Annotated in this window: 115 protein-coding genes, 1 tRNA gene and 2 pseudogenes (2 of these 118 running past the window's edge); 47 read left to right on the top strand and 71 right to left on the bottom strand. The window is 62.3% G+C overall.

Features of this window, described 5'->3' with window-relative positions:
- From QOV41_RS00535 to QOV41_RS00585, 11 genes are all read right to left on the bottom strand, one after another.
- Positions 1-1,374, bottom strand: partial view of a methyl-accepting chemotaxis protein gene (locus QOV41_RS00535; RefSeq protein ID WP_284578808.1) — the 5' portion only. The gene continues 1,122 nt to the left of window position 1, outside the view; the window shows 1,374 of its 2,496 coding nt (coding positions 1-1,374); it begins with the start codon at positions 1,372-1,374; its stop codon lies beyond the left edge, outside the window.
- Between the two features lie 108 nt (positions 1,375-1,482).
- Complete coding sequence (accD, locus tag QOV41_RS00540; RefSeq protein WP_284578810.1) at positions 1,483-2,457, bottom strand: acetyl-CoA carboxylase, carboxyltransferase subunit beta; 975 nt, start codon at positions 2,455-2,457, stop codon at positions 1,483-1,485.
- 105 nt (positions 2,458-2,562) lie between these two features.
- On the bottom strand, positions 2,563-3,387 hold the full coding sequence (gene trpA, locus QOV41_RS00545; RefSeq protein WP_284578812.1) for a tryptophan synthase subunit alpha: 825 nt from the start codon (positions 3,385-3,387) through the stop codon (positions 2,563-2,565).
- 2 nt (positions 3,388-3,389) lie between these two features.
- Complete coding sequence (gene trpB, locus QOV41_RS00550; RefSeq protein WP_284578813.1) at positions 3,390-4,601, bottom strand: tryptophan synthase subunit beta; 1,212 nt, start codon at positions 4,599-4,601, stop codon at positions 3,390-3,392.
- A gap of 42 nt (positions 4,602-4,643) precedes the next feature.
- Entirely contained in the window at positions 4,644-5,294 is a 651-nt protein-coding gene (locus QOV41_RS00555; RefSeq protein WP_284578814.1) for a phosphoribosylanthranilate isomerase, read from the bottom strand.
- An 8-nt stretch (positions 5,295-5,302) separates the two neighbouring features.
- On the bottom strand, positions 5,303-5,662 hold the full coding sequence (locus tag QOV41_RS00560) for a lipopolysaccharide assembly protein LapA domain-containing protein (RefSeq protein WP_284578815.1): 360 nt from the start codon (positions 5,660-5,662) through the stop codon (positions 5,303-5,305).
- A 32-nt stretch (positions 5,663-5,694) separates the two neighbouring features.
- A complete protein-coding gene (locus QOV41_RS00565; RefSeq protein WP_284578816.1) occupies positions 5,695-5,976 on the bottom strand; it encodes an integration host factor subunit beta in 282 nt (93 codons plus the stop codon).
- Positions 5,977-6,006: 30 nt separating this feature from the next.
- Positions 6,007-6,969 carry a signal peptide peptidase SppA gene (gene sppA, locus QOV41_RS00570; RefSeq protein ID WP_284578818.1) on the bottom strand — a complete coding sequence of 321 codons (963 nt, stop codon included), beginning with the start codon at positions 6,967-6,969 and terminating at the stop codon, positions 6,007-6,009.
- Positions 6,970-7,044: 75 nt separating this feature from the next.
- Complete coding sequence (locus QOV41_RS00575; RefSeq protein ID WP_284578819.1) at positions 7,045-7,584, bottom strand: GNAT family N-acetyltransferase; 540 nt, start codon at positions 7,582-7,584, stop codon at positions 7,045-7,047.
- Between the two features lie 32 nt (positions 7,585-7,616).
- A complete protein-coding gene (rpsA, locus tag QOV41_RS00580; RefSeq protein ID WP_284578821.1) occupies positions 7,617-9,380 on the bottom strand; it encodes a 30S ribosomal protein S1 in 1,764 nt (587 codons plus the stop codon).
- Positions 9,381-9,485: 105 nt separating this feature from the next.
- The gene (locus QOV41_RS00585; RefSeq protein ID WP_284578823.1) at positions 9,486-10,127 is read right to left on the bottom strand and encodes a (d)CMP kinase; all 642 of its coding nucleotides are present in this window, start codon (positions 10,125-10,127) and stop codon (positions 9,486-9,488) included.
- A gap of 181 nt (positions 10,128-10,308) precedes the next feature.
- On the opposite strand from QOV41_RS00585, the gene QOV41_RS00590 reads away from it, so the two are divergent.
- The 5 genes from QOV41_RS00590 to QOV41_RS00610 all read left to right on the top strand — a co-directional run bounded on the left by QOV41_RS00590 (position 10,309) and on the right by QOV41_RS00610 (position 14,001).
- Positions 10,309-10,713 carry a TIGR02300 family protein gene (locus QOV41_RS00590; protein ID WP_284578824.1) on the top strand — a complete coding sequence of 135 codons (405 nt, stop codon included), beginning with the start codon at positions 10,309-10,311 and terminating at the stop codon, positions 10,711-10,713.
- A 194-nt stretch (positions 10,714-10,907) separates the two neighbouring features.
- A tRNA-Ala gene (locus QOV41_RS00595) sits at positions 10,908-10,983 on the top strand.
- Between the two features lie 126 nt (positions 10,984-11,109).
- Complete coding sequence (locus QOV41_RS00600; RefSeq protein ID WP_284578826.1) at positions 11,110-12,273, top strand: winged helix-turn-helix domain-containing protein; 1,164 nt, start codon at positions 11,110-11,112, stop codon at positions 12,271-12,273.
- A 60-nt stretch (positions 12,274-12,333) separates the two neighbouring features.
- Positions 12,334-13,641: a nicotinate phosphoribosyltransferase gene (pncB, locus tag QOV41_RS00605; RefSeq protein WP_284578827.1), complete on the top strand. Its 1,308-nt coding sequence runs from the start codon at positions 12,334-12,336 to the stop codon at positions 13,639-13,641.
- 102 nt (positions 13,642-13,743) lie between these two features.
- Positions 13,744-14,001, top strand: a complete 258-nt coding sequence (locus tag QOV41_RS00610; protein ID WP_284578828.1) for a hypothetical protein — start codon at positions 13,744-13,746, stop codon at positions 13,999-14,001.
- Positions 14,002-14,032: 31 nt separating this feature from the next.
- Here the strand turns inward: QOV41_RS00610 and QOV41_RS00615 are convergent, their stop codons facing one another.
- The 3 genes from QOV41_RS00615 to tsaB all read right to left on the bottom strand — a co-directional run bounded on the left by QOV41_RS00615 (position 14,033) and on the right by tsaB (position 15,590).
- Positions 14,033-14,422 (bottom strand): Fur family transcriptional regulator, encoded by a 390-nt coding sequence (locus tag QOV41_RS00615; RefSeq protein ID WP_284581402.1) that lies wholly within the window; start codon positions 14,420-14,422, stop codon positions 14,033-14,035.
- An 83-nt stretch (positions 14,423-14,505) separates the two neighbouring features.
- Complete coding sequence (gene rimI / locus QOV41_RS00620; RefSeq protein WP_284578829.1) at positions 14,506-14,985, bottom strand: ribosomal protein S18-alanine N-acetyltransferase; 480 nt, start codon at positions 14,983-14,985, stop codon at positions 14,506-14,508.
- Positions 14,982-15,590, bottom strand: coding sequence for a tRNA (adenosine(37)-N6)-threonylcarbamoyltransferase complex dimerization subunit type 1 TsaB (gene tsaB, locus QOV41_RS00625; RefSeq protein ID WP_284578830.1), 609 nt, complete (start codon positions 15,588-15,590; stop codon positions 14,982-14,984). The genes rimI and tsaB overlap by 4 nt, the downstream gene beginning before the upstream one ends.
- 101 nt (positions 15,591-15,691) lie before the next feature.
- Between tsaB and lnt the strand changes: the two genes are divergently transcribed.
- From lnt to infB, 8 genes are all read left to right on the top strand, one after another.
- A complete protein-coding gene (gene lnt / locus QOV41_RS00630; RefSeq protein ID WP_284578831.1) occupies positions 15,692-17,302 on the top strand; it encodes an apolipoprotein N-acyltransferase in 1,611 nt (536 codons plus the stop codon).
- 153 nt (positions 17,303-17,455) lie between these two features.
- Positions 17,456-18,712, top strand: a complete 1,257-nt coding sequence (metK, locus tag QOV41_RS00635) for a methionine adenosyltransferase (RefSeq protein WP_284578832.1) — start codon at positions 17,456-17,458, stop codon at positions 18,710-18,712.
- Positions 18,713-18,771: 59 nt separating this feature from the next.
- Positions 18,772-19,476, top strand: a complete 705-nt coding sequence (gene trmB, locus QOV41_RS00640) for a tRNA (guanosine(46)-N7)-methyltransferase TrmB (protein ID WP_284578833.1) — start codon at positions 18,772-18,774, stop codon at positions 19,474-19,476.
- Positions 19,477-19,487: 11 nt separating this feature from the next.
- A complete protein-coding gene (locus tag QOV41_RS00645) occupies positions 19,488-20,450 on the top strand; it encodes a ketopantoate reductase family protein (protein WP_284578834.1) in 963 nt (320 codons plus the stop codon).
- 113 nt (positions 20,451-20,563) lie between these two features.
- A complete protein-coding gene (gene rimP / locus QOV41_RS00650; protein ID WP_284578835.1) occupies positions 20,564-21,193 on the top strand; it encodes a ribosome maturation factor RimP in 630 nt (209 codons plus the stop codon).
- Positions 21,194-22,792, top strand: a complete 1,599-nt coding sequence (nusA, locus tag QOV41_RS00655; RefSeq protein WP_284578836.1) for a transcription termination factor NusA — start codon at positions 21,194-21,196, stop codon at positions 22,790-22,792.
- 24 nt (positions 22,793-22,816) lie between these two features.
- Positions 22,817-23,518, top strand: a complete 702-nt coding sequence (locus tag QOV41_RS00660; RefSeq protein ID WP_284578837.1) for an RNA-binding protein — start codon at positions 22,817-22,819, stop codon at positions 23,516-23,518.
- Complete coding sequence (gene infB / locus QOV41_RS00665; RefSeq protein ID WP_284578838.1) at positions 23,511-26,348, top strand: translation initiation factor IF-2; 2,838 nt, start codon at positions 23,511-23,513, stop codon at positions 26,346-26,348. Before QOV41_RS00660 ends, infB begins: the two co-directional genes overlap by 8 nt.
- A gap of 241 nt (positions 26,349-26,589) precedes the next feature.
- Here the strand turns inward: infB and QOV41_RS00670 are convergent, their stop codons facing one another.
- The 5 genes from QOV41_RS00670 to QOV41_RS00690 form a co-directional block, all read right to left on the bottom strand.
- Positions 26,590-27,216 (bottom strand): L,D-transpeptidase, encoded by a 627-nt coding sequence (locus QOV41_RS00670; RefSeq protein WP_284581404.1) that lies wholly within the window; start codon positions 27,214-27,216, stop codon positions 26,590-26,592.
- A gap of 248 nt (positions 27,217-27,464) precedes the next feature.
- Entirely contained in the window at positions 27,465-29,606 is a 2,142-nt protein-coding gene (gene pnp / locus QOV41_RS00675) for a polyribonucleotide nucleotidyltransferase (RefSeq protein WP_284578839.1), read from the bottom strand.
- A 322-nt stretch (positions 29,607-29,928) separates the two neighbouring features.
- Entirely contained in the window at positions 29,929-30,198 is a 270-nt protein-coding gene (gene rpsO / locus QOV41_RS00680; protein ID WP_284578841.1) for a 30S ribosomal protein S15, read from the bottom strand.
- Between the two features lie 131 nt (positions 30,199-30,329).
- Complete coding sequence (locus QOV41_RS00685; RefSeq protein ID WP_284578842.1) at positions 30,330-32,054, bottom strand: sensor histidine kinase; 1,725 nt, start codon at positions 32,052-32,054, stop codon at positions 30,330-30,332.
- Between the two features lie 154 nt (positions 32,055-32,208).
- Entirely contained in the window at positions 32,209-32,403 is a 195-nt protein-coding gene (locus QOV41_RS00690; protein WP_284578843.1) for a hypothetical protein, read from the bottom strand.
- A 97-nt stretch (positions 32,404-32,500) separates the two neighbouring features.
- Here QOV41_RS00690 and miaB point away from each other — a divergent pair, with 97 nt between their 5' ends.
- On the top strand, positions 32,501-33,895 hold the full coding sequence (gene miaB, locus QOV41_RS00695; protein ID WP_284578845.1) for a tRNA (N6-isopentenyl adenosine(37)-C2)-methylthiotransferase MiaB: 1,395 nt from the start codon (positions 32,501-32,503) through the stop codon (positions 33,893-33,895).
- 2 nt (positions 33,896-33,897) lie between these two features.
- On the opposite strand, the gene QOV41_RS00700 is transcribed toward miaB, so the two are convergent.
- Positions 33,898-34,311, bottom strand: coding sequence for a DUF4260 domain-containing protein (locus tag QOV41_RS00700; RefSeq protein WP_284578846.1), 414 nt, complete (start codon positions 34,309-34,311; stop codon positions 33,898-33,900).
- A gap of 282 nt (positions 34,312-34,593) precedes the next feature.
- Here QOV41_RS00700 and QOV41_RS00705 point away from each other — a divergent pair, with 282 nt between their 5' ends.
- The 3 genes from QOV41_RS00705 to QOV41_RS00715 all read left to right on the top strand — a co-directional run bounded on the left by QOV41_RS00705 (position 34,594) and on the right by QOV41_RS00715 (position 37,200).
- Complete coding sequence (locus QOV41_RS00705; RefSeq protein ID WP_284578847.1) at positions 34,594-35,625, top strand: PhoH family protein; 1,032 nt, start codon at positions 34,594-34,596, stop codon at positions 35,623-35,625.
- On the top strand, positions 35,622-36,095 hold the full coding sequence (gene ybeY / locus QOV41_RS00710; protein ID WP_284581405.1) for an rRNA maturation RNase YbeY: 474 nt from the start codon (positions 35,622-35,624) through the stop codon (positions 36,093-36,095). The genes QOV41_RS00705 and ybeY overlap by 4 nt, the downstream gene beginning before the upstream one ends.
- Positions 36,096-36,168: 73 nt before the next feature.
- The gene (locus QOV41_RS00715; protein ID WP_284578849.1) at positions 36,169-37,200 is read left to right on the top strand and encodes a hemolysin family protein; all 1,032 of its coding nucleotides are present in this window, start codon (positions 36,169-36,171) and stop codon (positions 37,198-37,200) included.
- 48 nt (positions 37,201-37,248) lie between these two features.
- Here the strand turns inward: QOV41_RS00715 and QOV41_RS00720 are convergent, their stop codons facing one another.
- Positions 37,249-37,815, bottom strand: coding sequence for a NifU family protein (locus QOV41_RS00720; RefSeq protein ID WP_284578850.1), 567 nt, complete (start codon positions 37,813-37,815; stop codon positions 37,249-37,251).
- Between the two features lie 119 nt (positions 37,816-37,934).
- Between QOV41_RS00720 and QOV41_RS19690 the strand changes: the two genes are divergently transcribed.
- Positions 37,935-38,309, top strand: coding sequence for a DUF3817 domain-containing protein (locus QOV41_RS19690; RefSeq protein WP_350150295.1), 375 nt, complete (start codon positions 37,935-37,937; stop codon positions 38,307-38,309).
- On the opposite strand, the gene QOV41_RS00725 is transcribed toward QOV41_RS19690, so the two are convergent.
- The 10 genes from QOV41_RS00725 to QOV41_RS00770 all read right to left on the bottom strand — a co-directional run bounded on the left by QOV41_RS00725 (position 38,235) and on the right by QOV41_RS00770 (position 54,237).
- Positions 38,235-38,705, bottom strand: a complete 471-nt coding sequence (locus tag QOV41_RS00725) for a universal stress protein (RefSeq protein ID WP_284578851.1) — start codon at positions 38,703-38,705, stop codon at positions 38,235-38,237. The two genes, QOV41_RS19690 and QOV41_RS00725, sit on opposite strands and share 75 nt — an antisense overlap.
- A 14-nt stretch (positions 38,706-38,719) precedes the next feature.
- A complete protein-coding gene (gene trpS / locus QOV41_RS00730; protein ID WP_284578852.1) occupies positions 38,720-39,751 on the bottom strand; it encodes a tryptophan--tRNA ligase in 1,032 nt (343 codons plus the stop codon).
- An 83-nt stretch (positions 39,752-39,834) separates the two neighbouring features.
- Positions 39,835-41,403, bottom strand: coding sequence for a murein biosynthesis integral membrane protein MurJ (gene murJ, locus QOV41_RS00735; RefSeq protein ID WP_284578854.1), 1,569 nt, complete (start codon positions 41,401-41,403; stop codon positions 39,835-39,837).
- A gap of 159 nt (positions 41,404-41,562) precedes the next feature.
- Positions 41,563-44,361, bottom strand: coding sequence for a [protein-PII] uridylyltransferase (locus tag QOV41_RS00740; protein WP_284578855.1), 2,799 nt, complete (start codon positions 44,359-44,361; stop codon positions 41,563-41,565).
- Positions 44,342-47,056, bottom strand: a complete 2,715-nt coding sequence (gene mutS, locus QOV41_RS00745) for a DNA mismatch repair protein MutS (protein WP_284578856.1) — start codon at positions 47,054-47,056, stop codon at positions 44,342-44,344. Before mutS ends, QOV41_RS00740 begins: the two co-directional genes overlap by 20 nt.
- Positions 47,057-47,158: 102 nt before the next feature.
- Positions 47,159-48,430, bottom strand: coding sequence for an O-acetylhomoserine aminocarboxypropyltransferase/cysteine synthase family protein (locus QOV41_RS00750; RefSeq protein WP_284578857.1), 1,272 nt, complete (start codon positions 48,428-48,430; stop codon positions 47,159-47,161).
- 134 nt (positions 48,431-48,564) lie between these two features.
- Positions 48,565-50,187: a glycoside hydrolase family 43 protein gene (locus QOV41_RS00755; RefSeq protein WP_284578859.1), complete on the bottom strand. Its 1,623-nt coding sequence runs from the start codon at positions 50,185-50,187 to the stop codon at positions 48,565-48,567.
- A 151-nt stretch (positions 50,188-50,338) separates the two neighbouring features.
- Positions 50,339-51,646: a xylose isomerase gene (gene xylA / locus QOV41_RS00760; protein ID WP_284578861.1), complete on the bottom strand. Its 1,308-nt coding sequence runs from the start codon at positions 51,644-51,646 to the stop codon at positions 50,339-50,341.
- Positions 51,643-53,106 (bottom strand): xylulokinase, encoded by a 1,464-nt coding sequence (gene xylB, locus QOV41_RS00765; protein WP_284578863.1) that lies wholly within the window; start codon positions 53,104-53,106, stop codon positions 51,643-51,645. The genes xylA and xylB overlap by 4 nt, the downstream gene beginning before the upstream one ends.
- Positions 53,107-53,193: 87 nt before the next feature.
- A complete protein-coding gene (locus QOV41_RS00770; protein ID WP_284578864.1) occupies positions 53,194-54,237 on the bottom strand; it encodes a LacI family DNA-binding transcriptional regulator in 1,044 nt (347 codons plus the stop codon).
- A 122-nt stretch (positions 54,238-54,359) separates the two neighbouring features.
- Here QOV41_RS00770 and QOV41_RS00775 point away from each other — a divergent pair, with 122 nt between their 5' ends.
- From QOV41_RS00775 to QOV41_RS00785, 3 genes are all read left to right on the top strand, one after another.
- Positions 54,360-55,370 carry an aldose epimerase family protein gene (locus QOV41_RS00775; RefSeq protein WP_284578866.1) on the top strand — a complete coding sequence of 337 codons (1,011 nt, stop codon included), beginning with the start codon at positions 54,360-54,362 and terminating at the stop codon, positions 55,368-55,370.
- Positions 55,371-55,552: 182 nt separating this feature from the next.
- Positions 55,553-56,671, top strand: coding sequence for an epoxide hydrolase family protein (locus QOV41_RS00780; RefSeq protein WP_284578867.1), 1,119 nt, complete (start codon positions 55,553-55,555; stop codon positions 56,669-56,671).
- A 33-nt stretch (positions 56,672-56,704) separates the two neighbouring features.
- Positions 56,705-57,403, top strand: a complete 699-nt coding sequence (locus QOV41_RS00785) for a helix-turn-helix transcriptional regulator (RefSeq protein WP_284578868.1) — start codon at positions 56,705-56,707, stop codon at positions 57,401-57,403.
- Positions 57,404-57,415: 12 nt separating this feature from the next.
- On the opposite strand, the gene QOV41_RS00790 is transcribed toward QOV41_RS00785, so the two are convergent.
- The 8 genes and pseudogenes from QOV41_RS00790 to QOV41_RS00825 form a co-directional block, all read right to left on the bottom strand.
- A complete protein-coding gene (locus tag QOV41_RS00790; protein WP_284578870.1) occupies positions 57,416-58,060 on the bottom strand; it encodes a DUF1294 domain-containing protein in 645 nt (214 codons plus the stop codon).
- A 127-nt stretch (positions 58,061-58,187) separates the two neighbouring features.
- Positions 58,188-58,640 (bottom strand): NUDIX domain-containing protein, encoded by a 453-nt coding sequence (locus QOV41_RS00795; protein WP_284578872.1) that lies wholly within the window; start codon positions 58,638-58,640, stop codon positions 58,188-58,190.
- Between the two features lie 30 nt (positions 58,641-58,670).
- On the bottom strand, positions 58,671-59,231 hold the full coding sequence (locus QOV41_RS00800) for a lipocalin family protein (RefSeq protein ID WP_284578874.1): 561 nt from the start codon (positions 59,229-59,231) through the stop codon (positions 58,671-58,673).
- A gap of 72 nt (positions 59,232-59,303) precedes the next feature.
- Positions 59,304-60,197, bottom strand: a pseudogene (locus tag QOV41_RS00805) (YifB family Mg chelatase-like AAA ATPase); the annotation flags it as partial.
- A gap of 222 nt (positions 60,198-60,419) precedes the next feature.
- Complete coding sequence (locus QOV41_RS00810) at positions 60,420-61,262, bottom strand: NAD(P)H-binding protein (RefSeq protein ID WP_284578876.1); 843 nt, start codon at positions 61,260-61,262, stop codon at positions 60,420-60,422.
- A gap of 438 nt (positions 61,263-61,700) precedes the next feature.
- On the bottom strand, positions 61,701-62,522 hold the full coding sequence (locus QOV41_RS00815) for an AAC(3) family N-acetyltransferase (RefSeq protein WP_284578877.1): 822 nt from the start codon (positions 62,520-62,522) through the stop codon (positions 61,701-61,703).
- Positions 62,523-62,605: 83 nt separating this feature from the next.
- A complete protein-coding gene (locus QOV41_RS00820) occupies positions 62,606-63,136 on the bottom strand; it encodes an AAA family ATPase (protein WP_284578878.1) in 531 nt (176 codons plus the stop codon).
- Positions 63,137-63,275: 139 nt separating this feature from the next.
- Positions 63,276-63,929 (bottom strand): annotated as a pseudogene (locus tag QOV41_RS00825) (magnesium chelatase domain-containing protein); the annotation flags it as partial.
- A gap of 168 nt (positions 63,930-64,097) precedes the next feature.
- Here QOV41_RS00825 and QOV41_RS00830 point away from each other — a divergent pair.
- The gene (locus tag QOV41_RS00830) at positions 64,098-64,937 is read left to right on the top strand and encodes a glycoside hydrolase family 25 protein (RefSeq protein WP_284578879.1); all 840 of its coding nucleotides are present in this window, start codon (positions 64,098-64,100) and stop codon (positions 64,935-64,937) included.
- Between the two features lie 148 nt (positions 64,938-65,085).
- Here the strand turns inward: QOV41_RS00830 and QOV41_RS00835 are convergent, their stop codons facing one another.
- The 9 genes from QOV41_RS00835 to rph form a co-directional block, all read right to left on the bottom strand.
- The gene (locus QOV41_RS00835; RefSeq protein WP_284578880.1) at positions 65,086-65,721 is read right to left on the bottom strand and encodes a MarC family protein; all 636 of its coding nucleotides are present in this window, start codon (positions 65,719-65,721) and stop codon (positions 65,086-65,088) included.
- A gap of 100 nt (positions 65,722-65,821) precedes the next feature.
- Positions 65,822-66,190 carry a DUF2200 domain-containing protein gene (locus QOV41_RS00840; RefSeq protein WP_284578882.1) on the bottom strand — a complete coding sequence of 123 codons (369 nt, stop codon included), beginning with the start codon at positions 66,188-66,190 and terminating at the stop codon, positions 65,822-65,824.
- Between the two features lie 18 nt (positions 66,191-66,208).
- A complete protein-coding gene (locus tag QOV41_RS00845; protein WP_284578883.1) occupies positions 66,209-66,319 on the bottom strand; it encodes a DUF2283 domain-containing protein in 111 nt (36 codons plus the stop codon).
- Positions 66,320-66,556: 237 nt separating this feature from the next.
- Positions 66,557-67,498: a glutathione synthase gene (gene gshB, locus QOV41_RS00850; RefSeq protein WP_284578884.1), complete on the bottom strand. Its 942-nt coding sequence runs from the start codon at positions 67,496-67,498 to the stop codon at positions 66,557-66,559.
- A gap of 13 nt (positions 67,499-67,511) precedes the next feature.
- Positions 67,512-67,904, bottom strand: coding sequence for a YraN family protein (locus tag QOV41_RS00855; protein WP_284578886.1), 393 nt, complete (start codon positions 67,902-67,904; stop codon positions 67,512-67,514).
- On the bottom strand, positions 67,873-68,760 hold the full coding sequence (gene rsmI / locus QOV41_RS00860; RefSeq protein ID WP_284578888.1) for a 16S rRNA (cytidine(1402)-2'-O)-methyltransferase: 888 nt from the start codon (positions 68,758-68,760) through the stop codon (positions 67,873-67,875). The genes QOV41_RS00855 and rsmI overlap by 32 nt, the downstream gene beginning before the upstream one ends.
- Positions 68,761-68,831: 71 nt before the next feature.
- Positions 68,832-69,989: a radical SAM family heme chaperone HemW gene (gene hemW, locus QOV41_RS00865; RefSeq protein WP_415926734.1), complete on the bottom strand. Its 1,158-nt coding sequence runs from the start codon at positions 69,987-69,989 to the stop codon at positions 68,832-68,834.
- Complete coding sequence (locus tag QOV41_RS00870; protein WP_284578890.1) at positions 69,979-70,623, bottom strand: non-canonical purine NTP pyrophosphatase; 645 nt, start codon at positions 70,621-70,623, stop codon at positions 69,979-69,981. Before QOV41_RS00870 ends, hemW begins: the two co-directional genes overlap by 11 nt.
- Positions 70,620-71,336: a ribonuclease PH gene (gene rph / locus QOV41_RS00875; RefSeq protein ID WP_284578892.1), complete on the bottom strand. Its 717-nt coding sequence runs from the start codon at positions 71,334-71,336 to the stop codon at positions 70,620-70,622. The genes QOV41_RS00870 and rph overlap by 4 nt, the downstream gene beginning before the upstream one ends.
- Before the next feature lie 151 nt (positions 71,337-71,487).
- On the opposite strand from rph, the gene hrcA reads away from it, so the two are divergent.
- Complete coding sequence (hrcA, locus tag QOV41_RS00880; RefSeq protein ID WP_284578893.1) at positions 71,488-72,573, top strand: heat-inducible transcriptional repressor HrcA; 1,086 nt, start codon at positions 71,488-71,490, stop codon at positions 72,571-72,573.
- Positions 72,574-72,654: 81 nt separating this feature from the next.
- Positions 72,655-73,239 (top strand): nucleotide exchange factor GrpE, encoded by a 585-nt coding sequence (grpE, locus tag QOV41_RS00885; RefSeq protein ID WP_284581410.1) that lies wholly within the window; start codon positions 72,655-72,657, stop codon positions 73,237-73,239.
- Positions 73,240-73,275: 36 nt separating this feature from the next.
- On the opposite strand, the gene pncA is transcribed toward grpE, so the two are convergent.
- On the bottom strand, positions 73,276-73,911 hold the full coding sequence (gene pncA / locus QOV41_RS00890) for a bifunctional nicotinamidase/pyrazinamidase (protein WP_284578895.1): 636 nt from the start codon (positions 73,909-73,911) through the stop codon (positions 73,276-73,278).
- Between the two features lie 11 nt (positions 73,912-73,922).
- Positions 73,923-75,701 (bottom strand): aminodeoxychorismate synthase component I, encoded by a 1,779-nt coding sequence (gene pabB, locus QOV41_RS00895; protein WP_284578896.1) that lies wholly within the window; start codon positions 75,699-75,701, stop codon positions 73,923-73,925.
- Positions 75,702-75,972: 271 nt separating this feature from the next.
- On the opposite strand from pabB, the gene dnaK reads away from it, so the two are divergent.
- The 3 genes from dnaK (at position 75,973) to dnaJ (ending at position 80,415) form a co-directional block, all read left to right on the top strand.
- Positions 75,973-77,886, top strand: a complete 1,914-nt coding sequence (dnaK, locus tag QOV41_RS00900) for a molecular chaperone DnaK (RefSeq protein ID WP_284578897.1) — start codon at positions 75,973-75,975, stop codon at positions 77,884-77,886.
- 157 nt (positions 77,887-78,043) lie between these two features.
- On the top strand, positions 78,044-79,096 hold the full coding sequence (locus QOV41_RS00905; protein ID WP_284578898.1) for an alpha/beta hydrolase: 1,053 nt from the start codon (positions 78,044-78,046) through the stop codon (positions 79,094-79,096).
- A gap of 188 nt (positions 79,097-79,284) precedes the next feature.
- Positions 79,285-80,415, top strand: a complete 1,131-nt coding sequence (gene dnaJ, locus QOV41_RS00910; protein WP_284578900.1) for a molecular chaperone DnaJ — start codon at positions 79,285-79,287, stop codon at positions 80,413-80,415.
- Positions 80,416-80,500: 85 nt separating this feature from the next.
- Here the strand turns inward: dnaJ and QOV41_RS00915 are convergent, their stop codons facing one another.
- The gene (locus tag QOV41_RS00915) at positions 80,501-80,908 is read right to left on the bottom strand and encodes a VOC family protein (protein ID WP_284578901.1); all 408 of its coding nucleotides are present in this window, start codon (positions 80,906-80,908) and stop codon (positions 80,501-80,503) included.
- Positions 80,909-81,007: 99 nt separating this feature from the next.
- Between QOV41_RS00915 and QOV41_RS00920 the strand changes: the two genes are divergently transcribed.
- From QOV41_RS00920 to QOV41_RS00935, 4 genes are all read left to right on the top strand, one after another.
- A complete protein-coding gene (locus tag QOV41_RS00920) occupies positions 81,008-81,553 on the top strand; it encodes an NADPH-dependent FMN reductase (RefSeq protein ID WP_284578902.1) in 546 nt (181 codons plus the stop codon).
- The gene (locus tag QOV41_RS00925) at positions 81,553-82,158 is read left to right on the top strand and encodes a histidine phosphatase family protein (RefSeq protein ID WP_284578904.1); all 606 of its coding nucleotides are present in this window, start codon (positions 81,553-81,555) and stop codon (positions 82,156-82,158) included. The genes QOV41_RS00920 and QOV41_RS00925 overlap by 1 nt, the downstream gene beginning before the upstream one ends.
- A gap of 62 nt (positions 82,159-82,220) precedes the next feature.
- Positions 82,221-82,922 (top strand): orotidine-5'-phosphate decarboxylase, encoded by a 702-nt coding sequence (pyrF, locus tag QOV41_RS00930; RefSeq protein WP_284578906.1) that lies wholly within the window; start codon positions 82,221-82,223, stop codon positions 82,920-82,922.
- Complete coding sequence (locus tag QOV41_RS00935; RefSeq protein WP_284578907.1) at positions 82,919-83,686, top strand: TIM barrel protein; 768 nt, start codon at positions 82,919-82,921, stop codon at positions 83,684-83,686. The genes pyrF and QOV41_RS00935 overlap by 4 nt, the downstream gene beginning before the upstream one ends.
- A gap of 1 nt (position 83,687) precedes the next feature.
- Here the strand turns inward: QOV41_RS00935 and QOV41_RS00940 are convergent, their stop codons facing one another.
- Together QOV41_RS00940 and QOV41_RS00945 are read right to left on the bottom strand one after the other, a co-directional pair.
- Complete coding sequence (locus QOV41_RS00940; RefSeq protein WP_284578908.1) at positions 83,688-84,695, bottom strand: adenosine kinase; 1,008 nt, start codon at positions 84,693-84,695, stop codon at positions 83,688-83,690.
- 70 nt (positions 84,696-84,765) lie between these two features.
- Entirely contained in the window at positions 84,766-85,326 is a 561-nt protein-coding gene (locus QOV41_RS00945) for a TetR/AcrR family transcriptional regulator (RefSeq protein ID WP_284578910.1), read from the bottom strand.
- Between the two features lie 55 nt (positions 85,327-85,381).
- Here QOV41_RS00945 and QOV41_RS00950 point away from each other — a divergent pair, with 55 nt between their 5' ends.
- Positions 85,382-85,834 carry a DUF2214 family protein gene (locus QOV41_RS00950; protein ID WP_284578912.1) on the top strand — a complete coding sequence of 151 codons (453 nt, stop codon included), beginning with the start codon at positions 85,382-85,384 and terminating at the stop codon, positions 85,832-85,834.
- Here QOV41_RS00950 and nth read toward each other — a convergent pair.
- Positions 85,831-86,517 carry an endonuclease III gene (gene nth / locus QOV41_RS00955; protein ID WP_284578914.1) on the bottom strand — a complete coding sequence of 229 codons (687 nt, stop codon included), beginning with the start codon at positions 86,515-86,517 and terminating at the stop codon, positions 85,831-85,833. The genes QOV41_RS00950 and nth overlap by 4 nt on opposite strands.
- A 46-nt stretch (positions 86,518-86,563) precedes the next feature.
- On the opposite strand from nth, the gene QOV41_RS00960 reads away from it, so the two are divergent.
- Both QOV41_RS00960 and QOV41_RS00965 read left to right on the top strand, forming a co-directional pair.
- Positions 86,564-87,052, top strand: coding sequence for a DUF2244 domain-containing protein (locus QOV41_RS00960; RefSeq protein WP_284578915.1), 489 nt, complete (start codon positions 86,564-86,566; stop codon positions 87,050-87,052).
- Between the two features lie 83 nt (positions 87,053-87,135).
- Positions 87,136-88,005, top strand: coding sequence for a methylated-DNA--[protein]-cysteine S-methyltransferase (locus tag QOV41_RS00965; RefSeq protein ID WP_284578916.1), 870 nt, complete (start codon positions 87,136-87,138; stop codon positions 88,003-88,005).
- Positions 88,006-88,026: 21 nt separating this feature from the next.
- On the opposite strand, the gene QOV41_RS00970 is transcribed toward QOV41_RS00965, so the two are convergent.
- Both QOV41_RS00970 and dapB read right to left on the bottom strand, forming a co-directional pair.
- Positions 88,027-88,653: a 2,3-bisphosphoglycerate-dependent phosphoglycerate mutase gene (locus QOV41_RS00970; protein WP_284578918.1), complete on the bottom strand. Its 627-nt coding sequence runs from the start codon at positions 88,651-88,653 to the stop codon at positions 88,027-88,029.
- Positions 88,654-88,666: 13 nt separating this feature from the next.
- Positions 88,667-89,485, bottom strand: coding sequence for a 4-hydroxy-tetrahydrodipicolinate reductase (gene dapB, locus QOV41_RS00975; protein WP_284578920.1), 819 nt, complete (start codon positions 89,483-89,485; stop codon positions 88,667-88,669).
- 110 nt (positions 89,486-89,595) lie between these two features.
- Here dapB and QOV41_RS00980 point away from each other — a divergent pair, with 110 nt between their 5' ends.
- The gene (locus QOV41_RS00980) at positions 89,596-89,946 is read left to right on the top strand and encodes a VOC family protein (protein ID WP_284578921.1); all 351 of its coding nucleotides are present in this window, start codon (positions 89,596-89,598) and stop codon (positions 89,944-89,946) included.
- Here the strand turns inward: QOV41_RS00980 and coaA are convergent.
- The 8 genes from coaA to hisB form a co-directional block, all read right to left on the bottom strand.
- A complete protein-coding gene (gene coaA / locus QOV41_RS00985; protein WP_284578922.1) occupies positions 89,943-90,896 on the bottom strand; it encodes a type I pantothenate kinase in 954 nt (317 codons plus the stop codon). The genes QOV41_RS00980 and coaA overlap by 4 nt on opposite strands.
- On the bottom strand, positions 90,893-91,207 hold the full coding sequence (locus tag QOV41_RS00990; protein ID WP_284578923.1) for a phosphoribosyl-ATP diphosphatase: 315 nt from the start codon (positions 91,205-91,207) through the stop codon (positions 90,893-90,895). Before QOV41_RS00990 ends, coaA begins: the two co-directional genes overlap by 4 nt.
- A gap of 90 nt (positions 91,208-91,297) precedes the next feature.
- Positions 91,298-92,095 (bottom strand): imidazole glycerol phosphate synthase subunit HisF, encoded by a 798-nt coding sequence (gene hisF, locus QOV41_RS00995; RefSeq protein WP_284578924.1) that lies wholly within the window; start codon positions 92,093-92,095, stop codon positions 91,298-91,300.
- Positions 92,096-92,120: 25 nt separating this feature from the next.
- Positions 92,121-92,447 carry a hypothetical protein gene (locus tag QOV41_RS01000; protein ID WP_284578925.1) on the bottom strand — a complete coding sequence of 109 codons (327 nt, stop codon included), beginning with the start codon at positions 92,445-92,447 and terminating at the stop codon, positions 92,121-92,123.
- Positions 92,444-93,175, bottom strand: a complete 732-nt coding sequence (hisA, locus tag QOV41_RS01005) for a 1-(5-phosphoribosyl)-5-[(5-phosphoribosylamino)methylideneamino]imidazole-4-carboxamide isomerase (RefSeq protein ID WP_284578926.1) — start codon at positions 93,173-93,175, stop codon at positions 92,444-92,446. Before hisA ends, QOV41_RS01000 begins: the two co-directional genes overlap by 4 nt.
- A gap of 133 nt (positions 93,176-93,308) precedes the next feature.
- Positions 93,309-93,959, bottom strand: coding sequence for an imidazole glycerol phosphate synthase subunit HisH (gene hisH / locus QOV41_RS01010; RefSeq protein ID WP_284578927.1), 651 nt, complete (start codon positions 93,957-93,959; stop codon positions 93,309-93,311).
- On the bottom strand, positions 93,956-94,303 hold the full coding sequence (locus QOV41_RS01015; RefSeq protein WP_284578928.1) for a DUF2628 domain-containing protein: 348 nt from the start codon (positions 94,301-94,303) through the stop codon (positions 93,956-93,958). The genes hisH and QOV41_RS01015 overlap by 4 nt, the downstream gene beginning before the upstream one ends.
- Positions 94,304-94,434: 131 nt before the next feature.
- Entirely contained in the window at positions 94,435-95,022 is a 588-nt protein-coding gene (gene hisB, locus QOV41_RS01020; RefSeq protein ID WP_284578929.1) for an imidazoleglycerol-phosphate dehydratase HisB, read from the bottom strand.
- 432 nt (positions 95,023-95,454) lie between these two features.
- On the opposite strand from hisB, the gene hslV reads away from it, so the two are divergent.
- The 3 genes from hslV to hslU are packed head-to-tail and all read left to right on the top strand — an operon-like array spanning position 95,455 to position 97,834.
- Entirely contained in the window at positions 95,455-96,015 is a 561-nt protein-coding gene (gene hslV, locus QOV41_RS01025; protein ID WP_284578931.1) for an ATP-dependent protease subunit HslV, read from the top strand.
- The gene (locus QOV41_RS01030; protein ID WP_284578932.1) at positions 96,012-96,530 is read left to right on the top strand and encodes a GNAT family N-acetyltransferase; all 519 of its coding nucleotides are present in this window, start codon (positions 96,012-96,014) and stop codon (positions 96,528-96,530) included. The genes hslV and QOV41_RS01030 overlap by 4 nt, the downstream gene beginning before the upstream one ends.
- Positions 96,527-97,834 (top strand): ATP-dependent protease ATPase subunit HslU, encoded by a 1,308-nt coding sequence (gene hslU / locus QOV41_RS01035; RefSeq protein WP_284578933.1) that lies wholly within the window; start codon positions 96,527-96,529, stop codon positions 97,832-97,834. Before QOV41_RS01030 ends, hslU begins: the two co-directional genes overlap by 4 nt.
- Before the next feature lie 26 nt (positions 97,835-97,860).
- Here hslU and QOV41_RS01040 read toward each other — a convergent pair whose 3' ends face one another.
- From QOV41_RS01040 to QOV41_RS01050, 3 genes are read right to left on the bottom strand one after another with little or no spacing between them, the layout of a single operon-like run.
- Complete coding sequence (locus QOV41_RS01040) at positions 97,861-98,229, bottom strand: helix-turn-helix domain-containing protein (RefSeq protein WP_284578935.1); 369 nt, start codon at positions 98,227-98,229, stop codon at positions 97,861-97,863.
- On the bottom strand, positions 98,226-98,840 hold the full coding sequence (locus QOV41_RS01045; protein ID WP_284578937.1) for a Smr/MutS family protein: 615 nt from the start codon (positions 98,838-98,840) through the stop codon (positions 98,226-98,228). Before QOV41_RS01045 ends, QOV41_RS01040 begins: the two co-directional genes overlap by 4 nt.
- A gap of 24 nt (positions 98,841-98,864) precedes the next feature.
- Complete coding sequence (locus QOV41_RS01050) at positions 98,865-99,575, bottom strand: Tim44/TimA family putative adaptor protein (RefSeq protein ID WP_284578938.1); 711 nt, start codon at positions 99,573-99,575, stop codon at positions 98,865-98,867.
- A 161-nt stretch (positions 99,576-99,736) separates the two neighbouring features.
- On the opposite strand from QOV41_RS01050, the gene QOV41_RS01055 reads away from it, so the two are divergent.
- Complete coding sequence (locus QOV41_RS01055; protein WP_284578939.1) at positions 99,737-100,204, top strand: FxsA family protein; 468 nt, start codon at positions 99,737-99,739, stop codon at positions 100,202-100,204.
- Between the two features lie 87 nt (positions 100,205-100,291).
- On the top strand, positions 100,292-100,813 hold the full coding sequence (secB, locus tag QOV41_RS01060; RefSeq protein WP_284578940.1) for a protein-export chaperone SecB: 522 nt from the start codon (positions 100,292-100,294) through the stop codon (positions 100,811-100,813).
- A gap of 55 nt (positions 100,814-100,868) precedes the next feature.
- On the opposite strand, the gene dnaQ is transcribed toward secB, so the two are convergent.
- From dnaQ to QOV41_RS01080, 4 genes are read right to left on the bottom strand one after another with little or no spacing between them, the layout of a single operon-like run.
- A complete protein-coding gene (gene dnaQ / locus QOV41_RS01065; RefSeq protein ID WP_284581411.1) occupies positions 100,869-101,597 on the bottom strand; it encodes a DNA polymerase III subunit epsilon in 729 nt (242 codons plus the stop codon).
- Positions 101,597-102,190, bottom strand: coding sequence for a dephospho-CoA kinase (gene coaE, locus QOV41_RS01070; RefSeq protein WP_284578941.1), 594 nt, complete (start codon positions 102,188-102,190; stop codon positions 101,597-101,599). The genes dnaQ and coaE overlap by 1 nt, the downstream gene beginning before the upstream one ends.
- 2 nt (positions 102,191-102,192) lie before the next feature.
- On the bottom strand, positions 102,193-103,023 hold the full coding sequence (locus QOV41_RS01075) for a shikimate dehydrogenase (protein ID WP_284578942.1): 831 nt from the start codon (positions 103,021-103,023) through the stop codon (positions 102,193-102,195).
- Entirely contained in the window at positions 103,020-103,613 is a 594-nt protein-coding gene (locus tag QOV41_RS01080; RefSeq protein ID WP_284581413.1) for a Maf family protein, read from the bottom strand. The genes QOV41_RS01075 and QOV41_RS01080 overlap by 4 nt, the downstream gene beginning before the upstream one ends.
- A 442-nt stretch (positions 103,614-104,055) precedes the next feature.
- On the opposite strand from QOV41_RS01080, the gene hemE reads away from it, so the two are divergent.
- From hemE to QOV41_RS01115, 7 genes are all read left to right on the top strand, one after another.
- The gene (gene hemE, locus QOV41_RS01085) at positions 104,056-105,090 is read left to right on the top strand and encodes a uroporphyrinogen decarboxylase (RefSeq protein ID WP_284578943.1); all 1,035 of its coding nucleotides are present in this window, start codon (positions 104,056-104,058) and stop codon (positions 105,088-105,090) included.
- Between the two features lie 27 nt (positions 105,091-105,117).
- Positions 105,118-105,543, top strand: a complete 426-nt coding sequence (hemJ, locus tag QOV41_RS01090; protein ID WP_284578944.1) for a protoporphyrinogen oxidase HemJ — start codon at positions 105,118-105,120, stop codon at positions 105,541-105,543.
- A 186-nt stretch (positions 105,544-105,729) separates the two neighbouring features.
- Positions 105,730-106,995, top strand: a complete 1,266-nt coding sequence (rho, locus tag QOV41_RS01095) for a transcription termination factor Rho (RefSeq protein WP_284578946.1) — start codon at positions 105,730-105,732, stop codon at positions 106,993-106,995.
- 10 nt (positions 106,996-107,005) lie between these two features.
- Positions 107,006-108,304, top strand: a complete 1,299-nt coding sequence (gene mnmE, locus QOV41_RS01100; protein ID WP_284578947.1) for a tRNA uridine-5-carboxymethylaminomethyl(34) synthesis GTPase MnmE — start codon at positions 107,006-107,008, stop codon at positions 108,302-108,304.
- Positions 108,305-108,388: 84 nt separating this feature from the next.
- Entirely contained in the window at positions 108,389-110,251 is a 1,863-nt protein-coding gene (gene mnmG / locus QOV41_RS01105) for a tRNA uridine-5-carboxymethylaminomethyl(34) synthesis enzyme MnmG (RefSeq protein WP_284578948.1), read from the top strand.
- Positions 110,251-110,898, top strand: coding sequence for a 16S rRNA (guanine(527)-N(7))-methyltransferase RsmG (gene rsmG, locus QOV41_RS01110; protein ID WP_284578949.1), 648 nt, complete (start codon positions 110,251-110,253; stop codon positions 110,896-110,898). Before mnmG ends, rsmG begins: the two co-directional genes overlap by 1 nt.
- Positions 110,899-110,921: 23 nt before the next feature.
- On the top strand, positions 110,922-111,271 hold the start of the coding sequence (locus QOV41_RS01115; RefSeq protein ID WP_284578951.1) for a ParA family protein. The gene runs 451 nt beyond the window's last position; only the first 350 of its 801 coding nucleotides appear in the window; it begins with the start codon at positions 110,922-110,924; its stop codon lies beyond the right edge, outside the window.

The following is a 111,271-nucleotide window of genomic DNA, read 5'->3' on the forward strand; positions in this document are numbered from 1 at the left end:
GAAATCGCCGGCGATGGCGGCATCCACCACGTCGCCAAAAGCCTGCTGCAACGAGGTCATCATCTTGGCTCGTTCGGCCTGGTTGGCGAGCACCTGCGCCGCCTCTGCCTCGGTCATCTGGTTTATCTTCTGGGCGTTCTCGCGGAAGATTTCGACCGTGCGGGCCATTGCGCCCAGCTCGTCGGTCCGCTCGGCACCAGGAACCTCGACGTCGAGATTGCCCTGGGCAAGGGTCTCCATGGTACCGGTCAGCCGAGTGATCGGCCGGGTAATGGTGCGCGAGAAGAGAAGGCCGAGCGCGGCAACGATGGCAAGGAGACCGGCCCCGATCAACAGCATCATGTTGCGCATATTGGCGACGGGAGCCAGCACTTCGTCCTTGGCCATTACGGCAACGGCCGCCCAGGGCTGGCCGCGCGTAGCGATGGGGGCCGAGGCCACCAGCATGTCGGTGGCCCGGTAGTCAGACATCTCGCCGATGGCCGGGGTGCCAGCCAGCGCCGTTTCGAGGAGGGTGCCGGCAAAGGGGGTCACCAGCGCATCATTGCCATCGGTGAACACGGAGTCCGAGCGCAGCACGCCGTCGCTGCCGGCGATGACGACTTCACCCGTTTCACCGAGCCCGGTGCGATCGCCGATCACGTCGTCTAGCCGCTCGGAGGGGAGTTCAAGCGCGAGAACGCCAATCTTGCGGCCCTGGGCGTTGAAGACAGGCTTGGCAAAAAAGCTCGCCGGCAGCGCGCCGGTGGGCTCGTAGGGGGCGAAGTCGGCGAAAGCCAGTTCTTCCTTGGTCTCGAAGGCAAGGGCCTGAGTCACCACCTGGCCCAGAGGCGTTGCCGCATATGGGCCACCCTCGGCAAAGCTCGTGCCGTAGTCGGCGCCCTTGTTGACCGTATAGACCAGAAAACCTTTGAGATCGAAGAGGTAGAGTTCGCGATAGCCGCGTGCCGCCAGCTGATTGCGGAAGCCGGCATGGAAACGGGTATGGGTGACGTCGTAGGCGTTGGTGGTGCCCAGCGTTTCGAGCGCCGCCAGATTGGTCTTGTCGGGGTTCTCGTCGACGTAGAGGCGGCGCACTTCGGCGGTCGGATCGGTCTTGAACTGGATCCAGGCGGAACCGAAATCACGCAGCGCCTGAATGGTGGCTTCGGACTGTGCGGTGGCGGCGAGATCGGCTTCGACCGACTGCAGGTAGGTCGAGACCTGGCGGGCGCGTTCGCTCGCCATGGTGGAAAGGTTGGTTTCGGCGGAACTGCGCAGAGCCTGCGAGCCAATCATGTAGCTCGCCAGACCCACACCGACACTCACCAGCAAGGCCGACCCAATCAGGGCCAGCGGCAGCTTGCGTGCGATCGGCAATGACATTTTCAGCATAGGACACCCCCCACAAGGCAGCGCGCGCGGCAGGCTTCCAAAAAGCCGATGCCACGCCGCCTATGCCCTGAATTAAGGCAGGTTGTCCTTAAGCGGCGGTAAAGACGCCTATTCGGCGTGGACCGCTGCGGGTGGAGCGACCTCTTCGTCGTCGCCTTCGGCTGCGATGGCGGCCTCACGCAGGCTCGCCCGAGCGGCGCTGTCCGCGCTCGCATTGAGCCCGTCCACCGGGTCACCCTTGGTGAGGATGGAGGCGAGCGAACCGATGGTGGGGCGCAGATTGTGGCGGTGCACCACCATATCGACCATGCCATGCTCATAGAGATATTCGGAGCGCTGGAAGCCCTTGGGGAGCTTTTCGCGAATGGTCTGCTCGATGACGCGGGCGCCGGCAAAGCCGATCATCGCGCCCGGCTCAGCGATGTGCACGTCGCCCAGCATGGCGTAGGAGGCAGTGACGCCGCCGGTGGTGGGGTTGGTGAGCACGACAAAGAAGGGCAGACCCGCCTCGCGGAGGCGCAGCACGGCCACGGTGGTGCGGGGCATCTGCATGAGGCTGAGGACGCCTTCCTGCATGCGAGCGCCGCCGGAGGCGACAAACAGCACGAAGGGCGTCTTGCGCGTGACGGCGGTTTCAAGCCCGGTGATGATCCCCTGCCCGGCGGCCATGCCGAGCGAACCACCCATGAAATCGAAGTCCTGAACGGCCACGGTGATGTCGCGGCCATAGAGCTTGCCGGTGGCGACGGTGACCGAGTCCTCCTGGCCGGTCTTGGTGCGCTGTTCGCGCAGCCGGTCGACATATTTCTTCTGGTCACGGAATTTGAGCGGATCGACCGGGACGGATGGCACCGGCACGGTCTCGTAATGGCCATCATCGAGGAAGGTCTTGAGGCGATCCGCCGTCTTGATCTTCATGTGGTAGCCCGAATTGGGCACCACCCACTGGTTCGCCTCAAGATCGCGATAGAACACCATCTCGCCCGACTCAGGGTCTTTGACCCAGAGATTTTCCGGCGTGTCCCGCTTCTGAGTCAGAAAGGAGCGGATTTTGGGGCGGACGAAATTGTCGATCCAGTTCATGGCGAATGCCTTTCGAGAGACCTAGTCGTCATCTTCGGGGTCAATTGTGGCAATTGTATCAGGGGTGCAACGCCGGACCAAGCCGGCGGCTCCATCCCTTTTGGGTCAGCCGCGGGCGCGTTTCACGCCTTGAGCAAGATCAGCAACGATGTCGCGAACGGCACTGACAGTGCGATCGGTAGCCTTGCCGTTGTCCAGCGAGTTGGCGACGGCATCGACAAGAACAGTGCCGACCACGATGCCATCGGCGTGCTTGCCGATCTCGGCAGCGTCGTCGGCGGTCTTGATGCCGAAGCCGACGGCGACGGGAAGTTCGGTATGCGCCTTGATGCGCTCCACCGCTTCGCCCACCGCCCCGCGCGACTTGATGGCGGCGCCGGTCACACCGGTCATGGAGACATAGTAGACAAAGCCCGAGGTATTAGCGAGCACGGCCGGCAGGCGCTTGTCATCGGTGGTGGGGGTGGTCAGGCGAATGAAGTTGAGGCCGGCCTTGAGGGCGGGGATGCAAAGTTCCTCGTCTTCCTCCGGTGGCAGGTCGACAATGATGAGCCCATCGACACCCGCATCCTTGGCCATGGCGAGGAAGCGATCCACGCCGAAGATGTAGATGGGGTTGTAGTAGCCCATGAGCACGATCGGCGTGCTCTCATCCTTGCGGCGGAAATCCTCGACCATGCCGAGGACGCCGGTGAGCGTTTGCCCCGAAGCCAGGGCGCGCTGTCCGCCCAGCTGGATGGCAACGCCATCAGCCATCGGATCGGAAAAGGGCATGCCGAGTTCGATAATGTCGGCCCCGGCCTGCGGCAGCGCCTCCAAGATAGCCTGGCCGGTAGCCAGATCGGGATCGCCGCCCATGATGAAAGTGACGAGGGCGGGGCGGTTCGCCGCCTTGAGTTCGGCGAAGCGCTGATCGATACGCGTGGTCATGGCTACAGCAGTCCCAGATGTTTGCCGACGCTCTCGACGTCCTTGTCGCCGCGGCCGGAGAGGCAGAGCACGATGTCCTCGTCCTTACCCATCGTAGGCGCGACCTTCATCAGCTGCGCCAGACCATGCGCCGACTCGAGCGCGGGGATGATGCCCTCAAGGCGGGTGCAAAGCTGGAAGGCTTCGAGTGCCTCATTGTCGGTGATGGGCGCATAGGTCACGCGCTTGGTGTCGTGGAGGAACGCGTGCTCCGGACCGACGCCGGGATAATCGAGGCCAGCCGAAATGGAGTGGCCTTCAAGGATCTGGCCGTCGCGATCCTGCAGGAGATAGGTGCGGTTGCCGTGAAGCACGCCGGGCTGGCCGCCCGTCATGGAAGAGGCATGGCCGTTCTCGACATCTATGCCGTGGCCACCCGCTTCGGCGCCATAGATCTTGACCTCGGGGTCATCGAGGAAGGCGTGAAAAGTGCCGATGGCATTGGAGCCACCGCCAACGCAGGCGACTACCGCATCGGGCAGTTTGCCCTCTGATTCCTTGAACTGCGCCTTGAGCTCGGTGCCGATTACGGACTGAAAGTCGCGCACCATCTCGGGATAGGGATGCGGGCCCGCGGCCGTGCCGATCAAGTAGTAGGTGGATTCAACGTTGGTGACCCAGTCGCGCAGAGCCTCGTTCATGGCATCCTTGAGGGTGCCGGCGCCCGCGGTGACCGGCCGCACTTCGGCGCCCAGCATCTTCATGCGCAGCACGTTGGGCATCTGCCGCTCGACGTCGGTAGCGCCCATGAAGATAACGCAGGGCAGATCGAACTTGGCGCAAACGGTCGCGGTGGCGACGCCGTGCTGGCCGGCACCGGTTTCAGCAATGACGCGCGTCTTGCCCATGCGCTTGGCCAGAAGGATCTGACCCAGGCAATTGTTGATTTTGTGGGAGCCGGTGTGGTTGAGCTCTTCGCGCTTAAACCAGACCTTGGCGCCGCCCAGGTGCTCGGTCAGCCGCTTGGCGAAGTAAAGCGGGCTGGGGCGGCCCGCATAATGGGTTGAGAGGTCGGAGAGTTCGGCCTGAAATTCGGGGTCGGTCTTGGCCTCGCGATAGTGCCGCTCGAGATCAAGGATCAGCGGCATCAGCGTTTCAGCGACGAAGCGGCCACCGAAAGGGCCGAAGCGGCCATGCTCATCGGGGCCGTTGCGCAGGGAATTCAAGCCGTCCATCGGTCGGGTCCTCTCGGATGCTCCGAGAGGTCTCGGGGCAGTCTAGTTGCTTGCTGTTCTTACGTTTCGAACGAACGCTTCGATCAGCCGCTTGTTCTTCACGCCAGGAGCGGTCTCCATGCCTGAAGAGGCATCCACCCCATAGGGGCGCACCGCCCGGATCGCCTCGGCGACATTATCCGGCGTCAGGCCTCCGGAAAGCATGAAGGGGATGGAAGGGTCAAGCGCCTTGAGCAGGTTCCAGTCGAAGGCCGTACCCAACCCGCCGGGCCGATCAGCACCCTTGGGTGGCTTGGCATCCAGCAGAATGCGATCGGCAATTTCGACGAAGTCGGCGACATGGGCAACATCTTCGGCCGTGCCGATGGGCAGCGCCTTGATGATCTCGACGCCCGCTTCAGCCCTGATGGTTTCCACCCGATGCGGGGTCTCGGGCCCATGTAACTGAATGAAATCGGGCCCCAGTGCCGCCACTTCAGCAACACAGCTGTTATCGGGATTGACCAGCAGCACGCAGGTTTGCACTCGCCCCCGCGCCACCGAGATCAGATCGCCGATCTCTTCGATGGTGGCGTGGCGCGGCGAGCGCATGAAATGAACGAAACCCACCATGTCGGCACCGGCCGTGATGGCGGTTTCGAGGATGTCGGGGTTTTTGATACCGCAGATTTTAACGACGATTGGCTCGGCCATCGAAACGCTCAGCGCAGCTCCAGCAGGTCATCGACTTCGGCAACCGGCGCATTGGCCGGGACCACTTGATTGCGGCGCATGGTTTCCAGCTCCTCGTTGAGGTGCCGGGCTTCGCGCCGCCAATGTTTTTCCGCGCGCCGATGGTGCGCCTGGGCAAACCAGGTGGCAATGCCACCCAACAGGACGCCCACCAGAAGGACCACGTAAAGCACGATAAAGAGCGGCACGCCATAACCTGGCGCAGGCGCCTCGACAAAATTGAAGGGATTGAGGTTAACGGCCACGAGGTGACGATTGGCCAGCGCAAACACGATCAGCACCAGGCACAGGGGCACCAGAACCAGCCAGCCAACGATTTTTCTAGTCATAAGCGGGTGCCTATTGGGGATTGCTTATCCCGTTACGAACGGTTGAGCCGCTCGCGGATTTCCTTGCCCGCCTTGAATTGCGGGACATACTTCTCGCCCACTTCAACCTGTTCACCCGTCCGCGGGTTGCGTCCGACGCGCGCCGGACGGTTCTTGACCGAAAACGCACCGAAGCCACGGAGTTCTACCCGATCGCCGCGCGCCATGGCATCGCCGATCTCGTCCAAAATGGCATTGACGATATTTTCGATGTCGCGCTGGAACAGGTGCGGGTTCTCTGCCGCAAGCTTCTCCACTAGTTCCGACTTGATCATCCCAGGCTCCTCTCGACGCTTCCTGCCGCTTCAGGACGCGGGGCCAACCTGCCAAAGCGAGACCAAACCGTCAAGCGGCATAGGACCTTGCGGCAGACCCAGCCAAGAACGCGCCTGCCCGCCCAAGACAAGGTTCCACCAGTCAAACCCCGCCTCAGGCTCAGGCCATACCGTACTGATCTCAAGATCGGCCGGAACGCTTGCCGCGGTTTCAAGCCAGGCCTGCGCTTCTGCTTCCCCGCCAATGGCATCGATGAGCCCCGCTTCGACGCCGACGCGGCCGGTGACGATCCGTCCGTCCGCAAGACCCAGCGCCACGGGGCGAGCGAGGTTGCGGCGCTCCGCGACGATATCCACGAACCATTGGAAGCTATCGTCCACGAGGGCAGCGATGGACTGGCGCGGGGCGCCGGTGAGTGGTTCGTCCAGATCAGGCTGGGCCTTCAATGGTCCCGAAGCGACCTTGTCTAGATCTACGCCAATCGTGTCCATCAACTTGCCGGCGTTGACGTGCTGGTAGAGCACACCGATTGAGCCAACGATGGAGAGACGTCGGGCAAAAATCCTGTCGGTAGCAATAGCCGTCATATAGGCAGCGGATGCTCCGAGCTCCTTGATGACAGCGACGGTTGGCTTGGTTTCCCGCAGCTGGCCCAGGGCTTCGTAGAGTTCTTCGCCGCCCGCCGTGGTGCCACCGGGTGAATTGATCGCCACGATCACCGCCTTGACGCTGTCGTCTTCGGCAAGCTCTTCGATGGCAGCAAGCCGACCCGGGTCGGTGGCAATGGCGCCATCGATTTCCAGCCTGGCGATATAGTCCTGCACCGGGCTTTCCGGCGCGGCGAAGCGCCCGAACAACGCGAGGATCAGCGCAATGAGAGCCAGAAAGGCAAGCACGCGCCAGACGCCACGCGAGCGCCGATAAGTGTCAGCGGCCACAGCGGCATGCGGATCGCGGCCAGGCTCGGCCGGCGGAATGGGCTGATCGCTCAATTGCGCCTCGTGTTCGTGCGACAGGGCTGGACTACTCTGAGGCACAGGGGCTGGCAAGACCGAGTGCAAACACGACTAAGCTAGCGCCCGCACCATTAGCCGGGCGGTTGGCTCATAGCTCGCCAGCTTGCTTGTAAGTCCCGCGCTCTCGATCTCCTCGAAACCATGCTTGCGCCAGAATGGGACGGAGCCATTGACCGCAACCAAGCTGATGCTGGCGAACCGGCGTTTCTTGGCGTGCTCGATCAGCGCGCCGACGATCTGGGTTGCAGCTCCGGTGCCCCTGGCGACGGGCAGCAGTGCCAGATCGTGGATGTAGTAGGTGTCGGCGCCAACGGGAATATGGCCCAATCGCGAATTAAGCGCGGGAAGATCGCCGAGGGTCCAGGTGTGCGACAGGACGTAGCCAGCAGGCTGGCCGTTCAGTTCGAGAAAGCGCGCGCCGTCGGGGTAGAGCCGCTGTCGCTCAGCCAGGACGGCGATGTCCTCTGGGAAGCTGGGGTGCACTGAGCCAGCAATGGCCTCGACCGCCGGAAGATCCAGGGTGGTGAGGCTTCGCCAATGGATCGCCGTGCGGTGCATGGTGCCGTTAGAAAGCAAAAGGCCCGCGCTCACAAGCGCGGGCCTCGATTTGGCAGTTGCGAGACTTACTTGTCGTCGCGATCCTTGAGCGCAGCGCCCAGGATGTCGCCCAGCGATGCGCCCGAAGCGGACGAACCGTAATTGGCAACGGCTTCCTTTTCCTCGGCGATTTCCAGTGCCTTGATGGAAAGCTGGATGCGCTGGGTCTTGCGATCGTACTGGGTGACGCGTGCGTCAACCTTTTCGCCCTTGCTGAAGCGCTCGGGACGCTGGTCGTTGCGATCGCGGCTGAGATCGGCGCGGCGGATGAACGCAGTCATTTCGGAGTCGGCAATGCGAACTTCGATGCCGCCCTCGTTGACTTCGGTCACGGTGCCGGTGACGACAGAACCCTTGCGGATGCCGCCTTCGGTGCCAGCCGTATCGGCAACTTCGCCGGTCGCGAGCTGCTTGATGCCCAGGCTGATGCGCTCCTTCTCGACGTCGACGTCGAGCACCTTGGCCGAAACCATGTCACCACGGTTGTAGTCTTCCAAGGCCACTTCGCCCGACTTCTGCCAGTCGAGGTCGGAGAGGTGCACCATGCCGTCCACATCGCCTTCGAGGCCGATGAACAGACCAAATTCGGTCTTGTTCTTGACTTCGCCTTCGATGACCGCGCCAACGGGGTTCTTCTCGGCAAACGCTTCCCACGGGTTCTGCAGGGTCTGCTTGAGACCCAGCGAGATGCGGCGCTTGTCGGGATCGACCTCGAGCACGACCACTTCGACTTCCTGGGAGGTCGAGACGATCTTGCCGGGATGGACGTTCTTCTTGGTCCAGCTCATTTCCGAGACGTGGATCAAGCCTTCGATGCCTGGCTCGAGCTCGACGAACGCACCGTAGTCGGTGATGTTGGTCACGCGGCCCGAGAACTTGGCGTTGATCGGGTACTTGGCCTCGATGCCTTCCCACGGATCGGCCTGGAGCTGCTTCATGCCCAGGCTGATGCGGTGCGACTCGTGGTTGATACGAACGATCTGGACCTTGATGGTCTCGCCGATGGTCAGCACTTCGGACGGGTGGTTCACACGGCGCCAAGCAATGTCGGTGACGTGGAGCAGACCGTCGATGCCGCCGAGATCAACGAACGCACCATAATCGGTGATGTTCTTGACCACGCCGTCGACAACCTGGCCCTCTTCGAGCTGCTGGACGATTTCCGAGCGCTGTTCGGCGCGCGACTCTTCCAGAATGGCGCGGCGCGACACCACGATATTGCCGCGGCGCTTGTCCATCTTGAGGATCTGGAAGGGCTGCGGCACGTTCATGAGCGGCGCGATATCGCGGATCGGGCGGATATCGACCTGCGAGCGCGGCAGGAAGGCAATGGCGCCTTCGAGGTCGACGGTGAAGCCGCCCTTGACCTGGTTGAAGATGGTGCCTTCAACGCGCTCATTGTTGTTGTACATTTCTTCGAGCTTGACCCAGCTCTCTTCCCGGCGGGCCTTCTCGCGGCTGAGCACGGCCTCGCCCATGGCGTTCTCGACGCGGTCGACATAGACCTCGACTTCCGAGCCCACGGTGATGGTGCCGTCACGGCCAGCCTGGCCGAATTCCTTAAGCGCGATGCGCCCTTCGGTCTTGAGACCGACATCGATGATCGCGAGATCCTTTTCGATCGCGACGACCCTGCCCTTGACGACGGCGCCTTCCAAAGGCTCGTTGTCAACAAACGAATCCATCAACAGGGATTCAAAATCTTCTTTCGTCACAGTTTGCTGTGCCAAATTTCTCTCCAGTTGCACCGGGGGTTGGGTTGAGACCGGAGCCCGCCATGCAATGCGCATGCCGGCGCGCGAGCGCCCGATCGGTTCAGCTAAGGTTTGGTAGTCCAATCCGGGCCAAGGCTGGAATGATTGGCGGACCCACAATGCTCAAGGAGGAAATTAGGGCTAGTGCCCTGCCTTGAGCGCCATGGTGCTGTCGACAATCGCGATGGCGGCACGGAGTGCGGCCTCTATACCGAGAAGCGTCGTGTCGAGCAAGTGCGCGTCATCAGCCGCATAGAAGCCGCCATGCGGGTTAAGCATATCGCGGGCATCCCGTTCCTCGATCTGGTGATAAAGCGCGTAGCGATCAACCTCCAGACCACGCGCTTCGAGCTGACGGGCCCGCCGCTCCATGCGGGCCTTGCTGTCGGCTTGGATAAAAAGCTTCACATCGGCATCGGGGCAGATCTTGGTGCCGATATCGCGACCGTCGAGCACAGCTCCGCCCGGCTGGGTGGCGAAATCGCGCTGGTAATCAAAGAGCGCCTGCCGCACCGGACCGATCACCGCCACCTTGCTGGCCATGACCCCGGCTCCCGCCGAGGTCAGTTCCGCGGTATCGGTCAATTGCTCAGCGCGGAGCGCGCGCGCCGCTGCAATGGCGGCTTGCTTGAACTCGGCGCTGTCCTCCTGGCTGGTGACCGCCAGCCCCACGGCGCGATAGAGCAGGCCCGTATCCAGGTAGGGCAGACCGTAGTGGCGGGCAAGGCCCGCCGCCAGTGTTCCCTTCCCCGAGGCTGCGGGACCGTCTACGGCAATGATCATGCGGCTTGTCCTTGGCTTGTCGGTCGCGGCTTAGCACGGCTGGAACGATCGAGGCCACACCCTGGCTCCCCCCGAAACCGGCGCACCGCATTTTGGGTTTGACAGGGGCGGGGTTTGCCCATAACCGGACGACGAAACGGCGGCGATGTCCCCGAAGAAATTCCCTTTCATGAGGAACACAATGGCCAGTTCCGAACGCGGCACGAAGCGGACCGACCCCGACACGGGCAAGAAGTTCTACGACCTCAACATGGACCCGATCGTCTCGCCTTATACGGGCAAGAGCTATCCGCGCTCCTTTTTCGAACAGGTCCTCGCCGGCAAGCCCTCCCCTGCTACCGCCCGCAAGGTGGACGACGAGGAGGACGAGGTCGAAGAGGAAGAAGAGGAGACCGCAGGTCCCGAAATCGTCAGCCTCGAGGAGGCAGATGCCGAGGAGTCCGGTGACGATGTTCCCGACACCGATGACGTCGAGGTCGAGGTGGAAGAGGATCTCGGCGACGACGACGAGGACGTGTTCCTCGAAGAAGATGAAGACGAGGACGAAGAGCTCGGTTTTGACGTCGGCGGCGACGAAGACCGTTGATTTCGTTTGAGTTTAGGGCCGGTTGAGGCAATCAGCCGGTCCAACAAAAAAGTGTCATCCAGGCACTTGCGCTGGCGGAAACGATCCAATAGGTTCCGCCTCGCTTCGGACGGGGACACTCCCGACCGAACCCACACAGACTGCTGCAAGGACGTCAGCGAGATTGGCTTCTGCCCCTCGCACCTTGCTCGGATGGGGCCATAGCTCAGCTGGGAGAGCGCTTGCATGGCATGCAAGAGGTCAGCGGTTCGATCCCGCTTGGCTCCACCAAATTTGCTGCTCCGCAGCATAGAACTTTAGCAGATATTGATGGGCAACCTTGGTTCGAAAAGCTTAGCTTGAGAGAACCGGGTTGAGCCGGCGCGTGTCATTTGATGGTCACGTCTCTCGATCTGGATGGCACGCTTGCCGAAATTGCCCCACACCATCTCAGCCGCAGGGGCTCGCGCGATCTGGCTGCACGCGCAGCGGCTCGATGCGGAGGCGCCGTTTGGTGCGGGCCCGGCGGCGGCGCAGGCGGCGATAGAACAGCTGGGTTATGTGCAGATCGATACGATCCATGTGATCGAGCGCTGCCATCATCACATCCTGTGGTCGCGCATTCCGGAGTATCGCCGGAGTGATCTTGCGGCGCTGCAATCGGAGAGCAAGAGCATCTTTGAATATTGGACGCATGCACTAAGCTATGTGCCCACGCGTGACCTGCCGTTCTTCATCCCCGCCATGAAGGCGTATCGCGAGAACCCCAGCGCCTGGTTCGGCTCGGTCACCAGGGCCGAGATCGCAACCATGACCCGGCGCCTCAAATCCGAAGGGGCCCTGTCGATCCGCGACATCGACGACGATGAACTGGTCGACAAGACCCATCCCTGGGCCAGCCGCAAGCCGTCCAAGCGGGTACTGCAGTTGATGTTCTATCAGGGGCTGGTGACGATCTCGGCGCGGGAAGGCATGCTCAAGACCTATGACCTCCTAACCCGTCATTTTGGTTGGGAGAAGTTGCCGCGACCCGCCACCGACCGGCAGATCACCGCCTATCTTCTCGACCGCGCCTTGCGGAGTCAGGGCGTGGTCAGTCTTGATTCCATTTGTCACTTGGCGGCAAGCCGCAAACCTGCCGTGCGGGAGCTAATCGAAAGCCGCGTGCGCCGCAAACTCCTGGTGCCCGTCACCATTGCGGGCGCCGAGAAGGTGCCTCACTGGGCCGCGCCAGAAAGTCTCGAGCGGCAGCATGCACAAGCTGACCGCATCCACATTCTCTCGCCGTTCGATCCACTGATCATTCAACGCAAGCGGCTGAAGCTCTTGTTCGACTACGAGCATCTGTTTGAAGCCTATGTGCCAGCGGAGAAGCGCAAGCTCGGCTATTTCGCCTTGCCGGTGCTGGTGGGGGACAAAGTGGTGGCAGCCATCGACCTCAAGACAGACCGGCGCGAGCGGCGGCTTATCGTCCAGAACTGGACCTGGATTGCCGATTGCGGGACCGAGGCCAAGGCAGCCATCGATGAGGCAATGCATGTCTTCGAGCAGTTCCAGTGTACCCCGCACGCACAGGATTGACCGGCTCCCTTTCCATCCCCCGCCGGGCGCGCTAGAAACCAGCCGGACTTGGGGACATTAATGGCCACCTACACCGATATCGCCCGCCGGGTGCACAATCACGCCTGGAAGCTTGATCCGATCGTGCGCAGCCTGCTCGACACGGATTTCTATAAGCTGCTGATGCTGCAGATGATCTGGGGGCTGTATCCGCGTGTGGACGCCACCTTCTCGCTGATCAACCGCACCAAGTCCGTTAAGCTCGCCGAGGAAATCGACATCGACGAATTGCGGGCGCAGCTCGATCACTGCCGCACCTTGCGCCTGTCGAAAAAAGAGATGATCTGGCTGGCCGGCAACACCTTCTACGGCTCCAAGCAGATTTTCCAGCCCGGCTTTCTGCGGTGGCTCGAGCGCTTTCAACTGCCCGAATACCGGCTGGAAAAACGCGACGGGCAATTCGTCTTGGAGTTTCCTGGTCTTTGGCTTGAGACCACCATGTGGGAAATTCCAGCCCTCGCCATCATCAATGAACTGCGCAGCCGTGCGGCAATGAAGAATTATGGGCCGTTCACGCTCGACGTGCTCTACGCCCGAGCCAAGGCCAAGATGTGGGAGAAGGTGGAGCGGCTGCAAAAACTGCCTGACCTCAAGATTTCTGATTTCGGCACGCGCCGACGTCATTCCTTTCTGTGGCAGCGCTGGTGCGTCGATGCGCTCAAGGAAGGGATCGGCGAAAACCTCACCGGCACGTCCAACGTCAAGCTAGCGATGGATACCGACCTCGAGGCGCTGGGCACCAATGCGCATGAACTGCCGATGGTGCTGGCGGCCCTCGCCCGTTCCGACGCCGAACTGCGCGAGGCCCCCTATCGGGTCCTGCAGGACTGGAAGAGCTATTATGGCGGCAACCTCCTGATCGTTTTGCCCGATGCCTTCGGCACCGATGCTTTTTTGCGCGACGCACCCGATTGGGTCGCTGACTGGACTGGTTTCCGCCCCGATAGCGCACCGGCGATTGCTGGTGGCGAGCGCATCATCGAATGGTGGAAGTCGCGCGGGCGCGACCCCAAGGAGAAGCTACTCATCTTCTCGGACGGGCTCGACGTCGACATGATCGAGGAAGCCTATCTCCACTTCGACGGCAAGGTGCGCATGAGCTTTGGCTGGGGCACCAACCTCACCAATGATTTCGAAGGCTGCGCCCCCGAAGCCAATCGCATGCTGGAGCCGATCTCGATCGTCGCCAAAGTCAGTAGCGCCAACGGCCGGCCTGCCGTTAAACTCTCGGACAATCCCGCCAAGGCCACCGGCACGCCCGAAGAGATCGCCCGCTATCTCGAGGTCTTCGGCAGTGACGGCCGCGTGGAGCACGCCGTCCGCGTATGATGCCACGCAATTGCCTCGGCTGTGGAGAACCGGGGAAAGCCTAACAATCGTTAACCTTGTGGGTACCGCCCAACTCTAGCCTGTCGCCCAGTGGCCAGGGGCATGCAGTTGAGTTTGGAACTGATCGATATCGCCGTCCGCGACAAGCAGGTGCATCCTCGCCTCCAAGGCCGGATCACCGGCCACGTGCGGGCGCTCCTCAGTGAGGATGACGGGGCTCACAGCCAGACCCATGACTTGACCATTGCGGTCTGGGCCGATCTCCCGCAGGACGCCAACGAGGCGCACACCGACATGGCGCTGATGGTCAAGGCCGCCGGCATCATCGCCCGGCTCAAGCGGCGGCTGGCCGGCAGGTGAAAGGCACGCGGGTGAACTGCGTGGGGGGCGGCTACTTCTTGGCTGCAGTATCCTTGTCGATCGGCACGGCGTAGAGTTCGAGCCGATGGTCCACCAGGCGGTAGCCGAGCCGCTTGGCGATGAGCTCCTGGATGGCCTCGATTTCCTCATTGCGGAATTCGATGACGGTGCCAGAGCGGATGTCGATCAAATGGTCGTGGTGCTCGTCCGGAATGGGCTCGAAGCGGGCGCGTCCATCCTTGAAGTCGTGCTTGGTAACGAGCCCCGCCTCCTCAAACAGGTTCACGGTGCGATAGACAGTCGAGAGTGAGATGCGCGGATCGGCCGCCGCGGCGCGGCGATAAAGCTCCTCGACGTCGGGGTGGTCCGCGCTCTCCTCGATCACCCGCGCGATAACGCGCCGCTGGTCGGTCATGCGCATGCCACGGGCAACGCAGGCCTCCTCGAGCGTCGGATCTGGCGGGGTTTTGCTCAAGCCTTGGCTCCCTGCTGCATCAGGACGGGTTAACCAAGATCACGCGCCATGACAAGCGCCGTGGCCGCGCTGCCGTCAACGCGCGCGTAGTAGCCGTCGCGCCGTGCAATCTCGCGAAAACCCTCGTTGCGATAGAGCCGAATGGCGGCGGCATTCTGCTCCTCGACCTCAAGAAACATTCGCTTGGCGGGCGAGAGCATGAGGTCCTGAAAGGTGGCGTGCAGCAGTGCCCGTCCGATTTTTTTGCCGCGCCACTTGGGATCAACGGCAATGGTCAAAAGCTCGGCTTCATCGGCCGCAATCCGGATCAGGGCAAAGCCGGCAATGCGGCGCTTGGCGTCACAGGCCACATAGATAGGCGTATTGCGCTCGGCCAGGAACTCGGCGAACTCCTGGGCCGACCAGCCACGGAAAAATCCGGTTTTGTGGATGCGCGCGAGCTCGGCAGCATCCCCGTCCTGGCCCATTTCCACGTGGAGTCCGGCCGGCGCCATCCAGAGCTTGATCATGCCGGCTTCCGCGCAATGCGATTGGCAGTCTGCGGCTTAGCGTCGGCATCGCGCACATAAGTGGCTTCGGGCGGGTGGGTCGTCGGGTCCGCCGCCGCCGCGTAGCGGGCCAGCATGGCAATCTCGACAAAGGGAGACTGCAGCAGCGTGGTGGCAGGGTCGACACGCTCCTGGGCCACTTCCATGGGGAGCAGCAGGGGCTCGCTGGCTGCTATTGCCGGAGCGGAGAAGGTCTGGAAATAGGCCTCGCCCCGGCGCGCATCGAGCAACACGGTGGAAGGGCCTTCGACCGCCAGCGACAGGGCCAGTAGACTGGGAACGCCCACCACCGGGATGGATCTTGCCAGCCCGATGCCGCGAGCAGCCGAGAGGCCAATGCGCAGGCCGGTAAACGAGCCCGGACCCGTGGTTGTGGCAATGCGCCCGAGATCGGGGTAGCCGACCCCGTTGCGGTGCAGCAGCAAGGCAATGCGGTCAAAGATCAGTTCGGCGTGCCCCGTCGCGATCTCATCGATCGACACATCCACAGCGCCATCTGCGAGCAGGAGCCCCAGCTGCAAGCGCGGCGCGGCGGTATCGATGGCGAGAGTGATGGGCAGGGTCATGCCACCGCTCTAGCGCTCGCTCTGCTCCCTGTCGAGATTGACGGAGGCGCGGGAGGCAGCCAGCTTGCGCCCATGCAGACCGATTCGCCGAGATCTTCCCTGTGACCTGGCTGGCCGAAACGGCAATGCTTAGCCATGGCTGGCGACGCTTCCTGCTGCTGGTGCTCGCAGGCGCGGTGGCCGGTCTGTCCGTGCCGCCGCTCTTTATTCTGCCCGCACTGTTCCTCGCTTTCCCCATCTGGGTGTGGTGCCTCGATGGCGCCGAACGGCCGAAGGGCTGGCGGCGCCTATTTGGGCCGGCCTTTACTATCGGTTTTGCGTTTGGCTGGGGCTATTTCACCGTCGCTTTTCACTGGCTGGGCGCGGCCTTTTTCGTAGAGGGCGGCGTCATGCTGGCGCTCATGCCCTTCGCCATTCTGGCGTTGGCGGCGCTGATCGCGTTTTTCTGGGGAATCGGGAGCGCAGCGGCGCATCTGTTCTGGAGCCACGGCGCCTGGCGGATCGTCACCCTGGCGACCTTCATCACCATCGCCGAATGGCTGCGCGGGCATATCTTCACCGGGTTTCCTTTCGATCTTCTGGGCTATGCGCTCACCCCGACCGACGAAATGATGCAGCTGGCCTCGCTCATCGGCATCTACGGGCTGACCTTCCTCGCTGCCCTTTTGGCGGGCACCCCTGCTCTGATCTGGCCGGCGGATGGCCGCGCGCTGTCGCGGCGGCTCCTGCCGTTCTTCCTCAGCCTCCTCGTGATCGCCTCGCAGCTCGGCTATGGCTATAACCGGCTGACCGGCATGGCGGTTACGGAACGGACGGACGTCGCATTCCGGCTGGTGCAGCCGCTGGTCTATGAACATGCCGACTGGGGCAATGCCGATCCGGTGGCGCTGATCGACCGCCTCCTGATGCTGACCGACATGCGGATGGACCCCACCGACCAGGGGATCGCCGATATCACCCACGTGGTCTGGCCCGAATCGAGCCTGCCCTTCTTTTTGTCGACCTATCCCGACGCGCTGGCGCGCATAGCGCGGCTTCTTCCCGACACCACGACGCTCCTGGCGGGTGCGCCCCGGCAGGCCTTCGAACCAGGAGCAATCGGCACGCCGGGTCCGCCCTACAACGCGCTTCTGGCAATCGACAGCAATGGCGAGGTGATCGCCTCCTATGACAAGTCGCATCTGGTGCCGTTTGGCGAGTTCCTGCCGTTCCAGGACTTTTTCGGTCAGCTGGGCATCAAGCAATTCGTGCCGGGGGCCGAAGGCTGGGGCCACGGCGATGCGCGCCGCCGGTTGATGAGCCTACCCAATACGCCCGCCTTCCTGGCATTGATCTGCTACGAAGTCCTGTTCTCGGGCGATTTGGGGGATACTGAAGCCGCCCAGTTCATGCTCAACATCACCAATGATGCCTGGTTCGATGGCTCTATCGGCCCGGCGCAGCACGCCCACCATGCCCGTGTCCGCGCGGTCGAAGAGGGCATGAGCCTGCTCCGGGCGGCCAATTCCGGCCTCACCTTTGCGACCGACCCCTTGGGCCGCGTCACAGCCGAGATTGCGCCCCAGCAGATGGCCGTGCTCGATGCCAATCCCCATCTGCGCCTGGCGCCGACGACGTTCAGCCAGATCCGGTATTGGCCGCTCTTGATTGCCCTTCTGGCCGGGGTGCTGATCTCGGTGGTGGTGGGTCGGCGCCCCAGACGGGTGCGCTAGCACGTGTAAGGCGCGCTAAACCATGCTCCGGATGGGGCGCCGAACATATCAAGCTTTCTTTATATCCGCCTTGACCGGTTGGCGTGCTGGTGTCACAAACCCGTCCGAATAGCTCGTTTTCGGCCAGTTTTGGCAAGTTCAGGGAATTTTGGCTTGGCGCGGTCTTCCTATCTTTTCACCTCCGAGTCGGTTTCGGAGGGTCATCCCGACAAGGTCTGCGACCGCATCTCGGACGAGATCGTCGACCTCGTATTCCGTGAAGCCAAGAAGACCGGCATGGATCCCGCCAAGGTGCGCATTGCCTGCGAGACCCTGGCCACGACCAATCGCGTGGTGATCGCTGGCGAGGTTCGCGTGCCCGAGACGCTGCTCAAAAGAGGCAAGGACGGCAACATCGTCACCGACGCCTCCGGCGCTCCGGTGGTGAACCCTTCCAAGTTCAAGTCGGCAGCCCGTAAGGCCATCCGCGCCATCGGCTACGAGCAACCAGGCTTTCACTGGAAGACCTGCAGAATCGACGTGCTGCTGCATGGCCAGTCGGCCGACATCGCCCAGGGTGTCGACGAGACAGGCAACAAGGATGTGGGCGCTGGCGACCAGGGCATCATGTTCGGCTATGCGGCGCGGGAAACCCCCGAATTGCTGCCCGCGCCGATCTACTATGCCCACAAGATCCTCGAGACCATCACCACCGCTCGGAAAGCCAATCATGGCCCCGCCGGCACGCTCGGCCCCGATGCCAAAAGCCAGGTCACAGTGCGCTACGAGAACGGCATGCCGGTTGGCGTGACGCAGATCGTGCTCTCCACCCAGCATCTGGATGAAACGCTGACCTCCGCCGACGTTCGCACCATTGTCGAGCCCTTTATCCGTGAAGCGCTGCCCGAAGGCTGGATCGACGAGGAAACGGTCTGGCACATCAACCCTACGGGCAAGTTCGTGGTCGGCGGGCCAGATGGCGATGCGGGCCTCACCGGCCGGAAGATCATCGTCGACACCTATGGCGGAGCAGCGCCCCATGGTGGCGGCGCCTTCTCGGGCAAGGATCCGACCAAGGTCGATCGCTCGGCGGCCTATGCCGCCCGCTACCTCGCCAAGAATGTCGTGGCTGCCGGACTTGCCGATCGCGCCACTATCCAGCTCTCCTATGCCATCGGGGTGGCGCAGCCGCTGTCGGTTTATGTGGATCTGCATGGCACCGGCAAGGTTGACGAGGCGGTGGTGGAACAAGCATTGGGCAAGGTCATGGACCTGACCCCGCGTGGAATCCGCACCCATCTCGACCTCAACAAGCCCATCTACGCCAAGACGGCCGCCTACGGACACTTCGGCCGTAAGGCTGGCCGGGATGGCAGCTTCTCCTGGGAGAAGACGGACCTCGTCAAAGCGCTCAAGGATGCGGTGCGCTAGTCGCCGCTTCGAGCAAGCTCGGCGTTGCGCTTAGGGCGCGGCGCCGCTAGTCAAACAGCATGACCGATCACGAGCTTCCCAAGACCCGATCCGGCGAGCCGCGCGCCTTTTTCGGCCGCCGATCCGGCAAGAAACTGCATGGCGGCCAGCAGGCCGTGTTCGATGCCACCCTGCCCCAGCTCGAGATCAAGCTCGAAGGCCCCCTCAATCCGCGCAGCCTCTTCCCCGATGCCGAGCGGATTGTTGTCGAGATCGGCTATGGCGGGGGAGAGCATCTGGCGCGCCAGGCCGCCGAAAACCCGAAAACGGGTTTTATCGGCTGCGAGGTATTCACCGGCGGTATCGGCAAGATGGTGCAGACCATCGCGGGTCAAGAGCTGCGCAATATTCGGCTCTTCACTGATGATGCGCTAAAGCTCCTGGTGCAACTGCCCGAAGGCAGCATCGACGAAGTTTACCTGCTTTATCCCGATCCTTGGCCCAAGACGCGCCACCATAAGCGGCGCTTCGTGTCGCCGACGACTCTGGGAGAATTGGCGCGGGTGATCCGGGAGGGTGGCAAGTTCCACTTCGCCACCGATATCGAGGACTATGCCAATTGGACGCTGGCCCATATCGTGCGCCAGCCGCTCTTCAGTTTCGAGCCAGAGCGGCCGGGCAGTTGGCATGAGCCCTATTCCGGGTGGCAAGCGACGCGGTACGAGCAGAAGGCGCGCCGGGAGGGCCGCATGACCAGCTTCTACTTCACTTTCAACCGGACTTAGGAGCGAAACCCATGCGCATCATCATCTATGGCGTGGGCGCGATTGGCGGCACGCTGGCGGTCCGGTTGACCCAGACGGGACACGAGATGATCGGTATCGCCCGCGGCGCCCAGCTCGAGGCAATCCGGCAGTCCGGCCTGCGGCTGCGCACGCCGGAGGGCAACCACGACGCGCGCTTCGCAACCGTCAGAGATCCCACCGAGATCGACTTCAGGCCCGACGATGTCGTGCTGCTCACCATCAAGACACAGGACACGCTGCCCGCGCTCGAGCGGTTGCAGGCAGCGGGCGTGTACGAGCAGGCGATCTTCTGCATGCAGAATGGATTTGCGAACGAGGACTTTGCGCTTCGCCGCTTCCCCAACGTCTATGGCGTCGTCGTCTCCATGCCGGTGACATTCCTGACCCCGGGGGAGGTCAGTTGCTTTTTCGGGCCCAAGCTGGGGATTTTCGACATCGCCCGCCATGGCACCGGCGAGCAGACCCATGCAGCGCAGGTGAGTGCGGCGCTCGAGAGCGCCGGCTTCGCAGCCTTCTGCCATGACGACATCGCCCCGTTCAAATATGCCAAGCTGTTGGTCAACCTGACCAATGCCATTGATGCCTGCCTGGGCCAGCAGGATGGGCGCGAGGACTTCATCAAGGCGGCGCGGGCCGAGGCACGAGCCGTCTATGCCGCGGCCGGAATCGAGCCGGCCGACATGAATGGGCGCGAAGCCATCGCCGACTTCCGGCAGATCCCCGGTGCGCAGGCAGGCGGCTCTTCCTCGGCGCAGAGTCTCGCCCGCGGCGCAGGATCGATAGAAACCGATTATCTCAATGGCGAAATCGCTCTTCTGGGGCGAAAGTTTGGGGTGCTGGCGCCGGTCAATGCCTATTTTGCCCGTCACGCCAAGCGCATGCTGTTTGCGGGCGGCGGTGCCGGAACAATGAGTGTTGCGGAAGCCAAGGCGGCCCTGCCCGGCATTGGCTGAGACCATACCCTTGCAGCGCAACCGGTTCGGCGCTATATAGCGATCCAACATCTCTGGCATCTTGCAGAGTGGGAGCCTCCCGGCCCCGCTCTTTTTTATTACCCAAGGGACCGATGGCTTTCGATCTAACCGAAAAGCGCTACATCAAGGAAACCGGGCTCGAAGCCCGCGTCGCCGCCATTGTCGAGCCGGTGGCCAATGGGCTCGGCTATTCGCTGGTGCGTATCAAGATCAGCCAGGAAAACGGCATGACCCTCCAGATCATGGCCGAAGACGAGAATGGGCGCTTCACCATCACCGACTGCGAGACGCTGAGCAAAGACGTCTCGCCGGTGCTTGATGTGGAAGACCCCATCGACCGCGAATACCACCTCGAGGTTTCCTCGCCCGGCATTGACCGGCCGCTGGTGCGCAAGCGCGATTTCGAGCGCTTTGTTGGCCACGAAGTCAAGATCGAACTGTCCGACATGATCAATGGCCGCAAGCGCTTCCGCGGCTTCATCCATTCGGTTGACGACGAGGCTGTAACGATCACCTTGCCCGACGCGCCCGGCGGCACCGACCCCGCTCATCGCCTGCGCTTCGTCGACATCGCCGAAGCCAAGCTCGTGATGACCGACAAGCTCATGGATATGGCTCGGGCCGAACAGGCACTCCACCCCATCGACGACGAGGAGACCGAGACGGTCGAGATCCTCGATGCCGATAATGACGACGAAGATATCTCCAAGGAGACACACTAAATGGCCGTTAGCGCAAACCGCCTCGAGCTGCTGCAGATCGCCGACGCCGTAGCCCGCGAAAAGTCGATCGACCGCATGGTCGTGATCGAGGCGATGCAGGACGCCATGGAAAAGGCGGCCAAGGGCCGGTACGGCGCCGAGACCGAGATCAAGGTCGAGATCAACCCTCGCTCGGGCGAAACCCGCATGTGGCGCCTCCTCGAGATCGTCGAAGAGGTCGAAGAGACCAGCCGTCAGGTGACGCTCAAGCAGGCGCAGATCAAGTCGCCCGAAGCCAAGGTCGGCGACTTTCTGACCGAGCCGCTGCCACCCATGGAATTCGGCCGCATCGCCGCCCAGTCCGCCAAGCAGGTGATCGTGCAGAAGGTGCGCGATGCCGAGCGCGAGCGCATGTATGACGAATACGTCAACCGCATCGGCGAGATCGTCAATGGCTCGGTCAAGCGCGTGGAATACGGCAATGTGATTGTCGACCTGGGCCGAGGCGAAGCCATCATCCGCCGCGACGAGCTGATCCCGCGCGAGATGTTCCGCTATGGCGACCGCGTGCGCGCCTATGTCTATGACGTGCGCCGCGAGCAGCGTGGGCCGCAGATTTTCTTGTCGCGCACCCACCCGCAGTTCATGGCCAAACTGTTCATGCAGGAAGTGCCGGAAATCTATGATGGCGTGATCACCATCCGCTCGATCGCCCGCGATCCGGGTTCGCGCGCCAAAATCGCCGTTACCTCCTCGGATTCATCGATCGATCCTGTGGGCGCCTGCGTCGGTATGCGCGGTTCTCGCGTGCAGGCTGTGGTCGGCGAATTGCAAGGTGAAAAGATCGATATCATCCCCTGGACCGACTCCATTGCTGACCTCGTGGTCTCTGCGCTGCAGCCGGCCGACGTCGCCAAAGTGGTTTTGGACGAGCAGGCCGAGCGCATCGAAGTGGTGGTCCCCGACGAGCAGCTGTCGCTAGCTATTGGTCGCCGTGGCCAGAATGTGCGCCTCGCCAGCCAGTTGATCGGCTGGGATATCGACATCCTGACCGAGCAGGAAGAGTCCGAGCGGCGCCAGAAGGAATTCACCGAACGCTCCTCGCTGTTCATGGAAGCCCTTGACGTCGACGAGATGGTTGCCCAACTACTGGCTTCGGAAGGCTTCTCCTCGGTCGAGGAACTGGCCTATATCGACGCCGGTGAAATCGCCTCGATCGATGGGTTCGACGAGGAAACGGCTGGGGAAATCCAGAACCGCGCTACCGAATATTTGGCCGAGATCGACCGTAAGCATGACGACGAGCGCCAGCAATTGGGCGTCTCCGAGGAGCTTTATGAGATCCCGGGCCTCAACGCCGCCATGCTGGTAGCCCTGGGCAAGGACGACATCAAGTCGGTGGAAGACTTTGCCGGTTGCGCCGCCGACGATCTGGTGGGCTGGAGCGAACGCAAGGATGGCGAAACCAAGCGCTTCGAGGGGACTTTCAAGGACTTCCCCGTGTCGCGCGAAGAGGCCGAGGACATGATCATGCAGGCTCGCCTCAAGGCCGGCTGGATCACCGAAGAGGATATGCCTGCCACCGAAGAAGTCGACACCACCGAAGAGGCAACGGCCTAAGGCCGTTTCGGAGCGAGGGACCAGATGGCCCGGCGCGAAGAAACGACGAGAATGTGTGCACTGACACGGGTTGAAAAACCCGTGCCAGAGCTGATCCGCTTCGTCCTGGGACCGGACAATGTGCTGGCGCCCGATACCGAGGCCAAAGCCGAGGGTCGCGGCGTATGGATCAGTCTTAGTCGCGATGCGGTGGCCGAGGCAGTCAAGAAGCGGGTATTTGGGCGGAGCCTCAAGAGCGAGGTCACCTTGCCCGAGGACCTGCCGGGGCTCACGCAATTGCGGCTTGAGCAGCGCTATCTTGCGGCGCTGGGCATGGCGCGCAAGGCCGGCCAGCTGGTGTTTGGCGCCACCAAGGTGCGCGGCCTGATCGTGAGCGGCGACCTCATCGCGCTGATTACGGCTACTGACGCCGCAGAAGACGGGCGCAGCAAGATGGTGGGGCCGCTCAAAGCCCTCCACTACGCCGCCCGTGAAGAGGGAATAGACGAGTTCGAAGTGCCGCATTTCGAATTGCTCTCATCGGAGCAAATGGGTTTGGCACTTGGGCTTGAAAATGTGATACATGCTGCCCTAACGAATGGGGCAGCAGCCCGAGCGGCGGTGGAAAAGGCCAGAAGGCTGGCACTTTATACCGCCAAACCGACGGACAAGGACACCGGCCGCCCTGCGGTTGACGGTGAAATTTTGTCCGAGGAACAGGACGAGAGACGCGAGAAGTATGGCTGATAACGACGACAAGCGCACTGATGACACCGGCGCGAAGAAGACGCTGACATTGAAGGGCGGCCCGAACATGGGCAACCGGCCCGGGATGTCGCGTGGACCCTCGCGCTCGACGGTGGTCGTCGAAAAGCGCACGCGCGTAATTCCAAAGCCCGGCGCTCCTTCCGGTGCTCCCCAGCGGCCGCAATCTGCTGGACCCGCGCAGGGCAACCGCCCCCAGCAGGGTCGCCCACCGCTGAACCGATCCAGCCAGCCGCAGCAGCGCGCCCCGCTGGGTCTCAGCGCGGCGGAAGCTGAAGCCCGGCGTCAGGCGCTGGCGCTGGCTGGTGCCCGTGCAGCCGAGGACCAGGAACGGTTCGCGGCTGAAGAGGCTCGCCGCATCGAAGACGAGAACCGTCGCCGGCAAGTCCGCGAGGAGGCCGAGCGCCAGGAAGAAGACCGCCGCAAGGCCGAGCAGGCTGAGGCCGAGCCGCAATCGGCTCCCGAGCCGGAGGCCGCCCCCGCCCCTGCCGCAGAAGAGCCCGAACAGACACCCTATACGCCTGCATCACAGCGCAATCCGGGACCATCAAGCGTCCGTGTCGTTGCTGGTCGTCCCGGCCAGCCGCCGCGGCCACCGCGCGTCGAGCGGCCGAGCAATACGCGTCCGGAAAGCGAGCGCGGCGCTAATGCACTGATCCGTCCGGGCGCCGCTGGGGCTCGTCCGGGTGCTGCTGGTGCACGTCCGGCCGGCACTGCGGCCCGTCCAGCTGGTGATCGCCGTCCGGCCGGGGCCGGCATGGCGCCGATCGGCAATGTGCCCCCTGCTCCACCGAGCGAGGCCGATGGCCGTCGTACTCGTACCGGTGCCCCGCAGACCCGTCCGACCACGGCAGCCGAACTCGAAAACGCCCGCCGCGCCTCCCGCGCGGCGCCGGAGCGGCCCGTTCGTCGCGCTGGCGAAACCAATGCGCGTGGTCGCCTCACTGTGGCCAGTGCCACGACCGAAAACGATCGCGATCGCGGTCCGTCGCTGGCCGCCATGCGTCGCCGTCGCGACAAGAAGATGGGTCGCAACCAGTCGACCCAGCCCAAGATCAGCCGCGAAGTCATTATTCCTGAAGCCATCACGGTCCAGGAACTGGCTAACCGTATGGCCGAGCGGTCTGTCGACGTCATCAAGCTCCTGATGCAACAGGGTCAGATGATGAAGATCAACGACATTCTCGACGCCGATACCGCCGAACTGATCGCCACCGAACTGGGCCACACCGTCAGGCGCGTCTCGGAAGCCGACGTCGAAGAAGGTCTGTTCGACATCCCCGCCGATGACAATGTGGAAGATCTCGACAATCGTGCACCAGTGGTCACCATCATGGGCCACGTCGACCACGGCAAGACCTCGCTGCTGGACGCCATCCGCGAGGCCAACGTGGTTTCGGGCGAAGCCGGTGGCATCACCCAGCATATCGGTGCCTACCAGGTCGAAAAGAAGGGCCAGAAGGTTACCTTCCTTGACACCCCTGGCCACGAGGCGTTCACCGCCATGCGTGCCCGCGGTGCGCAGGCGACTGACATCGCCGTGTTGGTGGTGGCGGCGGATGACGGCGTGATGCCGCAGACGATCGAATCCATCAAGCATGCCAAAGCGGCGGGTGTGCCGATCATCGTGGCCATCAACAAGATGGACAAGCCGGAAGCCAATCCGACCCGCGTCCGGACCGAACTGCTGCAGCACGAAGTGTTCGTGGAATCCATGGGCGGCGACACGCTGGACGTGGAAGTTTCGGCCAAGACGCATGACGGCCTCGACAAGCTGCTCGAGACCATCCTGCTGCAGGCCGAAGTGCTCGAACTCCGGGCTGCTCATGATGGGCGTGCCGAAGGCCTCGTGATCGAAGCCAAGCTCGATCGCGGCCGCGGTGCGGTAGCGACAATGCTGGTGCAGCGTGGCACCCTGCGCGTGGGCGATATTCTGGTGGCTGGTACCGAGTTTGCGCGTGTTCGTGCGCTGATCAACGATCAGGGCGAGCAGGTCAAGGAAGCCGGTCCGTCCGTGCCGGTGGAAGTGTTGGGCTTCAATGGCGTGCCAAGTGCCGGCGACCGCTTCTCGGTGGTCGAAACCGAAGCGCGCGCTCGTGAAGTCACCGAGTACCGTCAGCGCGCCATCCGCGAAAAAACCGCGGGCGGTGGTGCGACCAGCCTCGAGCAGATGATGAACCAGCTCAAGGCTTCGGGCATTGCCAAGTTCCCCTTGATTATCAAGGGCGACGTGCAAGGCTCGGTGGAAGCGATCAATGCGTCGCTCAACAAGCTCTCGACCGAGGAAGTGTCCGCACAGATCCTCTTCTCGGGTGTCGGCGGCATTACCGAGTCCGATGTGACGCTGGCTTCGGCCTCGAACGCGATTATCATCGGCTTCAATGTGCGTGCCAACAAGCAGGCGCAGGAGCTGGCGACCCGCGAAGGCAACGAGATCCGCTACTACAACATCATCTACGACCTCGTGGACGACGTGAAGAACGCCATGAGCGGCCTGCTCAAGCCCGAACGTCGCGAGACCTTCATTGGCTACGCCGAGATCCTGGAAGTGTTCAACATCACCAAGGTCGGCAAGGTCGCTGGCTGCCGGGTCACCGAAGGCATTGTGGAGCGTGGTGCCGGCGTGCGCCTCTTGCGCGACAACGTCGTCATTCATGAAGGCAAGCTCAAGACGCTCAAGCGCTTCAAAGACGAGGTCAAGGACGTCCAGACCGGACAGGAGTGCGGCATGGCCTTCGAGAACTACGAAGACATCCGTGCTGGCGACCAGATCGAATGCTTCCGCGTCGAGACGGTACAGCGCTCGCTCTAGGGCGCGAACCAAAAGCAAGGCATTAAGGGCGCTGGAGGCAACTCCGGCGCCCTTTGTTTTATGCACATGGTGCCCTGCCCCCGACGGAGCTATCCCAAACACGAAAAAGCCCGCTCCCTGGGGAGCGGGCTTTGGATCTTCTGTCGGGCCCTTGTCGCGACAGCGGCGATGTTCGCTCCGGTGACTACGGAATCCGAAGCGAGAATCACCGCTGCCGCGGCAGTGGCCCGGCAGCTTTAGCCTAGTTGTAGACCACGACCTTGGTGCCGACCGGCACGCGGGCGTAGAGGTCGATAATGTCCTGGTTCATCAGGCGAATGCATCCCGAGGACACATTGGTGCCGATCGTATAGGGCTCGGTGGTGCCGTGGAGGCGGAACAGCGTGTCACGACCATCACGGTAAAGGTAGAGAGCGCGCGGACCCAGCGGGTTCTCTGGGCCGCCCGGCATCCCACCAGCATAAGGACCGTAGCGGTCCGGCTCGCGCTGGATCATGTTCTGGGTGGGGGTCCAGCTCGGCCACTGAGCCTTGCGGCCAATGGTGGCGGTGCCACGGAACACCAGGGCCTCATCCTTGCCAACGCCGACGCCATAGCGCAGCGCGCGGCCGCCTTCCATCACGAGATAGAGGAAGCGTGCGGGGGTGTCGACCACGATCGTGCCGGGGCGTTCGGAGGTGGAGTAGGCCACTTCCTGGCGCCACCACTTGGGGTCGACCCGGCGCAGATCCATAGCCTGCACAGGATGTGGCTCATCATAGATGGGACCATACATGCGGACATAGTATGGGTCGATGGTCGGCTCCTGAACCACAGGAGTTCGGGTGGACGAACAGGCCGCCAGAGCGACCGCAGGCAAGCCAATCATGAATAGGCGACGTGAGAGCACGGGTAATCCCTTAAACGCGGGTGACTTGAATCATCGGTGTGGCCAATGCCCTATGCTCCGTCCCAACGGTTTTCTAGTGCAGGAAAGCCTCAGTCGTGAACGAGGCGCCGAAACGGCGGTTCCCTCGCGCTGATGTGATGTTCAACTCTGTTGCTGGAAAGTCACAGAAGTGAAAAGGCCCGGACAAATCCGGGCCTTAGCAGTGTCTCTAAGCGGGACAATACAGCCTACTCGGCTGCAGCTTCCTCACCCTTGACGATCTCTTTGCCAGTCGCCTGATCGATGATCTTCATCGACAGACGAACCTTGCCGCGTTCGTCAAAGCCCAGGAGCTTGACCCAGACCTTGTCGCCTTCCTTGACCACGTCGGTGGTCTTGGCGACGCGCTGGTCGGCCAGCTGGCTGATATGGACCAGCCCGTCCTTGGCGCCAAAGAAGTTCACGAAGGCGCCGAAATCGGCGGTCTTTACGACCGTGCCCTGGTAAATGGCGCCGATCTCGGGCTCATCGGTGATCGAGCGGATCCACTTGATGGCAGCTTCGATCTGCGAACCGTCCGAGGACGAGACCTTGACGGTGCCGTCATCGTCGATGTTGATCTTGGCGCCGGTCTTTTCGACGATCTCGCGGATCACCTTGCCGCCGGTGCCGATCACTTCACGGATCTTGTCTGTCGGGATCTTGAGGGTCTCGATGCGCGGGGCGAACTCGCCCACTTCACCGCGCGAAGCGGAGAGCGCCTTGGCCATTTCGCCCAGGATATGAGCGCGGCCTTCCTTGGCCTGAGCCAGAGCAACCTGCATGATCTCTTCGGTGATGCCGGCGATCTTGATGTCCATCTGGAGCGAGGTGACACCCTCTTCCGTGCCGGCCACCTTGAAGTCCATGTCGCCGAGGTGATCTTCGTCACCCAGGATGTCGGACAGCACGGCGAAGCGCTCGCCTTCCAGGATCAGGCCCATGGCGATACCGGCCACGGGACGGGCCAGTGGCACACCGGCATCCATCAATGCAAGCGAGGTGCCGCACACGGTCGCCATGGAAGACGAGCCGTTGGATTCGGTGATCTCGGAGACCACGCGGATGGTGTAGGGGAACTCTTCCATGGACGGGCGGATCGGGTTGACCGCGCGCCACGCCAGCTTGCCGTGGCCGATTTCGCGGCGGCCGGGAGAACCCATGCGACCTGCTTCACCCACTGAATAGGGAGGGAAGTTGTAGTGCAGGAGGAAGTTTTCCTTCTTGGTGCCTTCAAGCGAGTCGATGAACTGCTCGTCTTCACCGGTGCCGAGGGTGGCAACCACCAGCGCCTGGGTCTCGCCGCGGGTGAACAGCGCCGAACCATGGGTTCGGGGCAGTAGACCGACTTCCGAAACGATCGGGCGCACGGTCTTGAGATCGCGGCCGTCGATGCGGTGGCCGGTATCAAGGATGTTCCAGCGGACGATCTTGGCCTGCAGGTTGTGGATTACCTCGCTGAGGTCTTCGCCGGAGATTTCACCGGATTCGATCTTGGGCGCGAAGTGCTCCTTGACCTTGGCCTTGGCCGCATCGACCGCAGCGTAACGGTCTTCTTTCTTGGTGATCTTGTAGGCTTCGCGCAGATCAGTCTCGATAAACGAGAGCACTTCGGATTCAAGCGCCGAATAGTCGGGAGCCGTGAAGTCGCGGGGCTCCTTGGCAGCGAGCTCGGCCAGCTTGATGACGGCCTGGATGACCTTCTTGCTTTCGGCGTGACCGAACATCACGGCGCCCAGCATCACTTCTTCGGACAGCTCCTTGGCTTCCGATTCCACCATCAGCACGGCGTCCTCGGTACCGGCCATGACGAGGTCGAGCTTGCTGTCAGCGCGGCGGTCGACGGGCAGGTTCAAGACATACTCGCCATCGACATAGCCGACGCGGGCAGCGCCGATCGGGCCCATGAAGGGAACACCGGAAATGGTCAGGGCTGCGGAAGCGGCCACCATGGCGAGCACGTCGGGGTTGTTCTCCATGTCATGCTGGAGAACGGTGATGATGACCTGGGTCTCGTTCTTGTAACCATCGGGGAAGAGCGGACGAATAGGGCGGTCAATAAGGCGGCTGGTCAGCGTCTCGTTCTCGGTCGGCCGGCCTTCGCGTTTGAAGTAGCCACCGGGGATCTTGCCCGCGGCGAAGTACTTTTCCTGGTAATTGACGGTCAGCGGGAAGAAGTCCTGGCCTGGCTTTGCCGACTTGGCCGAAACAACGGTGGCAAGAACAACAGTCTCGCCCAGCGTGGCCAACACGGCGCCATCGGCCTGGCGGGCCATCTTGCCGGTCTCGAGCGTCAGGGGCTGGCCGCCCCAGTTGAGCTCGACCTTGTGGTGATCAAAATTGATCGTCATGGGTTTTCGTCTTTCCATTCTGCCGGAAGAGCGGGAGCGCGGGGGGCGTAGAAAACCCTCGCGAACTCATCCGGTGTGCCCGCACCGGCGCTGCACCCCATGTGCATTACCGGCTCAAAATCAGGCACTGTTTCTGTCTGGCAGCGACGAAACATGGGCAAGACAACAAGCAACTCCGGCTTGGGGAGTGGCCAATAATCCTGCCATGCTCCGGCATCTGCCGGCTACGCGGGCCGCAGGTCCGCCGCATAGATGAACGGATCCTGAACGGCGAAAAAGGCGAATGCGGGACGGAACGCCCCGCATCGCAGCGTGAATGCGCTTAGCGGCGCAGGCCCAGCTTTTCGATGAGGGCGCGGTAACGCGCTTCGTCGGTCTTCTTGACATAGTCGAGCAGACGGCGACGGAGCGAAACGAGCTTCAGCAGGCCGCGGCGGGAGTGATTGTCCTTGGCGTGGCCCTTGAAGTGTTCGGTGAGGTTCGAAATGCGTTCCGACAGGATCGCAACCTGAACTTCCGGGGAACCGGTGTCGTTCGGCTTGGTGGCGAATTCCTGGATCAGAGCGGATTTGCGCTCGGGGGTAATCGACATCGGATAAGATCCTTTTTTTATGAGGAGGATAGGTCGCCCCGGCCGGGATGTCGTCCAGGCGGGGCCATGATGGCGGACGCAAAGGTCCGCACGCGCGCCCCTATAGGGCAAAATAGCCGAAAAGACCAGAATTATTCGTCCTGCGCCTCGTGGCCCGCCTCAGGCATCCGGCCCGGGTCTATGCCTTCGAGCGGAATGACAAAGTGCCATTCAATGCCATCGGCGTGGCTGAGACGGTCAACCTGCGCCCCCAGCGACGAGCCCACCATGGCCTTGAGCACTTTGGTACCAAAGCCCACCCGCTCGTTCTGCGGCGGCGTGGCGTCCTGCACGGTCTCGCGCCACGAGAAATCCAACGCGTCATCGACGACCAACCAGGTGATGGTCAACTGCCCATCATCGCCCCGGAAGGCGCCATATTTAACAGCGTTGGTGGATAGCTCATGCACAGCCATGCCCAATATCTGGGCTGCCTGCATGTTGAGGCGAAGGTCGGCCCCGTTGAGCGCGACCCGTTCGGGATCGGTGGGGCAGAAGGGCGCAAGCTGATTTTCGATCAGCTCGCGGAGGGAAATGCCGACGCGGCCATGCGCGAGCAAGAGATCGGTGGATCGCGCCAGTCCCATGATCCGCCGTTCAAAGGCTTGCACATAGGTTTCCACGTTTTCGGCACCGCGGGCGGTCTGCTTGGCCATGGCGGCGATCACCGTCATCTGGTTCTTGGAGCGGTGCGCCAGCTCGCGCATCAAGAAGTTGACCTCCTGTTCGGCGGCGCGGCGCTCTTTGGACGCATCGGCTAGAGCGCGCGAAACCTCGGCGATCTCGGCGACGGGGTAGGGTCGGGCCGTCACCGGTTCGCCGTGTCCAAGCTTGAGCGCATCCTGGCGCAGTCCACGCACCGACAGACCAATGCGTTGCCCGATATGGAAGGCGAGCAAGGCCGCCACCACGCCAATGAGCACGCCCCAGGCAACCAGCCAAAGCAGGGATTCGGTGAAGGCGGCGTCCACGGTTGCCGCATCAGCCCAGGCGATGACCCGCCAGCCGGTCGTTGGCGCGCGCCATTCCGACGTGATGACCGAGCGGCCATCCATGTCTTCATATCGCCACGGTTCGGATGGCTCTTCTGCGGTGCGCAGGAGAGGAAACAGCGTTCCGGGCGGCAGGTCAGCACCCGGCGTTGCGGTGATCACCAGGTTCTGGGCGTCGACCAGCGCTGCGTTCCAACCCGGTGGCAATTGGCGGGACTGCAGGGCTGGGGTCAGACCCAGCGCGGTCTGATTGATTGCCAGCAGCGTGACGTCATCGGCATCAGGCACCGGGAGGAACACACTATAGAGCCATTGCTGCGCAATGGGGCCGTAGATAACGCCCGAGGCCGTGGCGGTGCCACGCTCCAGGGCTGCCGCGGCGGTCACCGGATCAGCCGTAGGACCGAGCTGGACGCCATAGCGAACGCGGGTGTTGAGCAGCATTTCGAACTGCGCGTCCAAAGCCACGAGGTAGGCTCCGGTGCCTGCGAGCGCGACCAGCCCGCGCGCATGAAACTCTTCGAGATCACCACGTTCGAGCGAGGGGCTGCTGGAGAGCAGGCGGAGCGTGGTGACCATGCCTGCGATCTCGCGCTCCACCGACTGCCCGATCGCCTGGACGGTAGCATTGGTGAGGCTGCGGACGACGTCCCGCTGCGCCTGATGGGCGCGGTTCAGCAGCACCAACGACCCGAACAGCGCAGGGATGATGATAACCAGAACCAGCGCGACCAGATATAAGCCAATAGGCCGGGAGCGCGCCCAGGAGCGCTGTTTGGACAGATTGATCTCGGTGCCACCCGTGGCCTGGGCAATAGGGGTCATGCCGCACTTTCCGCGGCCCTATCGCACTCATGCCGCCAGCAGCAACATAGCCGCGATTTGCGAAGGAGGAAAAGCGCGGTTGCGCTGATTTCGTCGGCTCGCACCCAAAAAGAGGTCGAACACGGGTCCGGCCTTCAGGATGTTTGAAATCGGATCAGTAGTTGGTTGCCGGATCGCTCGCGGGGAAGCTCTCATCCACCGCTTCGTCCTGCTTGTCCCAATCCTTGGGTTTGTCGGCGACGTTTTCCTCGCCTGCGGGGCGCACCTGATAGGGCGATTCCTTGGGACCGGGCTTCTTGCCGTCCTTCATCGCCGCCGCCTCGTCGGTCTTTTTCGGATCATCGGCCATGGCTTAATTCCTTTCGTCTGTTGCAATAACAAACACTTTGGCGCGGGCCGTGGTTGCACCACTTTGAGCTGGAGACCCATTCTGGTATGGAGCGCCCATGACCGAGACGCGCGCCAACACCAAAAAGCTCTTCATCAAGACCTATGGCTGTCAGATGAATGTCTATGACAGCGACCGCATGAGTGATGCGCTGAGCCCTCATGGCTATGAGCCGACGCTGGATATTGCCGAAGCCGATCTGGTACTGCTCAACACCTGCCACATCCGCGAAAAGGCGAGCGAAAAGGTATTTTCCGAACTCGGGCGCCTCAAGGAACTGCAGAATGAGCGGCGCGCCATGGGCGCCGACATGATGATTGGCGTTGCCGGGTGCGTAGCGCAGGCGGAAGGCGAAGAGATCGCCCGGCGGGCGCCCGTCGTGGATATGGTGTTCGGGCCGCAGGCCTATCACAAGCTGCCCGACATGCTGGCCAGGGCGCAAGCGCAGCGGCACATGCATCCCAGCCTGAAGCAGGCGGTGATCGACACCGACTTCCCCGAGGAAGACAAGTTCGAGCACCTGCCAGCGGCCCGCAAGGAAGTGACAATCAAGCGGGGGCTGACCGCGTTCCTCACCGTGCAGGAAGGATGCGACAAGTTCTGCAGCTTCTGCGTGGTGCCCTATACCCGCGGCGCCGAGGTCTCCCGGCCATTGGCCCAGGTGCTCGCCGAAGCGCGCGGCCTAGTCGAAGCCGGCGTCAAGGAGATCACGCTGTTGGGCCAGAACGTCAACGCCTATCACGGAGACGACAATGGCCGTGCCGTCAGCCTGGGCGAGCTGGCCTATCGCCTGGCTGAAATTGATGGGCTCGAACGCCTCCGCTATACCACCAGTCATCCGCGGGACATGGACGAGGCGCTGATTGCCGCCCATCGCGACCTGCCGATCCTGATGCCCTATCTGCACCTGCCGGTGCAGTCGGGTTCGGACCGCATCCTCAAGGCAATGAACCGGCGGCATACGGCAGCCGAATATCTCGAGACGATCGGGCGCATCAAGGCGGCACGCCCGGACATGGCCCTGTCGGGCGATTTCATCGTCGGCTTTCCCGGCGAAACCGACCAGGATTTCGAGGACACCCTCAGCATCATCCGGCAGGTGGGTTATGCCTCGGCCTATTCGTTCAAATACTCAACGCGCCCCGGCACGCCCGGCGCTAACCTGGACGGGCAGATTGCCGAAGAGGTTAAGACCGAGCGCCTCTACCGGCTGCAGGAACTAGTCAATGCACAGACGACTGCCTTTCATCAGTCCTGCGTAGGTCGCACCCTGCCCGTCCTAATCGAGCGCCCCGGGCGCATGCCGGGCCAGGTAGGCGGGCGTTCACCGTATCTTCAGGCCGTGCACCTCGAGGGCAGCACCGATCTCATCGGCGCCATCCATCAGGTGGAGATCGTCGGTACCTCGACCAATTCGCTGGTGGGCCGACTGGCCGTGGCGCAGGCCGCCTAGGTTTAGCGGCTCTTGCCGATCGGGCCCAGGTGCGTGTGCGAGAACGCTGTACCGTATTTCAACACATAGCCAAGGGACCGGTCAAAGCCGATATGAGCGGCCAGGATCAGCGCCAGATGAACCAGCAGCTCGGCGCCGGTCAGCAACCCCGCTCCGGCAAGAAGAGCAGCCGACACATAGCTGTGGGCAACATTGTAGGCGGCCGCCCCGGCCCTGGAGTTGACGGTGTATGCCGCAAAGCTGATGTCGGGCGCGAAGAACAATACGGCGAAAAGCCAAAGCGTGCCACCATTGGTGAAATAGGCAGCCGTGGCGACTATCAAGGCTGCCAAGCCCTCTAGCCGCAACACCGTGCGGACGCCGCCGGTGGCGAGCGCGGGCAGGGAAGCCGAAATCGAGGAAGCTTCGTTCGTCATTTGGGGCCTCTGGACTGGCCTGGAGCGGGTTTGCTCTCAAGAACTTAGGCGGAGCCAGAGCGGCGCCCAACTGCCGGTGATTGCAGGCGTGCCATTCAGATCTGTATGGCCTGGAGGCTGGCCAAAGGCTGCTGGAGATCCACATACCCTTGTCCCCAAGCGATCTCGTCACAATATTGCTACAGACACGGCGACCAAATCGTCCTAGCGTCGTTATCAGCAGCGACTGGCGCAAGCCCGCGCCGTCCTCCTCCGGGGAGCCAAACCAGTTTGAGCAGGCTTTTGTCACCGACCGCAGACAACGCACTCGCATCGCAACTCGAACTCGCTTTTGAAGATAATCGCCTGGCGGCCCAGCTTTATGGTGATTTCGACCAGAACCTGGCGCTTATCGAGCAGCGCCTCAAGGTCTCGGCAACACCGCGCGGCAATCACGTGCTGCTCAAGGGTGCCGCCTCGGCGGTAGACCAGGCGCGCCGCGTGCTGGAATCGCTCTATGCCGGTCTCGAGGAAGGCCGCTCAATGGAGATGGCTGACGTCGACGCCGTCATCCGCATGATCCAGACCGAGGACAGCCAGCTGACCCTCCCTACGCTGGAGCGCAAGGGCAAGGTGCGCATGGCGCAGATCGCCACCCGCAAATCCACCATTGTCGCCCGCACGCCAGCCCAAGACGCCTATATGCGCGCCATGGAGCGGAGCGAACTGGTCTTCGGTGTGGGCCCGGCCGGTACCGGCAAGACCTATCTCGCCGTCGCTCACGCCGCCTCGCTGCTCGAACGGGGCGACATCAACCGCATCATTCTGTCTCGCCCGGCCGTCGAGGCCGGCGAACGCCTGGGGTTCCTCCCAGGAGACATGAAGGAGAAGGTCGATCCCTATCTCCGCCCGCTCTATGACGCGCTTTACGACATGATGAAGCCCGAAAATGTCGAGCGCTGCATCACCTCGGGCATTATCGAAGTTGCCCCGCTAGCTTTTATGCGTGGCCGTACGCTCGCTAACGCGGTGGTTATTCTCGACGAGGCACAGAACACCACGTCCATGCAGATGAAGATGTTTCTGACCCGCCTGGGCGAAAACTCCAAGATGATCGTCACTGGCGACCCCACGCAGGTCGACTTGCCGCGGGGTGAGAAATCGGGGCTGGTAGAAGCGGTGCATCTGCTTGATGGCGTCGAAGGCGTCCATATCAGCCGCTTCAACGACAAGGACGTGGTGCGCCATGCCCTGGTCGGCCGAATCGTGCGAGCCTATGAGGCTGATGTAACCCGGCGTGCCCAGGAGAAGCTCAGCGAAGGGGTCGCGCGCTGACCGCTCTGCCGCTTGAGATTGCCATAATTCGCAATGACGAAGCTTGGCCGGAGGATCTCGATTCTCTGGCCGAGCGTGCCGTTTTGGCTGCGCTCCAGCAGTCCGGAGCCAAGATCCGGGGGGCAGCCGAGCTTTCGATCCTCCTCACCAATGACGAAGAGCAGCATGAGCTCAATCAGCAATGGCGCGGCAAGGACAGCTCCACCAATGTGCTGAGCTTCCCCCAGATCGAGCCCTTCGGCCCGGTTGTGGGCATTCTCGGCGACATTACGCTCGCACGCGAAACCCTGGAGCGGGAGGCGCAAGAGCTCGACAAGAGCTTTGCCGACCACTTCACCCACCTGATTGTGCATGGATTCCTGCACATTCTGGGGTATGATCACCTGACCGAGGCAGAAGCCCTGCAAATGGAGGGGCTCGAAACCAAGATTCTGGCCAGCCTGGGGGTTGCAGACCCCTATGCAGATTAAGGCGGGAACAGGTGACCAAGTTTCGCCATTTCGGTCCTTTAGCAACACGGCCGTATGATTGCGGCAGAGGAACATGAACGACAGCGACAGTTTGGGCCTTCAGGCGCCCACAAAATCCGAGCCTCCCTCTAGTCCCGCCTCCGTTTCGCAACGGGGGCCATCGATCTGGAACCGGTTGCGGGCCATGCTTGCCCGGGGCACGGTTTCCCTGCGCGACGACCTCCAGGTCGCGCTGGAAGAAGAAGGGAGCGCCGAAACCGCCTCCTTCACGGAAAGCGAACGCACGATCCTGCAGAATGTGCTCAAGCTCTCCAATGTGAGCGTGGGCGACGTGATGGTGGAGCGCAGCGATATCCAAGCCATCGAGGCCGACGAAAATCTAGGCGTGCTGATCGCCAAGTTCCGCCAGGCCGGCCATTCGCGCCTGCCCATCTTTGACGACAATCTCGACAACATACTGGGCTTCGTCCACGTCAAGGACGCGCTGAGCAAAATTACCCAGCCCGTGACCGATCCGGACAAGGACGTCCCGGTCAAGCTCGCCTCGGCGGTGCTCCGCCAGAAGGTGGTGCGGGCCGATGTCATTCGCGACGCGATGTTCGTGCCCACCTTCATGCCAGTGGGTGACCTGCTTCAGTCCATGCGCGCCAGCCGCACCCATATGGCGATCGTCGTCGACGAATATGGCGGGACCGACGGGCTCGTCACTATCGAGGACCTGCTCGAAGTGGTCGTCGGGGAGATCGAGGACGAGCATGACGAACTCGCCAAGGCGCTGATCCGCAAGGTGGGCGAGGGCACCTATATCGCCGATGCGCGTGCCGAGCTGAGCGATGTACGGACCTTGCTGGGTGCCGAATTCGACCCAGGCGAATATGGCGAGGATGTCGAGACCCTTGGAGGCCTGGTATTCGATCTGGCGGGCCATGTGCCCAAAAGAGGCGAACGGATCACCAATCTGCCCGGCTTCGACTTCGAAATTCTGGCGGCCGACAGCCGGCGTATCAAGCGGCTGCGTATTCGGCGCAAGGGAAGCGAACCTGTCGCCGAGCCGCTGGCCATCACCGACCAGCGCAGCGAGTTCGAAAAAGCCGCCGCAGAATAACAAAAGGCCCGGATCGCTCCGGGCCTTCTCGTATACCGTGAGGTCTGGTCAGACCTGCTGGACGCCTTCGACGCCGGGGACGAAATGGCGCAGCAGGTTCTCAATGCCGCTCTTGAGCGTGGCGGTTGAGGAGGGGCAGCCCGAACAGGCGCCCTGCATGTGGAGGAACACGGTGCCCTCCTTGTAGCCCTTGAAGATAATGTCGCCGCCATCCATAGCGACGGCCGGACGGACGCGCGTGGCCAGGAGTTCCTTGATGACCTCGACGGTCTCGTTGTCCTCTTCCTCGTAGAACTCATCGACTTCCGAGAAATCGACAGCTTCAGTGGCGCCATCGGCGATCACCGGCTTACCGGAGAGGAAATGGTCCATGATGACGCCGAGAATGGCGGGCTTGATATGGGCCCAGTCGGTGTCGTCCTTGCTAACAGAGATGAAGTCGGAGCCCAGGAACACGCCGGTGACGCCGGAAATGGCGAAGAGCCCATTGGCCAGAGGCGAAATAGCGGCAGATTCGGGTGTGCGGAAATCGCGGGGATCGCCGGGCAGCACATCGCGTCCGGGCAGGAATTTCAGCGTTGCCGGGTTCGGCGTGGCTTCGGTCTGGATGAACATCGGGGCGCCTCAGGAGATTAGAACGGTTCTAAAATAGCACTCTGCCGCGCGGAGAGCAAGTGCTATTCGCGACCTTGCGCCGCGTTCCAGCCATGGCAGCAGCGCGCTAGGGTCATAACATGATACGCGCATTCAGATATATCGGTGTTCTCGAGGGCATTACCACCGTGGCGCTATTTTTTGTCGCCATGCCCGCCAAATATGTCTTCGGCTATCCGCAGCTGGTGCCGACTGTCGGCCTAGTGCACGGCATCGCCTTTGTCGTCTATCTGCTCGCGATGATGAGCATGCTGCCGGGGCAGGGGCTTACGGCAGGGCAGTGGGCACGACGTTCCTGGCCGCCTTTGTCCCCTTGGGCACATTCCTCAACGACCCGATGCTCAAGCGCAAGCAAGTGGCCGCGCCGGCGGCGTAGCCGCTTAGCAGATGGCGATAATCTCCTCGTCGCTCATCCGGCCCGGCACGACGGTGAGGGGGATGGGAAGCCCGTTTGAGCGCGAGGCGAAGTGCGTCACCAATGGTCCGGGTCCATCCGAGGAGGTGGATGCGGCGAGCACCAGAATGGCGATGCCCTGATCCTGGGCAATCACCCGTTCGATCTCCTCGGCAGCGTCGCCTTCGCGCACCACCGTCTCGGCACGCACGTCGCCAATGTCCTTGGTGCGGGCCAGCCGTGTGTCGAGATTGCGCTCGGCTTCTTCCACCGCCTCGGCCCGGAGCACGTCCTCGACGCCCAAGCCGATGAATTCGGGCTTAGGCACGACGCTCATCAACACCACCGTGCCGCCGGTCCGCTTGACGCGATAGGCGGCAAAGGTGAGGGCGCGATCGCATTCGGCCGTCTCGTCGATGAGGACCAGGAATTTGCGTTTATATTCGGTCTCGTACATGCGCGCCTCCAGGACTAGCGGACGAAGCCCACAATCTTGCGAACATCTGCCATCACCGGCTCGGCAATGGCGCGCGCCCGGTCGGCACCATCGCGCAGGATGCGGTCCATCTCCCCACGATCGGCCACCAGCCGCTTCATTTCCTCGGCGATGGGGGACAGCACCGTCACCGCGAGATCTGCCAAAGCCGGCTTGAAAGCACCCCAGCCCTTGCCGCCATATTCGCCCAGCACATCGTCGACGGACCGGCTGGACAAAGCCGCGTAGATGCCGACGAGGTTCTCCGCCTCGGGGCGGCTTTCGAGCCCCGCTACCTCGCTGGGCAGGACCTCCGGATCGGTGGTGGCGCGCTTGATCTTCTTGGCGATTTGGTCGGCGTCATCTGTCATGTAGATGGTGGCAAGGTCCGAGGCTTCGGACTTGCTCATCTTCTTGGAACCGTCCTTGAGCGATTTGACGCGCATCGCCGGCCCGGTCGCAAGGGTCTCGGTAATGGGGAAAAAGCCGTCCTCGAAACCCGCCGCCTCGATCTGCTTGGCAAAGTCATGATTAAATTTCTTGGCGATATCGCGCGTCAGCTCCAGATGCTGGCGCTGATCTTCCCCGACCGGCACGGCCGTGGTCTTGTAGAGCAGGATATCGGCGGCCATGAGCGAGGGATAGGCAAAAAGGCCCAGCGATACTTGCTCGGAATTTTCGCCCGCCTTGTCCTTGAACTGGGTCATGCGGGCCATCCAGCCCATACGCGCGACACAGTTGAAGATCCAGCTCAGCTCGGCATGCTCGACCACCTGGCTCTGGTTGAAAATAATCGACTTGGTAGGGTCGACACCCGCCGCGATGTAGGCGGCCGCGATTTCATAGGTCCAGCGCTTGAGGTCCTCGGGGTCTTGCCACACGGTGATGGCATGCATGTCGACCACGCAATAGATGGTCTCATGGGTGTCCTGCAGCGGTACGAAGCGGCGGATAGCGCCGAGATAATTGCCCAGGTGCAGATCGCCCGATGGCTTGATGCCCGAAAATACGCGGGGGGTGAACGTCATGAAGGCTGAACCACGATAACAAGGGTGTAGAAACGAGGGCGAGTTTTACCTGCGCTCGCCGGGCTTGGAAACCGCTTTGTGCGCTAAGCGGCGCGGCGGCGGCGTAGGCGGTTGAGAAGACCACCCAGCGACTGCGCACCACTGAGATGGGCAAGCAGGAAATAGGTCAGCGTGCCAAAGAGGCAGATCGCGGCAAGCGCGGCCAGTTGCAGCAAGATGGGACGACCCGGCAGGAAGATCGCCTCGGCACGCTCGGCAAAGAGATACAGCACCGCGCCCATGACCATGGCCACAAGGAGAATTGTCGCCAGTTTACGCCATTCTGCAAGGCTCAGCCGGAAATGGCCGCGCCGCGCCAGGAAGATGGCCAGCAGGAGAACGTTGAGCCAGGAGGAAATCGAGGTCGCCAGGGCGATGCCGAGGTGCTGGAAGCTCGGAAAGAGCAGGAGCGAGATCCCGATATTGGTGGCCACCGAGAGCCCGGCGAAAATGGTGGGCGTGGTGGTGTCTTTGCGCGAGAAAAATCCCGGCTGCAACACCCGCACCAGCACAAAGGCTGGCAGGCCGATGGCAAAGCCGAGCAGGGCCTGTGCCGTGAGAACAGTATCTTCCGGCCCGAACTGGCCGCGCTCGAAAAGCACACGGATGATGGGGACGGGAATGGCTGCCAGGGCAACGGCTGCTGGCAATGACAGCAGCATCGCCAGCAGCAGGGCCTGGCTCTGGCTGGCGCGCGCCTCCGTCTCGCGCCCCGCGCCGATGTGGCGAGAAAGCTCGGGCAGGAGGACGGTACCAATTGCGATACCGATGATGCCCAGCGGCAGTTGGTAGAGCCGATCGGCATACGCCAAGATGGAAATGACGTTGTCTGCGGCCGACGCGATGATGGTGCCCACAAAGATGTTTATCTGCGTGATGCCGCCGGCCAGAGTGGCCGGAACCGCCAGGGCCCAGAAACGCTTTACGTCCTTGTCCAAACGCGGCAGCCGAATAGCGGGGACAAAGTCCGCGCGGCGGATCGCCCAATAGACCAGTGCAAGCTGGGCAATCCCGCCCAGCATGGTGGCAATGGCGATCCAAAAGGCGGTTTCGGCCAGGTTCTCCAGCGAGAGATAGGCGAGCGGCACCAGAACGGCGATGTTGACGATGTTGAGCACGACGGGGGCGAACGCGCCGGCGAAATAGCGATTTAGAGAATTTAGGATTGCCGCATAGGCCGCCATCAAGGACATGCAGGCGAGATAGGGGAACATGATGCGGGTGAGGAACACCGTGAGTTCCAGCTTTGCGGGGTCATCGGCAAATCCCGGCACAAAGAGCAGCATGATCTGCCCCATGAAGATCTCGGCCAGGATGGTGACCACGAGAATGACGGCGACGAGCCAGCTCATGATGCGGGAGGCCAGCATCCGGGCCGACTCCCGCCCATCCTGCTCCAGGGCGCCGGCAAACATGGGTACAAAAGCGGTGTTGAAGGCCCCTTCGGCGAACAGCCGACGGAAAAGATTGGGGAAGCGGAACGCTGCGTTGAACGCATCGGCAACCGGGCCGATGCCAAGAACGGCGGCCATCAGGGCGTCCCGCACAAAGCCGGCAATACGCGAGAGGAGGGTCAGCCCACCCACGGAGAGGAAGTTGCGGTAAAGGCTCATAGTAGTGTGCTCGGGGGAACCCCCATCCAACCTCCCCCTGGGAGGGGGAGGCGCGGGATCGTAGTCAGGACAGAAACTGCGTGACAACGCTGGACCTGTTCCTCCCCCGCCCAGGGGAAGGTTCGGTGGGGGTAGCCGCAGGCGCGGAGGCCCGCCACCTTACCCATTCACCACCTTCGCTTCGACCGCGCGGGGCTGGAAGACGCTCATCAGGGCATCGTGGATCTTGCGCTGGCGTGGCTTGCTCATGATCTTTTGGCCCGTGAGATCGGTGACGTAGAAGACGTCCACCGCCTTTTCGCCATAGGTGCCGATATGGGCCGAACCGATGGTGAGGTTGAGATCGGATATTTCGCGGGTCAGTGCATGGAGCAGGCCGGTGCGGTCGAGGCCGGAAACCTCGATCACCGTGAACTTGCCCGAGAGGGCATTGGACACCGACACCGAGGCGGGCAGGGCGAAGGGGCGGAGACGCTTGTTGTGGCGCGATTCCTTGCCCCCATCGATCAGCACCTGCCGCTTGCCCTGCAGCAATTGGCGCACCGTATCGATGATACGGGTAGCGCGGACCTTTTCGTCTTCGTCGGAGGTGAAGCTGCGGCGCAGCCGGAAGGTGTCGATGGCGCGGCCATCGCGGGTGGAGAAAATCTGCGCTCCGATAATGGACGCATCCTGCATGGTGCAGGCGCCGGCGATCAGTGACAGGAGGCGCGGGTGGTCGGCCATATAGAAGCTGACTTCAGTGATGCCTTCGAAGGCCTTGATCCGGAAGGAGCCGGCGAAGGTTTCTCCGATCTGGTCGGCCTGCCGGATCATGCGGGCATGCTCGATCTGCAGTTCGGGCTCGGCGCGCAGCCAGTAATGATCGTAGTGGCGGCCGATATAGGTCTCGACCTCTCCGGCTGGCCAGCCCGACAGCTTGCTTGAAAGCTGTTCACGGGCGTCGTCGATGCGGTCGGACTGGGTGACCTGGGAGTGGCCGCCGGACAGCAGCGGCTCGGTCGCATAATAGAGCGCGCGCAGGAGCGAGCCCTTCCAGCCGGTCCAGACGCCGGGCCCCACCGCACGGATGTCGCAGGCAGTGAGGATCATCAGGAGCGCCAGGCGCTGTGGCGATTGCACGACGTCGGCAAAGGCCTTGGCGGTTTCGGGGTCCTGGATATCGCGGGCCTGGGCGATCTCGCTCATCAGCAGGTGATATTCGATGAGCCAGGAGACGGTGTCGGTCTCTGCGGGCGACAGGCCAAAGCGGGGGCAGAGGCGCCGGGCAATGCGCGCACCGGCAATGGAGTGATCCTCGGGCCGCCCCTTGGCGATGTCGTGGAGGAACAGCGCCACATAGAGCAGGCGCGTATCGTTGAGCTGGGGCAGCAATTCGTGGGTCAGCGGCAATTCATCGCGCAAGCCGCCATTGGCGATCTGCGCCATGATGCCGACCGAACGGATCAGATGCTCATCCACGGTATAGTGGTGGTACATATTGAACTGCATCAGGGCGACGATCCTGCCGAATTCGGGCACGAACTTGCCCAGAACACCGCTCTCGTTCATCTGCCGCAGGATGCGCTCGACATAGAGCGGACTGGTCAGCACCGTCAGAAAGTAGTCGTTCGCCCGGGGGTCGGTGCGCAGCTTGTTGTCGATCAGGCGCAGCGAACGACGAATGACCTTGATGGCGTCGGGGTGGAACAGCAGTTCCTCGCGTCCCGCCACCATGAACATCTTGATCAGATTGGTTGGATCGGTTTCGAAGACGTCGGGACGGGCAAGGTTGAGCCGGCCGGTGTCGATGACGAATTCGGACTCGCCCTTGATCTTGCTCTTGCCCGAGCGGAAGGGGGCGAGGACCCGCCCCACGAGGTCCATGTCCTTGACGTGGTTGAACTCGAGGCTAGCGCAGAAAATGCGGGTGAGATCGCCGACGTCCTTAGCGACCAGGAAATAGCGCTTCATGAAGCGCTCGACGCCCAGCATGCCCAGGCGCTGTTCATAGCCCATGCGCTGGGCGAGATCAGGTTGCACGTCGAAGGTCAGCTTTTCCTCGGCGCGGCCGGTGATGAAGTGGAGGTGGCAGCGCACGGCCCAGAGGAAGTCCTCGGCGCGCTGGAACAGGCGATACTCGGCCGGGCGGAAGACGCCCTTGCCCACCAGTTCCTGGGATGTCTTGACCTGATAAAAGTACTTCCCGATCCAGAACAGGGTATTGAGATCGCGCAGCCCGCCCTTGCCATCCTTGATGTTGGGCTCGACGACATAGCGGGTATTGCCCATCTGGCGGTGCCGGTCATCGCGTTCGGCCATCTTGGCGGCAATGAATTCGGGACCGGTCTTGGGCATGATCTCGGACTCGAAGCGCCTGACCAGCTGGTTGAAGAGCTCGCGGTCGCCGGTGAGAAAGCGCGCCTCGAGTGTCGCAGTCCGCACGGTCATGTCGGCACGGGCCATGCGGATGCATTCATCAACCGAGCGGACGGCATGGCCCACCTTCTGGCCTAAGTCCCAGAGCATATAGAGAATGTATTCGGTGACCTGCTCGCCCCAGGGGGTTTGCTTGTAGGGCAAAATGAAGAGCAGATCGATGTCCGACCCCGGCGCCAGGGTGCCGCGGCCATAGCCGCCTACGGCCGAGAGCGCGATGGCTTCGGCGCCCGAAGGATTGTCGACGGGATAGACGCGGCGGGTGGCAAAGAGATGCAGCGCACCGATGATCTCGTCCTGCGCGGCGGAAAGGTTTTGCGCACAGCGCGTCCCTTTGCTGGTCGCCAGCAATTCGGCCTCGGCATCCTTGCGGGCCTCGGCGAGGCAGCCGCGGACATGCGCCAGCACGGCCGAGCGGGCAGCAGCGGATTTGGGGTCGAGCGCGCCGACAAGGGCGTCGAGCTCGGCCAGGATGGTCTCGGCGGACTTGAGCGCGAAGAGCGGTTTTCGCGGCTTTACGTCAGCTTCTGCGAGCGTCATCGCGGATTTTCTTCAACTCGTAGAGGGCTTCGATCGCTTGTCGGGGGGTCAATTCGTCGGGTCGAACAGCGTCGAGCGCAGTATGGACAGGATCTGCCTCCGCAGGCCGGGGAGGCGGCTGATGGGCAAAGAGCGGCAGATCATCTAGCACGCTGGCCCGCCCATCGGAAGACATCGTACCCGAAGAGCGTTGCTCAAGGGTTGTCAAAACCTGGCGAGCACGCTGGAGCACCGGCTCGGGTAGGCCGGCGAGCCGCGCCACCTGGATGCCATAGGAGCGGTCGGCGGCGCCGGGGCCCACCTCGTGGAGGAACACCACCTCACCCTCCCATTCGCGCACCTTCATGGTGACGTTGGAAACGCGGGCGAGGGTCTTGGCCAGGCTTGTCAGCTCATGGAAGTGAGTGGCAAAGAGCGCCCGGCAGCCGGTGGTCTCGTGCAGCGCCTCGACTGCGGCCCAGGCGATGGAGAGCCCATCGAATGTGGCAGTGCCGCGCCCGATTTCATCGAGCACAACAAGGCTGCGGCGGGTGGCGCGATTGAGGATGGCGGCGGTTTCCACCATCTCCACCATGAAGGTCGAGCGGCCATGGGCAATGTCGTCGCTGGCTCCGACTCGGGAAAAGACGCGGTCGATGACGCCGATATGGGCGGCCTCGGCGGGCACGAAGCTGCCCATCTGCGCGAGAATGGCGATCAGCGCGTTCTGGCGGAGAAAGGTCGACTTGCCCCCCATATTGGGGCCGGTAACGAGCCAGAGCCGGCCACCGCCTTCGCCATCGGCACCCGAGAGATCGGCGTCATTGGCGACAAAGCTCTGCCCGTCGGCGCGCACCATCTCCTCGACCACTGGATGACGGCCGCCCTCGATGCGGAAAGCCAGCGATGTGTCGACATCGGGACGACAATAGGAGCGGGTGGCAGCCAATTGTGCGAGCGCGGCCGTCACGTCCAGCTCGGCCAGGGCATCGGCAAGCTGGCGTAGCGCGTCGGTTTGCGCCAGCACTGCCGTTCGCAGGCGATCAAAGATGCGCAGCTCAATTTCGAGCGCCGCGTCGCGCGCCCGCGCCATGCGGCCTTCAAGCTCGGCCAGCTCCGTTGTGGTGAAGCGCATCGCATTGGCGAGAGTCTGGCGGTGGATGAAGCTTTGCCGGTGTGGCTCTTCCATCAGCTTGCCGCCATGGCTGGCGGGCACTTCGACGAAATACCCCAATACACCATTGTGCCGGATCTTGAGCGAGCGGACATCGGTCTCATCCATCAGCCGTGCCTGCAGCGCCGCCACCACAGCGCGGGTTTCGCTGGCGAGCGTCTGCTCGTCGTCGAGTGCACGGTCAAACCCCTTGCGCACGAACCCGCCGTCGCGGGTCAGGAGGGGCAGGTCGTCAGCCAAGGCCGCCGCCAGTTCGGCGGCGAGGCTACCAGGGGCCGCGCCAAGCGTCTCGGCAAGGGTGGCGAGCACGGCAGGCAGAGCATCAAAGCCGGCGAAATGCCGTGCCAGCGCCTGTGCCGCTTGGATGGCCTTGCCGATGGCGGCAAGGTCGCGCGGCCCGCCGCGCTCCAGCGCCAGACGGGTGAGGGCGCGGGCCAGGTCTGGCACAGCCTTGAGGTCCGTCCGCAGCCGGCCCGTGAGCATGGTGTCGTCAACAAGGAACCCGACGGAGGCGAGCCGCTGGTTGATGGCCTCGGCATCGGCGAGTGGCGCCGCTAGCCGGGCGGAGAGGAGGCGCGAACCGGGTGCGGTGACAGTGAGATCAATGCTTTGCCGCAGCGAGCCTCTGACATCGCCACGATGGGTCTGGTGCAGCTCGAGGCTGGCGCGAGTGGCCGCGTCGATGGCCATGCGTCGGTTGGCAGCTTCGGGAATAGGCGCCCGCAACACAACGCCGGTACCCTTCTGGCTTTCGCGCACATAGGCCACGATCGCCCCCAGCGCCGCACGGGCGGCGCGGGAAAGGGCGGACGGGTCAAACGCCGTGGCGGGGAAGGCATTTCGCAACTCAACGCCGGCACGTTCGCTGTCGAAGCTCTCGGCCGGGGCCGCGTGGGTGATACGCGCCCAAGCCGGGGCAAAGAGGTGCCGCTCCGTAAGCGTTGACCGCGTGGCATCGGTCATGAGGAGCTCGGCCGGGGCGATACGCGCCAGTTCGTCCCCTAGCTGCTCGGCCGCAAGGTCGACTGTAAAAGTTTCGCCGGTCGAGACATCCGCCCAGGCGAGTGCGAAATCGGTTTCGCCGTGCCGCACCATGGATAGGGCTGCGAGGAAATTGGAGGCGCGGGCGTCGAGGTGATCGTCTTCGGTCAGCGTGCCTGCGGTGATGAGGCGCACCACATCCCGCTTTACCACCGACTTGCTGCCGCGCTTCCTGGCTTCGGCGGGGTCTTCCACCTGCTCGCAGATGGCCACGCGATGGCCCAGCTTAATCAGCTTGTTGAGATAGTCGTTGGCCGCGTGGATAGGCACGCCGCACATGCCGATATCCTCGCCCAGATGCTTGCCGCGCTTGGTGAGCACGATGCCTAGGGCGGCGCTGGCGATCTCGGCATCTTCAAAGAAGAGCTCGTAGAAATCGCCCATGCGGTAGAACAGGAGATAGCCGGGATTGGCCGCCTTGATCTCGAAATACTGCGCCATCATCGGCGTCAGGGCCGGAGCGGCGCCGGCTTGTGCAGCAGGGATTGGCGTGGCGTCCATCGGGCAGGCAACAGGTCTCGGCGTGAAAGCCGAGACCTTAGGAGCCTAGGGCACAAAAGCCAACCGGTCCGGGGCAGATTTGCCCCGGAGAATGGCGACGCCTCAAGCCTTGTCGAGAGCCTGATTGATGTCCGCGAGGATGTCGTCGATATGCTCGATGCCCACCGAAATGCGCACCAGATCTTCCGAAACACCCGCCCTCGCCAGTTCCTGGGGCGAGAGTTGGCGGTGCGTGGTCGACGCGGGATGGCAGGCCAGCGACTTGGCATCGCCGATATTAACTAGGCGCAGGATCATCTGCAGGGCGTCGATGAAGCGGGCACCTGCTTCCTTGCCGCCCTTGATACCGAAGGAGAGAATGCCAGAGCCAGAACCCTTGGAGACCTTCTGGGCAACCGCGTGGAACTTGCTGTCGGGCAAACCGGAATAGTTCACCCAGGCCACCTTTGGGTGGTTCTGCAGGTGCTGGGCCACCTTGAGCGCATTTTCGCAGTGCCGCTCCATGCGAAGCCCGAGGGTCTCGAGCCCTTGCAGGATCAGGAAGGAATTGAGCGGGGCAATGGCCGCACCGGTATTGCGCAGCGGCACGACGCGGGCCCGGCCAATAAAGGCGGCGGGCCCGAGCGCCTCGGTATAGACCACACCATGGTAGGACGGATCGGGCTCGTTGAGCACCGGGAAGCGCTTGGCATGGGCTTTCCAGTCGAACTTGCCGCTGTCCACGATCACGCCGCCCACCGAGGTGCCGTGCCCGCCGATATATTTGGTCAGCGAATGCACCACGATGTCGGCGCCCAGATCGAACGGTCGGCAAAGATAGGGCGTCGCCACGGTGTTATCGACAATCACCGGCACGCCATGGCGATGGGCGATTTCGGCGATCCGTTCAATATCAACAACATTGCCGGCAGGATTGCCGATCGACTCAAGGAAAACCGCCTTGGTGTTGTCGTCGATGGCTTTTTCGAAGCCCTCATAGTCATCGTAGGAGACCAGCCGCGTCTCGATGCCCTGGCGCGGGAAGCTGTGAACGAAGAGATTATAGGTGCCGCCATAGAGCTGAGACACAGAGACGATGTTGTCGCCCACGCCCGCGATGGTCTGGATGGCATAGGTGATCGCGGCCATGCCGGAAGCCAGTCCGAGTGCGGCGATACCGCCTTCCATCTCCGCAACGCGCGCCTCGAGCACGGCCGTCGTGGGGTTCATGATGCGCGTATAGATGTTGCCCGCCACCTTGAGATCGAAGAGATCGGCGCCGTGCTGGGTGTCGTCGAACGTATAGGACGTCGTCTGATAGATCGGCACCGCCGCGGCCTTGGTGGTGGCCTCCGATTCGTAGCCATGGTGCAGGGCAATCGATTCGAGCTTCATGTGGCTCCTCCAGTGGTTTGGTTGGGCGCCACCTTCCCCCGGTCGACCCGGAAATGACAAGGCGGGGAAGAGACACAATGTTCTCTCCCCCGCCCCGTGTTTAAAATGAATGGGGCCGCTCCCCCGCCTGGCCGCTACTGCAAGTCGTCGATCTCGTAGCGGTCGGACGGATCGCGCACCGGGCGATAGGTGAAATAGTCGAAATCCGCCGGCAGCGCGGTGCCGTTGAGATCGCTCGCGGCAACGCCGACGAAAGCACCGGTGAAGCTGCCATGGGCCTGGTGGCCACCGCACTCGTCCGAAAGGGTCGAAGCGTCGAGCACCGGACCGATGGGCTGCAGCTCCTCGCCTTCCAGGGCATAGAAGAACTGCAGCTTGCGACCCCGGATGGTGAGCGCCAGCTTGACCTTCCCCTCATTGGGGATCTGCACCGGCTCGGCAGGGAAGCTGAGATTGCCATCGGGCCAGCTGATTTCCGAGCTCATCAGCAGTAGTTCGCGCTGACCGTCCGAATGGGCGGTGACGGTCAGGTAGAAGAAGTTGTAGCGGCTGTAATAGGCGGTCAGGCCCGCAAACTGGCGCTCGTCGGTGGGCGAGAAGTCGACCACTGTCTCGGCATCGTAGGAGAAGTGCGTCTGCCGGCGGGCGACCAGCGCCTGCTCGAACCATGAGCCAATCGATTCCCGACCGAAGAGGCGCAGCTTGCCGCCGTCGGTCGTGAAAATGCGTTCGCTCTCGGGCGTGCGCAGCCACTGGAAGTCCTTGTGGAGGCCGTCTTCGAACCCATAGCGCTGCTCGGCCCAGTACTTGTCCTCGTCGCGGTTGCCCGGCACTTCAACATGCAGGGACGGTACGGGGCCGTGTTTCACGTGAATCCAGTCGTCATCACCCCAATAGGCTTCCTGGATCGAGGTTTCGCGACCTAGCGTGCAGCGGCGTTCCTGTGTGGTCGGGCGACCAGCGAGATGGACGAGATAGGTCTTGCCATCGGGTGTTTCCACGAGATCGCCGTGGCCGGCGCGCTGGAGCGCCGCGAGCGGAGCATCCTTGGAGGTGAGGATGTGCTTGTCGGGATGGGTCTCGTAAGGACCATCTATGCTGCGCGAGCGGGCAAAGGTGCAGGCATGGTCATAGGCCGTGCCGCCTTCAGCGGTCAGCAGGTAATACCAGCCATTGCGCTTATAGAGGTGCGGGCCTTCAACCAGCTTGAGATTGGTGCCCTGGTAGATATTGGTGCGCGGCCCGATCAGCTTGCCGGCAACGGGATCGAATTCCTGCAGCGCAATCCCGGCAAACTTCAGCGGCCGCGTGCGGTGGTCCCACATCATGTTGACGAACCACTTGCGGCCATCGTCGTCGTGGAACAGCGAAGGGTCGAAACCCGAGGAGTTGATGTAGATCGGATCGGACCAGGGGCCTTCGATACTCTCGGCTGTCACGATGTAGTTGTGCGCGTCCTTGAACGAGCCGTCCTTGCGCTTGACGTCGGTATAGACCAGCCAGAACTTCTCCCCATCATGGGTGATGTCGGGGGCCCAGACGCCGCAGCTGTCGGGATCGCCGCGCATGTCGAGCTGCGCCTTGCGATTAAGCGGGCGCGAAACCAGCTCCCAGTTGGCGAGATCCTTGGAGTGATGGATCTGCACGCCGGGGAACCACTCGAAGGTGGAGGTGGCGATGTAATAATCGTCGCCCACGCGGCAGATGGACGGGTCCGGGTTGAAGCCGGGCAAGATGGGATTGGTGATCTGGGGCATGATGTCTCCTCCCCCACCGATCCGCCTTCTCCCCCTTGTGGGAGAAGGTGGCGCACAGCGCCGGATGAGGGGTGCGATGATTGAACAAACCCCTCACCCGCCCTTCGGGCACCCTCTCCCACAAGGGGAGAGGGAGGGGTTCAGCGTCGGATCAAACGAAGCGGTTGACCAGGTTTTCGAGATATTCCTGGCGACCGGAGCGCGGCTGCGGGTTGATGTTTTCCGCCTCCACCCAGGCGGCGATCTCCTCCAGCGTGCGCTCGCCCTTGAGCATGGCGGCCGCGCCTTGCTGGTTCCAGCCGGCATAGCGGTCGTCCAGCAGGCGGTCGAACTCGCCATCCTCGATCAGTGCCGCCGCACCCTTGAGACCGCGGGCCAGCGTGTCGAGGCCGCCGATGTGACCATAAAGCAGGTCCGCCGGATCGAGCGACTGGCGACGCACCTTGGCATCGAAGTTGAAGCCGCCCTTGCCCAGGCCGCCCTGTTTGAGGATGTAGTAGAAAGCGAGCGCCGCCTCGGGCGCATTATTGGGGAACTGGTCGGTGTCCCAGCCGGACTGCAGATCGTTGCGGTTGGCGTCGACCGAGCCCAGCATGCCCAGCGAGGAGGCAACAGCCAGCTCGTGCTCGAAGGAGTGACCGGCGAGGAAGGCGTGGCCGACCTCGATATTGCACTTCACTTCCTTTTCCAGGCCATAGCGCTGGAGGAAGCCATAGACCGTGGCGACGTCATAGTCATACTGGTGCTTGGATGGTTCCTGCGGCTTGGGCTCGATCAGGATCTGGCCGGTAAAGCCGATCTTTTTGGCGTGCTCGATGACCAGGGTCAGGAAGCGGGCCACCTGGTCCTGCTCCTGGCCGATCTTGGTGTTGAGCAGGGTTTCGTAGCCCTCGCGGCCGCCCCAAAGGACATAGTTCTCGCCTCCCAGTTCGTGGGTCAGCTCGAGCACGTTCTTCACCTGGCCAGCGGCATAGGCGAAGATTTCCGGATCAGGATTGGTCGCCGCGCCGCTCATGTAGCGGCGATTGGAGAAGAGGTTGGCCGTCCCCCAGAGGAGCTTGGTGCGGCTCGTTTCCATCTTCCGAGCAAAGATTTCGCCGATGGCGCGAACGTTATTGTTGCTCTCCGCCAGCGTCTCGCCCTCGGGGGCGATATCGACGTCGTGGAAGCAGAAGAACGGCACATCCAAAAGATCGAAGAACTCGAATGCTACGTCGGCCTTGAGGCGCGCGCCTTCCATGCCCTTGTCATACCAGGGGCGGTCAAAGGTGCGGCCGCCAAATGGGTCGCCGCCCTCAGCTGCAAAGGTGTGCCAATAAGCGATGGCGGGACGGATATGGTCCTCCATGCGCTTGCCGGCGACGATCTCGTCCTTGTTGTAGTGGCGATAGGCGAGCGGGTTGGCGCTCTGAGGTCCTTCAAACTTGACCTGCGAGATACCCTTGAAAAAATCCGTCACTTACGTGTCTCCTCGATGGCGGGGTAGAGCGCGCGGTAGCGCGCATATTGGTCGGCATAGGCTGCCGAAAGGGATTGATCGGGGGCGATAACCGTCTTGATCGGCGGCATGGCCATGACTTCGTCGGGCTTGGCGCCCGTGGCGGCACAGAGCCCCAGCCGGGCAGCACCGAGGGCACCGCCGAAATCGCCGTCCTCGGGGAGGGCAATCTCCATTTCGAGATTGGTGGCGAGCATCTTGAGCCAGAGGTTCGACTTGGAGCCACCGCCCACCGCGAGCAGGCGCCCGATCTGGGTGCCGGCATCGGCAAGAACGCGCTGGCAGTCGCGCATGGCAAAGGTAACACCCTCCATGACAGCCTGGGCCAACTGCGCCGTCTCAGTGGACTGCGACAGCCCCACAAAGCTGCCGCGCGCCCCCGCATTGTTGTGTGGCGTCCGTTCACCCGAAAGGTAGGGCAGGAAGATCGTCTCGCCTGGACCGGTGAATTGCGCTTCGGCTTCCCCGGAAAGCTCGGCCTGCTTCTTACCCGTGATGCGCGAAAGCCAGTTGAGCGAATCGGTCGCCGAGAGGATCACGCCCATCTGGTGCCAGGTGTCGGGAATGGCGTGGCAAAAGGCGTGGACGGCGCCCTCGGTATTGGGGCTGAACTTTTCGTTGGAGACGAACAGCACGCCCGAGGTGCCCAGCGACACAAAGCCTTCGCCGGGACGGATCGCACCGATGCCACAGGCGGCTGCAGCATTGTCGCCAGCACCACCCGCCACCACCACGTCGCCACTCATGCCCCAGCGCTGGACGAATTCGCGCTTGAGATTGGCCGAGGCCGCTGAACCTTCAACGAGGCGCGGCATGTGCTCACGCCCAAGTCCGGTCACCCCAAGAAGTTCATCGGACCAGTCGCGCTTCTTGACGTCAAGCCAAAGGGTGCCAGCGGCATCGCTCATGTCCTCGACGTATTCGCCGGTCAGGAGCAGGCGCACATAGGCCTTGGGCAGCAGGACCTTCTTCACCTTGTCGAAGATTGCCGGCTCATGCTTGCGTACCCAAGCGAGCTTGGGTGCGGTAAAGCCGGGCATCGCGATATTGCCGGCGATGTCGCGCAGGCTGGGCAAGGCCGCTTCCATTTCCGCGCATTCTGCAGCCGAGCGGCCGTCGTTCCACAAAATGCAGGGGCGGAGCACCTCATCACTGGCGCCCAACAGCGTCGCGCCATGCATGTGACCGGATAGGCCGATGCCGCGCACCTTGGCCAACTCGGAGCCGTGGCTCGCCTTGAGCTTGTCAATGGCGTCGAGCGTCGCCTGCCACCAATCGGCCGGGTTCTGTTCGGACCAGCCGGGCTGCGGGCGGACCGGCTCGACGGCGGGGGCAGAAGCCTCGCCAAGCGCCTTGCCCGATTCGTCGATCAACAGCGCCTTGACGCCGGATGTGCCGATATCAATGCCGAGAAATGTCATGAGGCACGTACCTCATCATACCATGGTGCCAGTATCAAAAGTCCTCCCGTGCCCTTTGGGCGTGCCGATGTCGTGAGCGGCTGGTTCTTAACGCAGATTGTCGCGCAGGAAAATGCCGATTTCAATGGGGTCCGTTTCCGGGGTGCCTGGGACGCCCAATGCCAGGCCGCGGGCGGCGGCCAAACATTCGCGGATTTCCCCGTCGGGATTTTGGTCCAGCACCACGTCGATAACCCCCGAGCGCAGTCCGCGCCGCGTGGGATCGGTCAGCTCATGGGCAATGACACGAATGGCGTTGCCGCAACTGGATGCCTCGAGTGCCGCCACCAGACCGAGATTGCCGGCGCCCAGATTGTAAAGCCCGGCAAGGTCGGGGTGCTGCCGCAGGAGATTGCCGACTATGGTTTCGGTCTCGGCCTGCTCATCATGACCCTCAAGTGGCCCGATGAGCTCGATCTGCCCGAACTCAGCCGCCAGGACGCTTTGGAAGCCTTCCAGCCGTTCGATATGATCGCGCAGATGCAGCGAGCCGGCGATCACGGCAACCTTGCCGCCCGCTGGCAGGAAACGCCCCATTAGCGAAGCGGCCGTCCGTCCCGCCGCGCCATTGTCGATGCCGATGAAGTGCCGCCGCTGGCTGCCCGGTAGATCGGACACCAGCGTCATCACCTGAATGCCGCGGCGCGCGGCGGCGCCGACCGCCTCAATCACCGAAGGCTCCTCGCTGGCGACGATAATGGCGCAGTCGGTGTCCGCCGGATCGAGCCGGCCGAGGCAGGCGGCCAGCGCATCGCCATCGAGCGCACGCACCCGCCGCGTCTCGATATGCATGCGATCAGCCAGCGCCTGATCGGCCCGGCGCTGCACCGAGCCGGCAAGGCTGGCCATGAATTCATTGCCGCCGTCCGGGATGATGAAGGTCAGGCGCAGGTCGCGGGCACGAGCGAGGAGGGAGGCCGACAAATCGCGCTGAAAACCGATGCGCAGAATGGCCTCGCCAACCTTTTCGGCGGTTTCCGCACGCACGCCCGGCCGGCCATTCAGCACGCGATCGACCGTGGCGAGGGAAACACCAGCTGCGCGCGCCACATCATGTACCGTGGCCCGACGCCGCGTCCCCAACTCGTTCACTTGCAGTCCTCGATATCGTTTTCGGGCGCAGCTTTGGCCAGCCGAACCGCGCGGGTCAAGTGCATCGTTGCAGTCCGGGGACAAAGCAGGGTAGAGCTGCCGCGCAGAAGGGGAGGGCACAAATGGCAGTCAACGTCAGCGAATTCGGTGAGTATCAGGGCAAGCGGGTGGACCAGTTCCGGCTCACCAGTTCCACCGGGGTCACAGTCGATATCATCGGGTACGGCGTGGTGGTGCGAGATTGGCGCGTGCCCGTTGCAGGGGGCGAACGTCAGGTAGCGCTGGGCTTTGACAGCTTCGCGCCCTATCCCGAGCATAGCCCGCATTTTGGTTCGCTTGCCGGACGCGTTGCCAACCGCATCAAGGATGCCAGTTTCACGCTCGACGGCAAGACCTACAAACTGCCAGCCAATGAAGGAAACCTCCACCTTCACGGCGGGCCCGAAGGTCTGGGGCGGCAGGTCTGGAGCGGCGAGGTAGACAACGGCAACACCGCTGTGCGCTTCACCCATTTCAGCCCCGATGGCGCCATGGGCTATCCCGGCAATGTCAACTTCGCGGCCACCTATACGCTCAAGGGCAATAAGCTCCGCCTCGAGCTCACCGCCACGACCGACCGCCCGACACCGATCAGCCTCGTGCAGCACCAGTACTTCAACCTCGGCACCGACGAGCTGGTGCTGGACCACAAGCTTCAGGTCAATTCCAGCGCCTATACGGAGCTCGGTCCCGATCTTTGCCCCACCGGCGCCATCCTGCCTTCGGCCGGCACGCAATACGATCTGCGCCAGGGTCGCACCATGCGCGACAAGGCCGGCCAGCCGATTGACTACGACATCGGCATGGTGCTCGATTGCGGGCGGGATCTCAGCCAAGCCGTCGCCACTGTAACCTCACCCGAAGCAGACCTGACGCTCAAACTCTGGAGCGATCGGCCGGGCCTGCAGGTCTATAACGGCGTTATGACCAATGTGCAGGTGCCGGGCCTTGGCGGCCGGCGCTATCCCAAGCATTCCGGCTTCTGCCTCGAAGACCAGGCACTCGCCGATGCCGTCCATCACCCACACTTTCCCAACATCATCTATTCGCCCGACCGGCCCTATAGCCATTGGTGCGAGATCGAGATCGGGTAGAGGCCCCCCCCAACTCCCCCTCGGAGGGGAGGAGCCGAGGGCATTATCGCACTATCCAACTACGGTGTGGCGCCGTTCCTCCCCCTCCCAGGGGACGGCTAGGTGGGGTAGCCACGCTACTCTCCTGCCACCAACTGACATCGTCCCGCCGCATGCTTTCTCCAGATCAGCTGGAGACCGCCATGCCCACGCCCTACACCATCGCTATTTCCGAAACCGACATCGCCGATCTTAAGCAGCGGCTCGCCCGCACGCGCTTTCCCCAGGCGCTCCCCGGCGTCGGCTGGGATTATGGTACCGACGACCGTTTCCTCCACGACTTCGTTGCCCATTGGCGCGACCGGTATGACTGGCGGATAGCCGAAACGCGGCTCAACAGCTTTCCCCATTTCACCGAGGAAGTAGCGGGCGAAACCATCCACTTCATCCATGCGCGGGGGCAGGGTGACAGCAATATTCCCATCCTTCTCACCAATGGCTGGCCCGCCAATTTCGTCGAGTTGCTGGCTTTGGTGCCACTGCTGACCGAGGCGGTCGATGGTGTCGCGTTTGATGTCGTGATCCCCTCGCTGCCGGGCTACGGCTTTTCGAGCCAGCCCGAGCGCCCCGGCATGAACCTCTCCGCTATCGCCATACTCTGGGCCGAGCTGATGAGCCGGCTCAATTATCCCAAGTTCTTGGTATCTGGATCGGATCTGGGGACCGGGGTCGAAATGAGCCTGGTCCAACGGTTTCCCGAGCGGCTGATCGGCGCCCACTACGTCAATGTGTTTTTCGGCTATCCGCCGCCAGCGGACCCGACGCCGGAGGAGCAGGACTATCTCGTGCGGATCGCGCAGTGGCAAGCGGTCGAGGGCGCCTATGTGATGATCCAGGGCACCAAGCCCGCGACTTTGGCCGTTGGGCTCAACGACTCTCCCGCCGGCCTTGCCGCCTGGATCCTTGAGAAATACCGCAGCTATAGCGACTGCGATGGAGACGTCAGCAACGCCTTTGATCTCGACGACCTCTGCACCATTCTATCGGTCTACTGGTTCACCCAGACCATCGGCTCCTCCGTGCGGCTCTACCGTGAGGCCTTTGCCGACCAGGACCTTGCCCGTAAGGGCGCCCGCCACACTGTCCCGCACGCAGTGCTGCTGCCGCCGCATGATAACCCCGCGCCGCGCAGCTGGGGCGAGCGGAACCTCTGGAACATCGTGCGCTGGACCGAGCTGAGCGCCGGCGGTCACTTTCCAGCGCTTGAAGTGCCCGAGGCGATGGCTCATGACATCCGCGCTTTTTACAGCCAGATTGCCTGAACGGCGCCGAACCGCTGGCGAGGGAGTGCAGCAGTGGACAAGACGCAACGGCTGTTTTCGATCATGGACGCGCTGCGGCGCCACCGCCGGCCCGTCACGGCGGCCGCGCTCGCCGAGGAGCAGGGTGTTTCCGTGCGCACCCTCTATCGCGACGTCCAGACGCTCATTGGCCTGGGCGCCCCGATCGATGGCGAGGCGGGGGTGGGCTACATGCTGAAGCCAGGCTTTTTCCTGCCGCCACTGATGTTCACCGCTGACGAACTCGAGGCCCTGGTACTGGGCGCCCGCTGGGTCGGCGCTCAGCCCGATGACGGCCTAGGCGCAGCCGCCAAGAATGCCCTGGCCAAAATCGCCACCGCCTCGCCGGAAGATCTGCGCGACCGCATCAACGACACGGGGCTTTGGCCCGTCGCGGTCTGGACCGAAAAGAAGCCCATGCCGGTTCTCGGGGAGATCCGACAGGCTATGCGCACCGAAAAGGCGGTCGACATCGCCTATGAAGACGAAGCGGGCCGCGCCACCGAGCGCACCATCTGGCCAGTGCAGCTGGCTTACTTCGAAGGCAAGCAGGTGATCGTTGCCTGGTGCTGCCTGCGCGAAGCGTTCCGCAATTTCCGCACCGACCGAATAGCGAAATTGACGCTCACTGAGCAACGCTATGGCAAACGTCGCGCTATTCTGGACCGGGAATGGCGGGAGAGCTGGATCCACGATTCGCACTATAGCAGCTAAGTTTCACGTGAATCAGCGGGGCAGCAGCGCCCCAAGTTCCGCCAATTCATCGACCGAGATCAAGCCTGACGCCATGCCGGCCAGCCAGAGCGCATGCACAGCGAAAATCACCCAGGTGGAGAGGACGAATTCGGGTTTGCGCGTCTTGTGTCGAAAGTGGCTCTGCGCCAGCAATCCACCGATAATGCCGCCCACAAGATCGACGCCTAAGAGCATGGCTTCCGAGATCCGCCACTGCCCAGTCTGAGCATAGGTCTTGTCGGCACCATATTGCACGAAGGAAACGATCCCCAGAACCAGATAGGCGGCACCCATCCAGAGCGGCACTGAGCCCGCCAGCACCGCGAAGACCAGCAGCGCAACAAAGGCCGCAGCGACATAAGGGCGGAAGTCTCTTGGTGCAGGTCTCGCCGGGGCCGGTACATGGGCGCGGCCGAGCGACTTGATATCGGCGCGCAGCAGATAGGCGAGAATGGCGGCGGGTTGCCCGTTGCGGCCCTGACCCACTGCAAAGCTCAACTTCATGCCATTGGTTGGGCGATTGGCCCCACGCTCGATATCGCTGACGTGGACGAAGTAGCTCGTCCCGTCCGCGGCCCGGATGAAGCCGAAGCCCCGCGCATCATCCCAGCGCTCGAGTTCCCCCGTCCTGCGCATGCCGACCTCCAGATGGGCGGAAACATAGCGGAGAGCAGGTTAACGCATCGTCTGTTCCGGTGTTGCTGCGCTTGGCTTGATAGGGTGCTCCCCCGTGGATTCACGTGAAACACTTATCCACAACTTCCTAGAAGATGGAGTGCCGGAGCGGCAGCTTGATGGGGCGGGAGAAACCATCGACCATGTCCTGGCGGAAGCGGCTACGCAGGATTTCGGGAAAGACATGCCCGTGCGGCAAGGCATCCAGCGCAAACCACCTGGCGTCGACGACGCTCTCTTCGGTGGCGGGGTTGGCCCCGACATCGATCTCGCCCGAGACATAGTCAGCCAGGAACCAGAACTTGACGATGCGCCCGCTCCCATCGATCAGCTCATCGATATAGGCCATGGCGCCCGCTCGGACGACTAAGCCGGTCTCCTCTAGCGCCTCCCGCTCGGCGGTCTTCCAAAGCTCCTCAGCGCCTTCCACGCCGCCGCCGGGCCCGGCCCAGAAATCATGGTGGCCGGCACGATAGTGCCGCACAAGGAGAATGTCGTTGCCGCGCAGGGCCAGTACGCCCGCAGAAATCCGGTGTCGCACCTCGACATTCTCCCGTGAGACGGTTCATCGCTATTCGGAAACCGGATCGTAGCTCTGGGGCGGCTGTTCGGTATCGGAGAGCTGGCTCACATCAACGCCGACCTCTTCGAGTGCCGCTTCCGCTGCGTCCCTATGGTCTTCCGATATCTCGGGCTCCCGGGAGAGGATCCAACCGGTGTTACCCTCGGGGGAATGGACGGCCGCCCAGGGGTATTCACCATCCTGCTCTTCACCCACGGCAGCAACGACATAGTTGATGCCTGGCGCACCGGACTCGCCACCGAACTGCACCTCGAGCGTGTTGAAGTTGTTGTTGACCACCTCGGCCTGGCCGGTCACGCCCTGCTCATCGCCGGAGGCGGGGTCACAGCGGTTGACCACCTCGACCGTGCTGTCATCGATCAGGGTGTAAGTCGCGGTGACGCCACCCTCGCAGTCGTTCTCGTAGGGCGCTGGCGTGCGCGCGATCTCGTACCAGACGCCGGTATAGGCGTCCGGGCGGATTTCCAGATCGGTCGTGGTCCCGGCCTCTTGGGCCAAGGCGGGCGTGGCGAGCAGGGCTGCTGTGCTCATAGCCAAAGCGAAGCGCATTTCGGATCTCCTTGTCTCGGTGTCCATGGGCAACCGCGCACCCCAGCGGAGGTTCCGCGCTTTCAGCTGGGCTTAGGTTGTGCCCAAGTTCAGCCGATAGCTCAGCGCTTCGGCAATATGGGGGCGGCGCACCGCCTCCATCCCGGCCAGATCTGCCAGCGTGCGCGCCACCTTGAGCACCCTGTGGTAGGCCCGGGCGGAGAGGTTGAACTTCTCGGCTGCCTGCATCAGCAGCACGCGGCTTTCGGTGTCCGGCGCCACCACGGCCTCGATCAGGCTCGCGCCGGCCGTGGCATTGGTGTAGACGCCATTCGCCCCCGCCGCCTCGTAACGCCGCCGCTGCCGTTCGCGTGCCGCCGCCACGCGTTGCGCCACCAGTTCCGAACCTTCCGCTGGTTCAGCGGGCACGATCATCTCGGCAGCACTGACTGCCGGCACATCGATGCGGATGTCGATGCGGTCGAGAAACGGTCCGGAGACACGGCCCTGATATTCGGCAGCGCAGGCGGCGCCTCGCCGGCAGGTGTGGCCCGGCGTCCCCGCCATGCCGCATTTGCACGGGTTCATCGCCGCAATCAGTTGCACCCGGCTGGGATCGCTGACGCGGGCATTGGCGCGAGCAATCACCGTCTCACCCGCCTCCAGCGGCTGGCGTAGGGAGTCGAGCACGCTGGGCGAGAATTCGGGCAACTCGTCGAGAAACAGCACGCCATTATGCGCCAGGCTCACCTCTCCCGGTCGTACCTTGAGCCCGCCGCCCACGAGCGCTGCCATGGAAGCAGAATGATGCGGCGCGCGAAACGGCCGCCGGTCAGACAGGGCGCCGCCCACCAACTCCCCGGCGATGGACTGGATCATCGACACATCGAGCAGTTCGCGCGGGTTAAGCGGCGGCAGGATGGAAGGCAGCCGCGCCGCCAGCATGGACTTGCCGGCACCCGGTGGCCCGATCATCAGTCGTGTATGTAACATAACATAAAGTCAGCTTTTGCGGCTTTTCATGGTGTTTACTCCACCAGCCACCTGCTCTCGTCCCGCGCTACAGCAGAGTTGAGGTGGAGACCGGACTGACGGGTTTCACTAACAAAAGCCTAGGAAGCGGACGATCGAGTATTTCAGAAATTGCCCTGTGGGCGCCGCGCGAACTGCTAAAAAGGGGCCAGCCTTACTCAGGCCGGCCCCATATCTTCAGAGTGCCAAAGCTGGCGCCTTGCGGCCGGTAAGCCTCTCATAGTCCGCTGACGCGGGCTCTCCGGCTCCCTTTGCGATGCCGTCGTCAATCCAAGCAAGCGTTGCGGCGCTCTCCGGTGGGACCGTCGCAGCCACCATGTGCTCCACAAGGCCTTGCTTTGAAACCTGGACGGCAGTGAAGGGGCGCCCCAGTCGAGCTGAGGCCAATGTTGCCAGGCCCGACATCGTGATGGCCTTGGGGCCTGTGATATCGAGGATACGCCGACCCGAGAATTCGCCGGATACCGCAACTGCTGCTGCGTCCGCACATTGCTGGCGCGTCACATAGGCCACGCCGCCCGAGCCTGTCGCATGAATGATGCGGCCATCGGCGTCAGCGCGTTCGAGAAATTGTAGTGCAAGATCATCATAAAATGCGTTTCGTAAGATTGAGTAGCTAATGCCGCTCTCTTGGAGCATGGCCTCGGTTGCGGCGTGATCTGCAGTCATGGCTGACAGGGGACTGCTGTCTGCCTTTAGGAACGACGTGTAGACTATGTGACGGACGCCCGCGGCAAGCGCTGCATCTATTGCCGCGCGATGTTGACGTTGCCGCCTGCCATCGGCACTCAGGACGTTAGTGCTGATCAGGATCAGGCGGTCCACCTTGGCCATGGCATGGCCAAGGGTGTCGACGTTGCCGAAATCTGCAAAGCGCGGTTCTACATTGGGAGAAACCCCAATTAGCGCGCTTGGAGTGCGACTAAGCAGGACGAGTGGTTGTTGGGTGATAGCGCGAAGTGACTTGACGATCATGCGGGCCAGCTTTCCGCTGGCGCCGGATATGGCAATTGATGTCATTTGAAAACTCTTCTGATGATGAGGATACGACAGCGCTTTGCCCCGCAATGCGGCGGCCCAACTGTCAGTGATCGATCAGAAGAAGAATTTTGTCACACCGGATTTATCGAACAGCTTAGCTCTCGGGTCAAGCGCACATGAACTGCGTATTCATTCTCCCGACGTGCGATGATCGGAATGGGATGGGTTGATGATCCGGCGGCAGGCATGGCCCGAGGCTAAGCCATTCAGATTATTGCGCCTGGCATGGGACACAACCATTGCAGAGGGTCGGCCACCACATGAGCCGTGTATGTAACATAACTTTATGTGGGCATTTTATAGGATTTTGCCAGTCCATGGTGCTGCAATCCAAGCACCGGCTGAAGGGGGTGGGAACTGGACAATCCGCTATCGGAAGTCAGCCCCGATTAGCTGTCGCTGCTGGCGTTTCTTAAGTCAGGCGGCGGGATGCATCACTCCAGACCAGTGATCAACCGCGAAATCGACAAGTTTCGCCATGTCGGCGACGATGGCTTGAGCCTGTGCCATAGGCCCCGAAGTTGCTATTCTCTCCGCCATGACAGCATCGCCAACGGATAGAAATTTATCATCGTCCATGACCGTTGGAACTTTGAATTCCACCCACTTTCGCTCACCATCTACAATGATGGGAGCCCCCTCCTGAATGGTGGGCCGATCGGGCCACCGCATGTGCTCGGCAAGATGCAGCGCGGTGCAACGATTGAACCCCACGCCAATCAGAAGGACTTTGGCCTTCAAGCGATATAGCGAACCTGAGGGTGATGTCAGGCCGAGGGGGTCGCTTAAAGCATGCTGAGCCGTGATCTCTTCTGCATGTCTGCCCAGGGCTGCCATAGAGGTAGCTGGGTGCGCGCTACGGCGGGCACCAGGCCAGGTGCGAAAGAGTTCGGCCACCGCTCCCATGCCGCTGCTGGGCGTCGTGGCCGGTTCGAAGGCCGGCATTGTCGCGCGAATGATCTCGATCCACGTCAGCGGCACTGGAGGCGCTCCCCAATTGGCGGGGTCCGTTAGGTCACGGGAGTGGGTGGGCATAGCAATGGTCCCATACGTCCCCGCTGCGTCGAGCAAAGCCTGCACTACTGCGACAGGACCGCCACTGACCCAGCCCAGGGACTGCAGCGAACAATGCACCAATAGGGTATCGCCCGGTCGGATACCAAGGCCGTGCAGGTCACTCCTGAGGCTTTCCCTTGTGGCAGGAATGCTTGTACGTTCGATAAGGCCAGCTTCATGCATTGATGTGGTCCACGATCAACTCACCCAACGATGTCCTATGTCAGGTGACGATGGGATAAACGGCGGCTGCCAAATTAGGGTCGTTAGCTGAGATGGTGGAGGACGAAATCGGCTCGATCTCTGACCCCGACCTTCGGCAGGATAAACGTGTCATACCCAAACTCGCGATAAGCGATTAGTAGGCGGTCGTACTCTGCGATCGCCTCGGCCAGATTGTGTTGCCGCTGCTCGTCGGTCACGTAGATCTCTGGCCAAGGAGGCGCCAGAAAGACGCTCTGATGGTAGCGGTCATAGGACGCCAGCAAATTACTAGCGGAGCTTCCAGTCGTATGCTCAAGCGCCACCGCCGCGTCCACCAAGCCTCGGTCGAAAAAGACCCAGCCGGCTTCGTCCATCATGCGTCTCCTGTCCTCAGACGCGAGATTGATAGCTCGTTTGGCGAAGGCGGAAAGGTCGACCCAAGGCAGCGCAAGCCCATCGCCGCGCTGCTCCTCCTCTACGATCCGACGGCCAGGCTCGGGTACGACGGCAAACCCCCTTCGCTCCAGCTCTGAGAGGAGGGTCGACTTCCCGCCACCCGAACAGCCGGAAAGTACGATGTGTCGGAGGTTCATGGTATCTCTTTTCGGGAAAACCTACGGAACCCTGCAAGGACCTGAATAGAGTCGATTGCCGCCCGGGGACCGCTCGGCTCAACAGCTAAACCGACGAAATGATTGCGCGTTGCATGGGACACAACCACTGCAGAGTGGTCGGCCCCAGCATCAGCATGTTGTGCCCACCGGCAGCGGCGACTTCGAGTGCCCGGCGGGCGACTGCCTGCCCGCGCACTTCGCTCATATCGGGCAGGGTGCCGGCCGTGAGTTGGCGGCGCGGTTCGGGACGCGGGGCAAGCTGATGGCCGCTCAAGTGATTGGCCACGGCCAGCAGGCTCTCGGCGGCAACGATGTCGAGGTCGCGGCTCGCCCACGCCGCCTCGGAGCCAGAGGGTGCCGGACAGATCAGGCCCAGATCACGCCCTTGCGCGGCGATAGCGGCGGGCAGCATGCCGCTGACATGGGCCAACCGGCCGTCCAGCCCGAGTTCGCCCAGCACCAGATAACTGTCCAAGGCATCCTGGGGAATGGCGCCGATCGCGGCCATCAGACCCAGGGCAATGGGCAGATCATAATGGCTGCCTTCCTTGGGCAGGTCGGCCGGCGCAAGATTGACCGTGACGCGCTTGGGCGGCAGGCCCAGACCGGAGGCGAGCAGGGCCGCATAGACCCGCTCGCTGGCTTCTTTGACCGCCTTGTCCGGCAGCCCCACCAGAATAATCTTGGGTATGCCTGGCGCGATCTGCACCTGCACGTCCACCGGCACGGCCGTGATGCCTTGAAACGCCACCGTCGCTACCCGCGTGACCATGCCCGATCCCCCAAGCCCACGAGGAGCTTAGCAAAGCGCTATAGGAACGTAAAGCGAACGAAATACGGCATGTTAACCATGCCAAGTGCCACACCGGTTACCCTAATCCCCCATTAACCCAATGGGCCTGATTTAGAGGGTAGTTTTAGTGCTGCGTAGAGTATTCCAATGCCCGTTCGCCGGACATTTCCATCCCTTGCCGCCCTCGCCAAGAGCACGGCTGCCGTCGCCTTGGCTGCCATTTTGGTGGCCTGCTCCAGCGGGGGCGGGCTCTATGGTCCGATCCAGGGCGATAACCGGCCCCATGCTGGCGTCGACCGCGCGCGGGGCATGCCCATTCAGGGCATCGACGTCGCCCGATACCAGGGCAACATCGATTTTCGCGCGGTCTATGGTTCCGGCATCCACTTCGTTTTCATGAAGGCCACCGAGGGCAAGGACTATCTCGACCCCAATTTCCGCACCAATTGGCAGCGTGCCAAGGAGGCGGGCATTCCCCGCGGCGCCTACCATTTCATGACTTGGTGCTCGCTTGCCTCCGAACAGGCAGCCTGGTTCATCCAGAATGTGCCGGCCGATCCCGACGCCCTGCCGCCCGTACTTGACCTCGAATGGAACAACCATTCGAGCTGCAAGCATCGCCCCTCGCGCGCCGACGCGCTGGAGAAGATCCGGGTTATGCTGGACGCAATGGAGCGCCATACCGGCAAGCTCCCCATCATCTACACTGATATCAACATCCATCGCGACGTGATGGAGGGGGAGCATTTCCCCAATGCCTTCTGGCTGCGCTCCACCGCCGCCGAGCCGCATGAGCGCTACCGCAACCGGGCCTGGACGTTCTGGCAGTGGACGCAAACTGGGGTGGTGCGTGGGATCAAGGGCGAGGTCGATCGCAATGCCTTCTATGGCGGTCAGAACGAATGGATCCAGTTCCTGCTGACGGGTTGCGATCCGCGGGCCATCGCCACATTGGGCCCCACGGGGCGCTGTCGCTCAGCGAAATAGGTGGCACAGCAGCAATGTTTCAAGCGGTCGGCGAAAGCCGGCCGCTTTGCTTTACGCCCGGGCGATCTCGAGCGGCAGCAGAATTTCAGAGCAACGCTTTGGATCAAGCACAGGGTTGGCCGCTTACTATCGGTCGTGCCTTTAGCCTTCAGGCCCCGCCCAGTAGGCCGCTGGCATGGATGCCATCGAAGACGAATTGCACGGCCAGAGCGGCCAGGAGAATGCCGACCACGCGCGACACCACAGACAAACCAATGAGCCCAAAGAGCCGCTGAATGGGGATGGCGATCAGCAGTGTGACCCAGACCATCAGGAGGATGATTAGGAGCGCCAGCAGCACCAGCCAGAACTCCGTGTCGTTTTCCGCGCCGGTGGTGAGGAGGATCACCGCACTGATCGCGCCCGGTCCAGCCAGCAGCGGCATGGCGAGCGGAAAGACCGAGATGTCGGTTGAAAGCTTGGCTTCATCCTCTTCCTCGTGCGTCGTCCCCGTGCCGCCGGAATGGCGGGCAAAGACCATGTCGATGGCGATGAGAAACAGCAGAAGACCGCCGGCGGTCCGCAACGCTGGGATGGAAATGCCGAAGACGCCCAGAATGGCATCACCTAAAACGGCGAAGAACAGGAGGATCGCCAGGGCGATCAGCACTCCTCGCGTAGCAAAGACGAAACGCTGCCGCGGCGTGTTGTTCTTGGTGAGCGCGGCGAAGATAAAGGCTGTGTCAGCCACGCCGACAGTGGCAAAGAGCGTCGCAAAGGCGACAAAGAAGGCCGACAAATCCATACGTTAGCCGCCCCCGAGCCGTTTCGATCCGCCGCAGCTTTAACGAAGGACGTGGTCAGGGGCAATCATGGCTGGTGCCAGTAATCCGGTGTGGACCGGTTCAAGCGGTCTCCCCCGGCATTGGCCGCAGGATCTTCGCCATGGCTTTGCCTTTGGCGAGTTCGTCCACCAGTTTGTCGAGATAGCGGATCTCGCGCATAACGGGCTCCTCGATCTCTTCCACGCGAACGCCACAGATCACGCCCTTGATCGATCTACGAGCCGGGTTCATCGCGGGCGCCGTCGCGAAGAAGTCTTGAAAATTCGTGCCGTTCGCCAACTCCGCTTCCAGCGTTTGCTGGCTGTGCCCCGTTAGCCAACAGATGATCTCATCCACCTCGGCTTTTGTCCGACCCTTGCGCTCGGCCTTGGCAACGTAATGGGGGTAAACGCTGACGACACTGGTGGTGTAGATGCGGTGTCCTGCCATCTCTCCCTCTCAGAAATGCTACGCGGCGCGATCCAGAATCTCCGGCGATAGGTGCTTTTTCGCTTCCAGCACTTCCATTCCTACGATCCGGCCGTCGGCATCCGAGTCGCAGGTGACGGTGGGCTTCATTTTGGCTTCGCGCCTCAATTATAGGGATTTCTCCCGCGCTTTCTACGCAGACCACGCGCAAGATGCGATTGTTCCGCTCTGGTACCCTCCCAAGCGTCGCTGAACCCGCGGCGAGCTTAGATCGGGCTCAACCCACTGCGGGGCGTAAACAACCCGTTCGACCCACTCCTCCAGAATTTCTCGTCGCGCAGCACCACAAGTGCATGCCAGGTTTAGAGGAGTGGATGGCCTGCCACGTTAACGGCGCCGTTCGATCGCGTCCCAGATCATCGGCGCGATATCGGGACCACCGAAACGCTTGATCTCGCGGATGCCGGTGGGGGAGGTAACGTTGATTTCGGTGAGGTAGTCCCCGATTACGTCGATCCCGACAAAGATCATGTCGCGCTCCTTGAGCGCCGGGCCGATCGTCGCACAGATCTCCCGCTCGCGCTCAGTGAGTTCGCTGAGTTCTGGTCGGCCGCCCACATGCATGTTGGACCGTGCCTCGCCCTCGGCCGGCACTCGGTTAAGGCCGGCAACCGGCTCGCCATCGATAAGGATGATGCGCTTGTCGCCTTTGCGCACATCCGGCAGATATTTCTGCACCATGAAGGGCTCGCGGAAGCTCAACTCGAACAGTTCGATCAGGGACGCCAAATTGTGATCGCCTTCTTGGAGGAAGAATACCCCCGCGCCGCCATTGCCGTAGAGCGGCTTTAAGATGATGTTGCCATGCTCGCGCCGGAACGCGCGGATCATCTCGCGGTCGCGCGTCACCAGCGTGGGTGGCATGAGTTCGGGAAAGTCCGTGACCAGGATTTTTTCGGGCGCATTGCGCACCGCCCCCGGCGGGTTCACCACCAGCGTCTTGGGGTGAATGCGCTCGAGCAGATAGGTGAGCGTTGTGTAGTTCATGTCGAAGGGTGGGTCCTGGCGCATCAGCACCACGTCCTGGCTGGAGAGATCCACCCTGGCGGCTTCCCCCAGCTCAAAATGCTCACCCTTGGGCTTGTCGGCAACCGTGATGGGTTGGCCGAGCGCGCTCACCACATCGCCCCGTAGCGCCAGCGTGTCGGGCGTATAATGGAGCAATTGATGCCCCCGTGCCTGTGCCTCCAGCATCAGGGCGAAAGTGGAATCGCCCAAGGGATTGATCGAGGCGACATGGTCCATCTGGACCGCAACTTTGAGGCTCATGGGATCTCTGACATTAGCTGGCGTCGAAGGCGTTGATGACATGGCGCGGCCAACGCCAAGGCGCAAGGAAAATCACGTCGAAGCGGAAACGGCGGTCAGCCTCCTTGGGGTGGCGAGCCAACCAATATTGCGCCGCCTGGACGATGCGCCGCTGGTTGACGGCATGTAGCGCCTCGACCTCACTCCCGGCGCGTCCACGCGCCTTGACCTCCACGAACACCACCGTGCCCCAGCGTTCGACAACAAGATCGATCTCACCCACGGGCGCTTTGTAGCGGCGGTCTCGGATGCGGTAGAGCTGCAGTTGGAGAAAGAGTGCGGCCCACCATTCGCCGCGATGGCCGATCCGTTCGGCCAGACGCCGCGCCGGGCTCTTACTGTGCGGCTTTGAGGGCAAGCGCGGCATCATAGACTTCCTTGCGCTTGAGCCCGAAACGGCCGGACACTTCATCTACCGCTGCGCGCAACGGCTGATCCAGCATGGCTTGTTCCAGCGCCGCCTGCCAGTCTTCCGCCGCCGGAGCGCTGGGCGCGGCGGCGCCGCTGACCACGATCACCGCCTCACCCTTGGTTTCGCTTTCGGCGAAGATCGGCGCCAGCTCAGCTAGGGAGCCTCGATGCACCCGCTCGAAGCGTTTGGTGAGTTCAAGGGCGACGACGGCCTGCCGCTCACCCCAGACATCCGCCATCGCAGCAAGAGTGCCGTCCAGTCGTCGCGGCGACTCGTAGAACACCAGCGTTTCACGTGAATCCCTAAGCCGCTCGAGCGCATTGATCCGTGCGCCAGCCTTGGACGGCAGAAAGCCATGAAACGCAAAGGCGTCGGTTGGCAGGCCCGCGATCACCAGCGCCGAGAGTAGCGCCGAAGCCCCCGGAATGGGAAAGACCGGCAGTCCCGCCTCGGCCAGTGCCCGGATCACCGGAAAGCCGGGATCCGAGAGCAGGGGCGTGCCCGCATCGGAGATCAGCGCGATGGTCTCGCCACGCGCGATTCTCTCCACGATATCCCCGGCCTTGTCGCGTTCGTTATGCTCATGCAGCGCCACCCGCCGGCCCTTGATGCCGTAATGGTCGAGCAGGCGCGCCGATTGCCGCGTGTCCTCACAAAGGATGGTTCCGGCAGCGGCCAATGTTTCGAGTGCGCGCAGAGTAATGTCGCGCAGATTGCCGATGGGCGTTGCGACCACATAGAGGCCGGGCGCCAGCGAAGGCGCCTCGAACTGGTGTCCGGAGATAAAGTAGCGGGCACCGCTCTCGCTCATGATCCGCCTTGTCGTCTATTGTGGCCGAAGTGCTGCGCTAAACGCTAACAGTCCGCTAGCACTTTGTCGCCTTAAGCTGCGAGGTCCGCAACCACCGCGTCGAGCACCGGCCAGCCGCGATCCGTCACCCGGATATTGCCGTTGGGCAAGGTTTCCACGAACCCATAGCCCTTGAGCGTATCGATCTGCCGCGGGCTGATCTGCCGGCCGGAAAGCGCCGTGAACCGCGCGGGCGAGATGCCTTCCTTGAGCCGCAGGCCCATCACCAGGAACTCGTCGCCCTGTTCTTCCCAGGTCAACACGTCATCAACGACCATGCCATGGCCTTGCGCCTGCACCTTTTTCTGCCACTCAAAAGGCAGTTTCTCGGCAGCGGTTGCATGCCGCACATTGTTGATCATCAGCCGGCCATGGGCGCCCGGCCCGATGCCGGCATATTCGCCATAGCGCCAATAAAGCAGGTTATGGCGGCTTTCCTGCCCGGGAACTGCGTGATTGGAAATCTCATAAGCCGGCATGCCCGCGGCGGCGGTTAGATCCTGCGTCAACTCGTAGAAGTCGGCCGCCAGATCCTCGTTGGGCATCTGCAGTTTACCGGCATTGAAGAGGTCGAAGTAGCGCGTCCCCTGCTCGATGGTCAGTTGATAAAGGCTGACATGCCCCCGTGCGAGCCACAGGGCTTCCTTGAGCTCGTCTTCCCAATCTTCCAGCGTCTGGTGCGGGCGGGCATAAATCAGGTCGAAGCTCGAACGTTCGAACACGGACTGGGAAATGCGCACGGCGGCAATGGCTTCATCGACGGTGTGACGCCGACCCAGTTCGGCCAGCGGCTTTTCCCGCAGCGACTGCACACCCAGCGAGACCCGGTTGATCCCCGCCACGCGGAAACCCTTGAAGCGATCCACCTCGACGCTGGTGGGATTAGCCTCGAGGGTGATCTCGGCGTCGCGGTCGATGGTCCAGTGGTCGGCGATGGCATCGATGATGCGGCCTGCGGCACTGGGGCTCATCAGCGACGGGGTGCCACCGCCAAAAAAGATCGACTGCACCATGCGTCCGGGGGCCAGCCGCGCGGCGTGAGCGATCTCGGCTTCATAGGCTTCGACGAACCGGTCTTCATCGAACGGGCCACGATGCACGTGCGAGTTGAAGTCGCAGTATGGGCACTTGGCGGCGCAGAACGGCCAATGCACATAAACCCCGAACATGTCGTTGGGATTAGTGATCAATCTGGTTCTCGACGAATTTGGCAAAGGAACGGGCGCGGTGGCTCAGCCCCTCTTGGCCGGGGGACCAGGAATGCTTCACCTCGGGCGCCATCTCGCCAAAGGTGATGTCGTAGCCATCGGGCATGAAAACTGGATCGTAGCCGTGCCCCTGATCGCCGCGCGGCGGCCAGACCAGCGTACCGTCACAGCGACCATTATAGATGACGTCGCGGCCGTCGGGATGGGCCAGGCAAAGCGTAGCATTGAAGAAAGCGCGCCGCTGCCCGGGCGAAGTGGCATTGGCCGCCTGCAGCGCATCTTCCACCCGCTTCATGGCGTGGTTGAAGTCGCGTGGTACACCTGCCCAATCGGCAGTATAGACGCCGGGGTCGCCGCCCAGTGCTTCGACGCAGAGCCCTGAATCGTCGCTCAGCGCCAGCATGCCCGAAGCCTTGGCCGCAGCATGCGCCTTGATGCGGGCATTTTCCTCAAAGGTGGTTCCGGTCTCATCGGGCTCGGGCAGATCGAGCTGGGCAGCAGACACCAGCTGCAGCCCATAAGGTTCGAACAGCTCCTGGAATTCCCGGAGCTTCCCCCCATTGTGGGTGGCGAGCACGAGGCGATCACCGGGGCGCAGGCGCGGGATCGTACTCACGATTGCAGCGCCGCTTGCTGGATTTGGGTTAACTCGCCAATGCCCTTTTCAGCGAGAGCCATCAGGCTCTCGAGCTCGGCTCGGCTGAAGGGGGCGCCTTCCGCCGTACCCTGAATTTCCACGAACTGTCCCGAGCCGGTCATCACGAAATTGGCGTCGGTATGGGCCTCGACATCCTCAAGATAGTCGAGGTCGAGCAACGGGGTACCGCGATAGATGCCGCAGGAGACAGCACCCACCGAATCCTTGAGCGCCGCCCCCTTGGTCAGCTTCCGTTCATCCATCCATTTGATGGCGTCGGCCAGCGCGACATAGGCGCCGGTGATCGAGGCGGTGCGGGTGCCCCCATCGGCCTCGAGCACGTCGCAGTCGAGCACCACCTGGTTCTCACCCAGCAGCGTCAGGTCCACCACCGCGCGCAGGGACCGACCGATCAGCCGCTGGATTTCCTGAGTGCGGCCGGATTGCTTGCCAGCCGTTGCTTCGCGGCGGGTGCGCGTACCGGTAGCACGCGGCAGCATGCCGTATTCGGCGGTGACCCAGCCCTGACCCTTGCCGCGCAGCCAACCGGGGATGCTGGTTTCGACCGAGGCCGTCACCAACACTTTGGTGTTGCCAAAGCTGACAAGGCACGAGCCCTCGGCCTTTTGGGCAACATGTCGCTTGATGGTCACGGCGCGCATCTGGTTGGGTTCACGTCCGGAAGGCCGCATGGGCAAATCACCTCAAGGGAAGTCGGGAAATTCTCGTTAACCGCGTCTTAACCCTCCGGAGCCCGGCTCACAAGCGCTGCTGGCTTGGCGTAGCGCCGCAATGGGCCTAAATGACTGGGCAGGGTTAAAGCGGAAGATTTTATTCAAGCACATGATCAAACCGCCCGAAGACTTTCTCAGCGTGCTGAATGCCCGCAGCCAGGAGATTTTCCGCAAGATCGTCGAGCGCTACCTGGAAACGGGAAGCCCCATCGGCTCGCGCGATCTCAGTCGCATGCTCGAAGTGGGTCTGTCTCCCGCTTCGGTGCGCAATGTCATGGCGGACCTCGAAGATCTTGGTTTGATCGCTGCACCGCACACCTCAGCGGGGAGGGCGCCGACGCAGGAGGGCCTCCGCTTTTTTGTCGATGCGATGCTGGAAGTCGGCGCGGTCGATGAACGCGAACGCGACCAGATCGCGCGCTCCATCCAGGATCGGCAGCGTGGCCAAGTCGAGGACGTCTTGACCGAGGCCAGCCAACTGCTGTCGGGGCTCAGCCAGGGTGCAGGCGTCGTCATTGCCACCAAGTCTGACATGGTGTTGCGCCACCTCGAATTCGTGCGCCTTGACGCTACTCAAGCCATGGCCATCCTAGTGGGGGCAGACGGTCAGGTGGAAAACCGGCTCATGCCCCTCCCGGCAGGTCTCACCGCAAGCGCCCTGCAACAGGCGAGCAATTATCTCGCCCACCACGTCGTCGGTCGCACTATTTCCGAGGCGCGGAGATCACTGGCCGAGCAGAGGGCGCAACAACGTGCCGAACTTGATGAGTTGACGCAGAAGCTGGTGGACGATGGTATCGCCACGCTCAGCCAGCCTTCGTCGATTGCCAGCCAACCTACCGTGATCGTGCGCGGTCGCGCCAACCTCATCAACGACGCCATGGCTTCCGACGACCTCGCACGCATGCGGCAGCTATTCGATGAGCTGGAAAGCAAAGACGGCCTGCTCGAACTTCTGGGGGATGCCGAAGAGGCCCAGGGCGTCCGCATCTTCATCGGCTCGGAGAATAAGCTGTTCTCCCTTTCGGGATCGTCGGTGATCCTATCTCCCTACAAAGACGCCAACGACAAGGTGGTCGGCGTGTTGGGTGTGATCGGCCCAACGCGCCTCAACTATGCGCGCATCGTGCCGGTGGTGGACTATACCGCCAATGTCATCACTGCCATGCTGGCTCGCAAACGCGGTGGCGGTTAGCACGGGAAGGGTTGAAAAGCTGACCTGATTGCCCGATATGCCGGGTTAAATTGCCAACCAGAATTGCGGAACCGAACAATGATGAGCGACGAGAACGCCGCCTCGGGCGAACTGCCTGAAGTCGAAACGCCAGAGGTTGAAGAGACGGAAGTCGACCCCCTAGAGGCGCTCCGCACCGAGAATGCCGAGATCAAGGACCGGCTCCTGCGCACCATCGCGGAGATGGAGAACCTGCGCAAGCGCACGGAGCGTGATGTCAACGATACCCGCTCCTATGCGATTGCCGGTTTTGCCCGCGACATGCTGAGCGCCACTGATGCGCTGAGCCGCGCCTTAATGGTGCTGCCTGCCGAAGCCCGGGAGTCGAGCGACCCCACGGTCAAGTCGCTGGTCGAAGGCATTGAGATGACCGAGCGCGAGATGCAGCGGCTTCTGGCCAAGCACGGCGTCAAGCCGATCGAGGCCGAGGGTCAAAAGTTCGACCCGCACAAGCATCAGGCCATGTTCGAGGTCCCCGATCCCAGCAAGCCGGAAGGCACCGTGGTCCAGGTCGTGCAGGCCGGCTACGCCATCGGCGAGCGTGTTTTGCGGCCGGCAATGGTGGGCGTTGCCAAGGGTGGCCCCGGCCAGGCTCCCGCAGACGAGGCCGTCGACAAGAGCGCCTAGATGGAAAGCCCCTTTCGAGGGGCTTTTTTCTTGGCGCTAGCCCAGAATTTCCTTGCTGGCGACACGCACAACCCCAGCTCCTTTCATGTCCGCCCAAGCCCGCTCGAGTGAGCCGGCATTATCGATTCCTCGCGTGGCATCTTCGATCACAGTCACACCGAAGCCGCCGGCCACCCCATCCAGCGCGGTCCAGGCCACACAGAAGTCCGCCGCCAGACCCACCACATAGAGCCGGCCGACATCACGCTCGTTGAGATAGCCGGCAAGCCCAGTGAGAGTGTCCCGGTCCGCCTCCTGAAAGCCTGAGTAGGAGTCGATCAATCGGTTGTAGCCCTTCCGGATGATCAGTTGGGCATGCGGAATATCGAGGTCTTGGCTGATCTCAGCGCCATGGCTGCCCCAGACGCAATGGTCCGGCCAGAGCACCTGTGTGCCATAGTCCAAATCGACGGTCTCGAAGGCGCTCTTGCCAGGATGTTGGGTGGCAAAGGAGATGTGGTCGGCTGGGTGCCAGTCCTGGGTCAGCACCACATTGGTGAAGCGCTTCGCCAGCGTGTTGATCAACGGCACGATCTCGTCGCCACCTGCCACCGCTAGGCTCCCGCCGGGTAGGAAATCGTATTGCATGTCGACCACGATCAGGACGTCGTCGGGCGCGATAGCAAGGCTCATGGCAGCTTTCCTTAGGTTCTGATCCACTCCGCCCGCATCAGGCCACGCACGGAATTGCCGAGCCAGATTGCCTCGGCTTGCTCAAGATCGGCAAGGGTGAGGACCCGCTCTTTCGCCCTGCCGCTCGCGAGCAATTCGGCCCGCAGCGTGCCCGGCAGCAAGCCGGACGAGAGGGGCGGGGTCAGCAGCATGCCGTCACGCTCAACGAAAAGGCTGGTGATCGAGCCTTCGGTCACCTCGTCTCGCTCGTTCAGGAACACTACCTCATCCACGCCAAGTTCGGCATGTGCCTGTTGCCGCGGAGCGTCGTAGAAGGCGCGGTTCGTGGTCTTGTGGCGCAGCCAAACACTGTCCGAAGCGAGGCGGTCGGGCGCCAGGGCAAACCGGAAGACTGGTGGATTGGGCGGCAGTTCAGTGCCGGTAACTACGATGCCGTCGATGCCCAATGTCAGGCGGACTCGCATCCGCGCGCTCGTGTAACCCGCGGCTGCCTTCGCTAATTCCAGCTCTATCTCTGCGCGATCAAACGGCAGGCTGAAATGAGCCGCCGAACCGGCGAGGCGCTCCAGGTGCCGGTCAAGCAAGGCAAACTCTTGGCCGGGCTCCCAAAGCAAGGTCTCGATCAACGTGACGGGTCCGGAGTCGGAAAAGAATGCCATCTTGAGCAGCGCCTCACGATATTCGTCCTCAACCAGGCTGTCGGCGACGATGCCGCCGCCGATGCCAATCTCGCCCACGCCATCCTTGTCGATCACAGCCGTGCGGATGGCGACGTTGAGCATGAGATCGCCGCCGGGGGCGAAGTAGCCGATGGACCCGGTATAGACGCCACGTGGCTCGGCCTCGAGATCGGCGATGATTTCCATGGCGCGGAGTTTTGGCGCGCCGGTGATGGACCCGCACGGAAAGAGATTAGCGAGCAAATCCGTGGTGCCGATGCCGGGCTTGCGCCGCGCCATGATGCCGGAGGTCATGGTGTGGAGCGTGGGATAGGTTTCGACCGTGAAGAGGTCCGTCACCTTGACCGACCCCACTTCGGCGATGCGGCCGAGATCGTTGCGCAGAAGGTCAACGATCATCAGGTTCTCGGCCCGGTTCTTCTCGTCGGCGGCAAGGGCCCGCCGTGACGCCATATCCTGAGCCTCGGTAGCGCCGCGCTTGAGCGTGCCTTTCATTGGGCGCGCCGAGAGCTTGCCCCCATTGCTGGCCACAAAAAGTTCCGGGGAACGGGAGAGCACCCACTGCTCGCCCGTATTGATGAGCGCGCCGTAAGCGACCGGCTGCTGACGCACCAGCTCACGATAGAGCGCCACCGGGCTTCCTTCGAGGCGAAAGCCGGACTTGAAGGTGAGATTGACCTGATAAGTGTCGCCCGCCGCAATCAGCTCTTGTACCCGGCCGAACTGCTGGCTGTAGGTGGCCAAATCGACGCGCGGGATCACCTCCAGCACTCGGCCGGATTGGCCGCCCGCAGCGGCCAGCAGCAGGGCTTCTGCTTCCTCCGGCGTTAGCTGGTGGGGCCCTTTGTAGAGCCCGAGCCAGAGGAGGGGCGTGGCGCTGCATTTCCCAAGCCGTGCCTCCAGCCGTTCCTCGAAGAGAAAGCCCAGTTCATAGCTCAAGAACCCGGCGGCCCAGAGACCTTCGGATGAAACACTTTCCAGCCGCGCCAGCGCTTGCCGCGCGGCTTCGGAATCCCAGGCGCAGAGGACCTCGACGGGGTCCACGAACAGCAGGTTACGCCCCGAGGGGGAAAGGGTATCGTGGAGCAGCACTGTACCGGGGGCGAACATGACTTGGTTTCTAGTGGGTTGCTGTGGGGAAGAAAAGTTCGACACGACACATGGCCGATGCGGCTGCTCACCGCGGTGAAAAAGCAAGCTCGGAGGTGGCAAGAAACTCCCATCGGCGTGCTTGAAGCCTTTCGGCACCCCCCCTATATACGCCCCAAGCCCAGCAACGGGCGCATTTTTCAAGTGCAAGGGAAACCCGGCCACACGGCCACAGAGACTGCTTCGCGAGAGGGGTTTCACGAAGGGTTTTGCTGAAAGAGAGGCTAGAGTAATGGCTAAAGTCATCGGTATCGACCTGGGCACCACCAATAGCTGCGTCGCAGTGATGGACGGCTCCAATCCTAAGGTTATTGAAAACGCGGAAGGGGCGCGTACCACCCCCTCGATGGTTGCCTTCTCCAAGGATGGCGAGCGTCTCGTGGGCCAGCCGGCCAAGCGCCAGGCGGTCACCAATCCCGAAGGCACCCTGTTTGCCGTCAAGCGCCTAATCGGGCGCCGCTTTGACGACCAGGTGGTCAGCAAGGACAAGAACCTCGTCCCCTTTAAGATCGTCAAGGCCGACAATGGCGACGCGTGGGTAGAAGCCTCGGGCGACAAGTATTCGCCCTCGCAGGTCTCGGCCATGATCCTGCAGAAAATGAAGGAAACCGCTGAATCCTATCTCGGCGAGACCGTCACGCAGGCCGTGATTACCGTTCCCGCGTACTTCAACGACTCGCAGCGCCAGGCAACCAAGGATGCCGGCAAGATCGCGGGCCTTGAAGTGCTGCGCATCATCAACGAGCCGACTGCGGCCGCGCTGGCCTATGGCCTCGACAAGAAGAACACTGGCACCATCGCGGTCTACGACCTTGGCGGCGGCACCTTCGACGTGTCGATCCTCGAGATCGGCGACGGCGTCTTCGAAGTAAAGTCCACCAATGGCGACACGTTCCTGGGTGGCGAAGACTTCGACATGCGCCTGGTCGACTATCTCGCCGACGAGTTCAAGAAAGAGCAGGGCATTGACCTTCGCTCCGACAAGCTCGCCCTGCAGCGCCTCAAGGAAGCTGCGGAAAAGGCCAAGATCGAACTCTCGAGCTCGACCCAGACCGAAATCAACCTGCCCTTCATCACCGCCGACGCTTCGGGCCCCAAGCACCTGACGCTTAAGCTCAGCCGCTCCAAGCTCGAATCGCTGGTCGAGGATCTGATCCAGAAGACCATCGAGCCGTGCAAGCAGGCCATGAAGGATGCCGGCGTTTCGGCCAGCCAGATCGACGAAGTCGTGCTGGTGGGCGGCATGAGCCGCATGCCCAAGGTCCAGGAAGTCGTCAAGCAGCTCTTCGGCAAGGAACCCCATAAGGGCGTGAACCCCGACGAAGTGGTGGCACTTGGTGCTGCCATCCAGGCCGGCGTTCTGCAGGGCGACGTCAAGGACGTGCTGCTGCTCGACGTGACCCCGCTGTCGCTGGGTATCGAGACGCTGGGTGGCGTGTTCACCCGCCTGATCGATCGCAACACCACGATCCCGACCAAGAAGAGCCAGGTGTTCTCCACCGCCGAGGACAATCAGGGCGCCGTGACCATCCGCGTGTTCCAGGGTGAACGCGAAATGGCTGCGGACAACAAGCTCCTGGGCAATTTCGACCTTGCCGGCATTCCCCCCGCTCCGCGCGGCGTGCCGCAGATCGAAGTGACCTTCGACATCGACGCCAATGGCATCGTCAACGTCTCGGCCAAGGACAAGGGCACCGGCAAGGAACAGCAGATCCGCATCCAGGCCTCGGGTGGTCTCTCGGATGCCGACATCGAAAAGATGGTCAAGGAAGCCGAGCAGAACGCTGATGCCGACAAGCGCAAGCGCGAGGCGGTTGAGGCCAAGAACCAGGGCGAATCGCTGATCCACTCGACTGAAAAGTCGCTCAAGGAATATGGCGACAAGGTTTCAGCCGAGGACAAGGCCGCCATCGAGACCGCGATCACCGACCTGCGCGGTGTGCTCGAGGGCGACGATGCCGAGGCCATCAAGGACAAGACCGAAGCGCTTGCCCAGGCCTCGATGAAGCTCGGTGAGGCCATGTACAAGGCCAGCCAGGCAGAAGCGGAAGCCAAGGCCAGCGGCTCGGAGAACAGCGACGACGATGATGATGTCGTTGATGCCGACTTCGAAGAGGTCAAGGACGACGACCAGAAGTCTGCTTAAGAGCTTCGGTTCGACGAAAAAAGGCCCGGCGCAAGCCGGGTCTTTTGCTTTGTGATGCGACCATGTTCCACGTGAATCATGAAATCGGCGCAATGCAGTCCAACTTCCCGCCCATTGGCGCGTTCACCTCAACGTCACAAAAGCCCTGGGGCCGCGCATGAGCGAACAGTCCGCACCAACATCTGCCGACGCTGGGATTAGCCGGCTGGCACAGCTGATAAATGGCGATGCCATGAGCCGGCTCGATGCCGACATGAAACATGTGCTGGACGCGATGACGCAGCTAGGGGCCCGTCCACTCGAATATAGCTCGCCACAGTCGGCGCGGCGGCAACCGAACTTTACCGATGCAGTTCGTAGCATTCTGTCCCGGCAGATGCGGGGACCGCAGGATGGTGGAGTGGAAACCGAGAACCTCACCATCGATACTGGCGAACAGCAGCTCTCGGTTCGTCTCTACAAACCCGTGGGTCTCCTCAATCGGCTCAATCCAGCTGTGCTGTTCTTCCATGGCGGCGGTTTTGTCACCGGCAGCCTCGACAGCAATGACGACTCGGCACGGGCGATCGCGCGACGTACTGGAGCGCTGGTGATCTCCGCCGGCTATCGACTAGCGCCCGAACACAAGTTCCCCGCAGCCCATGAGGATGCGTGGCAGGCCTGGCGCTGGGTGCTGAGCGAAGCCGGTTCCCTCGGGGTGGACCCGCGTCGCTTGGTGGTGGCCGGCGAAGACGCTGGTGGCAACCTAGCCGCCAATGTTGCGCTGCGGGCGCGAGACGAGCGAACCATCCAGCCGCTCCACCAATTGCTGATCCATCCCATTGCCGGCAGCGATTTGGGCACTCCGTCCTACAATGACTGCCAACGCGTGCGTCCCATCGGGCTTGCCGCGATGCGCTGGCGCTTCCGGCACCTCCTCGAAGAGCAGGACGCCATCCATGATCGGCACATCGATCTGGTATCGCGCAGCGATTGGGCTGGGGTTGCGCCAGCGACCATCATCCTTGCGGGCGTCGATCCGCTTCGCTCCGAAGGGGAAGCCCTAGCCGACGCGCTGGAAAGCGCTGGTGTATCGGTGCAGTGCCGGATGTACCAAGGCGTGACGCAGGGCTTTTTTGGGCTCGGTCTCATGGTGACCAAGGCGCTCTTTGCCCAGGCCGACGCCGCCGACATTCTCGCGCGGGCCGTTGCGCCCAGCCGACGCAGCTAAGCACGTCCCTCGGTTGCCCCTATGCGCCGCACTTGCTAAGAGCGGCCCCATGTTGGTTTCTCCTTGCAGCGACTCCCGACCCCTTGCGGGGCGCGGGGTCGATTGCCATCTAGGAGGAGCTTGGGGCTTCCAGTGATGCGGCGCTGCGCGCTTGACCGCGCGCCCGCAAGGCTTTCGGAGACGAATACTTGGCTAAACAGGATTTCTACGAGGTGCTTGGCGTCGCCAAGGGCGCCGACGATGCGACGCTCAAAAGCGCCTATCGCAAACTCGCCATGAAGCACCACCCGGACCGCAATCCGGGGGACACCGCCGCCGAGGCGAAGTTCAAGGAGATCAGCGAGGCTTACGACACGCTCAAGGACCCGCAAAAGCGCGCGGCCTATGATCGGTTCGGCCATGCCGCCTTCGAGAATGGTCGCAGCGGCGCTGGATTCGGCCCCGAGTTTTCGTCCTCCATGTCCGATATCTTTGAGGACATTTTCGGCGACTTCATGGGCGGCGGTGGTCGCCGTGGCGCCGGCGGCGGCGCATCGCGCCTGCGCGGCTCGGACCTGCGCTATAATCTCGAAATCAGCCTTGAGGAAAGCTTCGAAGGGCGCACGGTCGAAATCGATGTGCCGACGCTGGTGGGCTGCACCACGTGTGAAGGCTCAGGCGCCAAGCCGGGTACCGGCACGCACACCTGCCGCCAGTGCAATGGCCACGGCAAGGTTCGCGCCGCCCAGGGCTTTTTCACCATTGAGCGCACTTGCCCCGTCTGCCAAGGCCGCGGCGAGATGATGGACCAGCCTTGCACCGACTGCGGTGGCCAGGGCCGCCGGCAGGAAAATCGTAAGCTGAGCGTCGATGTTCCCAAGGGCATCGAGGACGGCACCCGCATCCGGCTGGCCAATGAAGGCGAGGCAGGGGTACGGGGCGGCCCTCCGGGTGACCTCTATATCTTCGTCTCCATCAAGCCGCATGATCTTTTCCAGCGCGACGGCGCCGATCTCTTCGCGCGTATTCCCATCTCCATGAGCACCGCCGCCCTGGGCGGTGAATTTGAAGTGCCGACGCTCGACACCCTGCGCGCCAAGGTGAAGGTGCCCGCCGGTACGCAACCGGGGCAGCGGGTTCGCCTCAAGGGCAAGGGCATGCCGGTCCTGCGCAGCAAGGACATCGGCGATCTCTATGTCCAGCTCGATATCGAGACACCGCAGAACCTCTCGCGCCGGCAGCGCGAACTGCTCGAAGAGTTCGCGCGCCTCGAGACCCAGGAGACCAGCCCGACCTCCGACGGCTTTTTCGACAAACTCAAGAAGATGTTCGAAGCCTGAGCTCCGCATCTCTCGGCAGTCGTGTGAAGGCGGCCCAGGATACGCCGGCGCTGTTTGGAAGCGCCGGCCGTGGGAGGCCTGCTGACTACTCCGTCGGCATCTGGCTCATGTCCATCCAGAAATGCTCCCAGGTGTGCCCATCCGGGTCGGCAATGGCGCGTGAGTACATGAAGCCCATGTCCTGGCGCTCCCGCGTTTCGCGGCCCCCCGCTGCCAAGCCCCGCTCCGCGATCTGGTCCACCGCATCCCGGCTGTCGCAGGAGAGGGCATAGAGCGCCTGCCGCTGCTCCCGGGCATCGGGGATTGGCAAGTCGGAGAACTGCCGGAACTTGGCATGGGTCAGCACCATCACATAGATGGTGTCGCTGATCACCATACAAGCGCCAGTGTCGTCGCTGAACTGCGGGTTTTGGCTGAAGCCGAGCGCCTTGTAGTAGGCGATGGCGGTGTCGAGATTGCTTACCGGTAGATTGACGAAAATCATAGCAGGCATGATGTCTCCTTCCTGATGGGGCGAGACTAGCGTCTCGCTCGTGACTCTGCACCTCCGACGATTGGGTGGTGGCATATTCGACAGGCTGCGAGGAAATGGATGAAGACAGCGCTTACCCTCTCGGGCTCCATCCGCACCGGCTCGATCAACCGCCGCTTGCAAGCGCATATGGACCGCAAGCTCACAGCCGCAGGTGTCGAGGTGACATCGCTCAGCCTTGCCGACTTCCCCATGCCCATCTTCAACGAGGACCTAGAGCCCGATCATGTTCCCGAGGCGGCGCCGCGCTTGGCTGAGCTCTTTCGGAGCCATGACATCGTCTTTATCGCGACGCCCGAGTATAATGGCGGTCTGCCGCCGCTCCTCGTCAACACCATCTCCTGGCTCAGCCGGCAGCGGCCCAGTCCATTTCGCCACCCCCTCTTTGCCATAGGCGGGGTAAGTTCGGGCAAGTACGGTACCATCTTCGCTCTCAGCCATTTGCGCGATACGCTCTCCAAGATCGGCGCGTTGGTGGTGCCCACCTTGCTCGGCATCGGGCCCGACGAGCAGGCTCTGGACGCCGAGGGCAATCCGACCGAACCAGCGATCCAGCGCAAAATCGACCAGATCGTCGCCGATTTGCTGCGCTATGGCGTCAATTGATGACACGAGCCCTCTACGTCACCCATCCACAAGTTGAGATGGACCCAGATGTGCCGGTGCCGCGCTGGGGCCTCTCGGCAGAAGGCCGCCACCGCGCCGAAGCCTTTGCCCGGAGCGGCGTAGTGCCTCCCGGTGCCAAGGTTTTCGCGAGCGATGAGCGGAAGGCGATGGAGCTTGCCGTACTGATCGCGCTCGCGGCCGGCACTGAGTTCGCCAGCGACCACCGCATGGGCGAGAACGATCGCAGCGCGACGGGCTTCCTGCCGCCACCCTTGTTTGAAGCCACAGCCGACCGTTTCTTTGCCCAGCCGGAGGAGAGTGCGGATGGTTGGGAACGAGCAATTGACGCGCAGCGTCGCATCGTCGACGCGGTCGGTCGTGCCCTCGCTAATGTCCCATCCGGCACCCATGCGATCTTCTGTGGCCACGGAGCCGTCGGCACGCTGCTGAAATGCCACCTGGCCAATCGGCCGATCAGCAGGAGAGAGGATCAGCACCATGCCGGTCCCGGTGGCGGCAACTGCTTCGTCTTCGACACAGATTCTCCCAAGCTCCATACCGACTGGATGCGCATGGAGGATCTGTCCCCCGGCTGGATGTGCTAGCGCGCTTGCGCCTCTGGGGGCCATGCTCTATCGCGGAGCCACATCACGATGGAGGAGAAGCCATGCCCGGTCAGTTGATTGTCGGCCTCGACGTTGCGTCACGCGCCCGCGCTGAGGAGATCGTCGCGCTCCTGGGCGATAGCGTCGATTACTACAAGATCGGCTACCAGTGCTTCTATGGCGCTGACGGCTATGCCCTGGGCAAGGCTCTCCTGGCCGAGGGCAAGAAGGTGTTTTTCGATCTCAAGCTCCTCGACATCGACAACACGGTTGAAAAAGGGGTGGCCGCGATCGCCGAGACCGGCGCGACCATGCTGACCGTCCATGCCTATCCCAAGGCGATGCGCGCCGCGGCCAAAGCTGCAGCGGGGTCAAACCTTTCGGTGCTCGGCGTTACGGTCCTCACCTCCATGGATGATGCCGACGTGAAAGACGCCGGCTACGCCAAGGACGCTGCGGGGCTCGTGGCGTTGCGGGCGCAACAGGCGCGCGATGCGGGTATCGGCGGCGTGGTCGCATCGCCCCATGAAGCCGAGATGGTCCGCACTATCGTGGGCCCTGGGCTTTCCATCGTCACCCCCGGAATTCGGCCGGCGGGGGCCGAGAAGGGCGACCAGAAGCGCGTCATGGGTCCAGCCCAGGCACTCGCCGCTGGGGCCACCCACCTGGTCGTCGCTCGTCCCATTATCGAGGCGCCCGATCCCCGCGCCGCGGCGGATGCCATCCGCGCCGAAATAGAGAGTGGTGGCACGCGCCTCGCATGACGCGCTTTTCCGCCTGCATCGACATGCTGTTTACCCACGAAACGGTGGAGGTAGCGCAGCGCATCTATCTCGCCAAAGCAGCGGGTATTGATGCCGTCGAGTTCTGGTTCTGGTCCAACAAGGACCTCGACGCCATCGCGGCGGCTCTGGATGCAACGGGGCTGCCGCTGGCCGGACTTGTCGCCGAGCCCTTCGCCACCCTGACCGACCCCGATGACCACCAGCGCTTTCTCGACGGCCTAGCCACCAGTCTGGACGTCGCGCGAAGGCTCGGAGCCCCGGTGCTGATTGCGCAGGCAGGGCCGGAGCGCGATGGGGTCTCCCGCACGCAGCAGCGCGACGCCCTCACCGAAGCACTGGCTCGGTCAGCCAAAGTTCTGGCCGGCTCGGATGTGCGCTTGGCGGTGGAGCCTCTCAACACCCTGGTGGATCACCCCGGCTACTTCCTGCCCAGCACAGCTGAAGCGCTCGACATTATCGACGATGTGGCCCGGCCGGAAATCGCCATCCTCTACGATCTCTACCATTCCATCGTGATGGGCGAGCGCACCGAAGAGGTCCTGGCGGGACGCGTCGACCGCGTCGCCCATATCCACGTCGCCGATCATCCTGGGCGCCAGCAGCCCGGCACGGGACACTTGCCGCTCAAGCGCAGCCTCGACTGGCTCGTGGGACAGGGCTATGCCGGCTATTGTGGTCTCGAGTTTCGGCCAAACGGAGACACTTCCGCCGCCTTGGAACAAACCCAAGCCATTCTCGGCTGAACTAGCCCGCCAGCCCATGGGCGCGGGTGAGCTCGGTCAGCGCAATCTGCGGACGCGCGCCGAAATGGCTGATCACTTCCGAGGCGGCGAGACACCCGGTCTTGAGCGCAGAGTCCAGTGTCTGTCCGCGCGCGATGCCTAAGAGGAAGCCCGAGGCGAAAAGGTCGCCGGCGCCGGTTGCATCCACCACCTTGTCGACGGGGAAGGCGGGCACCGAGATCACCTCCCCATTGTGGATCGCCATGGCGCCATCGGCGCCCATGGTGATCGCCGCCAGCTCGGCATCCACCGCAATCTGCCGCACAGCCTCGCCCAAATCCTGGGTCTGGTAGAGCGATCTCAGCTCGTGCACATTTGCGAAGACATAGTCGATGGTCTTGGACCGGATGAGGTCAAGGAATTCGGCGCGATAGCGGTCGACGCAGAACGGATCCGACAGGGTGAAGGCCGCGGCTCGCTCGTTCTTGTGTGCGTAGTGCGCGGCAAGCACGAAGGCTTTCTTGGCTTCCAGCGGATCCCAAAGAAAGCCTTCCATATAGGTGATTGCCGAGCCGCCGATTTCGTCCTCGACAATGTCGGCTTCGGTCAGCTGCTGGCAGGCACCCAGATAAGTGTTCATGGTCCGCTCGCCGTCTTCTTCGGAAACGAAGATCATTGAGCGCGCGGTAGGCGAGCCATGGATCAGCCGCTCGGTACCGTAATGGACTCCGATATCCTTGAACTCGGCCTCAAAGAAGTCCCCCAGTTCGTCCTGGGCCACCTTGCCGACAAAGGCGGCGCGGCCGCCCAGCGAGGCAACACCGGCTGCCGTGTTGGCCGCGCTGCCGCCCGAAATCTGCTGCTTGTCGGCTGACATGCGGCCATAAAGGTCAAGCGCCCGGTCGGCCTCGATCAAGTGCATGATGCCCTTCTTCATGCCCTCCGCCTCGATAAAGCCCGCCTCCACCGGCGCAATGATGTCGACAATGGCATTGCCGATGGTGAGGACGTCGAAGCGGGTCTGGGTCATGCAAGGGTCCGGGCGCGCGGGAAAAGGCCGGGAGCCGGTTTAGAGGATCGCTGGCACCGGCGCAACCAAGCTAGTCCTGCCCGATGATCTCGCTGATCAGCGCTTCGAGATCCTCGCCCGCCTCCATGGCAATCTGCCCATCGAGCAGCAACACGGCGAGTCCATGGACCCGCGCCCAGGCAGCGAGGGCTGCCACGCGGGTCTCGCCGACATCGCCACCAGTGATATGGCGCAGCGTCCGATAGGCTGCATCCGCCGCTATGCGGAGGCCCGGCCGCTTGTCCTTGCGCAGTTGCGGCGAAAACATCAGCCGGAAGAGGTTGGGGTTTTCCAGCGCGAACTTCACATAGGTCTTGCCCATCGCCGCCATGGGATTGTGCGGCTGGCTTGCCGCCACCGTTTCCATGGCCAGAGTAAACCGCTGGAAGCCGGTCACCGCCAGCGCCTCGAGGAGCGCCGCCCGGCTATCGAAGTGCCTATAGGGGGCCGCGGGAGAAACACCGACGGCGCGAGCCAGATCACGGAGACCCAGCCCGGCTTCTCCTTCCTTAGCCAAAATGATGAGCGCGGCTTCCAGCAGCGCCTGCCTGAGGTTGCCATGATGATAAGGGGAGTTAGACGATGTTGACATTGTTTACTTCGTGCCTGACTGTGTAAACACTGTCAACTTTAGGCGTAATGTGACTATGCTAGACCTCGTCCTCGCCATTGCCCACCATCTTGCGGTTTTCACCCTGGCTGGCGTGCTAGCTGCCGAGTTCGCCTTGGTACGGCCGGGGCTTGCGGGCGCCACTATCCGGCAACTCGCGGGGCTCGACGCCGCCTATGGCGCTATTGCCCTGCTGGTGATCGCAATTGGCGTGCTCCGGGTTTTCTTCGGCGCCAGCGGTGTCGAGTTCTACCTTTCCAACCATTCCTTTTGGGGAAAGATGGCGGCCTTCATCGCGGTGGGGCTACTCAGCATTCCGCCCACTCTCAAATTCCGCAGCTGGGCCAAGTCACTCGCGAGTGAACCCAGTTTTGTGCCATCGGCAGGAGACCTGACCACGGCTCGGCGCTTTGTGCACCTGCAGGCGGGGGTCTTCGTCCTGGTCCTGATCTTCGCCGCTGCCATGGCGCGCGGCTATGGCGTGACCTAGATCCGCTGGCTGGATGTCTTAGGAGCCGGGGTCTTCGGCTTATAGCGGCACCACTGGGCAATAGGGCAGCGCCAGCATTCGGGCGTTCTTGCCTTGCAGATATAGCGTCCGTGCAAAATCAGCCAATGATGCGCATGCAGTAGATAAGGCTTGGGCACCACTTTAACCAGGACTTGCTCCACAGCCAACGGATTAGCTCCTGGCGCCAGCCCCGTGCGGTTGCCGACGCGAAAAAGGTGCGTATCCACGGCAATGGTGGGCTGCTTGAACCAGATGTTGAGCACCACATTGGCCGTCTTGCGCCCCACGCCTGGGAGCGCCTCGAGCGCCTCGCGCTCTTCTGGCACTTCGCCGCCGTGCCGTTCCAGCAATTGCTGCGCCAGCGCGTAGACATTCTTGGCCTTGGTGCGAAAGAGCCCGATGGTCTTGATCAGGTTCTCGATGCGCTCGACCCCTAGAGCCACCATGGCTGCCGGGGAGGGCGCCAGGGCAAAAAGCTGCTTGGTTGCCTTGTTCACGCCCGCGTCGGTTGCTTGTGCTGAAAGAACAACTGCAACCAGCAGGGTAAATGCATTGTTATAGTCGAGTTCACCCTTGGGATCTGGCTCGATCTCGTGGAAGCGGCGGAAGATCGCCTCGATGTCAGCCTTGGGCAGGCTCTTCACTTTTTGGGGCTGCACCATGGTCTTGGGCTCGAATCTGCGGCTATAGTTAATCAACGAGACTGCCATGCCGATGCAAGCCACAACAACACAGCCCCTGTTCTCGGCCAAGCTGACGCCACACCGTTCGCTCGATGCGCGCGGTAAGCGCATCGTTATTGCCCTGGTGGCCGGGCTGGCACTGATACCCGGTTTAGCTTTCTTTTCCCTGGGTGCCTGGCCGATCGTCGGCTTCATGGGGCTCGATGTGGTGGCCATTGCCGTGGCGCTCCATGTCTCGCTGCGCCAGGGCAAGCGCTGCGAACAGATAACGCTCTGGCCCGACCAACTCGAAATCCTGGCCATCGACGTCAATGGCAGCCGCGACCTGCGTCGCTTTGATCCAAAGCAGGTGCGCCTCTTGCTCACGCGCGATGAAAACGAGAAGACGCAGACCATGTGCCTGCGCAATGGCAAGGAAGCCATTGAAATCGGCGTCTTTATGCATCCAGATGAAAAGTCGAGCTTCGCTCGAGCTTTCGGCACGGCCTTGCGCCGGGCGCGCGTGGCGGCTTGAGCGCCTGTCAAAACCGGGTCGCCTCACACGTCGGGTTCCCCTAGTGAGCACCCAGGCATCACTGCTAGTGTGGGTGCACCAAGATGAACCAGATCACGCCTTTTTCCGCTGCGGATGATTACGACATCATCCGTTCAGCCATTCGCTACCTGTCCGAGAACGGGCCGGACGTTGCCGATCTGCCCGGCTTTGCCCGCGGGGTGGGGTTGAGCGAGCGGCAGCTTACCGACCTTTTCCGGCGCTGGTGTGGGCTCTCTCCCAAGAGTTTCGCGCAAGCCGTCGCTCTTGATCATGCCAAATCGCTGCTGCGGGCGCAGGAAAGCGTGCTCGACACCACCTATGAGGTGGGCCTGTCATCGACCTCGCGGCTGCATGATCTCTTCGTCACCTATGAAGCCATGCCCCCCGGCGTTTTCCGCGCCGGCGGAGCAGGATGCGACATGATGTGGGGCGTGGCGCCGTCGCCCTTCGGCACGGCGGTCGCCACGGCCACTGAATACGGTATCTCGGGCCTGGGCTTTGCCGACGCCGATACCACGATCGAGCAGGCATTTCAGGATCTGGCGCGACGCTGGCCCAATGCGCGGTTTCACCGCGAGGATGCCCGCTTGGCGCCGTTGGTCGCGCAGATTTTTGAGCCCAGCCGGTGGTCGGCGGAGCAGCCGGTCCGCGTGGTGCTGATCGGCACCGATTTCGAGGTGAAAGTCTGGGAGACGCTGCTTAAGATCCCGGTGGGACGTGCCACCACCTATCAGAGCGTCGCCAACCAGATCGGCCGTCCCACCGCTTCGCGCGCAGTTGGCGCCGCCGTGGGCAAGAACCCGGTTAGCTTCGTTGTGCCCTGTCATCGGGTGGTGGGGGCCAGCGGTGCGCTCACCGGCTATCATTGGGGCGTGCCGCGCAAGCGCGCGATCTTGGGGTGGGAGGCAGGCGTTATTTCCGCCCGCCACTGAGTTTCACGTGAATCCTGCTGCTTACGCAGGTGCGTGCAGCGTCACCTTGCGCTCGAGCTTGCCGTCGCCGCCGATCTCGTAAACGGTCGGTTCGCCGGTAGCAATCTCGCGGGCGAGGATCTCATCGGGCGTCAGTCCCTCGATCGCCATCACGAGTGCCCGCAGCGAATTGCCGTGGGCAGCAATAAGGACGGTCTTGCCGGCCTGCAGCTGGGGCAAGATCTCGCTTTCGTAATAGGGCAGGGTGCGGGCCGCCGTGTCCTTGAGGCTCTCGCCACCCGGAGGCGGTACATCATAGGACCGGCGCCAGATATGGACCTGCTCTTCGCCCCATTTTTCGCGCGCATCGTCCTTGTTGAGCCCGGCGAGATCCCCGTAGTCCCGCTCATTCAGCGCAATGTTGCGGGTGATGGTGACATTGTCGACGCCCATCTCCTCAAGCATCAGGTCGAGCGTGTGCTGTGCCCGACGCAGGGCGGAGGTGTAGTAGAGGTCGGGCACGATTCCGGCCCCTTTGATGGCCTTGCCCGTAGCGCGGGCCTCCTCGATGCCTTTCTCCGTTAGGTTCGGATTGCGCCAGCCGGTGAAGAGGTTCTTCAGGTTCCACTCGCTCTGGCCGTGCCGCACGAGGATCAAAGTGCCGGTCATCTGTCTGTCCTTGTCAATCGTTAAGGCCGAGCACGTCGGCCATGGAATAAAGTCCGGGTGCCTGTTCATGCGCCCAAAGCGCTGCCCGCAGGGCGCCGTTGGCAAAAATCGCCCGGTCCTCGGCACGATGGCTGAGTTCCACCCGTTCCGACGGGCCGGCCAGGATCACCGAGTGATCGCCCACAACAGTGCCGCCACGCAATGTTGCAAAGCCGATCGTACCGGCTTCCCGCGGCCCGGTATGGCCGTCGCGAACCCGCACCGAATGCTGCTTGAGGTCGATCTCCCGGCCCGCTGCTGCCGCTTCGCCCAGCATCAGGGCAGACCCGGAAGGCGCATCGACCTTCCGCCCATGGTGCATTTCAAGGATCTCGATGTCGTATTCGGCCAGCGCCGCTGCCGCCTTTTTGACAAGGCTTGCAAGCAGCACCATGCCCATCGAGAAATTACCGGATTTCACGATCCGCGCCCCAGCCTGCGCAGCCTGAGTAACCGCGCGATCATCGGCCTCCGAGCAGCCGGTCGTGCCGATGATATGGACCAAGCCTTGAGCGGCCGCTGCCTGGGCGTGTTCCACGGTTGGGCCAGGAGCGGTGAAATCGATGATAACGTCGGCGCCTTGCACCGCAGCCGCAAAGTCGGAGGTCACTTCCACGCCCAGCGGCTCCAGCCCAACAAGGCTCCCGGCGTCACGTCCGGCTGCGGCCGAGCCGGCGCGTTCCAATGCCGCATGCAGTTCCAAATGCGGGTGCGCGGTGACGGCGCGGATATTGGCCGCGCCCATGCGTCCGCCGGCTCCGGCTACGACAACCTTCAAACCCGCCATCTGCAATTCCCCTATTCGCACGGTCTCTTAGCAGCGCCATGAACAAACGCCAACCGCTGCACCCGGCTCCAGCTTGTGCTAGTCTACTGCTTCGCGACACTGCAGAAGGATGCTCTATGACCATCACCAATGCCCTCGCCGCCATCGCCGTGGAAGACGTTGCGGATGCACTCGATTTCTACGAGGTGCTGTTCGGGCGCGCTCCCGATGCCAGGCCCATGAATGATGTGGCCGAGTGGAAGACGGCGGCAGGAGGCTGGGTCCAGGTGGTCACAGATGCGGACAGGGCTGGTGCCTCCATGGTCACGCTCATTGTCGGCGATCTCGCCGAAGAGCTGGGCCGGCTGAGCCTGCATGGCTTGACGCCGGTCGCCAAGTCGGTCGGCGATTTTTTTAAGACGGCCAAGTTTCGTGACGGGGATGGCAACCAGATCATCCTCAGCCAGCCGCAGCCGGGCACCTATTAGACGCGCCGCAACTGCACATCCTCGATCAGATGGTCCTTGCCCTTTTTGAGGATCAGGTCGGCACGGCCGCGCGTCGGCAGCACGTTGTCCAGCAGATTGGGCAGGTTAATCGTCCGCCACACCATGCGGGCGAACTCACCCGCTTCCGCGTCGTCCATTTCGGCGAAGCGACGGAAAAACGAATTGGGGTCGCGAAAGGCGGTATCGCGCAGCCGGAAGAACCGCTCGATGAACCAGGCTTCGAGGTCCTCCGTCTCGGCGTCGATATAGACGGAGAAGTCGATGAAATCCGAAGCGAAAAGGATCGGGCGGCCGGTCTTGGGAAGTTCGCCCGGTTGGAGAATATTGAGCCCCTCGACAATGAGGATATCGGGCCGGTCGATGGCGATCTCACTACCCTCCACGACGTCGTAGACAAGGTGTGAGTAGACCGGCACCGTCACATTGGCCTTGCCTGACTTGATATCTGCCAAAAACTGCACGAAGCGGCCGCGGTCATAGCTCTCGGGAAAGCCCTTGCGCTCCATGATGCCGCGCCGGGTCAGCTCGGCATTGGAGTAGAGGAACCCATCGGTGGTGACGAGGTCGACCTGGGGACTAGCCGGCCAGCGCTGCAGCAACGCCTGCAGGATGCGCGCGGTGGTCGACTTGCCCACTGCCACCGAACCCGCGACGCCGATGATAAACGGCACCTTCTGGTCGGGCTTGTCGAGAAAGCGCGTGGATACGCGATGGAGACCCTGGATGGCCTCCACATAGTAGGAGAGGAGCCGCGTCAGCGGCAGGTAGACTTCCTCGGCTTCCTCGAGCGAAATCGGATCGGACAGCGTGCGCAGGCGCTCGATGTCGGCTGCGCTCAGCGTCATGGGCTGGCCATCACGCAGTGCGCTCCACTCGGCCTTGGTGAAGTGATGATACGGCGCCGGAGCGGAACGGGCGGCGGCGTTCACGGCGTTGTCCTCGCAGCCTTTTCGGCAAGGCCGGACTGCACCGTTCGCTGGTCCAGCTCGGCCATGACTTCGCTCAACGGCACCTCGGCGGCGCGCAGCACGACGAGGAGATGATAGAGCACATCGGCAGATTCCTTGACGAGCTCGGGCCGGTCGCCGGTAACGGCCGCAATCACCGCTTCGGTAGCCTCCTCACCCAGCTTCTGGGCCGCCTTGTTCATGCCGCGGGCGATGAGCTTGGCGGTGTAGCTCTCCTCGGGCGAGGCTTCGGCCCGGGTCGCTATGCGGGCTTCGAGTTCTTCAAGCGTCATCCGGCGGTCCCAGGAGAAGATGCTGCGGCAGGCTATTGGAGCCGACGCATAGTGCAAAAGCTCTGCGCCGTCACCCGCAACCTTGCCCGCTCAGGCGGCCGGGTCCATGCGCACGTCGACGCCATGCTCACGCAGATAGGCCTTGGCCTGGGGAATGGTGAAGGTCCCAAAGTGGAAAATGGAGGCGGCAAGCACGGCGCTGGCATGGCCCTCCTTCACGCCTTCCACCAAATGCTCCAGCGTGCCGACGCCGCCTGAGGCGATCACCGGCACCTCGACTTCATCGGCGATGGCACGGGTGAGCTTGAGGTCGAAGCCGGACTTGGTGCCGTCCCGATCCATCGAGGTCACCAGCAATTCGCCCGCCCCACGCTCAACCATGCGGCTGGCGAATTCCACCGCATCGATGCCGGTCGGCTTGCGGCCCCCATGGGTATAGATCTCCCACTCGGACCGGTTGTCGCCGCCGGCGCGCTGCTCCAGCCGCTGCTTGGCATCAACCGACACGACGATGCACTGATTGCCGAACTTGTCGGCCGCGCGCGCGATGAAATCGGGATCGTTCACCGCAGCCGAGTTGATGGCCACCTTGTCGGCCCCCGCCAGCAGCAGCCGGCGAATGTCTTCGATGCTCCTGACGCCGCCGCCCACCGTCACGGGCATAAAGCAATGCTCGGCCGTCCGCGCCACCACATCGAAGATGGTCTCCCGCCCTTCATGGCTGGCGGCGATATCGAGAAAAGTCAGTTCATCAGCACCGGCTGCATCATAGGCGATGGCAGCTGCGACCGGATCACCGGCATCCACCAGGTCGACGAACTGCACGCCCTTGACCACGCGGCCACCGGCGACATCAAGGCAGGGAATGAGGCGGGTCTTGAGGGTCATGGGTCAGGATACCACAAAGGTGAACTCACGCCGCCAGGCGAAGTCGCCGCCAGGCAAGCAGATGGATGATGAAGACAGCCGTCCAGGCGATCAGCGCGCCACCGCCGAGCGGCAGGGTCATCACCGCCAGCCAGGAGAGGCCTTTCATGGCATAGAGCAGCCCGCCGATGTCGGGGCCCAGAACCGGGCAGGGCAGGGGAGCCATTTCACCGATTTCACACCCATTGGCATCAGCGAGGACGATTGCCAGGACAACGGACACGATCGGCCAGACAGCGAACGCCAGGGCAGCCGTGAGAAACGTGGCGTGGAAAGCCCAGGGAAAACGGCGCAGGAAAACGGGCATGCTCACGCTGCCGCCTTGAGCCGGGCCAGTGCTTCACGTGAATCAATCCGGCCATCATAGAGCGCCCGGCCGGAAATAGCGCCTGCCAGCACCCGATAGTCCGGCTGGGTCATGCGCTCGATATCGTCCATGGAGGCGAGGCCACCCGAGGCGATCACCGGAATGGAAGTAGCCCGCGCCAGCTCTAGTGTAGACTCCCAATTGATGCCGGCCAAAACACCGTCCCGATCAATGTCGGTATAAATGATGGCGGCAACGCCTGCGCCCTCAAAACGCTTGGCCAGTTCGATGACCGATAGCTCGGAGGTCTCGGCCCAACCTTCCACCGCAACCATGCCGCTCCGCGCGTCGATGCCCACCGCCACCTGACCGGGAAAACGCCGCGCGGCTTCCTTGACCAGCGCCGGATCCCGCACTGCCACGGTGCCGAGGATCACCCGCGCCAGCCCCTTTTCGAGCCAAGTTTCAATGTGATGGAGCGTGCGAATACCGCCGCCGAGCTGCACCGGAAAACTGACCGTTTTGAGAATGGCTTCGACCGCAGAGCCATTGACGCTCTCGCCGGCAAAGGCGCCGTTGAGATCAACAACGTGCAGATACTCGAAGCCCTGATCCTCGAAGCTCTTGGCCTGGGCAGCCGGATCGTCATTAAAGATGGTCGCCTGGGCCATGTCGCCTAGCTTGAGGCGCACGCACTGGCCGTCCTTGAGATCGATGGCGGGAAAAAGGATCATGCGGAAAAGCTCCGGGATTTTACCGCCACCCAATCTCCCGATCGGCGGAAGAGAGAATGGGCGGGCGGCAGGAGGGTGCCAAGAACTGGATGCGCCTCCTCCCCCTTGAAGGGGGAGGTCGACTGGGGGTGCCTCACGGCGTCCACCTCATGAAATTCTCGATCAGCCGCAGACCTAGTGTCTGCGACTTCTCCGGATGGAACTGCGCGCCAAACATATTGTCACGCGCGACACAGGCGGTCAGCGGTCCACCATAATCCGTCGTCGCTACCCGCATGTTCTCGTCTTCCGCCACCAGATGGTAGGAATGGACGAAATAGGCATGGAGACCGTCGGGGCCACCGGCAATACCCGTCAAGAGCTCATGGGGGTGAGCGATGTCGATGGTGTTCCACCCCATGTGCGGGATCTTGAGGGCAGGGTCAGTCGGTCGGATCTTCTCGACCGCCCCGGGGATCCAGCCAAGGCCCGGGGTTACCGCCTTCTCGCGACCTTCCGAGGCCATCAGCTGCATGCCGACACAGACGCCCAGAAAAGGCACGCCAGCGCGGATCACCCGCTCCTCGAGCACCTCTACCATCCCCGGCACGGCGTCGAGACCGGCCTTGCAATCGGCAAAGGCCCCAACTCCGGGCAGCATGATGCGGTCAGCGCTGCGGACCTGTTCAGGATCGGCGGTCACGAGGATTTCGATTTCGCCGACGGCCACCGCCATGCGCTCGAACGCCTTGGCGGCCGAGTGTAGATTGCCCGCCCCATAATCAATGATCGTGACAGCACTCATCGTAGGGCCTCCAACTGCGCCAATTCCATGCTGGGGGCGACCATCTCGCCCCGGTAGCGCCAGCCGCGGCGCCGCAGCGCCTGCCGCCGTAGTCCGGGCGCGGCAAACCCGATGGCGACTGTCACCAGAAAATAGAGCGCCACGACCGCGTCCTCACCCAGCCAGCCCCAGCTCAATCGCAGCGCCAGCACCAGGGCGATAAAGGCGAGCAACTCCAGCCACAAGCCATACACCAAGGCAAAGATCGGTGGCAGGAGTGCCGCAAGCCAGGAGAACCGGTCCGGAATCGCTGCAGGCACGGCAGCTGCACCGAGCTTAGGATCGAAAATGGCATAGAGGGTCAAGACACTCTCCAATGACGCAATTGTCCTCTTGGGCAGGTGCGGCCGCACGGCACGGCTCGCGCAGCCTCGGACTTAAGAGGATACAAGCTGATCGAGGCTGACTTAGTGCAAAAGCCCCGGCAGCGAAAGCCTCAGAGGGTTCCCTTGGTCGAGGGCACCCGATCTCCGGCACGGGGGTCGATCTCCACCGCCTCCCGCAGCGCGCGCGCCACGGCCTTGAACATCGACTCGGCCAAATGATGGTTGTTGTCGGCGTAGAAGTTCTCGAGGTGGAGCGTGATGCCAGCATTCATCGCGAAGGCCTGGAAGAATTCGCGGAAGAGCTCGGTGTCGATCTCGCCGATCTTGTCGCGCGAGAACTCGGCCCGGAACACGAGAAAGGGCCGGCCCGACACATCGAGCGCCGCGCGCGTCAACGTCCCGTCCATCGGCAGGTCGCTCGAGGCATAGCGGCGGATGCCCTTCTTGTCGCCCAGGGCCTGCTTGATGGCTTGGCCGAGCGCGATGCCGACATCCTCCACCGTGTGGTGAAAGTCGATATGCAGATCACCCTTGCAGGACACGTCCATATCGATCAGCGAATGACGGCTCAGCTGGTCCAGCATGTGGTCGAAGAAGCCGACGCCGGTCGCCATCTGATGAACGCCGGTGCCGTCGAGATTGATCGAGACGGAGATCTCGGTCTCGTTGGTTTGGCGGGCGATAGTGGCGGTGCGCATGGTCGGTCTCCGGAATGCGGGGCTTCTTAGCAGATGGGCCTAAAGCCATAAAGATTGCGTTGCTTCCCACCGGCGTGAACTATTCCACTTATCCATCTTCTCCCCGTCGCTTGAAGCTCTGCCATACTCCACCCATCCCCGCGCCAGAGCGCGATCATGACGAGTGATGAGCGTGGGGACAGCTGGGGATGAAGGGTCGCCTTCATCACGTGGGCTTGTCAGCAGCTGTGTTTGGGACACAGCGTGGTGGACCTGCGAAAAAACCCCGGCGCAGTGGCGAGACCTTGGTTTCACTACTCACAAAATCATTCGAGACCGGGGTCTCGCCATTGCCGCTTACCGCGACCCGCTCGGGCGGGCGCATTCGCACGCCGGTTGCAATCATCCGTCTGCCTCCTAAATAGTACGCGACAGTTCGGAGTACTTCCCCCAATGAGTGAGAACACATTTCCCGGCTGGCACGGGACGACGATCGTTTCCGTGCGCAAGGGCAAAAAGGTCGTGGTGGCCGGCGATGGCCAGGTTTCCATGGGCCAGACCGTGATGAAGCATGGCGCCAAGAAGGTTCGCCGTCTTGCTAATGGCAAGGTTATCGGCGGTTTTGCCGGCGCGACCGCCGACGCCTTCACCTTATTCGAGCGGCTCGAAACCAAGCTCGAGCAATACCCCGACCAGTTGATGCGCGCTGCCGTCGAGCTGGCCAAGGACTGGCGCACCGATCGTTATCTGCGCAAGCTTGAAGCCATGATGATCGTGGCCGACAAGAGCGAGACCCTGGTCCTCACCGGCACCGGCGACGTCCTTACCCCTGACTATGGCGTTACCGCCATTGGTTCTGGCGGCAACTACGCCCTCTCGGCGGCGCTGGCATTGGCGCAGAACACCGAGATGGACGCTGAGGATATTGCTCGGCAGGCCATGAAGATCGCCGAGCAGATCTGCGTCTACACCAACGGCAATGTTACGCTCGAAGCTATCGAGCTGGGCGCGTGACACGTTCCGTCCGGCGGCTGACCGTCGCTGATCTCGACGCCTATCGGGCCATTCGGCTCGAGGGCTTGCGGGAGGCGCCCGAAGCTTTCGGCTCCTCCTATGAGGAGACCAGCGGACAGCCGGAAACCTACTACCGCGCCATCCTCGAGCGCTTGGCCGTGTTCGGTGGTTTTGGCCCGGACGGGGCGCTCCTCGGCGTAGTCGCCTTTGCCCGCCGCGAAGGCATCAAGGCGCGGCACGCCGCGGACATGATCTCGGTCTATGTCCGGCCCGAGGGTCGCGGTACCGGTTTGGCGAGGGCGCTGATCGACGCCGTGGTGGAACATGCCCGGCACCACGTGATCCAGCTCCATCTCGGCGTTGGCACCTACAACACCCCCGCTATCCGGCTCTACCAGCGGGCGGGATTTGCAATCTGCGGCACGGAGCCCCGTGCGCTTTTCGTGAACGGTCGATTTATCGACGAACACCAGATGGTGCGCTTTCTCGACAAGGCACCTGGAGAAGACCAATGAGTGAGACCAATTTTTCCCCGCGCGAGATCGTTTCCGAGCTCGACCGCAACATCGTGGGGCAGCATGATGCCAAGCGCGCCGTGGCCGTGGCGCTGCGCAATCGGTGGCGTCGCCAGCAGCTCCCCCCTGAATTGCGCCGCGAAGTCAGCCCCAAGAACATCCTGATGATCGGGCCCACCGGCGTGGGCAAGACCGAGATTTCGCGCCGCCTCGCGCGGCTGGCGCAGGCTCCCTTCATCAAGGTCGAAGCCACCAAGTTCACCGAAGTGGGCTATGTCGGCCGCGACGTCGAGCAGATCATCCGTGATCTTGTAGAAGCCGGCATCACCGTGCTCCGTGACAAGCGCCGCCGTGACGTGCAGGCGCAGGCGCACCACAATGCCGAAGAACGCGTGCTTGATGCGCTGGTCGGCTCCTCCGCTGCCCCCTCAACGCGCGATAGCTTCCGTCGCAAGCTGCGCGAGAACGAACTCGACGACAAGGAAATCGAGATCGAGATGACCCCGGCGGCTCCTTCGGGGTTCGACATCCCGGGCATGCCCAATGGCGGCATCGGCATGATCAATCTATCCGATATGTTCAAGCAGGCCATGGGTGGGCGCGGCGTCAAACGCAAGGTCAAGGTCAAGGACGCCTATGAGCCGCTGATCGCTGAAGAAGCCGACAAGCTGCTCGATCAGGACCAGCTCAAGAGCGAAGCCATCGAGCTCGTGGAAAACCACGGCATCGTCTTCATCGACGAGATCGACAAGGTGGCCCATCGCGAAGGCGGTGCCCAGGGCGGTCCGTCCCGTGAAGGTGTGCAGCGCGACCTGCTGCCGTTGATCGAAGGCACCACCGTCTCGACCAAATATGGCCCGGTCAACACCGACCACATCCTCTTTATCGCTTCTGGCGCCTTCCACGTCAGCAAGCCCAGCGATCTCCTGCCCGAACTACAGGGCCGCCTACCCATCCGGGTCGAACTCAAGGCTCTCACGCGCGAGGATTTCATTGGCATCCTCAATGACACCGAGGCCAGTCTCATTAAGCAATATGTGGCGCTGATGGGCACCGAGGGAGTAACGCTGGATTTCACCTCCGATGCCATCGAGGCGATTGCCGACGCTGCGGTCAAGGTCAACGGCTCGGTCGAAAATATCGGCGCCCGCCGCCTTCAGACTGTCATGGAGCGACTGGTCGAAGACATCAGCTTCGAGGCCCCCGACAAGGCGGGCGAGACCATCACCATCGACGCGGCCTTTGTTCGCGAAAAGGTTGGGGTGCTTGCCGGCGACAGCGACCTCAGCAAGTTCGTGCTCTAGAACGCAACACCGAGTGGGCGGGAGATTTAGCGCTTCCGCCCGGCGCGCCGCACCAGCTCGTCCCGTAGGAACCGCAGATCCTCGGTGTCCAGCCGCCTAATCTCGCCGGCCAGACGGTTGGTGAGTTCGGTCGCCTCGGGAACCAGTCCGCCTGTGTCGATAGTCACCTTGGGATCGCTGATTTCGGCGAGGCGCTGCAGTTCCTCCGCCTCATCCCAGATGACGTTGAAAAAGGCGATCATGCGGTGAAGGAGGAAGCCAGTCGGCTTGCCGCGTTTGCCATGCTCGAGTGCCGAGAGGTAGGCACTTGAAACATTCAGCGCGGCGGCCATCTCCTTAAGCGAGATGCCTCGTTCGTCCCGCAACTGCCGGATCTTGGCGCCAAGCGGGGTCATGCGCGGCGCAGGCGCACATACCACGCCCCCTCTCCACCATGGCCGCGTGCCGCCACGCTCCAGCCGGAAACCAACGGCGCCAGCGATGGCTCGCTGAGCCACACCGGCAGCATGGTGCGCAATACGCCGCGCTCGCTCATCGCAGCAACATAGTCATTGTCGGTCTTCAGCCCCTTGCCGGTGATCACCAGAATGGTCCGGTCGCCCCGCGCGAACCGCGCCTGCACATAGCGGTGCAGTGCCTCGCGCGCCTCGTTCTGCGTCATGCCGTGAAGGTCGATTGTCCCATCGATGTCGATGCGCCCCCGGATCACCTTGCGACGAACGGAAGGCTCCACCGCTTTGTCGGGCACTTTGGCGGAGGGCAGGGGAGCTTGGTAAGGGGGCAGGAAGGGCTTGACCGGTGGTCCCCGACGCGGCGCCTTGTGGGCCGGTGGCGCCTTTGCCGGCGCCATCTTTTCGGCCTCAGTCGCCTGGCTATCTTCGGGCAGGGGTAGCGGACCCTGGCCGAACTTCATCAGACGCTTGCGCCGCAGCGGCTCCACCGTTTCGGCGACAGCCTGCCAGAGGTGATAATCGTGCGGCAGCCGCTTGGGGTCACGCTTGGCCATAGCAAGACTGCCTGCCGCCTCGGCTCAGTCGAGCTGGTTGGTGCTGGTGAGCTTCCAATTGGGATCGCGCGACTTGGGATTGCGCGCAAAGGTCCACTCATCGGCGATGTTCTGCACCTGGTCGGCATTGCCTTCGATGAGGTTGCCATCCTTGTCGCGGGTAGCCGAGACCACTTCGGCGTGGAAGCGTACGGTCACCAACACGTTCTTGCGGTCATACTCGGCGGCGGAAAATTCCACCTTGGGCAAGCCAACAAAGGTGAAGTCCACTTTCTGGTCGGCCGCCTCGCGCTCGGTGATCGCTCGCACGAACCCTTCATAGACATCGCGCTCGAGCAAGTTCTTGAGCGTCTGTCGGTCGCCTTCGGCATAGGCGGTCACGATCATTTCATAGGCCTGCTTGGCGCCTTCCATGAAGCTCTTGGGCGTGAAGGTGGGGTCCGCCTCCACCACGCTGCGCAACCCAGCGGCCAGTTCGGCATCGCCCTGCGAATACTGCTCGATTTCGGCAGCAATCTTGCGCTGGCGCCGCTCGTCGTCCAACTCAGGAGCGCCGGCCTGCCGCGGACGGATTGGCACCACGGTCTCGTCATGCTCGCCTTCCACTGGCTTGCGCCGTTCCACCGGCGGCCGCTCGTGCCCCGTGCGCGTTCCCAGCACCGAGCGCAGCCGAAACAGCACAAAGACTGCAACGCCGATGACGATGAGAGTGGGCAGGTCGAAGAAATCTTCCATGGGCAGTCTACCTAACCGAAAACAGGCTTGCGTCCGAAGATACGCGGGAACGCTCGAATGGCGCGAGATTTGACCTATATATAGGGAATGCCCAACACTGAAACCAGTTCAGGTTGCGGCCAGAAGGTTTTTGCCGCACCCCGGCTGAAAGGAAGCTCCGCGTGGCCCGTTTTTTTGCCCTTGGCGTCATTCTGCTCCCGCTTGTCGAGATCGCCATCTTCATCAAGGTGGGTCAGACCATCGGGTTGTTGCCCACCCTGGCGCTGATCCTGGGCGCTGCCCTTGCGGGCGGACTCCTGCTCCGCCAGCAAGGGTTGAGCGTGCTTGGCCAATTGCGCAGCAATGTCAGCGCTGGACGCATGCCCGGTCGTACCATCGCCGACGCAATGATGATCGGCTTTGCGGCCGTCTTGCTGGTTCTGCCGGGCTTCCTCAGCGACATTGTTGCCTTGGCGCTGTTGCTGCCACCGTTCCGCCACTGGCTTTACGCAGCCCTCGCGCGGCGAGTGACGGTGGTTAGCACGACGGCCGGCTACTCCAGCCGAACGGCTCACGATCCCTATCGGGATACACGGCTCGATGGGCCCGACGTGGTTGATCTTGACGATGACGATTATCGGCGCCGCTAGCGATAGGTGGCCTGCCCCGAAAGCTTGTCGCTGTGGGCCAAAGATGCTAGCCAGCCGTCAACCAAAAAAGGCAAAGGGACCAACTCAATGGCTGACGAAACTCAGGGCGCCGCCGCCCCCCAGACCGCCAACCAGCCCTCGATGAACATGCTGGGCCAGTATATCCGCGACCTCTCGTTCGAAAATCCGGGCGCACCAGGCTCCATGCTGGGCGCTGGAAATCCGGCGTTCAACGTGCAGATCTCGGTCGGCGTGAAGAAGCAGTCGGACGACACCTATGCGGTGGAATTGACGCTCAATGCCAAAGCGAACCGCGAGACGACGGTGCTGTTCAACGTCGAGCTCGTCTATGGTGGTGTCTTCCGCCTTAAGAACGTGCCCGAGAACACCGTCAGCCAGCTGCTGATGATCGAATGCCCGCGCCTGATCTTCCCATTTGCCCGTCAGGTCCTGGCCAGCGTCACCCAGCAGGGCGGCTTCCCGCCCCTGATGATGGAGCCGGTCGATTTCGCCGCCATCTACCGCCAGAACCTCGCCAAGCTGGCGGCCCAGCAGGGCAGTGCTGCGGCACCGGGTGCTGGTGGCGAAGGCGAGCTCAAGCCGAACTAGCTGTTCCAGCTCTGCGATAAACCGACGCCCCGGCCTTGTGCCGGGGTTTTGTTTTTTAGAGGGCGATCCGCTGTTCCACGCTCATTTCGGCCGCTTCGTACTGCGCCCAAATGGAATCGGGGCCGAGCTTGGCGACAAGTTGAGCGTGTGCAGCAAGCTCGGCAGTGCTGATGCGGGGTGGTAGCGGTTGGGGGCGTTTGGCTGCCACGGCTCGTGCCGCAATGGCATCCGCGCCCGACACCCGGTTCTCGGCGACCAAAGCCAGACTGACCTGCTTGCCGCCGATGAGTTCAAGGTAGACCTCGGCCAGGATCTCACTATCCAGCAAGGCGCCGTGCAGCGTCCGTCGCGAGTTGTCGATGCCGTAGTGCTTGCAGAGGGCATCAAGGCTCACCCGTGCCCCAGGATGTCTCTCCCGCGCCAGCATTACCGTGTCGATTACCGGATTGGCGAGCGTCTTGTGGCCGGCCCTTTGCAGTTCGGCATTGAGAAAGCCAATGTCGAAAGCAGCATTATGGATGACAAGGGTGGCCTCACCGATAAATGCCTGGAAGTCCTCTACGACTTCGCCGAACCGCGGCTTGTCGGCCAGGAATTCCTCGGACAATCCGTGCACCCGAAAAGCCTCTTCAGGCATGGAGCGTTCCGGATTGATGTAGACGTGGTAGTGGCGACCCGACGGAATATGGTTGATCAGTTCGACACAACCGATTTCCACCAAGCGGTCGCCAGTTGCTGGTGACAGGCCGGTCGTTTCGGTATCGAGCACGATCTCGCGGTTGATCACTTGTGTTCCTTGGCTCTTATGCCTTCGACAAGGGCAGCGACCATCCCGCGCACCTGTTCGACCGAGGCACTCGTATCAAAGAGATAGCTCGCCCGCTTTTTCTTTTCCGCCTGTGGCATCTGCCGGGCAAGCACTGCGTCGAGCTTTTCCACGGTCATCCCTGGCCGGGCCAGTGCACGTTCTCGTTGAATGGCCTCATCGACCCAAGTGACCGCTATCGCATCAAAGCCATAATCATGCCCGCTTTCGAAGAGCAACGGCACCTCGACCACTGCCAGCGCATACCCTTTGTGCTCGGCGTCCTTCAGGAATTCGGCAATGCGCGCACGGACCAGCGGATGGACGATAGCTTCGAGAGGCGCAAAGCGCGTGGGATCGGCCGCGAGTTCGGCTGCCAGCCTGGCCCTATCGATCCTACCTTCCGCTACGACGCCAGGAAACAGTGCCTCGACCGGAGCAATGGCCTCGCCCTGGTAGAGTTCGGCAACGGCTTGATCGGCAGAAAAGACAGGCACATCCAGATCGGCGAAAGCCCGGAGCACTGTCGATTTGCCGGTTGCGATCGACCCGGTGATCCCGATACGCCACATGGCTAGCCTTCCAGTGTTGCTTCGATCTTGGCGCGCAAAGCCTTATCGACCTGCGGACGAACGCCGAACCAGGCTTCAAAGCCTGGGACAGCCTGGTGCAAAAGCATGCCCAGCCCGTCCACCGTTCGCAAGCCCAGCACGGCAGCATCCGCCAGCAGCGGCGTTACGAGCGGAGAATAGACGATATCGGTCACCAGCGCCGCTCCTGGTAACTTGCCGAAATCGAGACCATCGAAGCGCGTGCCGTGCATGCCGATCGAACTGGTATTGACGATAAGCTGCGCATGAGGTGCGAGTTCGTTGAAGTCGGTGAGACCTGCAGCGCGAAACGGCCCCTCAATCTCGCTAACCAACGCCTCAGCCTTGTCACGCGTCCGATTGAGTACATGAATTCGGCCGATGCCGCGGCTCCGCAAGGCAACCGAAATGGCCCGCGCTGCGCCGCCTGCCCCCAGCACGATGGCCTCATTGACCTCTTCATCCCACCCCGGCACCGCACTATCGAGATTGCCGAGGAAGCCGAGATAGTCGGTATTGGTCCCTCTCACCGAACCATCGTCGACCACCAGCGTGTTGACCGCCCCAATGGTTCTTGCAAGTGGGTCAACCTCATCGCAGAGCGCGAACACCGCCTCCTTATGGGGAATCGTCACATTGCCACCCGCGAATTCACCAGCGCGCAGCCGTTGGAAGAATTCTGGCAACTCAGCAGGAGCGACGTCGATGGCCGAATAGCTCCCTTCTATCGCGTGCTGGCTTAGCCAGTTGCCATGAATGAGCGGGGATCGGGAATGGGCGATCGGGTGGCCAATGACAAAGGCTTTGGTGGTCACGATAGCGTCTCGGGCGCGTGGGTTCGAAGGGCCGCCAGCAGCGGCAGCAAAGGCAGGCCAAGAATGGTAAAGTAATCCCCCTCTATGCTCTCGAATAGCCGGACAGACGGTCCCTCGAGGCGATAGCTGCCAACGCAGCCCAGAATGGCCTCGCCTTCTCGCCGGAGCACATCCTGCAGCTCACCAGCATCAAAGTTGCGCAGGCGTAGTCGCGCGACCTCCACCGTAGACCACAAGAGCTGGCGCCCGCGCATCACCGCGACGCCAGCATGGAGGTGGTGGATCCTGCCGCGCAGCAGGGTTAGCTGCATAGCTGCTTCACTCATGTCCCTCGGCTTGTGCAAAAGCTCGCCATCTAAAGCCAAGGTCTGGTCCGCACCGATCACGACGGCGTCGGGGTGCCGATCAGCGACGGAGCGGGCCTTCGCCATAGCCAGTCCTTCAGCAACCGCCGCAGCATCGCCACCGTTGTTGAGAATAGCGGTTTCTGCCGCCCGCTCGTCGAGCTCGGCCACGCTAAGTGAAAAGGTCAAACCGGCCTGCTCCAGCAAGGCTTTCCGGGCAGAACTGCGAGAGGCAAGGATCAGCATGAGCCAAGTGTTTTCCACACTGTCATCCCCAGCTCAAGGCCGGTCTGTGACAATGACTCATGACTTTGCCCCTGCCGCCTATTTGTTCGACTTGGTTTACGAAACGTTAACAGCCCAGCTTCGGTCCTGTCCTTCGCGACCCCTTGGATAGCTCTGGGGAAAACTTCCTCGTCGGCGGGAGAGCCCGAGCAAGGCTTCTCAACAGCCCGATTCGAATCGTTGACTCCGGAGTCACCGCGTTAAGGCTTTGTTCATCATTGTGGCAGAGCTGAAATCGATCGACCGGAGAATTCCGATTCACACCTCGTTAACCCTAGCTGCTGCGTTGTTCTGCCGCCATCAAGCCAATTGTGGATCAAGCTGAATTGGCTCAAAACACCGCCATGATGATAATGATACGAAGTAAGAAAGACTCTTATCGGGTTTGGAAGGGAATGGATCGATGACCCCGAGCCCGCACAAGCCGTTGCTCGCTACGGTGCTTGGTGAGCGCCAAACCCGCCCGCCGATGTGGATCATGCGTCAGGCAGGCCGCTACCTGCCCGAGTACCGAGAAGTCAGGGCCAAGGCGAATGGCTTTCTCGATCTGTGCTACAATCCGGATCTCGCCACCGAAGTGACGCTACAGCCCCTGCGCCGCTTTGATCTTGATGCCGCAATCCTGTTTTCTGACATCCTGGTCATTCCCGACGCGTTGGGCCAGTCAGTTCGCTTTGAACAAGGGGAAGGACCGATCCTTGAGCCGGTTACGGCGCAAACCATTGCGGCGCTGAAGCCGGAAAGAGCGCTTGATCATCTTGCTCCGGTCCTCGAAACCGTATCGCGGCTGCGCGCGACATTACCTGCCGAGAAGACGCTGATCGGCTTTTGTGGTGCCCCCTGGACCGTCGCCACCTACATGATCGGTGGTCGAGGATCGACCGACCAAGCCCAGGCGCGCCTATTTGCCCTGCGCGAACCGGAAGCTTTCGCCGCATTGGTCGACATTCTTGTCGAGACGAGCATTCAATATCTCGTTGCCCAGTTCAAAGCCGGTGCCGATGTCGTGCAGCTCTTTGAGAGCTGGGCCCTCAACCTCGATGAGGAAGCATTTACCCGCCAGGTCATTGAACCAAACCGCCGGATTGTTGCCGGGGTGCGCGCGCAGGTGCCGAACGCGCCCATTATTGGCTTCCCCCGTGGCGCTGCCGGCAATCTCAGCCGATACGCGGCTGAAACGGGCGTGAATGCCCTCGGTCTCGACTACTCTACGCCGCTTGAGTTCGCTACCCAGCACCTGCCGTCGCACCTGCCCGTACAAGGCAATCTTGATCCGTTGCGGCTGGTTGCCGGCGGCGCGCAAATGGAGCGCCGCGCTCAAGAGATTATTGCTGCCTTCGCCGATCGCCCCCACATTTTCAATCTTGGCCACGGCATCGTGCCGGAAACGCCAATCGCCCATGTGGAGCGGCTGGTCCAACTGGCGAAAGCCAGCTAAAGCGCAGCCGCAACGGAGAACTGCAGCATGGAATGGGTCAGGGCGTTTCACGTCCTTTCGGTGATCGCCTGGATGGCCGGCATGCTCTATCTGCCGCGCCTCTTCGTCTATCACGCCGATGCCGAGGTCGGCACGGTGCAGTCCGAGACCTTCAAGATTATGGAGCGACGGCTTTACCGCGGCATCACGACGCCGGCGATGATCGCCACCTGGGTGTTCGGGCTGTGGCTGGCTTTTGGCTTTGGCCTTGTCGATTTTTCGCAAGGCTGGATGTGGCTCAAGGCAGTCCTGGTTCTGGCGCTCAGCGCAGTCCATGGCTTTTATGGTCGACTGTTGCGAGCCTTTCAGCATGACCGCAATCAGCGACCCTCCAAATTCTTTAGAGCCATCAATGAAATACCCTTCGTCATGGCCATTTTCATCGTGATCGCTGTGATCGTGAAGCCCTTCTAAGCGCCTGTTTCACGTGAATCGACAACGCTGTTCACGGTTTCATCCTTGAAACTGTGAACAGATCAGGTTACATGGGCTCTAACGCATCCCAGACTATTGGCTGATCTCCCCGGTCGCCGCGCGGTGCCTACTCCCCTTTTTCTTTCGATCTCCATCTGTCGTTTCCCTCAAGGGTCCGTCCGCTACATGCAGAATATGAAGCTCAGCGAGCTCAAGGCTAAGTCTCCGGCCGAATTGCTGGTGTTCGCCGAAGAACACGAGGTCGAGAATGCCTCGACCATGCGCAAACAGGAACTGATGTTTGCCATTCTCAAGGAGCTTGCGGCCCAGGAAGTCGACATAACCGGGGAGGGCGTGGTCGAAATTCTGCCCGACGGTTTTGGGTTTCTGCGCTCTCCTGACGCCAACTATCTGCCGGGGCCGGACGACATCTATGTTAGCCCGTCCCAGATCCGGCGCTTCGGCCTGCGCACTGGCGACACTGTCGAGGGACAGATTCGCTCTCCCAAGGAAGGCGAACGCTATTTCGCTCTCCTCAAGGTCAACACAATCAATTTCGAAGATCCCGAGGCGGTCCGCCACAAGGTCAACTTCGACAATCTGACGCCGCTTTATCCCGAAGAGCGCCTGCGGATGGAGCTTCCCGATCCGACATTGAAGGACCGGTCAGCGCGGATGCTTGACCTTGTCGCTCCGCTGGGCAAGGGGCAGCGCGCGCTTATTGTTGCGCCGCCTCGTACTGGTAAGACAGTACTGTTGCAGAATATTGCACAGTCGATCGCCACAAATCACCCCGAGTGCTACCTCATTGTCCTGCTTATCGACGAGCGTCCAGAAGAAGTGACCGACATGCAGCGCTCCGTGCGCGGCGAAGTTATTTCTTCGACCTTCGACGAACCAGCGAGCCGGCACGTACAAGTGGCCGAGATGGTCATCGAGAAGGCCAAGCGCCTGGTCGAACACAAGCGCGATGTTGTTATTCTTCTCGATTCCATCACCCGCCTCGGCCGCGCCTACAACACTGTTGTGCCGAGCTCTGGTAAAGTGCTGACAGGCGGTGTCGACGCCAATGCGCTGCAGCGTCCTAAGCGTTTCTTTGGTGCGGCCCGCAACATCGAAGACGGTGGCTCGCTGACGATCATCTCCACTGCGCTGATCGATACGGGCTCCCGTATGGACGAGGTGATCTTCGAAGAGTTCAAGGGCACCGGAAACTCCGAGATCATTCTCGATCGCAAGGTCGCCGATAAGCGCATTTTCCCTGCCATCGACATCACCAAGTCTGGTACGCGCAAGGAAGAACTGCTGATAGAGCCCGATATTCTCAAGAAGATGTATGTGCTGCGACGTATCCTCAACCCAATGGGTACGATCGATGCTATGGAGTTCCTGATGGACAAGGTCCGTCAGACCAAGACCAATTCCGATTTCTTCGATTCCATGAACACATAGGCCGCGCTTTATGCGCAGCGGTGACACAATCGTGGCGCTGTCTTCGGGCGCACTTCCCTCCGGCGTGGCGGTTATCCGCCTCTCCGGTCCGGAAGTGCGCCTCTTGCTTGAGCGGGTCGTTGGTGCTGTTCCCGCACCCCGGCGGCTGACACTGCGCTCTATTGGTCAAGGCGCTACGATTGACCGGGGATTAGTCGCCTACTTCCCCGCGCCGCACAGCTTCACGGGTGAAGACTGTGCCGAACTGCAAGTCCACGGCTCTCCTGCTGGCGTCCGGTCTATCCTGCGCCTGCTCGTTACAGAGGGTGTTAGGCTTGCGGAAGCTGGCGAGTTTACCCGGCGCGCTTTCGAGAACGGCAAACTCGATCTCGTAGAAGTTGAAGGGCTTGGTGATCTTCTACAAGCCGAAACTGAAAATCAGCGGCGGCAGGCGCTCGCCCGGCTCGAGGGTGGGCTGACGCGCCAGATCGACCAATGGCGTAATCAGCTGTTGAATCTGCGGGCCGAGATAGAGGCTCACCTCGACTTTTCGGACGAAGGGGACGTGGGAGAAACCCTGCCGGAGCACTTTGAGAGAGCACTGCTGCAGCTTGGAGCGGATCTGGAGCAGGCCATAGCCTCAACTGAAAGTGGGCGGGTGATACGTGAAGGCGTTCGGGTTGCACTGGCCGGTGCGCCCAACGCCGGTAAGTCGAGCCTTATCAATGCACTATCTCGGTCCAACGTCGCCATCGTAACGGAGGAGGCCGGCACCACGCGTGATGTTCGCGAAGTCCCCCTTGATCTCGACGGCCAGCTTTTTGTTCTCTTGGACTTGGCCGGCTTGCGTGAGACGACGAGTTTGGCTGAAGCTGAGGGAGTTCGGCGTGCCCGCGACGCGATCTCAACTGCCGATGCGCTGCTTTGGCTTACTGCACCAGACGTTCCGGATGTGGCGCGGCCGACTTTCGATGGGCCCCTGATCAGCGTTGCCACCAAAGCGGACCTAGGTGGCAGCACCTCAACCGAAAGCGACCTCAGCATATCGACGGTTTCCGGCGCGGGTCTCGACCAGCTGTTCCGGCGGTTGACACAGCTTGGGCGAGAATTGGGAAGCGGAGAGCCGGTTCTGCTTAGTCGTGAGCGCGACCGCTCTGCTCTGCTCAACGCCCTTGTGGCAGTTCAGCAAGCACAAACACAGATCGAGGTGCCGGAGCTGGCCGCCGAGAACCTGCGGCACGCCTCACATGCTCTTGAGCGACTTGTCGGCAAGCTGGATCCAGAGCGGGTTTTAGACCGCCTGTTCACAAGTTTCTGTATCGGCAAGTGATTCACGTGAAACAAGCTGCTGTAGCTGCAGATTGATTCACGTGAAACATTGCCGTATCGCAGATTGCTTTCGGAGACCTGTAGCATGACGGAATACGCGGTGATCGTGGTAGGCGGCGGACACGCCGGCTGTGAAGCAGCCGCTGCGTCAGCGCGTCTGGGTGTCCCCACTGCCCTAGTCACTCATCGAGCGTCGACTATCGGTGAGATGAGCTGTAACCCCGCCATCGGTGGGTTGGGTAAGGGCCACCTTGTCCGTGAGATCGATGCATTAGACGGTTTGATGGGTCGCGTGGCCGATGCGGCAGGTATCCAGTTTCGCGTCCTCAACCGCCGAAAGGGCCCGGCAGTGCGCGGCCCTCGCGCACAGGCCGATCGCAAATTGTATCGCACAGCAATGCAGCAAGCGATCTCCGAACAAGCCAATCTCGAGGTCATAGAAGGAGAGGTCGACGACATCACCGTCTCAGCAGGGGCGGTCTCGGGCGTTGTCTTGCTGGATGGTCGCCGCCTCGGCGCTTCTGCAGTGGTACTGACCACGGGGACCTTTCTCCGCGGCTTGATCCACAGAGGTGAGGAAACAACGCCCGCCGGTCGGCTGGGCGAGAAACCCGTGCTTGGCCTGTCAACGCGTCTTGAGATTTTGGGTCTGTCTCTAGGTCGGCTGAAGACCGGGACGCCCGCGCGCCTGGACGCAAGAACCATTGACTTCTCCGTCCTTGAGGAACAGCCGGGCGACAATCCACCCGAACCATTCTCTGCTCTCACGAAAGCAATCACCACCACTCAGGTGAGCTGCCACGTCACCCGCACGACTGCTGAGACGCACCGGATCATCTCGGCGAACATTCATCGGTCGGCCATGTATTCTGGTAAAATCCAGAGCCGTGGCCCCCGATACTGCCCCTCAATAGAAGATAAGATCGTCCGCTTCGCCGACCGAGAGAGCCATCAAATCTTTCTTGAACCAGAAGGCGTGGATGATCCAACCATTTATCCAAACGGCCTCTCTACCTCTTTGCCCACAGAGGTACAGGAGGAGTTCCTACGCTCCATGCCTGGGCTAGAGAACGTTCGCATTGTTCGGCCGGGCTATGCAATTGAATACGACTATGTAGACCCCCGCGAGCTCAACGCTGCCCTGGAAGTCAAGCGCCAGCCTGGCCTCTACTTAGCCGGTCAGATCAATGGCACCACGGGCTATGAGGAGGCTGGAGCGCAGGGCGTTCTCGCCGGCGCGAATGCTGCGCTGTCAGCAGCAGGCCGTTCACCCATGATTTTGTCACGGACCGAGAGTTATCTCGGCGTCATGGTGGATGATCTCATTACGCGCGGAGTAACCGAACCGTACCGGATGTTCACTTCACGGGCAGAGTTCCGACTTCATCTCCGCGCTGACAATGCTGACCAGAGACTTACGCCTTTGGGTGTGAAACTCGGACTGGTTGGCGGCGCGCGGCGCTCAGCTTTTGACGAGAAAGCGGCTTCTCTCGCCAGCGGTCGCGACTTGCTCCAGACACTGTCTGTGTCGCCGACGGTGGCGCGAAAGGCGGGCGTGCCTGTCAACGAAGACGGGAAGTCGCGCACTGCGTTCGAGCTTCTGTCCTACCCGAACATTGGGCGAGAAGAGGTAGAGCGGCTTTGGCCAAGTGTTGGGACCATTTCTCCTGCTGTGATGGAGCAGCTTGTTGTAGACGCGCAGTATGCTGTTTACCTAGATCGGCAACGCCAGGATGTGGAGGCGGTGCGTCGTGATGAGTCTCGCGCCATCCCTCAATGGGTGGATTATAGCGAAATCGCGGGCCTCTCCATGGAACTGCGGCAGAAGCTCACCCAAGCACGACCCATGACGATTGCCCAGGCTCAGGCAGTCGACGGCATGACACCTGCGGCTATCACTTTGCTCCTGGCTGTGGTCAGGCGTGGCGAACTGCGAAATGCGAGCTGATGGCGGCGCATATATCTCACCTGGAGCCGTGGCGGTCCTCCTTCAGCCGACCAGTAGAACAGGTCGCAGCCGATTTAGAATACTATGCCGAATTGCTCGCGAAATGGCAGAAGGTGCAGAATCTTGTTTCACGTGAAACACTGCGCGACCTCTGGCAGCGGCACTTCGTCGACAGCCTGCAGGTCCTTGGCCATCTGAATGACAACGACGAATATTTCGTTGATCTGGGAAGCGGTGGTGGATTTCCTGCGCTGCCGCTCGCGATCGCTCTGAAAAACTCTGACCGGCGTTTTTTGCTGGTGGAGCCGAATGGGCGTAAAGCCAGTTTCCTGCGCACGGTTGCTCGCGACCTCGGGCTCAATGTCACTGTCGAATCACGCCGCATCGAACAGCTTGATTCACGTGAAACGGGGTTGCCCCACGTGATTACGTCCCGGGCGCTGGCCTCCTTGACGCAACTCTGCGCCTGGATGCAGCCATTCTTTGGCCCCACCACACGGGCCATACTGCACAAAGGACGCGAACATGTTGAAGAACTCACTGATGCCAATGCCCTTTGGAACTTCGACGTGATAATAAGTCCTAGCAGCACTGACTCGGCAGGCGTGCTGCTCACTCTCACCGAGCTGAGAGGGAAGACACTGTAGCGGCAACTCGACTGGAGGCGACCTTGGCGCCCCGCATATTGACACTTGCTAATCAGAAAGGCGGCGTGGGGAAAACCACGACTGCCATTAACCTTGCAACGGCGCTCGCTGCTATCGGCGAGCGGGTGTTGATTATCGATCTTGATCCGCAGGGGAATGCCTCTACCGGGCTCGGTATTTCGCGCACTAACCGCCAGATCTCGTCCTATGATCTCCTGGTCGGTGAGGCTACTGTCGCCGAATCGGCCATTATGACGACCGTTCCCAATGTCGCAATTGTACCCTCGACAATGGACTTGCTGGGCGTAGAGCTGACTATTGCCGAGCATGCGGACAGAGCCTTCAAGCTGCGTAACGCCTTCAAGGCCCTGAA

Source organism: Devosia sp. RR2S18 (genome assembly GCF_030177755.1).
In the GTDB taxonomy this organism is placed as follows: Bacteria; Pseudomonadota; Alphaproteobacteria; order Rhizobiales; family Devosiaceae; genus Devosia; species Devosia rhizosphaerae.

Excerpts from the sequence above, each read along its gene's own strand:
- accD (WP_284578810.1), bottom strand. The coding sequence starts at position 2,457 with ATGAACTGGATCGACAATTTCGTCCGCCCCAAAATCCGCTCCTTTCTG.
- trpA (WP_284578812.1), bottom strand. The coding sequence starts at position 3,387 with ATGACCACGCGTATCGATCAGCGCTTCGCCGAACTCAAGGCGGCGAAC.
- trpB (WP_284578813.1), bottom strand. The coding sequence starts at position 4,601 with ATGGACGGCTTGAATTCCCTGCGCAACGGCCCCGATGAGCATGGCCGC.
- QOV41_RS00555 (WP_284578814.1), bottom strand. The coding sequence starts at position 5,294 with ATGGCCGAGCCAATCGTCGTTAAAATCTGCGGTATCAAAAACCCCGAC.
- QOV41_RS00560 (WP_284578815.1), bottom strand. The coding sequence starts at position 5,662 with ATGACTAGAAAAATCGTTGGCTGGCTGGTTCTGGTGCCCCTGTGCCTG.
- QOV41_RS00565 (WP_284578816.1), bottom strand. The coding sequence starts at position 5,976 with ATGATCAAGTCGGAACTAGTGGAGAAGCTTGCGGCAGAGAACCCGCAC.
- rpsA (WP_284578821.1), bottom strand. The coding sequence starts at position 9,380 with ATGCGCATTGCATGGCGGGCTCCGGTCTCAACCCAACCCCCGGTGCAA.
- QOV41_RS00585 (WP_284578823.1), bottom strand. The coding sequence starts at position 10,127 with ATGATCATTGCCGTAGACGGTCCCGCAGCCTCGGGGAAGGGAACACTG.
- QOV41_RS00590 (WP_284578824.1), top strand. The coding sequence starts at position 10,309 with ATGGCCAGTTCCGAACGCGGCACGAAGCGGACCGACCCCGACACGGGC.
- QOV41_RS00600 (WP_284578826.1), top strand. The coding sequence starts at position 11,110 with ATGGCACGCTTGCCGAAATTGCCCCACACCATCTCAGCCGCAGGGGCT.
- pncB (WP_284578827.1), top strand. The coding sequence starts at position 12,334 with ATGGCCACCTACACCGATATCGCCCGCCGGGTGCACAATCACGCCTGG.
- QOV41_RS00610 (WP_284578828.1), top strand. The coding sequence starts at position 13,744 with ATGCAGTTGAGTTTGGAACTGATCGATATCGCCGTCCGCGACAAGCAG.
- QOV41_RS00615 (WP_284581402.1), bottom strand. The coding sequence starts at position 14,422 with ATGCGCATGACCGACCAGCGGCGCGTTATCGCGCGGGTGATCGAGGAG.
- rimI (WP_284578829.1), bottom strand. The coding sequence starts at position 14,985 with ATGATCAAGCTCTGGATGGCGCCGGCCGGACTCCACGTGGAAATGGGC.
- tsaB (WP_284578830.1), bottom strand. The coding sequence starts at position 15,590 with ATGACCCTGCCCATCACTCTCGCCATCGATACCGCCGCGCCGCGCTTG.
- trmB (WP_284578833.1), top strand. The coding sequence starts at position 18,772 with ATGACCGATCACGAGCTTCCCAAGACCCGATCCGGCGAGCCGCGCGCC.
- QOV41_RS00645 (WP_284578834.1), top strand. The coding sequence starts at position 19,488 with ATGCGCATCATCATCTATGGCGTGGGCGCGATTGGCGGCACGCTGGCG.
- rimP (WP_284578835.1), top strand. The coding sequence starts at position 20,564 with ATGGCTTTCGATCTAACCGAAAAGCGCTACATCAAGGAAACCGGGCTC.
- nusA (WP_284578836.1), top strand. The coding sequence starts at position 21,194 with ATGGCCGTTAGCGCAAACCGCCTCGAGCTGCTGCAGATCGCCGACGCC.
- QOV41_RS00660 (WP_284578837.1), top strand. The coding sequence starts at position 22,817 with ATGGCCCGGCGCGAAGAAACGACGAGAATGTGTGCACTGACACGGGTT.
- infB (WP_284578838.1), top strand. The coding sequence starts at position 23,511 with ATGGCTGATAACGACGACAAGCGCACTGATGACACCGGCGCGAAGAAG.
- QOV41_RS00670 (WP_284581404.1), bottom strand. The coding sequence starts at position 27,216 with ATGATTGGCTTGCCTGCGGTCGCTCTGGCGGCCTGTTCGTCCACCCGA.
- pnp (WP_284578839.1), bottom strand. The coding sequence starts at position 29,606 with ATGACGATCAATTTTGATCACCACAAGGTCGAGCTCAACTGGGGCGGC.
- rpsO (WP_284578841.1), bottom strand. The coding sequence starts at position 30,198 with ATGTCGATTACCCCCGAGCGCAAATCCGCTCTGATCCAGGAATTCGCC.
- QOV41_RS00685 (WP_284578842.1), bottom strand. The coding sequence starts at position 32,054 with ATGACCCCTATTGCCCAGGCCACGGGTGGCACCGAGATCAATCTGTCC.
- QOV41_RS00690 (WP_284578843.1), bottom strand. The coding sequence starts at position 32,403 with ATGGCCGATGATCCGAAAAAGACCGACGAGGCGGCGGCGATGAAGGAC.
- miaB (WP_284578845.1), top strand. The coding sequence starts at position 32,501 with ATGACCGAGACGCGCGCCAACACCAAAAAGCTCTTCATCAAGACCTAT.
- QOV41_RS00700 (WP_284578846.1), bottom strand. The coding sequence starts at position 34,311 with ATGACGAACGAAGCTTCCTCGATTTCGGCTTCCCTGCCCGCGCTCGCC.
- QOV41_RS00715 (WP_284578849.1), top strand. The coding sequence starts at position 36,169 with ATGAACGACAGCGACAGTTTGGGCCTTCAGGCGCCCACAAAATCCGAG.
- QOV41_RS00720 (WP_284578850.1), bottom strand. The coding sequence starts at position 37,815 with ATGTTCATCCAGACCGAAGCCACGCCGAACCCGGCAACGCTGAAATTC.
- QOV41_RS19690 (WP_350150295.1), top strand. The coding sequence starts at position 37,935 with ATGATACGCGCATTCAGATATATCGGTGTTCTCGAGGGCATTACCACC.
- QOV41_RS00725 (WP_284578851.1), bottom strand. The coding sequence starts at position 38,705 with ATGTACGAGACCGAATATAAACGCAAATTCCTGGTCCTCATCGACGAG.
- trpS (WP_284578852.1), bottom strand. The coding sequence starts at position 39,751 with ATGACGTTCACCCCCCGCGTATTTTCGGGCATCAAGCCATCGGGCGAT.
- murJ (WP_284578854.1), bottom strand. The coding sequence starts at position 41,403 with ATGAGCCTTTACCGCAACTTCCTCTCCGTGGGTGGGCTGACCCTCCTC.
- QOV41_RS00740 (WP_284578855.1), bottom strand. The coding sequence starts at position 44,361 with ATGACGCTCGCAGAAGCTGACGTAAAGCCGCGAAAACCGCTCTTCGCG.
- mutS (WP_284578856.1), bottom strand. The coding sequence starts at position 47,056 with ATGGACGCCACGCCAATCCCTGCTGCACAAGCCGGCGCCGCTCCGGCC.
- QOV41_RS00750 (WP_284578857.1), bottom strand. The coding sequence starts at position 48,430 with ATGAAGCTCGAATCGATTGCCCTGCACCATGGCTACGAATCGGAGGCC.
- QOV41_RS00755 (WP_284578859.1), bottom strand. The coding sequence starts at position 50,187 with ATGCCCCAGATCACCAATCCCATCTTGCCCGGCTTCAACCCGGACCCG.
- xylB (WP_284578863.1), bottom strand. The coding sequence starts at position 53,106 with ATGACATTTCTCGGCATTGATATCGGCACATCCGGCGTCAAGGCGCTG.
- QOV41_RS00775 (WP_284578866.1), top strand. The coding sequence starts at position 54,360 with ATGGCAGTCAACGTCAGCGAATTCGGTGAGTATCAGGGCAAGCGGGTG.
- QOV41_RS00780 (WP_284578867.1), top strand. The coding sequence starts at position 55,553 with ATGCCCACGCCCTACACCATCGCTATTTCCGAAACCGACATCGCCGAT.
- QOV41_RS00790 (WP_284578870.1), bottom strand. The coding sequence starts at position 58,060 with ATGCGCAGGACGGGGGAACTCGAGCGCTGGGATGATGCGCGGGGCTTC.
- QOV41_RS00800 (WP_284578874.1), bottom strand. The coding sequence starts at position 59,231 with ATGCGCTTCGCTTTGGCTATGAGCACAGCAGCCCTGCTCGCCACGCCC.
- QOV41_RS00810 (WP_284578876.1), bottom strand. The coding sequence starts at position 61,262 with ATGACATCAATTGCCATATCCGGCGCCAGCGGAAAGCTGGCCCGCATG.
- QOV41_RS00815 (WP_284578877.1), bottom strand. The coding sequence starts at position 62,522 with ATGCATGAAGCTGGCCTTATCGAACGTACAAGCATTCCTGCCACAAGG.
- QOV41_RS00820 (WP_284578878.1), bottom strand. The coding sequence starts at position 63,136 with ATGAACCTCCGACACATCGTACTTTCCGGCTGTTCGGGTGGCGGGAAG.
- QOV41_RS00830 (WP_284578879.1), top strand. The coding sequence starts at position 64,098 with ATGCCCGTTCGCCGGACATTTCCATCCCTTGCCGCCCTCGCCAAGAGC.
- QOV41_RS00835 (WP_284578880.1), bottom strand. The coding sequence starts at position 65,721 with ATGGATTTGTCGGCCTTCTTTGTCGCCTTTGCGACGCTCTTTGCCACT.
- QOV41_RS00840 (WP_284578882.1), bottom strand. The coding sequence starts at position 66,190 with ATGGCAGGACACCGCATCTACACCACCAGTGTCGTCAGCGTTTACCCC.
- QOV41_RS00845 (WP_284578883.1), bottom strand. The coding sequence starts at position 66,319 with ATGAAGCCCACCGTCACCTGCGACTCGGATGCCGACGGCCGGATCGTA.
- gshB (WP_284578884.1), bottom strand. The coding sequence starts at position 67,498 with ATGAGCCTCAAAGTTGCGGTCCAGATGGACCATGTCGCCTCGATCAAT.
- QOV41_RS00855 (WP_284578886.1), bottom strand. The coding sequence starts at position 67,904 with ATGCCGCGCTTGCCCTCAAAGCCGCACAGTAAGAGCCCGGCGCGGCGT.
- rsmI (WP_284578888.1), bottom strand. The coding sequence starts at position 68,760 with ATGAGCGAGAGCGGTGCCCGCTACTTTATCTCCGGACACCAGTTCGAG.
- rph (WP_284578892.1), bottom strand. The coding sequence starts at position 71,336 with ATGCGGCCTTCCGGACGTGAACCCAACCAGATGCGCGCCGTGACCATC.
- hrcA (WP_284578893.1), top strand. The coding sequence starts at position 71,488 with ATGATCAAACCGCCCGAAGACTTTCTCAGCGTGCTGAATGCCCGCAGC.
- grpE (WP_284581410.1), top strand. The coding sequence starts at position 72,655 with ATGAGCGACGAGAACGCCGCCTCGGGCGAACTGCCTGAAGTCGAAACG.
- pncA (WP_284578895.1), bottom strand. The coding sequence starts at position 73,911 with ATGAGCCTTGCTATCGCGCCCGACGACGTCCTGATCGTGGTCGACATG.
- pabB (WP_284578896.1), bottom strand. The coding sequence starts at position 75,701 with ATGTTCGCCCCCGGTACAGTGCTGCTCCACGATACCCTTTCCCCCTCG.
- dnaK (WP_284578897.1), top strand. The coding sequence starts at position 75,973 with ATGGCTAAAGTCATCGGTATCGACCTGGGCACCACCAATAGCTGCGTC.
- QOV41_RS00905 (WP_284578898.1), top strand. The coding sequence starts at position 78,044 with ATGAGCGAACAGTCCGCACCAACATCTGCCGACGCTGGGATTAGCCGG.
- QOV41_RS00915 (WP_284578901.1), bottom strand. The coding sequence starts at position 80,908 with ATGCCTGCTATGATTTTCGTCAATCTACCGGTAAGCAATCTCGACACC.
- QOV41_RS00920 (WP_284578902.1), top strand. The coding sequence starts at position 81,008 with ATGAAGACAGCGCTTACCCTCTCGGGCTCCATCCGCACCGGCTCGATC.
- QOV41_RS00925 (WP_284578904.1), top strand. The coding sequence starts at position 81,553 with ATGACACGAGCCCTCTACGTCACCCATCCACAAGTTGAGATGGACCCA.
- pyrF (WP_284578906.1), top strand. The coding sequence starts at position 82,221 with ATGCCCGGTCAGTTGATTGTCGGCCTCGACGTTGCGTCACGCGCCCGC.
- QOV41_RS00935 (WP_284578907.1), top strand. The coding sequence starts at position 82,919 with ATGACGCGCTTTTCCGCCTGCATCGACATGCTGTTTACCCACGAAACG.
- QOV41_RS00940 (WP_284578908.1), bottom strand. The coding sequence starts at position 84,695 with ATGACCCAGACCCGCTTCGACGTCCTCACCATCGGCAATGCCATTGTC.
- QOV41_RS00945 (WP_284578910.1), bottom strand. The coding sequence starts at position 85,326 with ATGTCAACATCGTCTAACTCCCCTTATCATCATGGCAACCTCAGGCAG.
- QOV41_RS00950 (WP_284578912.1), top strand. The coding sequence starts at position 85,382 with ATGCTAGACCTCGTCCTCGCCATTGCCCACCATCTTGCGGTTTTCACC.
- nth (WP_284578914.1), bottom strand. The coding sequence starts at position 86,517 with ATGGTGCAGCCCCAAAAAGTGAAGAGCCTGCCCAAGGCTGACATCGAG.
- QOV41_RS00960 (WP_284578915.1), top strand. The coding sequence starts at position 86,564 with ATGCCGATGCAAGCCACAACAACACAGCCCCTGTTCTCGGCCAAGCTG.
- QOV41_RS00965 (WP_284578916.1), top strand. The coding sequence starts at position 87,136 with ATGAACCAGATCACGCCTTTTTCCGCTGCGGATGATTACGACATCATC.
- QOV41_RS00970 (WP_284578918.1), bottom strand. The coding sequence starts at position 88,653 with ATGACCGGCACTTTGATCCTCGTGCGGCACGGCCAGAGCGAGTGGAAC.
- QOV41_RS00980 (WP_284578921.1), top strand. The coding sequence starts at position 89,596 with ATGACCATCACCAATGCCCTCGCCGCCATCGCCGTGGAAGACGTTGCG.
- QOV41_RS00990 (WP_284578923.1), bottom strand. The coding sequence starts at position 91,207 with ATGACGCTTGAAGAACTCGAAGCCCGCATAGCGACCCGGGCCGAAGCC.
- hisF (WP_284578924.1), bottom strand. The coding sequence starts at position 92,095 with ATGACCCTCAAGACCCGCCTCATTCCCTGCCTTGATGTCGCCGGTGGC.
- hisA (WP_284578926.1), bottom strand. The coding sequence starts at position 93,175 with ATGATCCTTTTTCCCGCCATCGATCTCAAGGACGGCCAGTGCGTGCGC.
- hisH (WP_284578927.1), bottom strand. The coding sequence starts at position 93,959 with ATGAGTGCTGTCACGATCATTGATTATGGGGCGGGCAATCTACACTCG.
- hisB (WP_284578929.1), bottom strand. The coding sequence starts at position 95,022 with ATGCGCACCGCCACTATCGCCCGCCAAACCAACGAGACCGAGATCTCC.
- hslV (WP_284578931.1), top strand. The coding sequence starts at position 95,455 with ATGAGTGAGAACACATTTCCCGGCTGGCACGGGACGACGATCGTTTCC.
- hslU (WP_284578933.1), top strand. The coding sequence starts at position 96,527 with ATGAGTGAGACCAATTTTTCCCCGCGCGAGATCGTTTCCGAGCTCGAC.
- QOV41_RS01040 (WP_284578935.1), bottom strand. The coding sequence starts at position 98,229 with ATGACCCCGCTTGGCGCCAAGATCCGGCAGTTGCGGGACGAACGAGGC.
- QOV41_RS01045 (WP_284578937.1), bottom strand. The coding sequence starts at position 98,840 with ATGGCCAAGCGTGACCCCAAGCGGCTGCCGCACGATTATCACCTCTGG.
- QOV41_RS01050 (WP_284578938.1), bottom strand. The coding sequence starts at position 99,575 with ATGGAAGATTTCTTCGACCTGCCCACTCTCATCGTCATCGGCGTTGCA.
- secB (WP_284578940.1), top strand. The coding sequence starts at position 100,292 with ATGGCTGACGAAACTCAGGGCGCCGCCGCCCCCCAGACCGCCAACCAG.
- coaE (WP_284578941.1), bottom strand. The coding sequence starts at position 102,190 with ATGTGGCGTATCGGGATCACCGGGTCGATCGCAACCGGCAAATCGACA.
- QOV41_RS01080 (WP_284581413.1), bottom strand. The coding sequence starts at position 103,613 with ATGCTGATCCTTGCCTCTCGCAGTTCTGCCCGGAAAGCCTTGCTGGAG.
- hemE (WP_284578943.1), top strand. The coding sequence starts at position 104,056 with ATGACCCCGAGCCCGCACAAGCCGTTGCTCGCTACGGTGCTTGGTGAG.
- hemJ (WP_284578944.1), top strand. The coding sequence starts at position 105,118 with ATGGAATGGGTCAGGGCGTTTCACGTCCTTTCGGTGATCGCCTGGATG.
- rho (WP_284578946.1), top strand. The coding sequence starts at position 105,730 with ATGCAGAATATGAAGCTCAGCGAGCTCAAGGCTAAGTCTCCGGCCGAA.
- mnmE (WP_284578947.1), top strand. The coding sequence starts at position 107,006 with ATGCGCAGCGGTGACACAATCGTGGCGCTGTCTTCGGGCGCACTTCCC.
- mnmG (WP_284578948.1), top strand. The coding sequence starts at position 108,389 with ATGACGGAATACGCGGTGATCGTGGTAGGCGGCGGACACGCCGGCTGT.
- rsmG (WP_284578949.1), top strand. The coding sequence starts at position 110,251 with ATGGCGGCGCATATATCTCACCTGGAGCCGTGGCGGTCCTCCTTCAGC.